The organism is Enterobacter cloacae complex sp. P42RS (genome assembly GCF_014930595.1).
Taxonomy (GTDB): domain Bacteria; phylum Pseudomonadota; class Gammaproteobacteria; order Enterobacterales; family Enterobacteriaceae; genus Enterobacter; species Enterobacter bugandensis.
In genome coordinates this window covers 169,444-281,816 of the sequence record NZ_JADBRK010000005.1, presented here as the reverse complement: position 1 = coordinate 281,816, position 112,373 = coordinate 169,444, and the positions used below count along the sequence as shown (strand labels likewise).

111 protein-coding genes, 1 tRNA gene and 1 pseudogene (2 of these 113 only partly in view) are annotated in these 112,373 nt (G+C 57.2%); 60 read left to right on the top strand and 53 right to left on the bottom strand.

What is annotated here, in order from left to right; all coding sequences use genetic code 11:
* The 3 genes in view from creC to creA are tightly spaced (at most 14 nt apart) and all read right to left on the bottom strand, a layout consistent with a single transcriptional unit that may run on beyond the window.
* On the bottom strand, window positions 1-1,140 hold the 5' portion of the coding sequence (gene creC, locus IM314_RS09245; protein ID WP_193358535.1) for a two-component system sensor histidine kinase CreC. It extends 285 nt beyond the left edge of the window; only the first 1,140 of its 1,425 coding nucleotides appear in the window; it begins with the start codon at window positions 1,138-1,140; its stop codon lies off the left edge, out of view.
* A complete protein-coding gene (creB, locus tag IM314_RS09240) occupies window positions 1,140-1,829 on the bottom strand; it encodes a two-component system response regulator CreB (protein WP_193358536.1) in 690 nt (229 codons plus the stop codon). The genes creC and creB overlap by 1 nt, the downstream gene beginning before the upstream one ends.
* A 14-nt stretch (window positions 1,830-1,843) precedes the next feature.
* Window positions 1,844-2,314, bottom strand: coding sequence for a protein CreA (creA, locus tag IM314_RS09235; RefSeq protein WP_014882476.1), 471 nt, complete (start codon window positions 2,312-2,314; stop codon window positions 1,844-1,846).
* Window positions 2,315-2,525: 211 nt separating this feature from the next.
* Here creA and robA point away from each other — a divergent pair, with 211 nt between their 5' ends.
* Window positions 2,526-3,395 (top strand): MDR efflux pump AcrAB transcriptional activator RobA, encoded by an 870-nt coding sequence (gene robA / locus IM314_RS09230; protein ID WP_028015450.1) that lies wholly within the window; start codon window positions 2,526-2,528, stop codon window positions 3,393-3,395.
* On the opposite strand, the gene gpmB is transcribed toward robA, so the two are convergent.
* Window positions 3,392-4,039, bottom strand: coding sequence for a 2,3-diphosphoglycerate-dependent phosphoglycerate mutase GpmB (gpmB, locus tag IM314_RS09225; RefSeq protein ID WP_008502057.1), 648 nt, complete (start codon window positions 4,037-4,039; stop codon window positions 3,392-3,394). The two genes, robA and gpmB, sit on opposite strands and share 4 nt — an antisense overlap.
* 49 nt (window positions 4,040-4,088) lie before the next feature.
* On the opposite strand from gpmB, the gene yjjX reads away from it, so the two are divergent.
* Window positions 4,089-4,604, top strand: coding sequence for an inosine/xanthosine triphosphatase (yjjX, locus tag IM314_RS09220; protein ID WP_041911281.1), 516 nt, complete (start codon window positions 4,089-4,091; stop codon window positions 4,602-4,604).
* Here yjjX and trpR read toward each other — a convergent pair.
* Both trpR and sltY read right to left on the bottom strand, forming a co-directional pair.
* A complete protein-coding gene (gene trpR / locus IM314_RS09215; protein WP_024907404.1) occupies window positions 4,595-4,924 on the bottom strand; it encodes a trp operon repressor in 330 nt (109 codons plus the stop codon). The two genes, yjjX and trpR, sit on opposite strands and share 10 nt — an antisense overlap.
* 55 nt (window positions 4,925-4,979) lie before the next feature.
* Complete coding sequence (sltY, locus tag IM314_RS09210; protein WP_193358537.1) at window positions 4,980-6,917, bottom strand: murein transglycosylase; 1,938 nt, start codon at window positions 6,915-6,917, stop codon at window positions 4,980-4,982.
* 227 nt (window positions 6,918-7,144) lie between these two features.
* Between sltY and ettA the strand changes: the two genes are divergently transcribed.
* On the top strand, window positions 7,145-8,812 hold the full coding sequence (gene ettA, locus IM314_RS09205; RefSeq protein ID WP_003856515.1) for an energy-dependent translational throttle protein EttA: 1,668 nt from the start codon (window positions 7,145-7,147) through the stop codon (window positions 8,810-8,812).
* 42 nt (window positions 8,813-8,854) lie between these two features.
* On the opposite strand, the gene IM314_RS09200 is transcribed toward ettA, so the two are convergent.
* Window positions 8,855-9,754: a LysR family transcriptional regulator gene (locus IM314_RS09200; protein WP_193358538.1), complete on the bottom strand. Its 900-nt coding sequence runs from the start codon at window positions 9,752-9,754 to the stop codon at window positions 8,855-8,857.
* 108 nt (window positions 9,755-9,862) lie between these two features.
* Between IM314_RS09200 and IM314_RS09195 the strand changes: the two genes are divergently transcribed.
* Window positions 9,863-10,864, top strand: coding sequence for a zinc-binding alcohol dehydrogenase family protein (locus IM314_RS09195; RefSeq protein ID WP_193358539.1), 1,002 nt, complete (start codon window positions 9,863-9,865; stop codon window positions 10,862-10,864).
* A gap of 40 nt (window positions 10,865-10,904) precedes the next feature.
* Here the strand turns inward: IM314_RS09195 and nadR are convergent, their stop codons facing one another.
* Genes nadR through serB form a run of 3 tightly spaced genes read right to left on the bottom strand, consistent with a single transcriptional unit; the run spans window position 10,905 to window position 14,538 of the window.
* Window positions 10,905-12,137 (bottom strand): multifunctional transcriptional regulator/nicotinamide-nucleotide adenylyltransferase/ribosylnicotinamide kinase NadR, encoded by a 1,233-nt coding sequence (nadR, locus tag IM314_RS09190; protein WP_193358540.1) that lies wholly within the window; start codon window positions 12,135-12,137, stop codon window positions 10,905-10,907.
* Window positions 12,138-12,172: 35 nt separating this feature from the next.
* Entirely contained in the window at window positions 12,173-13,558 is a 1,386-nt protein-coding gene (gene radA, locus IM314_RS09185) for a DNA repair protein RadA (RefSeq protein ID WP_003856523.1), read from the bottom strand.
* Between the two features lie 11 nt (window positions 13,559-13,569).
* Window positions 13,570-14,538, bottom strand: coding sequence for a phosphoserine phosphatase (serB, locus tag IM314_RS09180; protein WP_193358541.1), 969 nt, complete (start codon window positions 14,536-14,538; stop codon window positions 13,570-13,572).
* Window positions 14,539-14,655: 117 nt separating this feature from the next.
* Between serB and IM314_RS09175 the strand changes: the two genes are divergently transcribed.
* Both IM314_RS09175 and lplA read left to right on the top strand, forming a co-directional pair.
* Window positions 14,656-15,300 (top strand): YtjB family periplasmic protein, encoded by a 645-nt coding sequence (locus tag IM314_RS09175; RefSeq protein ID WP_193358542.1) that lies wholly within the window; start codon window positions 14,656-14,658, stop codon window positions 15,298-15,300.
* Window positions 15,301-15,339: 39 nt separating this feature from the next.
* Complete coding sequence (gene lplA / locus IM314_RS09170) at window positions 15,340-16,356, top strand: lipoate--protein ligase LplA (protein WP_193358543.1); 1,017 nt, start codon at window positions 15,340-15,342, stop codon at window positions 16,354-16,356.
* Between the two features lie 61 nt (window positions 16,357-16,417).
* Here lplA and deoD read toward each other — a convergent pair whose 3' ends face one another.
* From deoD to deoC, 4 genes are all read right to left on the bottom strand, one after another.
* Entirely contained in the window at window positions 16,418-17,137 is a 720-nt protein-coding gene (deoD, locus tag IM314_RS09165) for a purine-nucleoside phosphorylase (protein WP_193358544.1), read from the bottom strand.
* 125 nt (window positions 17,138-17,262) lie between these two features.
* Window positions 17,263-18,486: a phosphopentomutase gene (deoB, locus tag IM314_RS09160; protein ID WP_188246120.1), complete on the bottom strand. Its 1,224-nt coding sequence runs from the start codon at window positions 18,484-18,486 to the stop codon at window positions 17,263-17,265.
* Between the two features lie 53 nt (window positions 18,487-18,539).
* Entirely contained in the window at window positions 18,540-19,862 is a 1,323-nt protein-coding gene (deoA, locus tag IM314_RS09155; RefSeq protein ID WP_049137794.1) for a thymidine phosphorylase, read from the bottom strand.
* Between the two features lie 103 nt (window positions 19,863-19,965).
* Entirely contained in the window at window positions 19,966-20,745 is a 780-nt protein-coding gene (gene deoC, locus IM314_RS09150) for a deoxyribose-phosphate aldolase (protein WP_032644972.1), read from the bottom strand.
* A gap of 262 nt (window positions 20,746-21,007) precedes the next feature.
* On the opposite strand from deoC, the gene IM314_RS09145 reads away from it, so the two are divergent.
* A complete protein-coding gene (locus IM314_RS09145) occupies window positions 21,008-22,543 on the top strand; it encodes a YjjI family glycine radical enzyme (RefSeq protein ID WP_193358545.1) in 1,536 nt (511 codons plus the stop codon).
* Window positions 22,518-23,378 (top strand): YjjW family glycine radical enzyme activase, encoded by an 861-nt coding sequence (locus tag IM314_RS09140; RefSeq protein WP_045631117.1) that lies wholly within the window; start codon window positions 22,518-22,520, stop codon window positions 23,376-23,378. The genes IM314_RS09145 and IM314_RS09140 overlap by 26 nt, the downstream gene beginning before the upstream one ends.
* On the opposite strand, the gene IM314_RS09135 is transcribed toward IM314_RS09140, so the two are convergent.
* From IM314_RS09135 to IM314_RS09100, 8 genes are all read right to left on the bottom strand, one after another.
* Complete coding sequence (locus IM314_RS09135; RefSeq protein WP_047363624.1) at window positions 23,373-24,155, bottom strand: TatD family hydrolase; 783 nt, start codon at window positions 24,153-24,155, stop codon at window positions 23,373-23,375. The two genes, IM314_RS09140 and IM314_RS09135, sit on opposite strands and share 6 nt — an antisense overlap.
* Complete coding sequence (locus IM314_RS09130) at window positions 24,152-25,204, bottom strand: patatin family protein (RefSeq protein WP_041911294.1); 1,053 nt, start codon at window positions 25,202-25,204, stop codon at window positions 24,152-24,154. Before IM314_RS09130 ends, IM314_RS09135 begins: the two co-directional genes overlap by 4 nt.
* A gap of 120 nt (window positions 25,205-25,324) precedes the next feature.
* Window positions 25,325-25,486 (bottom strand): DUF1328 domain-containing protein, encoded by a 162-nt coding sequence (locus IM314_RS09125; RefSeq protein WP_003856556.1) that lies wholly within the window; start codon window positions 25,484-25,486, stop codon window positions 25,325-25,327.
* A gap of 127 nt (window positions 25,487-25,613) precedes the next feature.
* Complete coding sequence (gene osmY / locus IM314_RS09120; protein WP_028015434.1) at window positions 25,614-26,231, bottom strand: molecular chaperone OsmY; 618 nt, start codon at window positions 26,229-26,231, stop codon at window positions 25,614-25,616.
* Between the two features lie 300 nt (window positions 26,232-26,531).
* Window positions 26,532-28,121: a peptide chain release factor 3 gene (prfC, locus tag IM314_RS09115; protein ID WP_028015433.1), complete on the bottom strand. Its 1,590-nt coding sequence runs from the start codon at window positions 28,119-28,121 to the stop codon at window positions 26,532-26,534.
* A gap of 91 nt (window positions 28,122-28,212) precedes the next feature.
* Entirely contained in the window at window positions 28,213-28,890 is a 678-nt protein-coding gene (gene yjjG, locus IM314_RS09110; protein WP_041911295.1) for a pyrimidine 5'-nucleotidase, read from the bottom strand.
* Window positions 28,891-28,909: 19 nt separating this feature from the next.
* On the bottom strand, window positions 28,910-29,353 hold the full coding sequence (gene rimI, locus IM314_RS09105; protein ID WP_028015431.1) for a ribosomal protein S18-alanine N-acetyltransferase: 444 nt from the start codon (window positions 29,351-29,353) through the stop codon (window positions 28,910-28,912).
* Window positions 29,322-29,735: a DNA polymerase III subunit psi gene (locus IM314_RS09100; protein ID WP_041911296.1), complete on the bottom strand. Its 414-nt coding sequence runs from the start codon at window positions 29,733-29,735 to the stop codon at window positions 29,322-29,324. The genes rimI and IM314_RS09100 overlap by 32 nt, the downstream gene beginning before the upstream one ends.
* Before the next feature lie 102 nt (window positions 29,736-29,837).
* Here IM314_RS09100 and rsmC point away from each other — a divergent pair, with 102 nt between their 5' ends.
* Together rsmC and IM314_RS09090 are read left to right on the top strand one after the other, a co-directional pair.
* Window positions 29,838-30,866: a 16S rRNA (guanine(1207)-N(2))-methyltransferase RsmC gene (gene rsmC, locus IM314_RS09095; protein WP_045631113.1), complete on the top strand. Its 1,029-nt coding sequence runs from the start codon at window positions 29,838-29,840 to the stop codon at window positions 30,864-30,866.
* A 174-nt stretch (window positions 30,867-31,040) separates the two neighbouring features.
* Window positions 31,041-31,127 (top strand) — tRNA-Leu (locus tag IM314_RS09090).
* Window positions 31,128-31,168: 41 nt separating this feature from the next.
* On the opposite strand, the gene IM314_RS09085 is transcribed toward IM314_RS09090, so the two are convergent.
* Window positions 31,169-31,438: a DUF1435 domain-containing protein gene (locus tag IM314_RS09085; RefSeq protein ID WP_032644970.1), complete on the bottom strand. Its 270-nt coding sequence runs from the start codon at window positions 31,436-31,438 to the stop codon at window positions 31,169-31,171.
* A gap of 216 nt (window positions 31,439-31,654) precedes the next feature.
* Between IM314_RS09085 and IM314_RS09080 the strand changes: the two genes are divergently transcribed.
* Both IM314_RS09080 and fhuF read left to right on the top strand, forming a co-directional pair.
* Entirely contained in the window at window positions 31,655-32,719 is a 1,065-nt protein-coding gene (locus tag IM314_RS09080; RefSeq protein ID WP_193358546.1) for a GGDEF domain-containing protein, read from the top strand.
* 94 nt (window positions 32,720-32,813) lie between these two features.
* Window positions 32,814-33,602 (top strand): siderophore-iron reductase FhuF, encoded by a 789-nt coding sequence (gene fhuF, locus IM314_RS09075; RefSeq protein WP_028015426.1) that lies wholly within the window; start codon window positions 32,814-32,816, stop codon window positions 33,600-33,602.
* A gap of 96 nt (window positions 33,603-33,698) precedes the next feature.
* Here fhuF and IM314_RS09070 read toward each other — a convergent pair whose 3' ends face one another.
* The gene (locus tag IM314_RS09070) at window positions 33,699-35,045 is read right to left on the bottom strand and encodes a PTS sugar transporter subunit IIC (RefSeq protein ID WP_028015425.1); all 1,347 of its coding nucleotides are present in this window, start codon (window positions 35,043-35,045) and stop codon (window positions 33,699-33,701) included.
* A 328-nt stretch (window positions 35,046-35,373) separates the two neighbouring features.
* On the opposite strand from IM314_RS09070, the gene IM314_RS09065 reads away from it, so the two are divergent.
* The gene (locus tag IM314_RS09065; protein WP_023331967.1) at window positions 35,374-35,832 is read left to right on the top strand and encodes a YbaK/EbsC family protein; all 459 of its coding nucleotides are present in this window, start codon (window positions 35,374-35,376) and stop codon (window positions 35,830-35,832) included.
* Between the two features lie 40 nt (window positions 35,833-35,872).
* Here the strand turns inward: IM314_RS09065 and bglJ are convergent, their stop codons facing one another.
* Complete coding sequence (gene bglJ, locus IM314_RS09060) at window positions 35,873-36,508, bottom strand: DNA-binding transcriptional activator BglJ (protein ID WP_041911299.1); 636 nt, start codon at window positions 36,506-36,508, stop codon at window positions 35,873-35,875.
* The gene (locus IM314_RS09055) at window positions 36,505-37,242 is read right to left on the bottom strand and encodes a LuxR C-terminal-related transcriptional regulator (RefSeq protein WP_041911300.1); all 738 of its coding nucleotides are present in this window, start codon (window positions 37,240-37,242) and stop codon (window positions 36,505-36,507) included. The genes bglJ and IM314_RS09055 overlap by 4 nt, the downstream gene beginning before the upstream one ends.
* 411 nt (window positions 37,243-37,653) lie before the next feature.
* Here IM314_RS09055 and IM314_RS09050 point away from each other — a divergent pair, with 411 nt between their 5' ends.
* The 10 genes from IM314_RS09050 (at window position 37,654) to IM314_RS09005 (ending at window position 45,679) form a co-directional block, all read left to right on the top strand.
* The gene (locus IM314_RS09050) at window positions 37,654-38,430 is read left to right on the top strand and encodes a threonine/serine exporter ThrE family protein (protein ID WP_028015422.1); all 777 of its coding nucleotides are present in this window, start codon (window positions 37,654-37,656) and stop codon (window positions 38,428-38,430) included.
* On the top strand, window positions 38,421-38,894 hold the full coding sequence (locus tag IM314_RS09045) for a threonine/serine exporter (RefSeq protein ID WP_163332677.1): 474 nt from the start codon (window positions 38,421-38,423) through the stop codon (window positions 38,892-38,894). The genes IM314_RS09050 and IM314_RS09045 overlap by 10 nt, the downstream gene beginning before the upstream one ends.
* 67 nt (window positions 38,895-38,961) lie before the next feature.
* Window positions 38,962-39,603: a TetR family transcriptional regulator gene (locus IM314_RS09040; protein WP_028015420.1), complete on the top strand. Its 642-nt coding sequence runs from the start codon at window positions 38,962-38,964 to the stop codon at window positions 39,601-39,603.
* A gap of 41 nt (window positions 39,604-39,644) precedes the next feature.
* Window positions 39,645-40,097 (top strand): MarR family winged helix-turn-helix transcriptional regulator, encoded by a 453-nt coding sequence (locus IM314_RS09035; protein WP_193358547.1) that lies wholly within the window; start codon window positions 39,645-39,647, stop codon window positions 40,095-40,097.
* An 84-nt stretch (window positions 40,098-40,181) separates the two neighbouring features.
* On the top strand, window positions 40,182-40,610 hold the full coding sequence (locus IM314_RS09030; RefSeq protein WP_013095463.1) for an organic hydroperoxide resistance protein: 429 nt from the start codon (window positions 40,182-40,184) through the stop codon (window positions 40,608-40,610).
* A 147-nt stretch (window positions 40,611-40,757) separates the two neighbouring features.
* Window positions 40,758-41,303 (top strand): primosomal protein DnaT, encoded by a 546-nt coding sequence (gene dnaT, locus IM314_RS09025; protein WP_028015418.1) that lies wholly within the window; start codon window positions 40,758-40,760, stop codon window positions 41,301-41,303.
* Complete coding sequence (gene dnaC / locus IM314_RS09020) at window positions 41,300-42,037, top strand: DNA replication protein DnaC (RefSeq protein WP_193358548.1); 738 nt, start codon at window positions 41,300-41,302, stop codon at window positions 42,035-42,037. The genes dnaT and dnaC overlap by 4 nt, the downstream gene beginning before the upstream one ends.
* Before the next feature lie 84 nt (window positions 42,038-42,121).
* Window positions 42,122-42,604 carry a DUF2501 domain-containing protein gene (locus IM314_RS09015; protein WP_045631108.1) on the top strand — a complete coding sequence of 161 codons (483 nt, stop codon included), beginning with the start codon at window positions 42,122-42,124 and terminating at the stop codon, window positions 42,602-42,604.
* 268 nt (window positions 42,605-42,872) lie between these two features.
* Complete coding sequence (opgB, locus tag IM314_RS09010; RefSeq protein WP_193358549.1) at window positions 42,873-45,164, top strand: phosphatidylglycerol--membrane-oligosaccharide glycerophosphotransferase; 2,292 nt, start codon at window positions 42,873-42,875, stop codon at window positions 45,162-45,164.
* Window positions 45,164-45,679 (top strand): GNAT family N-acetyltransferase, encoded by a 516-nt coding sequence (locus IM314_RS09005; protein ID WP_193358550.1) that lies wholly within the window; start codon window positions 45,164-45,166, stop codon window positions 45,677-45,679. Before opgB ends, IM314_RS09005 begins: the two co-directional genes overlap by 1 nt.
* Before the next feature lie 92 nt (window positions 45,680-45,771).
* Here the strand turns inward: IM314_RS09005 and tsr are convergent, their stop codons facing one another.
* Both tsr and hpaR read right to left on the bottom strand, forming a co-directional pair.
* Window positions 45,772-47,436 (bottom strand): methyl-accepting chemotaxis protein, encoded by a 1,665-nt coding sequence (gene tsr / locus IM314_RS09000; RefSeq protein ID WP_041912068.1) that lies wholly within the window; start codon window positions 47,434-47,436, stop codon window positions 45,772-45,774.
* An 83-nt stretch (window positions 47,437-47,519) separates the two neighbouring features.
* Complete coding sequence (gene hpaR / locus IM314_RS08995) at window positions 47,520-47,960, bottom strand: homoprotocatechuate degradation operon regulator HpaR (RefSeq protein ID WP_023334396.1); 441 nt, start codon at window positions 47,958-47,960, stop codon at window positions 47,520-47,522.
* A gap of 271 nt (window positions 47,961-48,231) precedes the next feature.
* Between hpaR and hpaG the strand changes: the two genes are divergently transcribed.
* The 15 genes from hpaG (at window position 48,232) to IM314_RS08920 (ending at window position 65,135) form a co-directional block, all read left to right on the top strand.
* Window positions 48,232-49,509: a 4-hydroxyphenylacetate degradation bifunctional isomerase/decarboxylase gene (gene hpaG, locus IM314_RS08990; protein WP_041911310.1), complete on the top strand. Its 1,278-nt coding sequence runs from the start codon at window positions 48,232-48,234 to the stop codon at window positions 49,507-49,509.
* Entirely contained in the window at window positions 49,506-50,972 is a 1,467-nt protein-coding gene (gene hpaE / locus IM314_RS08985; protein ID WP_047367279.1) for a 5-carboxymethyl-2-hydroxymuconate semialdehyde dehydrogenase, read from the top strand. The genes hpaG and hpaE overlap by 4 nt, the downstream gene beginning before the upstream one ends.
* 2 nt (window positions 50,973-50,974) lie before the next feature.
* Window positions 50,975-51,826, top strand: a complete 852-nt coding sequence (gene hpaD / locus IM314_RS08980; RefSeq protein WP_041911312.1) for a 3,4-dihydroxyphenylacetate 2,3-dioxygenase — start codon at window positions 50,975-50,977, stop codon at window positions 51,824-51,826.
* Between the two features lie 9 nt (window positions 51,827-51,835).
* Window positions 51,836-52,216, top strand: a complete 381-nt coding sequence (locus tag IM314_RS08975) for a 5-carboxymethyl-2-hydroxymuconate Delta-isomerase (RefSeq protein WP_060573273.1) — start codon at window positions 51,836-51,838, stop codon at window positions 52,214-52,216.
* Window positions 52,217-52,316: 100 nt separating this feature from the next.
* Window positions 52,317-53,120: a 2-oxo-hept-4-ene-1,7-dioate hydratase gene (gene hpaH / locus IM314_RS08970; RefSeq protein WP_193358551.1), complete on the top strand. Its 804-nt coding sequence runs from the start codon at window positions 52,317-52,319 to the stop codon at window positions 53,118-53,120.
* Between the two features lie 10 nt (window positions 53,121-53,130).
* Complete coding sequence (gene hpaI / locus IM314_RS08965; RefSeq protein ID WP_193358552.1) at window positions 53,131-53,925, top strand: 4-hydroxy-2-oxoheptanedioate aldolase; 795 nt, start codon at window positions 53,131-53,133, stop codon at window positions 53,923-53,925.
* Window positions 53,926-53,946: 21 nt separating this feature from the next.
* Window positions 53,947-55,290: a 4-hydroxyphenylacetate permease gene (gene hpaX, locus IM314_RS08960; protein WP_060573269.1), complete on the top strand. Its 1,344-nt coding sequence runs from the start codon at window positions 53,947-53,949 to the stop codon at window positions 55,288-55,290.
* A complete protein-coding gene (gene hpaA, locus IM314_RS08955; RefSeq protein ID WP_193358553.1) occupies window positions 55,262-56,152 on the top strand; it encodes a 4-hydroxyphenylacetate catabolism regulatory protein HpaA in 891 nt (296 codons plus the stop codon). Before hpaX ends, hpaA begins: the two co-directional genes overlap by 29 nt.
* Window positions 56,153-56,347: 195 nt before the next feature.
* A complete protein-coding gene (hpaB, locus tag IM314_RS08950; protein WP_193358554.1) occupies window positions 56,348-57,910 on the top strand; it encodes a 4-hydroxyphenylacetate 3-monooxygenase, oxygenase component in 1,563 nt (520 codons plus the stop codon).
* Window positions 57,911-57,927: 17 nt separating this feature from the next.
* The gene (locus IM314_RS08945) at window positions 57,928-58,440 is read left to right on the top strand and encodes a 4-hydroxyphenylacetate 3-monooxygenase reductase subunit (RefSeq protein ID WP_041911318.1); all 513 of its coding nucleotides are present in this window, start codon (window positions 57,928-57,930) and stop codon (window positions 58,438-58,440) included.
* A 176-nt stretch (window positions 58,441-58,616) separates the two neighbouring features.
* Window positions 58,617-59,534 (top strand): YafY family protein, encoded by a 918-nt coding sequence (locus tag IM314_RS08940; protein ID WP_041911319.1) that lies wholly within the window; start codon window positions 58,617-58,619, stop codon window positions 59,532-59,534.
* A gap of 191 nt (window positions 59,535-59,725) precedes the next feature.
* On the top strand, window positions 59,726-61,879 hold the full coding sequence (locus IM314_RS08935) for a carbon starvation CstA family protein (RefSeq protein ID WP_193358555.1): 2,154 nt from the start codon (window positions 59,726-59,728) through the stop codon (window positions 61,877-61,879).
* Window positions 61,880-61,933: 54 nt separating this feature from the next.
* Complete coding sequence (locus IM314_RS08930; protein WP_003856610.1) at window positions 61,934-62,137, top strand: YbdD/YjiX family protein; 204 nt, start codon at window positions 61,934-61,936, stop codon at window positions 62,135-62,137.
* A 10-nt stretch (window positions 62,138-62,147) separates the two neighbouring features.
* The gene (yjiA, locus tag IM314_RS08925) at window positions 62,148-63,101 is read left to right on the top strand and encodes a GTPase (RefSeq protein ID WP_193358556.1); all 954 of its coding nucleotides are present in this window, start codon (window positions 62,148-62,150) and stop codon (window positions 63,099-63,101) included.
* Window positions 63,102-63,287: 186 nt separating this feature from the next.
* The gene (locus tag IM314_RS08920; protein WP_193358557.1) at window positions 63,288-65,135 is read left to right on the top strand and encodes a 3'-5' exonuclease; all 1,848 of its coding nucleotides are present in this window, start codon (window positions 63,288-63,290) and stop codon (window positions 65,133-65,135) included.
* Window positions 65,136-65,212: 77 nt separating this feature from the next.
* Here the strand turns inward: IM314_RS08920 and IM314_RS08915 are convergent, their stop codons facing one another.
* Window positions 65,213-66,571, bottom strand: coding sequence for an esterase-like activity of phytase family protein (locus tag IM314_RS08915; protein WP_193358558.1), 1,359 nt, complete (start codon window positions 66,569-66,571; stop codon window positions 65,213-65,215).
* A 411-nt stretch (window positions 66,572-66,982) separates the two neighbouring features.
* Between IM314_RS08915 and IM314_RS08910 the strand changes: the two genes are divergently transcribed.
* Both IM314_RS08910 and IM314_RS08905 read left to right on the top strand, forming a co-directional pair.
* Window positions 66,983-67,528, top strand: coding sequence for a YfaZ family outer membrane protein (locus tag IM314_RS08910; RefSeq protein ID WP_028015391.1), 546 nt, complete (start codon window positions 66,983-66,985; stop codon window positions 67,526-67,528).
* Window positions 67,528-67,848 carry a hypothetical protein gene (locus IM314_RS08905; protein ID WP_028015390.1) on the top strand — a complete coding sequence of 107 codons (321 nt, stop codon included), beginning with the start codon at window positions 67,528-67,530 and terminating at the stop codon, window positions 67,846-67,848. The genes IM314_RS08910 and IM314_RS08905 overlap by 1 nt, the downstream gene beginning before the upstream one ends.
* Window positions 67,849-67,892: 44 nt before the next feature.
* Here IM314_RS08905 and IM314_RS08900 read toward each other — a convergent pair whose 3' ends face one another.
* Complete coding sequence (locus tag IM314_RS08900) at window positions 67,893-69,263, bottom strand: NAD-dependent succinate-semialdehyde dehydrogenase (protein WP_060573262.1); 1,371 nt, start codon at window positions 69,261-69,263, stop codon at window positions 67,893-67,895.
* 151 nt (window positions 69,264-69,414) lie between these two features.
* On the opposite strand from IM314_RS08900, the gene IM314_RS08895 reads away from it, so the two are divergent.
* Genes IM314_RS08895 through IM314_RS08885 form a run of 3 tightly spaced genes read left to right on the top strand, consistent with a single transcriptional unit; the run spans window position 69,415 to window position 72,140 of the window.
* Entirely contained in the window at window positions 69,415-70,158 is a 744-nt protein-coding gene (locus IM314_RS08895) for an AraC family transcriptional regulator (protein WP_193358559.1), read from the top strand.
* Between the two features lie 47 nt (window positions 70,159-70,205).
* A complete protein-coding gene (locus IM314_RS08890; protein WP_193358560.1) occupies window positions 70,206-70,859 on the top strand; it encodes a LysE family translocator in 654 nt (217 codons plus the stop codon).
* Between the two features lie 3 nt (window positions 70,860-70,862).
* Entirely contained in the window at window positions 70,863-72,140 is a 1,278-nt protein-coding gene (locus IM314_RS08885) for a DUF445 domain-containing protein (protein WP_047363829.1), read from the top strand.
* On the opposite strand, the gene IM314_RS08880 is transcribed toward IM314_RS08885, so the two are convergent.
* Entirely contained in the window at window positions 72,121-72,984 is an 864-nt protein-coding gene (locus IM314_RS08880) for a LysR substrate-binding domain-containing protein (RefSeq protein WP_193358561.1), read from the bottom strand. The genes IM314_RS08885 and IM314_RS08880 overlap by 20 nt on opposite strands.
* A 97-nt stretch (window positions 72,985-73,081) precedes the next feature.
* Here IM314_RS08880 and IM314_RS08875 point away from each other — a divergent pair, with 97 nt between their 5' ends.
* Entirely contained in the window at window positions 73,082-73,390 is a 309-nt protein-coding gene (locus IM314_RS08875) for a carboxymuconolactone decarboxylase family protein (protein WP_047363825.1), read from the top strand.
* Window positions 73,390-73,770, top strand: a complete 381-nt coding sequence (locus IM314_RS08870; protein ID WP_193358562.1) for a tautomerase family protein — start codon at window positions 73,390-73,392, stop codon at window positions 73,768-73,770. Before IM314_RS08875 ends, IM314_RS08870 begins: the two co-directional genes overlap by 1 nt.
* On the opposite strand, the gene IM314_RS08865 is transcribed toward IM314_RS08870, so the two are convergent.
* The 7 genes from IM314_RS08865 to IM314_RS08835 all read right to left on the bottom strand — a co-directional run bounded on the left by IM314_RS08865 (window position 73,761) and on the right by IM314_RS08835 (window position 79,368).
* Window positions 73,761-74,825 (bottom strand): DUF2955 domain-containing protein, encoded by a 1,065-nt coding sequence (locus IM314_RS08865; RefSeq protein ID WP_045259544.1) that lies wholly within the window; start codon window positions 74,823-74,825, stop codon window positions 73,761-73,763. The genes IM314_RS08870 and IM314_RS08865 overlap by 10 nt on opposite strands.
* Entirely contained in the window at window positions 74,815-75,882 is a 1,068-nt protein-coding gene (locus IM314_RS08860; protein WP_028015382.1) for an HlyD family secretion protein, read from the bottom strand. Before IM314_RS08860 ends, IM314_RS08865 begins: the two co-directional genes overlap by 11 nt.
* Window positions 75,879-76,349, bottom strand: a complete 471-nt coding sequence (locus tag IM314_RS08855) for a MarR family winged helix-turn-helix transcriptional regulator (protein ID WP_028015381.1) — start codon at window positions 76,347-76,349, stop codon at window positions 75,879-75,881. Before IM314_RS08855 ends, IM314_RS08860 begins: the two co-directional genes overlap by 4 nt.
* Before the next feature lie 149 nt (window positions 76,350-76,498).
* On the bottom strand, window positions 76,499-77,194 hold the full coding sequence (locus tag IM314_RS08850) for a helix-turn-helix transcriptional regulator (protein ID WP_193358563.1): 696 nt from the start codon (window positions 77,192-77,194) through the stop codon (window positions 76,499-76,501).
* Window positions 77,169-77,564, bottom strand: a complete 396-nt coding sequence (locus IM314_RS08845) for an amino acid-binding protein (protein ID WP_193358564.1) — start codon at window positions 77,562-77,564, stop codon at window positions 77,169-77,171. The genes IM314_RS08850 and IM314_RS08845 overlap by 26 nt, the downstream gene beginning before the upstream one ends.
* Complete coding sequence (locus IM314_RS08840; protein WP_041911331.1) at window positions 77,557-77,880, bottom strand: antibiotic biosynthesis monooxygenase; 324 nt, start codon at window positions 77,878-77,880, stop codon at window positions 77,557-77,559. Before IM314_RS08840 ends, IM314_RS08845 begins: the two co-directional genes overlap by 8 nt.
* Window positions 77,881-77,955: 75 nt before the next feature.
* Window positions 77,956-79,368: an aldehyde dehydrogenase family protein gene (locus IM314_RS08835; RefSeq protein ID WP_193358565.1), complete on the bottom strand. Its 1,413-nt coding sequence runs from the start codon at window positions 79,366-79,368 to the stop codon at window positions 77,956-77,958.
* 100 nt (window positions 79,369-79,468) lie between these two features.
* Here IM314_RS08835 and IM314_RS08830 point away from each other — a divergent pair, with 100 nt between their 5' ends.
* Window positions 79,469-80,371 (top strand): LysR family transcriptional regulator, encoded by a 903-nt coding sequence (locus IM314_RS08830; RefSeq protein WP_041911333.1) that lies wholly within the window; start codon window positions 79,469-79,471, stop codon window positions 80,369-80,371.
* Here IM314_RS08830 and IM314_RS08825 read toward each other — a convergent pair.
* A complete protein-coding gene (locus IM314_RS08825; RefSeq protein ID WP_014882392.1) occupies window positions 80,358-80,837 on the bottom strand; it encodes a carboxymuconolactone decarboxylase family protein in 480 nt (159 codons plus the stop codon). The two genes, IM314_RS08830 and IM314_RS08825, sit on opposite strands and share 14 nt — an antisense overlap.
* A gap of 101 nt (window positions 80,838-80,938) precedes the next feature.
* Here IM314_RS08825 and IM314_RS08820 point away from each other — a divergent pair, with 101 nt between their 5' ends.
* Window positions 80,939-82,327, top strand: a complete 1,389-nt coding sequence (locus tag IM314_RS08820; protein WP_193358566.1) for a PLP-dependent aminotransferase family protein — start codon at window positions 80,939-80,941, stop codon at window positions 82,325-82,327.
* A gap of 37 nt (window positions 82,328-82,364) precedes the next feature.
* Here the strand turns inward: IM314_RS08820 and IM314_RS08815 are convergent, their stop codons facing one another.
* Window positions 82,365-82,526 carry a DUF1127 domain-containing protein gene (locus IM314_RS08815; RefSeq protein WP_032644967.1) on the bottom strand — a complete coding sequence of 54 codons (162 nt, stop codon included), beginning with the start codon at window positions 82,524-82,526 and terminating at the stop codon, window positions 82,365-82,367.
* 176 nt (window positions 82,527-82,702) lie between these two features.
* On the opposite strand from IM314_RS08815, the gene IM314_RS08810 reads away from it, so the two are divergent.
* The gene (locus tag IM314_RS08810) at window positions 82,703-84,118 is read left to right on the top strand and encodes a PLP-dependent aminotransferase family protein (protein WP_060573248.1); all 1,416 of its coding nucleotides are present in this window, start codon (window positions 82,703-82,705) and stop codon (window positions 84,116-84,118) included.
* Window positions 84,119-84,197: 79 nt separating this feature from the next.
* Here the strand turns inward: IM314_RS08810 and foxA are convergent, their stop codons facing one another.
* From foxA to IM314_RS08795, 3 genes are all read right to left on the bottom strand, one after another.
* A complete protein-coding gene (gene foxA / locus IM314_RS08805) occupies window positions 84,198-86,306 on the bottom strand; it encodes a ferrioxamine B receptor FoxA (RefSeq protein WP_193358567.1) in 2,109 nt (702 codons plus the stop codon).
* Window positions 86,307-86,427: 121 nt separating this feature from the next.
* Window positions 86,428-87,384: an AraC family transcriptional regulator gene (locus tag IM314_RS08800; protein WP_193358568.1), complete on the bottom strand. Its 957-nt coding sequence runs from the start codon at window positions 87,382-87,384 to the stop codon at window positions 86,428-86,430.
* A gap of 135 nt (window positions 87,385-87,519) precedes the next feature.
* Window positions 87,520-87,753, bottom strand: a complete 234-nt coding sequence (locus IM314_RS08795) for a DUF2171 domain-containing protein (RefSeq protein ID WP_003863067.1) — start codon at window positions 87,751-87,753, stop codon at window positions 87,520-87,522.
* A gap of 219 nt (window positions 87,754-87,972) precedes the next feature.
* On the opposite strand from IM314_RS08795, the gene IM314_RS08790 reads away from it, so the two are divergent.
* Entirely contained in the window at window positions 87,973-88,161 is a 189-nt protein-coding gene (locus tag IM314_RS08790) for a DUF2767 domain-containing protein (protein ID WP_193358569.1), read from the top strand.
* A gap of 38 nt (window positions 88,162-88,199) precedes the next feature.
* Here IM314_RS08790 and IM314_RS08785 read toward each other — a convergent pair whose 3' ends face one another.
* Together IM314_RS08785 and IM314_RS08780 are read right to left on the bottom strand one after the other, a co-directional pair.
* Window positions 88,200-89,321 carry a cupin domain-containing protein gene (locus tag IM314_RS08785; RefSeq protein WP_193358570.1) on the bottom strand — a complete coding sequence of 374 codons (1,122 nt, stop codon included), beginning with the start codon at window positions 89,319-89,321 and terminating at the stop codon, window positions 88,200-88,202.
* Window positions 89,322-89,408: 87 nt separating this feature from the next.
* Window positions 89,409-90,320 carry a LysR family transcriptional regulator gene (locus IM314_RS08780; RefSeq protein WP_193358571.1) on the bottom strand — a complete coding sequence of 304 codons (912 nt, stop codon included), beginning with the start codon at window positions 90,318-90,320 and terminating at the stop codon, window positions 89,409-89,411.
* A 137-nt stretch (window positions 90,321-90,457) separates the two neighbouring features.
* On the opposite strand from IM314_RS08780, the gene IM314_RS08775 reads away from it, so the two are divergent.
* Genes IM314_RS08775 through IM314_RS08760 form a run of 4 tightly spaced genes read left to right on the top strand, consistent with a single transcriptional unit; the run spans window position 90,458 to window position 95,147 of the window.
* Window positions 90,458-91,057: a cysteine hydrolase gene (locus tag IM314_RS08775; RefSeq protein WP_193358572.1), complete on the top strand. Its 600-nt coding sequence runs from the start codon at window positions 90,458-90,460 to the stop codon at window positions 91,055-91,057.
* On the top strand, window positions 91,054-92,091 hold the full coding sequence (gene hypE, locus IM314_RS08770; RefSeq protein WP_193358573.1) for a hydrogenase expression/formation protein HypE: 1,038 nt from the start codon (window positions 91,054-91,056) through the stop codon (window positions 92,089-92,091). Before IM314_RS08775 ends, hypE begins: the two co-directional genes overlap by 4 nt.
* Window positions 92,063-94,441, top strand: coding sequence for a carbamoyltransferase HypF (gene hypF, locus IM314_RS08765; protein ID WP_193358574.1), 2,379 nt, complete (start codon window positions 92,063-92,065; stop codon window positions 94,439-94,441). The genes hypE and hypF overlap by 29 nt, the downstream gene beginning before the upstream one ends.
* Complete coding sequence (locus tag IM314_RS08760; protein WP_193358575.1) at window positions 94,434-95,147, top strand: HAD family phosphatase; 714 nt, start codon at window positions 94,434-94,436, stop codon at window positions 95,145-95,147. Before hypF ends, IM314_RS08760 begins: the two co-directional genes overlap by 8 nt.
* A 75-nt stretch (window positions 95,148-95,222) precedes the next feature.
* Here IM314_RS08760 and IM314_RS08755 read toward each other — a convergent pair.
* Window positions 95,223-95,828: pseudogene (locus IM314_RS08755) on the bottom strand (ATP-dependent Clp protease proteolytic subunit); the annotation flags it as partial.
* Window positions 95,829-95,913: 85 nt separating this feature from the next.
* Here IM314_RS08755 and IM314_RS08750 point away from each other — a divergent pair.
* Both IM314_RS08750 and IM314_RS08745 read left to right on the top strand, forming a co-directional pair.
* Window positions 95,914-96,300, top strand: a complete 387-nt coding sequence (locus tag IM314_RS08750) for a VOC family protein (protein WP_047363980.1) — start codon at window positions 95,914-95,916, stop codon at window positions 96,298-96,300.
* A 179-nt stretch (window positions 96,301-96,479) separates the two neighbouring features.
* Window positions 96,480-97,097, top strand: a complete 618-nt coding sequence (locus tag IM314_RS08745) for a response regulator transcription factor (protein WP_047363981.1) — start codon at window positions 96,480-96,482, stop codon at window positions 97,095-97,097.
* A gap of 4 nt (window positions 97,098-97,101) precedes the next feature.
* On the opposite strand, the gene IM314_RS08740 is transcribed toward IM314_RS08745, so the two are convergent.
* The 5 genes from IM314_RS08740 to IM314_RS08720 form a co-directional block, all read right to left on the bottom strand.
* The gene (locus tag IM314_RS08740) at window positions 97,102-102,684 is read right to left on the bottom strand and encodes an AAA family ATPase (RefSeq protein ID WP_193359399.1); all 5,583 of its coding nucleotides are present in this window, start codon (window positions 102,682-102,684) and stop codon (window positions 97,102-97,104) included.
* Window positions 102,685-102,693: 9 nt separating this feature from the next.
* Window positions 102,694-103,074, bottom strand: coding sequence for a response regulator transcription factor (locus IM314_RS08735; RefSeq protein ID WP_041911343.1), 381 nt, complete (start codon window positions 103,072-103,074; stop codon window positions 102,694-102,696).
* A 20-nt stretch (window positions 103,075-103,094) separates the two neighbouring features.
* Window positions 103,095-103,358, bottom strand: coding sequence for a XapX domain-containing protein (locus tag IM314_RS08730; protein ID WP_063436519.1), 264 nt, complete (start codon window positions 103,356-103,358; stop codon window positions 103,095-103,097).
* Window positions 103,355-103,576, bottom strand: a complete 222-nt coding sequence (locus IM314_RS08725) for a DUF1427 family protein (protein ID WP_023618601.1) — start codon at window positions 103,574-103,576, stop codon at window positions 103,355-103,357. Before IM314_RS08725 ends, IM314_RS08730 begins: the two co-directional genes overlap by 4 nt.
* A gap of 61 nt (window positions 103,577-103,637) precedes the next feature.
* Window positions 103,638-104,324 carry a hydrolase gene (locus tag IM314_RS08720; RefSeq protein WP_023331928.1) on the bottom strand — a complete coding sequence of 229 codons (687 nt, stop codon included), beginning with the start codon at window positions 104,322-104,324 and terminating at the stop codon, window positions 103,638-103,640.
* 219 nt (window positions 104,325-104,543) lie between these two features.
* Here IM314_RS08720 and IM314_RS08715 point away from each other — a divergent pair, with 219 nt between their 5' ends.
* From IM314_RS08715 to IM314_RS08700, 4 genes are read left to right on the top strand one after another with little or no spacing between them, the layout of a single operon-like run.
* Entirely contained in the window at window positions 104,544-106,415 is a 1,872-nt protein-coding gene (locus IM314_RS08715; protein WP_193358578.1) for an amidohydrolase, read from the top strand.
* Window positions 106,415-106,822 (top strand): DoxX family protein, encoded by a 408-nt coding sequence (locus IM314_RS08710; protein WP_045631075.1) that lies wholly within the window; start codon window positions 106,415-106,417, stop codon window positions 106,820-106,822. The genes IM314_RS08715 and IM314_RS08710 overlap by 1 nt, the downstream gene beginning before the upstream one ends.
* A complete protein-coding gene (locus tag IM314_RS08705; protein ID WP_193358579.1) occupies window positions 106,819-108,438 on the top strand; it encodes an MFS transporter in 1,620 nt (539 codons plus the stop codon). Before IM314_RS08710 ends, IM314_RS08705 begins: the two co-directional genes overlap by 4 nt.
* A 30-nt stretch (window positions 108,439-108,468) precedes the next feature.
* Window positions 108,469-109,290 carry an alpha/beta fold hydrolase gene (locus IM314_RS08700; RefSeq protein WP_044597222.1) on the top strand — a complete coding sequence of 274 codons (822 nt, stop codon included), beginning with the start codon at window positions 108,469-108,471 and terminating at the stop codon, window positions 109,288-109,290.
* 41 nt (window positions 109,291-109,331) lie between these two features.
* Here the strand turns inward: IM314_RS08700 and IM314_RS08695 are convergent, their stop codons facing one another.
* On the bottom strand, window positions 109,332-110,726 hold the full coding sequence (locus IM314_RS08695) for an MFS transporter (RefSeq protein ID WP_193358580.1): 1,395 nt from the start codon (window positions 110,724-110,726) through the stop codon (window positions 109,332-109,334).
* 45 nt (window positions 110,727-110,771) lie between these two features.
* Window positions 110,772-111,860, bottom strand: coding sequence for a cellulase family glycosylhydrolase (locus IM314_RS08690; protein WP_193358581.1), 1,089 nt, complete (start codon window positions 111,858-111,860; stop codon window positions 110,772-110,774).
* 185 nt (window positions 111,861-112,045) lie between these two features.
* Here IM314_RS08690 and IM314_RS08685 point away from each other — a divergent pair, with 185 nt between their 5' ends.
* On the top strand, window positions 112,046-112,373 hold the 5' portion of the coding sequence (locus IM314_RS08685; protein WP_193358582.1) for a LacI family DNA-binding transcriptional regulator. The gene runs 680 nt beyond the window's last position; only the first 328 of its 1,008 coding nucleotides appear in the window; its start codon is at window positions 112,046-112,048; its stop codon lies beyond the right edge, outside the window.

The window sequence follows — 112,373 nt, the reverse complement described above, 5'->3', positions numbered from 1 at the left end:
GATAGCATTGTCCAGTAAATTACCGAGCGCCTGTTCGAGCAGGTCGGGATCGCCTTCAACAAGAAGCGAAGCGGGCTGGAGGGTCAGCGCAATCTCTTTTGCCGCCAATAGCGCCGAACGCGCGTCGGCAAGCCGTGTAAACAGCAGGTCGACGCGGACGGCCTGGAGCGTAATCTCGACCCGATTTTCAAGCCGCGCCTGAGTCAGCAGTTTTTCAACCAGCGACTGCATACGCGCGTTTTGCACCAGAATATTATCGATAAACCGCGCGGCCACCTGCGGCGGCGGCTGCTCGGTGAGAATTTCTGCCGCGCCGCGTATGGCGGCTATTGGGCTTTTCAGCTCGTGGGTCAGCGCATGGACATAGTGTTCAATGTAGTTTTTCCCTTCAAGGCGAATACGCATATTTTCCAGCGCCTGAGCCAGCTTGTGCAGTTCGCTACTGCCTGGATTAGGCAGCGGGAGAGGCGTATCAGTGGTCACCGAGTCGGCATAGCGCGATAACGTACTGATGGAACGATTGATCCACCAGGCGACAAGAAAACCGATCAGTAAAGCAATGCCAAGCAGCGCCCCGCCTGCCCACAATATCCGTCGCTCGCTGCGGTGAATCACCGGTGCCATCGCGCTGTTCGGTTTCCCCACCGACAGCACGCCGATAATCTTGCCCTGCTCAACAACCGGTGCGGCAACATACATCACCGTGCTCTCCGGATCGTCGGGATGGCTCTGGGTACTGCGCGCGCCGTATTGGCCGCGAAGCGTCAGCCAGACATCGTTCCAGCGAGAGTAATCTTGCCCCACGGCCAGGCCGGCAGAATCAAACACGACGCGGCCCTGCGCATCGGTCATGTAGACGTGATACTCGTTGCGCACCTTATGAATGCCGCCGATATTGGCGCGGAAAGGCCGCTGATGGAGCTGTAAAAAGGCCTGTGCCAGTCTGCCCTGCTGCGCATTGCCCGAAAGAAGATCCTCACGCCCAACTTCGGCGAGCAAGGTCGCGGTATCGATCAACGTGCCCTCGGTTGCCCTGCGCACGCCGGGCTTCACTTCCTGAACAAAGATCGACAGCACAAACCATGCGGCGATGGCGACGATCAGGAAGTACCCCAGCAGCAAACGCATTCCGATGCGCATTAATAAAGCCCCAGGCTATAGCCCATACCGCGATGGGTGCTGATGGGTGACAGTTCCTCATTCACTGCCCGCAGCTTGGCGCGCAGGGTCTTGATGTGAGTGTCCACGGTACGATCGTAACTGTCGCCGTCTTCGCCCCACACCTTGTCCATTAACTGTTGCCGAGAGAAAACCCGTCCCGGAGCCTGTAGTAACGTTTTAAGCAGCAAAAACTCATAGCGCGTGAGCGGTAATGCTTCACCGCACCAGCTAATTCGCGCGGCAGCTTCGTTCAGCTCAAACTGTCCGATACGCACCGTCTCCGCTGGGACGGCGGATTTTTGCATCCGCCGTAAAATGGTCCTTACCCGGGCGCACACCTCACGCGGGGAGAAAGGCTTGGCGACGTAGTCGTCTGCGCCCATTTCCAGGCCGAGGAGTTTATCCACTTCGTCACTGCGTGCCGTCAGAAACAGCACGGGCAGTGACGGATGCTGCGCCAGAAGCTGGCGGCAGAGCTCAAAGCCGCTGATGTCCGGCAGCCCGACGTCAAGAATGGCGAGCGCCGGAGCCTGCTGGCGCGCCGCCTCCAGCACCGGTAAACCGCGCTCAAACGCTTTTACTGCAAATCCTTCCTGCTGAAGCATGTAGATAAGCGTATCGGCGATACTGGTTTCGTCTTCAACCAGCCAGACTACAGGTTGTTGCATGATTCATCCCTGAATTAATGCCACGGCATAATCGGCACCGCACTAATGGCGTTTTTCGGTGACCCTTCCACCACTTTATCGGAATACGCCAGGTAGGCCAGGGTGTTGCGTTTTGCATCATAGAAACGCACCACCTGCAGCTTTTTAAACACCAGTGAGGTCCGTTTCTGGAACACCACATCGCCCTGCGCTTTGCCGTTTTTGATTTTATCGCTCAGCTCAACCGGTCCCACCTGCTGACAGGAGATTGCCGCATCGGAAGTGTCTTCCGCCAGCCCCAGGCCGCCTTTAATACCGCCCGTCTTCGCGCGGCTGACGTAGCAGGTGACGTTTTTCACGTCCGGATCGTCAAACGCCTCCACCACAATTTTGTGGTCCGGACCGAACATTTTGAACACGGTATCGACAGAACCAATCTGTTCCGCCTGCGCCGCACGGCCCGCTACCAGCAACAGGGCAGTAAGAAGCAAAGTCTTGTATTTCATATTGTTACCATTCTTTAAAATTGCATTGAGCGATTATTCAACACGTTAGTCAAAAATGTAGCAAGATCACAGGATTAGAATATATTCACCCAAAATGAGAGAGAAAAGGCATTAATGCGCAAAAAAAACACTGAATGCTAAAACATCAAAAAATGCTATTATCCGCTAACCTGTTATCAGGCACCTGCTGTTTTAAGGATGAGGATAGTATATGGATCAGGCTGGAATTATTCGCGACCTGCTCACCTGGCTGGAAGGTCATCTCGACCAGCCTTTGTCACTGGATAATGTGGCGGCTAAAGCGGGCTATTCCAAGTGGCATCTGCAAAGGATGTTCAAGGATGTCACCGGTCATGCTATCGGTGCCTATATTCGCGCACGTCGTTTATCGAAATCTGCGGTGGCTTTGCGCCTGACCGCGCGGCCAATTCTGGATATTGCCCTGCAGTACCGTTTTGATTCGCAGCAGACCTTCACCCGTGCCTTTAAAAAACAGTTCTCGTTGACGCCAGCGCTCTATCGCCGCTCGCCTGACTGGAGCTCGTTTGGCATGCGTCCGCCGCTGCGTCTGGGCGAGTTCGCGATGCCGAAATACGAAATGGTCACTCTGCCGGAAACCCATCTGATCGGTACAACCCAGAGCTATTCATGCTCTCTGGAGCAGATTTCTGAGTTCCGCCATCAGATGCGCGTTCAGTTCTGGCGCGATTTCCTGAGCCATGCGCCGGCCATTCCGCCGATCCTGTATGGCCTCAACGAAACGCACCCAAGCCAGGAAAAAGACGACGAGCAGGAGGTGTTTTACACCACCGCGCTGACGCCGGAGCTGGCAAATGGCTACATTCAGGGTTCGAAGCCGGTCGTGCTGGAAGGCGGCGAGTACGTGATGTTCTCGTATGAAGGACTGGGTACGGGCGTCCAGGAGTTTATCCTGACCGTTTACGGGACCTGCATGCCAATGCTGAATCTGAATCGCCGTAAAGGTCAGGATATCGAGCGCTACTACCCGGCGCAGGATGCCAAACCGGAAGAAGGCCCAATCAATCTGCGTATGGAATTCTTGATTCCTGTCCGTCGTTAACGCTGCAGTTCATCAAGCGCAGGGGCATCGAGATGCGAAATGTCCCCTGCCATTTCCACGACCCACCCCGACGCCAGCCACGCGCTTTCCTGATAATCAATCCGGGAAATGGAGCAGTTACGCAGGCGTAACCGACGCTCAGCGTAAGCCGGTAACCCCAGAATGGTGCTCACCAGGCAGCCGAGCGCGATACCGTGACTCACCAGCAGCGGACGGCTGCCTGCCGGAAGCTTGAGGCATTCCGCCAGCGCGGCATGCATACGCACGCTCAGCTCCTGCATGGATTCCCCTTCAGGAATACGACCATCTTCGGTACCGTTCACCAGCGTGCGGCGCCAGCCCTCTTCCGTTTCCGTCAGCGTATCGATATGGCGCTTTTCCAGCACGCCCATATCCAGCTCGCGCAGGCGCGGCTCAAGCATCACATCGCAGCCGCAGGCGTCGGCAATGATGCGCGCCGTCTGCTGTGTGCGACCTAAATCGCTGGTAATAACGTGGGTAATGCCCAGCGTTCTGGCGCGTTCCGCCACCTGCCACGCTTGCTGCACACCCTTCTCGGTGAGCGGACTGTCTGACTGGCCTTGAATACGTCGCTCGGCGTTCCACTGCGTTTCACCGTGGCGAACAAGGTATACCTGTAACATGCTTTTTTTCCGTTATACTGCGATGAGTTTTTTTGAATCGAGCTTAATTATGCACCATGTTGTCTCTGCTACCACCAATCCTGCCAAAATTCAGGCAATTCTAAAGGCTTTTGAAGAGATTTTCGGCGAAGGATCCTGCCATATTGAGGCCATCGGCGTCGAGAGTGGCGTACCTGAACAGCCGTTTGGCAGCGAGGAAACGCGCGCTGGCGCACGAAATCGCGTGGCAAATGCAAAAGCCGCGGCCCCGAAGGCTGACTTCTGGGTCGCCATTGAAGCAGGCATCGACGAAGGCGCAACCTTTAGCTGGGTGGTGATTGAAAGCCGTGAGCAGCGCGGCGAAGCGCGCTCAGCCACCCTGCCGCTGCCGGAGATCATTCTGGAAAAAGTCCGTGCAGGTGAAGCGCTCGGGCCGGTGATGTCACAGTACACCGGCATTGATGAAATTGGGCGTAAAGAAGGGGCGATTGGCGTCTTTACGGCGGGTAAGCTCACACGTTCAGGGGTTTACCATCAGGCGGTGATCCTGGCGCTGAGCCCGTTTCATAACGCCATTTATCGTTGATCGCTCAATAAGACTGACTCGAGCCACTGGCGCAGCTCAACCGGCGCAGACTTCAGGCTGTTCGATCCACGGGTGATCGTCGCGATGCCCGCGCCCAGCTCGTTTTTCAACTCGCGCTGGCTCATCTCACCGCGCAATAGCTCTTCAATAATCCGCACGCGCGTGCCCAGTGCCTCACGCTCGTCCGGCGTAAGCATCAGCTGCATGAGGGGTAGGTGCAAATCCTGCTCGTAAGACTGGCGAAGCAGCTCCACAAAACGAAGCCACTCCTGGTGACGCTGTTCGGCCATTGCCGAGGAATACGGGGAATGCTGGGTCATGTTATGCTGCCTCTTGTACTCTTTAGCGAGTACAGCATAACACAACCCATGCCGATCAGTAACGTCTCTGCCACTCGGCATCGCTCATCAGGGTATCTTTCTGCCCCATGAAGTAGCGATAGTAGGCGTCATAGGCCAGCACGTTCTTCACGTAGCCGCGCGTTTCCGAGAACGGAATGCTCTCCACGAACGCCACTGCGTCAATGCGTCCTGCACTGTTGCCAAGCCAGGTGCGCACGCGGCCTGGACCGGCGTTATATGCCGCCGACGCGAAGATGCGGTTATTGCCAAACTGCTGATAGACATACTGCAAATAGCTGGTGCCGATGTTGATGTTGGTATCCGGATCGAGAAGCTGTGACGGGCTGCTGTAACCTGGAATGTTGAACATCTTCACCGTATGCGTCGCCGTCCCCGGCATAATTTGCATCAGCCCGCTGGCACCCACCGGTGAACGAACTTTCGGGTTCCATGCGCTCTCCTGACGGGCAATCGCCATGGCGTAGCTTTGCGGGATATCTTTGCCGCTGGTGTAGCGGTCAAACAGATCTTTATACGCCAGCGGGAAACGCTCTTCGAGATAGTCCCACAGCTTGCCTGAAATCGTCGCCTGCACGCTCAGATCCCACCAGCGATTATCAAACGCATAGCGGGCAAGCTGCGCTTTTTCATCCGTGGTGCGGCTGGTCACCAGGTTGGCCCACTCGCTGCGCGCGGTGTTATCCATGTTCCAGTACATCAGCTCGCGCACGCGCGCCATCTCTGGCCCCTGCGTCAGAGCGGGGTTCGCGTTAGCGGGCGCTTTGTCGATCTTAAGCGTGTACTCCTCGCCCAGCCGTTGCGCCGCCGCCATCGGGTAGAACCCACGCTGCTGCATCAGCGAGTGAAGAATCTCTTTGGCTTCGTCTTCACGACCGCGCTCCATCAGCAGATCGGCCTGCCAGTAGCGCCATTCGTCCTTCTCTTTGGCTTCCATCGGCAAACGCGCGAGCCAGGTATTGAGGCCACGGCGGTCGCCGGTGCCCAGCGCCATGCGCACGCGGCGCTCGACAAGCGAGGTCGAGTTTGAGCGCATGATCGCATCGTCACGCCAGCGCGCCTGTTCGTCGGTCACGTCCGTGCCCATCAGTCGCCAGGCCACGATGTCGCGCAGCTCCTGGGTTTGATCTTCATTCAGCTGCTGCGCCTGCACCAGCTGCGGGATCATCAGCCGCGCGTTTTCGACATCGTCACGCGCCACGCTGGCAAAAGCTACCGCCGCCATCTGGCGGGTAAAATCGGTCGAGCCCGTGCTGCGGGCAAAGGTCAGGACGCTGTTCGGATCGTTTGCCAGCGCGATAACCGCCGAGGAGATCGTCTGGTAATCGGACGGCATCTGCCCTGCCAGCGCGGTCACCAGACGCGTGTTGCCGGCTTTCATCGCCAGGCGGATGCGCTCAAGGTAGGCCAGCGGATCCTGCTTGCCGGAAGCGCGCCATGCGCCGAACAGGGAATCACAGGCGTTCGGCTGGCTTTTGCCGGTCAGCCACAGATCTTTCGCCCCGGCCCAGGCCTCTTCCTGCTGCCCGGTCGCCCATTTCGCATAGTAGTAATTACACTGCGCTTCGGTGGTATTCGGCTTGTCAGGGCTAAACGCCAGCAGGCCGCGCCAGTCTTCACGCCGCGCCAGCTCATTCACAAAACGAGACTGGAGATTTCGGGCAGGCGGCAGGGTCGGGTTCGCCTGAATGAAATTATTCACGGTGACGGTTGGCTGGTTCATCAGATCGTCGGTAATCTGGCGATACTCCAGATACGGATACAGCGGATAATCCTTCAGCGTCGGCATCAGCGCCTGCACGGTATCCATCTGCTTGTTGTCCCACGCCTGTTTAATCTGGGCGTAGCGGTTACGTTGTTCATCCAGTGAATCGGCATGCACCGCCTGGCTTACCGCCATTACGCATACGCTGGCAGCCAGCAGACGCCAGACCACCCGTTTGGCTTTTTCCACAAGCTCTTCCTCATTGTTTTTTCGTCAATTGCAGCGTCTTGCCACGTCAAAGTCACAACAACTTATGCTAACCAGGCATCCAGCAACGCGCCACGTCATGGACACTTTTTTACCTTTCTTGCGCGTTTTAACACTCCCGACGTTCCTGGCTGGGATTAGGGCGTGAAAAAGGCTACACTTCGAGGCTGAAATTCCTTCTCATTTACGATAAAAGAGGCGAAGTCCACGTGGCTCAATTCGTTTATACCATGCATCGTGTCGGCAAAGTTGTCCCGCCGAAACGTCATATTCTTAAAAATATCTCGCTGAGCTTCTTCCCGGGCGCAAAAATTGGTGTGCTGGGTCTCAACGGTGCCGGTAAGTCCACCCTGCTGCGCATCATGGCCGGCATCGATACAGACATCGAAGGTGAAGCCCGTCCGCAGCCAGGCATCAAGATCGGCTACCTGCCGCAGGAACCTCAGCTGAACCCGGAACACACCGTACGTGAATCCGTTGAAGAAGCGGTATCCGAAGTGGTTAACGCGCTGAAAGGTCTGGATGAAGTGTATGCCAAATACGCCGAGCCGGATGCGGACTTCGACAAACTGGCCGCTCAGCAGGGCAAATATGAAGAGATCATCCAGGCGCACGACGGTCACAACCTGAACGTGCAGCTGGAGCGCGCGGCGGATGCCCTGCGTCTGCCGGACTGGGATGCGAAAATCGCGAATCTCTCCGGTGGTGAACGCCGCCGCGTGGCGCTGTGCCGCCTGCTGCTGGAAAAACCAGACATGCTGCTGCTCGACGAACCGACCAACCACCTGGATGCGGAATCCGTGGCGTGGCTGGAGCGCTTCCTGCACGACTTCGAAGGCACCGTGGTGGCAATTACCCACGACCGTTACTTCCTCGACAACGTCGCCGGCTGGATCCTGGAGCTGGACCGCGGTGAAGGTATTCCGTGGGAAGGCAACTACTCCTCCTGGCTGGAGCAGAAAGATCAGCGTCTGGCGCAGGAAGCGTCTCAGGAAGCGGCCCGTCGCAAGTCTATCGAGAAAGAGCTGGAGTGGGTTCGTCAGGGTGCGAAAGGCCGTCAGTCTAAGGGCAAAGCCCGTCTGGCACGCTTTGAAGAGCTGAACAACACCGAATACCAGAAACGTAACGAAACCAACGAACTGTTTATTCCACCTGGAGCACGTCTGGGGGATAAAGTGGTTGAAGTGACCAACCTGCGTAAGTCCTACGGTGACCGCGTGCTGATCGACGATCTGACCTTCTCCGTACCGAAAGGCGCTATCGTTGGCATCATCGGCCCGAACGGCGCGGGTAAATCGACCCTGTTCCGTATGATGTCCGGTCAGGAACAGCCAGACAGCGGCTCAATCACCCTGGGTGAAACCGTGAAGCTGGCCTCCGTAGACCAGTTCCGTGACGCGATGGATAACAGCAAAACCGTGTGGGAAGAAGTCTCCGGCGGTCTGGATATCATGCGTATCGGCAACACCGAGATGCCAAGCCGCGCCTACGTTGGCCGCTTTAACTTTAAGGGCACCGACCAGGGCAAACGCGTGGGCGAGCTGTCAGGCGGCGAGCGCGGACGTCTGCACCTGGCGAAGCTGCTGCAGGTGGGCGGTAACGTTCTGTTGCTCGATGAACCGACCAACGACCTGGATATCGAAACCCTGCGCGCACTGGAAAACGCCCTGCTGGAGTTCCCGGGCTGCGCCATGGTTATCTCGCACGACCGCTGGTTCCTGGACCGTATCGCGACCCACATCCTGGACTACCAGGACGAAGGTAAAGTGGAGTTCTTCGAAGGTAACTTCACCGAATACGAAGAGTACAAAAAACGCACGCTGGGCGCAGACGCGCTGGAGCCGAAGCGTATTAAGTACAAGCGTATTGCGAAATAAGTGCCCGACTGCCGGGTGGCGGCTTCGCCTTACCCGGCTTTTTTATTTATCCACGTAATACCGCTTCACCTCGTCAAACTGCATCGCAAAGTCGATATAGCTCATCAGCGCGGGCGAATTCAGCTTCCGGCTCGGATAGGCCAGCCAGAGATCGTTACCTTCAACGCGCCATTCCGGCAGCACCTGAACCAACGCCCCCTTTTCGATCTTATCTTCCAGCAGAAATGCGGGTAGCAGCGTGATCCCCGCCCCGGCAATCGCGCATTCGCGGGCGTACACCAGATTATCGGTCATGTGGCCGTTGTCCGGCAGGTAGCGGTAATCCTCGCTCTCGCTTCGCAGCAGCCACTCCGACCACGCCCGGTGCGTAATACAGCGGTGCTCCACCAGCTGTCGGGGATGGATTAACGGCTCCCGGCGTGCCAGGTAGTCCGGCGAGGCCAGCATGTAGCGCGGGCAGTGCCCGATCATTCTGCCTATCAGAGAGGAGTCCTGCGGCTTGCCGGTGCGCAGCGCCACGTCAAAACCGGACTCGACCAGGTCCACCACGTCGTCAGAGATCGATACATCAAGCGACACGTCAGGATAGCGAAGCTGAAACTCGGCATTCATATGCGCCAGCAGGGTCGCGCCAATCCCCGCCGGACAGGTAATACGCAGCCGGCCGCTGGGGTTTTCACGCAGGCGCTGAATGGCGTACTCCGCCCGCTCGCTGGCCGCCAGCATCTCGCGACAGTGCACCAGATAGTGCTCGCCCGCGAACGTCAGGCTGATCCTGCGTGTGGTGCGGTTAAGCAGACGGATCCCCACCTGCTGCTCCAGCTGGCTGATCCGCTGGCTGACGCTGGATTTCGGCAGTTCGGCTTTCTGCGCCGCCGCGGTAAAACTGCCCATTTCCGCCACCAGCGCAAACAGCGCCATATCCTGCAGCTGTTTAAACATGATTGTTCACCCTGTACGAACGCTGAGTTCATGATTGTCCATCTTATCATGCGACTGGCCACTTAATAGACTAGCCTCAACAAAACGCATTCCATTGAGGAGCACACCATGTCAGTGAAAGCCATTGCCGTTAACCCAGAAAATCCGTCCACCTTCATTGAAATCACACCGCCGATGCCGACGCCTGGCGAACACGATCTGCTGGTAGAGGTGAAAGCCGTATCGATTAACCCGGTTGATACCAAAGTGCATGCAGGCATCGCCAAAAATGGGCTGAACGAGCCGCGAATTCTGGGGTGGGATGCCAGCGGGGTCGTCAAAGCCGCTGGAGCTGGCGTCACCGGCTTCAAACCAGGTGATGAGGTGTGGTACGCGGGCGACATCACCCGCCCGGGTAGCAATACCACTCATCAGCTGATAGATGCGCGCATTGTCGGCCACAAACCTGCCAGCCTCGGCTGGGCGGCAGCCGCTGCGCTACCCTTAACTGCGCTCACCGCGTGGGAAGGTCTGTTTGAACGGCTGAATATTCAGGACGCCGAAGCGGACAAAACCCTGCTGATCGTCGGCGGCGCGGGCGGCGTGGGATCGCTGGCGATCCCGTTTGCGAAGCACAACAGCAAGGTGAAGATTATCGCAACCGCTTCACGAGAAGATTCCGCCCAATGGTGCCGCGATCGCGGTGCTGACGTAGTGGTCAACTACCGCGATCTAAAAGGCGAGCTGGCGAAGCAGGGGCTTACCTTCGTGGATTATATTTTCATCCTCAACGACACCGACGGGCATTGGGATGCGGTCAGCGAACTGATTGCGCCGCAGGGGCATATTTGTTCCATCGTTGAGAATGAACATCCGCTGAACCAGGACAAGCTGAAGTCCAAATCTGCCGCCCTGCACTGGGAGTTTATGTACACCCGCAGCATGTACCAGACCGCTGATATGGCGCGTCAGGGTGAGATCTTAAATGAGGTGGCGAAGCTGGTGGATAACGGCGTGGTGGAAAGCTCGCTCAGCGAAACGCTGCACGGGCTGAGCGTAGAAAGCATTACCGAAGCGCACCGTAAGGTGCTGGAGGGGCATATGCGCGGGAAGGTGGTGGTTGAGTTCTGAGGTATTCCCCCCTCACCCCAAAAGGGCGAGGGGGAGGTTATTACCCCTGCTCCCCCATCATCTCCTTCACCAGCTCGACGCAGCGCAGGAAGCGGGTGTCATAATCCGACTCTTCCACATGCACAAACTCAACGTTGTTCTCGTTAAGCATCTCCACCAGCATGGTCTGGAACTCGCGCCTGTCCACCGAGCTGCCCAGACTGCGCATGCCGTCGGCCACCCACGGGGTGTTGTTTTCCAGCAGGATCACCAGGTCAAAGCGGTATTCGTCAATCAGCGCCTGCACGAACGGGTGCTCCCGCCCTTCGTACTTTTTGCAGAACGCCTGGGTGGTGACGAAATCGGTATCAATAAACGCCACCTTGTTGGCGTATTTCACCGCGAAATCAATGTACTGGGCATGACCGAGCGCGATTTTGTCGTAGTCGGAATACTGCAGCGCCATCTCGTCGCCGCCCAGGTGCGAGAAGACATAGTCGCGGCCGTATTCCCACGCGCTGGTCGTGTTGAAGATGTTAGCGAGCTTGTTGACCAGCGTTGATTTGCCGCTCGACTCGCCGCCCAGAATCGCCACCGTACGCACAAAGAACGGCTTTACTTCGGTCGGAATGTAATCCCAGTAGCGGAACGGGTTTTCGCGGATCTGCGCCCCGCTGATGTTCATAAAGGTGCGTTTCGGGTCGATCAGCACCGTCTCGATGCCCAGATGCTCGCGGAACTGAGGCGCATCGGACTCTTCAGAGGTGTAGATCCAGTTCGGCGCAATCCCCTTGTCTTCCATAAAGGTTTTTACACCGTTGCTCCACACGTCCCAACCGTGCGGATACGGCTCCATGCCCTCTTCGTTAAAAGCATGAATACGAATGTTCTTCTGATACTTAAAGGTCTGAAGCAGCCAGCGCAGGCGGTCTGACACCGTGGGCTGCTGCGACATGGCGCTGTCTTCGAACAGCTGACGGTCGCGGGTTTCGTCATAGCCCATGATGATGTGCAGCTCGTCCACCTGGCTACAGGCGCGCTGGATCAGATAGATATGCCCGGTATGCAGCGGGTAAAACTTGCCGAACACCACGCCGATGTTCTTTTGCATTCGCGGGAATTCCAGCCCCAGAAAGCGGTGCAGCGCTTCGAGCTTCTGCGCGCTGGGGCTTTTGATTTTGGCGTTCAGCAACTGGCTCAGGTAGCCTTTGGTCATGCCGCTGGCGTCCGCCACCTGCTGTAGCGTGCAGCCCTTCTGGCGGATTGCGGTCTTGATGTAGTCAAATGATGACATAAATTACGGTGCCTCCTGCAAAATCGAATACGTAATTATAAGTCGTCAAAGACATTTAACGCATCTGCGAGTTTTTTCACGCCAAATACCTGCATCCCTTCCGGGATTTTTTTCGGCACGTTGGCGGCGGGCACGATCGCGCGGCGGAAACCGTGTTTTGCCGCCTCGGAGATACGCTCCTGGCCGCTCGGCACCGGACGGATTTCCCCGGCAAGGCCCACTTCGCCGAAGACGACCAGATCCTGCGGCAGCGGTCTGTCGCGCAGGCTGGAGACCATCGCCAGCAGCAGCGCCAGGTCTGCGCTGGTCTCGGTGACTTTGACGCCGCCGACCACGTTCACGAAGACGTCCTGATCCGCCATCTGCAGCCCACCGTGACGGTGCAGCACCGCCAGCAGGATCGCCAGACGGTTCTGTTCCAGACCGACCGCCACGCGCCGCGGGTTGCCCATCATCGAGTGATCCACCAGCGCCTGAATTTCAACGAGCAGAGGGCGCGTCCCTTCCCACAGCACCATCACCGAACTGCCGGAGGTGATCTCATCTCCCCGGCTCAGGAAGATGGCCGACGGGTTGCTGACTTCGCGCAGCCCCTGTTCGGTCATGGCAAACACGCCCAGTTCGTTAACCGCCCCAAAGCGGTTTTTATGGCTGCGCAGGGTACGGAAGCGAGAGTCTGCGTCGCCGTCGAGCATTACTGAGCAGTCGATACAGTGTTCGAGCACCTTCGGTCCCGCCAGCGAGCCGTCTTTGGTCACGTGGCCGACCATCACAATCGCCACGCCGCGCGTTTTGGCAAAGCGCGTCAGGTAGGCCGCGGTCTCACGCACCTGCGCCACGCTGCCCGGCGAGGACTGGATGTCCGCCATGTGCATCACCTGGATGGAGTCGATCACCATCAGCTTCGGCTGCTCTTCTTCGGCGATCATGCAGATCTGCTCGATGCTGGTTTCCGACAGCATGTTCAGGTTACCGGTCGGCAGGCCCAAGCGGTGCGCGCGCATCGCCACCTGCTGGAGGGATTCTTCACCCGTCACGTACAGGGTTTTCATCTGTTCGGCGAGCTTGCAGAGCGTTTGCAGCAGCAGAGTCGATTTACCCGCGCCCGGGTTACCGCCGATCAAAATGGCGCTGCCCGGCACCACGCCGCCGCCGAGCACGCGGTCAAATTCCTTGAAGCCGGTGGAGAAGCGCGGCAGCGCCTCCAGGCTGATATCTGAAAGTTTTTGTACCTTCGACACGCCTGCATTGCCCGCATAACCACTCAGGCGTTCATTGCGCGCCACGCTCGGCGAAGCCGCCACACCACGCACTTCGGTGATGGTGTTCCAGGCATGGCAGGCGCTGCATTGCCCCTGCCAGCGCGGATAATCCGCACCACATTCATTACAGACAAATGCGCGTTTTGGAGCTTTCGCCACGGTTTACCTCGTTATTTCTGATTAAGGCTGCCGGAGAGAATGCAGAACACCCCCATCAGGTCAGCGTGACGGATAGTGACTTCCGTCTTTTCATTCACTTTTGGTTTGGCATGGTAGGCAATGCCCAGACCGGCCGCTTTGATCATCGGCAGATCGTTCGCGCCGTCACCGATGGCGACGGTCTGGACAACCGGAATTTCATATTTTTCCGCGAGGCGCGTCAGCGTATTGGCTTTGTACTGAGCATCCACAATATCGCCGAGCACCTGTCCGGTCAGCTTGCCGTCCATGATCTCCAGCTCGTTGGCCACCACCGTGGTCAGATGCAGTTTTTCCCGCAGATAATCCGCGAAGAAGGTGAAGCCACCGGAGGCGATCGCCACTTTCCAGCCGAGGGACTGCAGCTTCAGCACCAGCTGCGTCAGCCCTGGCATCAGCGGCAGCACGTCGCGCACCTGGCGCAGGATGTTGGCGTCGGCCCCTTTCAGGGTCGCCACGCGTTGTCTCAGGCTGGCGGTAAAATCCAGCTCGCCGCGCATCGCACGCTCGGTGACTTCAGCCACCAGCTCGCCGCTGCCCGCCAGCTTCGCAATTTCGTCGATACACTCGATCTGAATGGCGGTAGAGTCCATGTCCATGACCAGCAGGCCAGGCGTTTTCAGGTGCGGAATTTTACCCAGCGGCGCGACGTCCAGCCCGGCGTCATGCGCCAGACGCGTCGCGCGCTGCGTCAGGGAGCCCGCCAGGCGGATGACCTGGTAGTCTTCCACGCACCAGGCGGCGACGATAACCATCGCGGCCCCCAGTTTGCTTTGGTACTGGGTCAGGCGTTGCTTGTCCAGACCGCGTCCGTACAGCAGCCAGCCGCTACGACCGGCGTGGTAATCCAGAGGCATCACCTCATCGCCACTTAAAGAGAGCGGCAATCCTGGCCATAAAGAGACATCCGTTGGCAGGTCACACCAGGTAATGTTCGGCATTAAAGCTCCTGTAATTTCGTTCGCGCCGGAAGGTTGCAGAGGGAAAATAACGCATGAGGCTACCCTGTAACCATCACTTCTGGCAACATTAAGCCGTAAATTTTCAGCAGGTGGAATATGGCTCGCGCAAAACTGAAATTCCGGCTTCATCGCGCCGTGATTGTCCTGATCTGTCTCGCACTGTTAGTCGCATTGATGCAAGGGGCATCGTGGTTTAGCCAGAATCATCAGCGGCAGCGCAACCCGCAGTTTGAAGAGCTGGCCCGTACCCTGGCGCGTCAGGTGACGCTCAACGTTGCGCCCCTGATGCGCAATGAAACGCCGGACGATAAGCGGATAGGCCAGGTCTTGCGTCAGCTCACGGAAAACAGCCGCATTCTGGATGCGGGCGTGTACGATGAAAAAGGCGACCTGATTGCCCGCGCGGGTGAGCACGTTAATGTGCGCGACAGGCTGGCGCTGGACGGCAAAAAAGCCGGGGGCTATTTCAACCAGCAGATTGTCGAACCCGTTCAGGGTAAAAATGGCCCGCTGGGGTATCTGCGCCTGACGCTGGATACCCACACCCTGCCAACAGAAGCTAAGCAGGTGGATAACACCACCAATATTCTGCGCCTGATGCTGTTACTCTCGCTGGCGATTGGCGTCGTGCTGGCGCGCACGTTGCTTCAGGGCAAGCGTACCCGCTGGCAGCAGTCGCCGTTCCTGCTGACCGCCAGCAGGTCGGTTCCTGAAGACGAAGAGAGCGAGAAGAAGGAATAGTGATAAAGTAGGAGAAAGATATGGAAAAGGAACTCTGCCATGACGACGTTACGCCTGCTTATCTCTGACTCTCACGATCCCTGGTTTAATCTCGCGGTTGAAGAGTGCATCTTCCGCCAGATGCCCGCCACCCAGCGCGTGCTGTTTCTCTGGCGCAATGCCGACACGGTAGTTATTGGCCGCGCGCAAAACCCGTGGAAAGAGTGCAACACGCGACGCATGGAAGAGGACAACGTCCGCCTGGCGCGCCGCAGCAGCGGCGGCGGCGCGGTGTTTCACGATCTGGGCAATACCTGCTTTACCTTTATGGCGGGTAAACCGGAATACGACAAAACTATCTCAACGTCCATCGTCCTCAACGCGCTCAATTCACTCGGCGTGACGGCTGAAGCGTCCGGGCGTAACGATCTGGTGGTGAAAACCCCCGAGGGCGACCGGAAGGTCTCCGGCTCCGCCTACCGCGAAACGATGGATCGTGGCTTCCACCACGGCACCTTGCTGCTGAACGCTGACCTGAGCCGTCTGGCTAACTACCTGAATCCTGATAAGAAAAAGCTCCAGGCTAAAGGGATTACCTCTGTGCGTGGGCGCGTAGCGAATCTGGTTGAACTGCTGCCGGGGATTACGCACGGGCAGATTTGCGATGCGATCCGTGACGCGTTCTTTGAACATTACGGCGAGCGCGTGGAAGCGGAGGTGATCTCGCCTGACAAAACTCCGGACCTGCCCAACTTCGCGGAAACCTTCGCCCGCCAGAGCAGCTGGGAGTGGAACTTTGGTCAGGCGCCTGCGTTTTCCCATCTGCTGGATGAGCGTTTTACCTGGGGCGGCGTGGAGCTGCACTTTGACGTGGAGAAAGGCCACATTACCCGTACGCAGGTGTTTACGGACAGCCTCAACCCGGCACCGTTAGAGGCGCTGGCGGCTCGTTTGCAGGGCTGTTTGTATCGGGCGGATATGCTGCAGCAGGAGTGCGACGCGCTGACAGGGGATTTTCCGGAGCAGGAAAAAGAGCTGCGGGAGCTGTCGGCGTGGATTGCACAGGCCGTGCGCTAAGTGCGGTTTGGTGCCCTCACCCCGGCCCTCTCCCACAGGGAGAGGGAGGGAAGAGACAGAATTACTCTTTATCGCCCAGCAGAACGGATTCCAGCGCGATTTTGATCATGTCGTTGAAGGTCGTCTGACGCTCGGCAGCGGTCGTCTGCTCGTGGGTACGGATATGGTCAGACACGGTGCAGATGGTCAGCGCTTTCGCACCAAACTCAGCCGCTACGCCGTAGATACCGGCCGCTTCCATTTCCACGCCCAGGATGCCGTATTTTTCCATCACGTCGAACATGTCGCCTTCTGGCGAGTAGAACAGATCGGCGGAGAACAGGTTGCCCACGCGTGCGTCAACGCCCAGCACTTTTGCCGCGTCAACCGCGTTACGCACCATGTCAAAGTCAGCGATTGCCGCAAAGTCATGATCCTTAAAGCGGATGCGGTTAACTTTAGAGTCGGTACACGCGCCCATGCCGATCACCACGTCACGCAGCTTAACGTCCATACGCACCGCACCGCAGGAGCCTACGCGGATGATTTTCTTCACGCCGAAATCGGTGATCAGCTCTTTGGTGTAGATGGAGCAGGACGGGATACCCATGCCGTGGCCCATAACGGAGATTTTGCGGCCTTTATAGGTACCGGTGAAGCCCAGCATGCCGCGAACGTTGTTCACTTCACGCACGTCTTCGAGGAAGGTTTCTGCAATGTGCTTCGCGCGCAGCGGGTCGCCCGGCATCAATACGACGTCAGCGAAATCACCCATTTCTGCATTAATGTGAGGAGTTGCCATCTTCAGTTCCTTTTACATTGTTGTTTTTGCCGGGTGGCGGCTACGCCTTACCCGGCCTACATTCTGTTCTCCCTCTCCCTGTGGGAGAGGGCCGGGGTGAGGGCATCAGGCCGCACCCAATCCGTTTAGAACATGGCCTTGCCATATTCCATGTCAGACGTACCAAAGTATTTCGCAATGGTCTGGCCGATGTCCGCGAAGGTTTCACGGTGACCGAGCGAGCCCGGCTTCACTTTCGGGCCGTACACCAGTACCGGAATATGCTCACGGGTGTGGTCGGTACCGGTCCAGGTTGGGTCACAGCCGTGGTCTGCAGTCAGGATCAGAATGTCATCTTCCCCCACCAGCTCCATCAGCTCCGGCAGACGGCGGTCAAACAGCTCCAGGCCCGCAGCATAACCGGCTACATCGCGACGGTGGCCCCAGGAGGAGTCGAAGTCCACGAAGTTGGTGAAGACAATGGTCTTATCGCCTGCTTCTTTCATCTCTTTGATAGTGGCATCGAACAGCGCATCCAGACCGGTCGCTTTCACTTTTTTGGTGATACCGCAGTTGGCGTAGATATCCGCTATTTTGCCCACGGACACCACGTGACCGCCCTTCTCGTCAACCAGCTTCTGCAGCACGGTTGGCGCCGGTGGCTCAACGGCCAGGTCATGACGGTTACCGGTACGCTGGAAGTTACCCGCTTTGTCGCCGATAAACGGACGCGCGATTACGCGGCCAATGTTGTAGCCGCCTTCGGTCAGCTCTTCACGGGCGATTTCGCACAGTTCGTAGAGTTTATCCAGGCCAAACGTCTCTTCGTGGCAGGCAATCTGGAACACGGAGTCAGCAGAGGTGTAGAAAATCGGCTTGCCGGTTTTCATGTGCTCTTCGCCGAGCTGATCCAGAATCACGGTGCCGGAAGAGTGGCAGTTACCGAGGTAGCCCGGCAGGTTGGCACGCTTCACCAGCTTATCGAGCAGCTCCTGCGGGAAGCTGTTCTCGTGATCGGAGAAGTAGCCCCAGTCAAACAGCACCGGCACGCCGGCGATTTCCCAGTGACCGGACGGGGTATCTTTCCCGGAAGAGAGCTCGTGCGCCCAGGCGTAGGCGCCCACCACTTCCGCGCTGCCGTCCATACCGGCTGCGATTTTACCGGTAGAGCCTTCATGTGCTTTTACCAGCCCGAGGCGGGTCAGGTTAGGTAGAGTCAGAGGGCCTTTACGACCGTTGTCCGCTTCGCCTTTTGCACAGGCTTCCGCGATGTGACCCATGGTATCGGAACCCACGTCACCAAAACGTTCTGCATCTTCGGTTGCGCCGATGCCGAATGAGTCCAGCACCATAATAAATGCACGTTTCATAATTGTTCTCCGTACTTAGTGCTTCATAAAAATGCGATCAGATCAGTATACCGCTATTCAGTGATACGACGATAGACCGTCGGTGTGGTTTCCGGTGCTTTATCGTCAAGAGATATTGCCGCTTTCACCGCTTTCGCCGCGTCCTGCCAGCTGGCTTCGTCTTTCGCGTGGATCACCGCCAGCGGACGTTGGCCGTCGACGCTGTCGCCCAGACGGGCCATATCGGTAAAGCCGACGCTGTAATCAATGGTGTCCGATGCCTGACGACGACCGCCACCCATAGATACAACAGCCATGCCAAGCGCGCGGGTGTCCATGGCGGAGACAAAACCTTCGCCATCCGCATAAACAGCTTTGCTGAGCATCGCGGTCGGCAGGTATTTCGCGTAGTTTTCGACGAAATCGGTCGGGCCTTTCTGCGCCGCCACCATGCGGCCAAAGATCTCCGCCGCTTTGCCGTTGTCCAGCACCGCCTGAAGCTTCGCGCGGGCGTCCGCGTCGTCTTTGGCCAGCTTGCCGGAGATGAGCATCTCAACGCACAGCGCCATGGTGACATCGAACAGGCGCGGGTTACGGTATTCACCTGTGAGGAACTGCACGGCTTCGCGGACTTCAACCGCGTTACCGGCGCTGGAGGCCAGCACTTGGTTCATGTCGGTCAGCAGCGCGGTGGTGCGCACGCCCGCGCCGTTGGAGACGCCAACGATCGCTTCGGCAAGCTGAGCAGAGAGTTCATAGGTCGGCATAAACGCGCCGCTGCCCACCTTCACGTCCATCACCAGCGCGTCCAGCCCTTCCGCCAGTTTTTTGGCGAGGATAGAGGCGGTGATCAGCGGGATGGAGTCTACGGTGGCGGTAATATCACGCGTCGCGTAAAAACGCTTGTCTGCCGGAGCAAGAGAGCTGGTCTGGCCGATAATCGCCACGCCAACGTCTTTAATAATATCGCGGAAGCGATTGTCATCCGGGAAGATATCGAAGCCCGGAATGGCTTCCAGTTTGTCGAGCGTACCGCCGGTGTGGCCCAGGCCGCGCCCGGAGATCATGGGAACATAACCGCCGCAGGCTGCCACCATAGGGCCGAGCATCAGCGAAGTCACATCACCCACGCCGCCGGTGGAGTGTTTGTCCACAATCGGGCCGTTGAGGTTGAGGCTTTTCCAGTCCAGAACGGTTCCTGAATCTCGCATCGCCATGGTCAGCGACACGCGCTCAGGCATCGACATATCGTGGAAGAAAATGGTCATCGCCAGAGCCGCAATCTGCCCTTCTGAGACGGTGTTGTCACGAATGCCGTTGATGAAGAAGCGAATTTCTTCGTCGCTTAAAGCAAGACCATCACGTTTTTTACGAATAATTTCTTGTGCGAGAAACACGGTAACCCCCATGCGGAATCGGGTGAATGGCGGCGGGTACGCTTACCCGCCCTGCGATCCTGTAGGCCGGATAAGCGAAGCGTCATCCGGCATTGTCTGGCAATCAGTAGCTGCTTGCGCTCTTACCGTCGCCGTGACCCAGCGCCTTCAGCAGGCTTGCCAGCAGGCTGGACGCGCCGAAGCGGTAGTGGCGGGAGTCAGCCCACTCAGCGCCAAACAGTTCGTCGGCAATCGCCAGGAACTGCTGCGCGTCTTCCGCGGTACGTACGCCGCCCGCAGGTTTGAAGCCCACGGTTTTGGATACGCCCATATCGCGGATAACTTCCATCATGATGCGCGCGCTTTCCGGGGTCGCATTGACCGGCACTTTACCGGTAGAGGTTTTGATGAAATCCGCACCGGCTTTGATGGAGATTTCTGACGCCTTACGAATCAGCGCCTCTTCTTTCAGCTCACCGGTTTCGATGATCACTTTGAGCAGCACGTTTGCCGCCGCACACGCGTCTTTACAGGCTTTCACCAGGTCAAAACCGACCTGCTCGTTGCCGGCAATCAGCGCGCGGTACGGGAACACCACGTCAACTTCGTCTGCGCCGTAGGCAATTGCCGCGCGGGTTTCCGCCAGCGCAATCTCAATGTCGTCATTGCCGTGCGGGAAGTTAGTCACGGTTGCAATGCGCACGTCCGGCGTGCCCTGCTCTTTCAGTGTTTTGCGGGCAATCGGGATAAAGCGCGGGTAGATACAGACGGCGGCGGTGTTACCCACTGGCGTTTTTGCCTGATGGCACAGGGCGATGACTTTTTCATTGGTGTCGTCATCGTTCAGGGTGGTCAGGTCCATCAGCTTCAACGCGCGCAGGCTGCTTGCAGTTAAATCGGTCATAACATTCTCCAACGGCAGTGCCGTATAAATTTTACCTTGCGGGTCTGTGAGTATTCTAACATTCACCCGCATCCACACTTCGACATTCATCACAGTTAATGAAAACTGCGTACAAATTTGCATTACTGTAATGAGATCTTCTTCAAACTTTAGCGTGCAAGTTGCTGACTAAAGCAGCGATACCCCTTGTTGGATCAAAAGCGCCGGCAGGCTGGCTTCCTACAATCCGTTCATCATCCGCAGAACATTCAAGGAAGTGAACATGCCCGACGCCCTGCAACAACGTTGCCAGCACATTGTGACAAGCCCGGTGTTAACCCCGGAGCAAAAACGTCATTTTCTGGCGCTGGAAGCGGAAAATTATCTGCCCTACCCGACGCTATCTCCGGCCGCCCGCGCCGCGCTGGACGAGGGGTTTATCTGCGACATGTACGAAGGTCATGCCCCCTACAAACCGCGTTACGTGCTGCCGGATTATGAAAAATTCCTGGCTAACGGTTCGGAATGGCTGGAGCTGGAAGGCGCGAAAGATCTTGATGACGCCCTCTCTCTCTTAACTATTCTCTATCACCATGTTCCTTCAGTGACATCAATGCCGGTCTATCTGGGGCAGCTTGATGCGCTACTGAACCCGTATGTTAGAATTCTAACACAAGAAGAAATCGATAGCCGAATAAAACGTTTCTGGCGCTATCTCGACAGAACGCTGCCCGATGCGTTTATGCACGCCAACATCGGGCCCGCCGACGGCCCTGTCACCCGTGCCATTCTGCGTGCAGATGCTGAACTGAAGCAGGTTGCGCCCAATCTGACCTTTATCTACGATCCTGAGTTCACCCCAGACGATTTACTGCTTGAGGTGGCAAAAAACATTTGTGAATGCAGCAAACCGCATATTTCAAACGGTCCGGTGAATGATAAAATTTTCACAAAAGGCCGTTTTGGCGTGGTGAGCTGTTACAACTCTCTGCCGCTGGCGGGCGGTGGCAGCACCCTGGTGCGCCTTAACCTCAAGGCAATCGCCGAACACAGCACATCCATTGACGACTTCTTCACCCACACGCTACCGCACTACTGCCAGCAGCAAATCGCCATCATCGATGCGCGCTGCGATTTTCTGTACGGGCAATCCGGCTTCTTTGAGAATAGCTTCCTGGTAAAAGAAGGGCTGATTGATGCCGATCGGTTTGTGCCGATGTTTGGCATGTACGGTCTTGCCGAAGCGGTGAACGTACTGTGTGAGAAAGCAGGCATGGCGGGGCGTTACGGGAAAGACGAGCAGGCCAACGGGCTGGGTTATCGCATCAGCGAACAGCTTGCGGCGTTTGTTGAAAATACGCCGGTGAAGCACGGCTGGAAGCATCGCGCGATGCTGCACGCCCAGTCAGGCATCAGCTCCGATTCGGGCACCACGCCGGGGGCGCGTCTGCCGTACGGTGACGAGCCGGATCCTGTCAGTCATCTGCTGGCCGTAGCGCCACACCATAAACACTATCATTCCGGGATCAGCGATATTTTAACGCTGGATGAGACGGTAAAACGCAATCCGCAGGCGGTGGTTCAGCTTTGCCTGGGGGCGTTCAGGGCCGGTATGCGTGAGTTCACCGCGAATGTGGCCGGTAACGATCTGGTACGCGTGACCGGCTATATGGTTCGCTTGTCGGATCTGGAGAAATACCGGGAAGCGGGTTCAAGAACGAACACCACGTGGCTGGGGGAAGAGGCCGCACGCAATACCCGTATTCTGGAACGTCAGCCGCGCGTGATAAGCCATGAACAGCAGATGCGCTTTAGTTAGTCAGGTCATCCCCTTCTCCTGCGTGGACGGGCCGGGCAGCCGCCTGGCGCTGTTCCTGCAGGGCTGCAACCTGCGCTGCAAAACCTGCCACAACCCGTGGACCATCGGGCGCTGCAATGACTGCGGGGACTGCGTGCCCCACTGCCCGCACGACGCGCTGACCATTCAGGCCGGACGCGTCTGGTGGCAGGAGAGTCACTGCCAGCAGTGCGACACCTGCCTGCGCCTGTGCCAGCAGCAGGCCACGCCTATGGCACACCGCCTGAGCGTCGACGAGATCCTCGTTCAGGTCCGTAAATCCGCGCCCTTTATCGAAGGGATCACCGTGAGCGGCGGCGAAGCCACAACCCAACTGCCGTTTTTGATCGCCCTGTTTACCGCGATCAAAACCGATCCTGAGCTACATCATTTAACCTGCCTGGTAGACAGTAACGGTCTGCTAAGCGAAACCGGCTGGCAAAAACTGCTGCCAGTGCTGGATGGCGCAATGCTGGATCTCAAAGCGTGGGGGAATGAACATCACCGCTTCCTGACCGGACGCGAGAACCCGCAGATTAAGGAGAGTATTCGCTGGCTGGCAGACCGTCACCGTTTGACGGAGCTCCGCTTGCTGGTCATCCCGGAACAGTGTGATTATCTGGAACATATCAAACCGTTGATCGCGTTCATCCACGGGCTGGGGAATGTTCCGGTGCGTATTAACGCGTTTCATGCACACGGAGTTTACGGCGAGGCGGCGTCATGGCGCAGCGCCACGCAGGAGGATATTGAACCGCTGGCGCGGGCGCTGGAAAAACAGAAGATAACGGTGATTCGTCCGGCGCTTTATCTATAGCGTGATACCAAAAACCGAACGGGTATTTTCGAGCAGCGCGCTGGCAATGACCTCTTCAGGTTCCTGACGCAGTTCGCACAGCACGTCAAACACCCGCGCCGCCTGTTCCGGGCGATTCGGCTGCCCCTGAAAACCATTCAGCGGCATATCGGGGGCATCCGTTTCCAGTAACAGCGCAGAGAGAGGCAGCTGCGCCATTACGTCACGGGTTTTACTGGCGCGCGGATAGGAGATGGTGCCACCGACGCCAATTTTATAGCCCAGTTCAATAAAACGCTGCGCCTGCTGCAGGCTGCCGGAAAAACCATGCACTACGCCTCTTCGCGGCAGGTCGATGCGCTTCAGGTGCATCGCCAGTTTGTCATGAGTGCGTCGGGAGTGGAGGATCACCGGCAGATCGTGACGTTTTGCCAGCCGAAGCTGCGCGTCGAGGATCGTCTGCTGGCGTTCAAACTGCGGATCTTCGCGATAGAGATCGAGGCCGATCTCGCCGATGGCGACAAGTTTCTCTCCTGCACGTTGCAGCACCCGATCCAGCTCTTCAAGATGCTCATCGCGATGGCGCTCAATCACAATCGGATGCAGGCCGAGCGCGGCATAAAGCGCGGAGTATCGCGCGGAAAGATCCAGCACGCGGGTAAAATAGGCCGCTTCAACCGACGGCACAATGATGGCCTGCACGCCGGCTTCGGCAGCTTTCGCAATGCTTAGCGCTTCATTCCCCGTAAACGGCGGGAAATCAAAGTGGCAGTGGGTATCAACAAAGCGGTGCGTCACGCCAGATCCTCATTATCCAGTAAAGCGTCATTCGCCTGCGGAATGTCCAACAGCGGCATGGTCAGGGCGTCATTGGCGACAATTGCAGGTGGCGTAATAATGCGTTTATGCCGATGCAGAGGCGGTTGCTCGGCCAGCATTTTCCCGACGGTCGCCAGGAAGTAACGCCCGCACAGCCGCCCCGTTTTGTAATCCATACGCAACGCAGGCAACCGGCTGCCCAACGCCATGCTCAGCAGCGGCTTAGGCGGATAAATTTCAAAGATGCGCAGCTTGCCCGGGGGTTTTTCAATAAAGCGCTGCATCGCGCCGTAGGTGGTTTCATGCTGCTTCGCGATGTTCACCAGCGGCTGCAGGCTGCTGTCGCCCAGCCAGCGCTCCATCCGCTTAAACCACTGGGGGGTGTAATACATTTGCGACGGAACGGTACGGATCACCACGATAGTTTTCGCCCCGCGTCGCGCGGCTTCCTGCACCGGCACCGCGTCGCTGATGCCGCCGTCCAGATAGCTGATGCCATCCAGCAGCGCGCCGGTACGATAAAAACCGGGAATAGCGCTGGAGGCGCGGATGATGTCGAGCCAGTTCTCCTTCTGCGGTGAGAAATAGCCCGGCGAATAGTCATCCCCCCGGCTGGCGCACATCCAGAATTCTTTGCCGCTATCAAACAGGCGGGCAGCGGTATCCATGGCCAGCGGCATCTGGCTGGAGGTCGACTCCAGCAGCCAGTCGAGATCGATCAGGTTGCCGCCGCGCACGAAGCGCACCGGGTTAAAAAATTCTTTCGCCGTGGTGAAGCGCATGATCACTTTTCGCGCGTAGCCGGGCTGGTTACAGACATAGGCAGAGAGATTCTGCGCCCCGGCGGACGTGCCGAAGTAGAGGTCAAACGGGTTGAACTGCGCGCGCATAAATTCATCCAGCACGCCGGCGGTGAAAATGCCGCGCTGTCCTCCCCCCTCGCAGACCAGTGCGAGTTGACCCGCACTAAACGGTTTTAACGTCAGCGGCGCAATATTGCCGAGCGTAACGGGAATTCGTTGCCCCACCTCTGCTTTCCTTTTTTGATTATTTTATCACTCCACAGTAACGCACCCGACCTGTAACGCAAATAAGAAAAAGCCAGTCGCAGTGACTGGCTTTATTTTGTTGAAGGAATATTGCGTTTGCTACGGACGTCTACGACCCGTAAACAGGCTGACCAGGAACAGAATAATACCGACGACGAAGACAATTTTAGCTGCCCATGCCGCTGTACCTGCCAGACCACCAAAGCCCAATGCGGCGGCAATTAACGCGATAACCAGAAATATAATGCCCCAACGAAACATAAGCTTCTCCTTTACCATAGTTAATGTCGGCCGCTAAACGTGAGCGCTCAGGTCACTCACCGGCGTTTTTCCAGAGTCGTTCTTATTTCGCCCGCAGGGTTAAACCTTACGGGCGAATGGTCCAGAATTACTTCGTTTTCAGATCGTTTTTAACGCTTTTAACACCATCAATGGCTTTCGCAATTGACTCGGCGCGTTCACTTTGTGCCTGTGAATCAACCGTACCGGAAAGCTGAACCACGCCATCGGTGGTTTCCACTTTCACCTTACGAGACGGCACGATGTCATCTGCTAACAGTTTAGCTTTGATTTCGCTGGTAGTAGCGGCATCACCGGCATAACCTTTCACCGAGGCGTTTTTACCGTCGCGAACGTGCAGTTTATCGCTCACGGATGCGACACCTTCGACACCCTTCGCCACCTTCACAGCCTGTTCGGCCTGGGCCTGGCTTTCAACAAAGCCACTCAGGGTAACGACCTTTTTGTCGGTCTTAACGGAAATATCGGTGCTCTTGATGGCTTCATCATCCACCAGTGCGGCTTTCACTTTTGCTGTGATAGAGCTGTCGTCCATGAAATTACCGACTTTATTCATAGAGCTATCGATTTTTTGCCCTGCGGTGTCGGCCGTGGACTGTGCTTTATCCATGGTGCTGCTTTCCGCCAGGGCGGAACCGCTAACCAGAACGCTACCCAGTGTTACAGCCAGCAGAGTTTTAGAAATCTTCAGTCTTGTCATATTCATCGATGTATTCCTGTGTTTTACCCGTTATTCGGGCTAAATACTTCCTTAGTAGTTTTATATATCGCGAATAAACACACGGGTGAAATGGAGAACCAATCGACATGCATTGAACAGTTAATTCATCCATGCCCGGTGCTAAACACTGAGTTAAATATAGATCACTCTCACAATGCCGCTTTCAGAATTGCGTAAAAAACGCGCGAATAGCGTGAATTTGCGGTGAATTAAGAACATTCCGCAAGGGACTAATAAGACAGGAATAAAAGAAGAGCACGGCGATTGCCGTGCTCCGGGAGGGGATTAGTGTTCGCGCGTTTTGCGGAACTGAACGTCTGGATAACGTTCCTGCGTCAGGTTCAGGTTGACCATCGTTGGCGCGATATAGGTCAGGTTGTCGCCGCCATCGAGCGCCAGCTGAATTTCGTTCTTACGCTTAAATTCTTCGAATTTCTTCACGTCAGAACACTCAACCCAGCGCGCTGTCGCCACGTTGACCGATTCGTAAATCGCTTCCACGTTGTACTCGCTCTTCAGGCGCGCAACCACCACGTCGAACTGCAGCACACCGACCGCGCCGACAATCAGATCGTTGTTGGCGATTGGACGGAACACCTGGACGGCACCCTCTTCAGAGAGCTGAACAAGGCCTTTCAGCAGCTGTTTCTGCTTCAGCGGATCGCGCAGACGAATGCGACGGAACAGCTCCGGTGCGAAGTTCGGAATACCCGTGAACTTCATCATCTCGCCCTGGGTGAAGGTATCGCCGATCTGGATCGTACCGTGGTTGTGCAGACCGATGATGTCGCCCGGATACGCCTCTTCAACGTGCGAACGGTCGCCCGCCATAAAGGTCAGCGCGTCGGAAATCACGACATCTTTACCGATGCGCACCTGGCGCAGCTTCATGCCCTTCTCATACTTACCGGACACCACGCGCATGAAGGCCACGCGGTCGCGGTGTTTCGGGTCCATGTTGGCCTGAATTTTAAAGACGAAGCCGGTGAACTTCTCTTCCTTCGCTTCCACTTCGCGGGTGTCGGTTTTACGCGGCATAGGCTGAGGTGCCCACTCCACCAGACCGTCCAGCATGTGATCAACGCCGAAGTTACCCAGCGCGGTACCGAAGAAGACCGGGGTAATTTCGCCGCTCAGGAACAGTTCTTTGTCGAACTCGTGAGACGCACCCTTCACCAGCTCCAGCTCGTCGCGCAGCTGCGCGGCCAGCTCTTCGCCAACGGCGGCATCGAGATCCGGGTTGTCCAGACCTTTCACAATGCGCACTTCCTGAATGGTGTGGCCTTTACCGGTCTGATACAGGTAAGTTTCGTCTTTATAGAGGTGATAAACCCCTTTGAACAGCTTACCGCAGCCAATTGGCCAGGTGATTGGCGCACAGGCGATCTTCAGCTCGTTTTCCACTTCATCCATCAGCTCCATCGGATCGCGGATGTCACGGTCGAGTTTGTTCATAAAGGTGAGGATCGGCGTATCGCGCAGACGGGTAACTTCCATCAGCTTGCGGGTACGATCTTCTACACCCTTCGCGGCGTCGATCACCATCAGACAGCAGTCCACCGCCGTCAGGGTACGGTAGGTATCTTCGGAGAAGTCTTCGTGCCCCGGGGTGTCCAGCAGGTTCACCAGGCAGTCGTGATACGGGAACTGCATCACGGAGGTGGTAATCGAAATACCACGCTGCTTTTCCATCTCCATCCAGTCAGATTTTGCATGCTGGCTGGAGCCACGGCCTTTAACGGTACCCGCAGTCTGGATCGCCTGTCCGAACAGCAACACCTTCTCGGTGATGGTCGTTTTACCGGCATCCGGGTGCGAGATAATGGCAAAAGTACGGCGCTTGGCCACCTCTTGCAGATAAGGAGACAACGTCATAATTAAATCTTCTTTTATAAGCGCGGCAGCACGCCACGCATCATGGAATACAAAATTGCGGCTATTTTACCCATCAACGGGGGGCAGGCAATCATTGTTTACACAGGAGTTGCTCCAGTTCGGTCAATGACGTGACGGTCCAGGTTGGCTCGATGCCTTCAGGCTTCACGCGGCCATGCGCATTCAGCCAGACGGTCGACAAACCTGACTTCATACCGCCAAGAATATCAGACTCTGCGGTATCACCCACCATCAGCACGCGATCGCGGTCGGGATTACCGGCCTGCGCCAGCGCATAATCGAAAATTCGCGGATCCGGTTTCGGCACGCCGACCTCTTCCGAGATCACCAGTGCGTCAAAATGATCGCGCAGGCCGGTGCGCTCAAGGCGGATCTGCTGCAGGGCGGTAAAACCATTGGTGATGATCCCCAGTTTCACCTTGCCTTTCAACGCATTCAGCAGGGAAACCGCGCCCGGCAGGGGCGCACAGATATCGGCCATGGCGTTAAGGAAAGCCTCGTTCAGCGTGCCCGGACTAACCTTTAAGCGCTCCGCCCAGACGTCAAATCGCTGGTGCTGAAGTTGTAACGCAGTGATGGCACCGTTCTGGTAATCCACCCACAGCGGCTTGTTGACCGCCTGATAGTCCTGAAAATCTTCGGCGGTGAAGGTCACGCTATAGTCGAGAAACATCCGCTGTAGGCCGCCGAACGAGTCAAACGTAAACAGCGTTTCGTCGGCATCAAAGAAAATCCAGTCCCATTTCATCGTTACAACCTTATATTCGTTATCCAATTGGCAGAGCCATGATAATGGCGTCTTCACGTCCCTCTGCGGTGGGATAGTAGTTACGTCGGACTGTCGCCTCGTTAAAGCCTAAGCTTTCATAGAGCGCGATGGCGGCGACATTCGACGCGCGCACCTCCAGCCACAGGGTGAAAACGTCGCGGGTTTCGAGCTCACGAATGAGATGCTCAAGCAGTTCTCTGCCCAGCCCACGGCGCTGAAACGCCGGGTCGACGGCGATGTTAAACAGCGTCGCCTCGTCAAGAACCACCTGCGTGATGGCAAACGCGGCCAGGGTGCCGTCAACGTCCAGACGGTAGTTCAGATAGCGCTCGCCCTGATTGCTGGCAAACGTTTTTTCGCTCCACGGAAAGGCGTGGGCGCGTGTTTCAATCGCGAACGCTGCGGTCAGGTCAGGCGTCGTGAGGGAAGAAATCGTGTTCATATTCGCAGATTTGTTGCCATAGCGCGCTGCGCGCCTTTGGATTGGCTTTCAGCTCGTCCAGCGCTGGTGAGCTGATTTGGCTCCCCTGAAGAGAGATGTCGTTTGTCTCTCCGATGCGCCAGCTGTTACAGCGGCTATCAGGAGGAAGCATGGCAACCCGTTCCGGCGTCAGCTGTAAGACCTGGTCGGGCGTCAGCTTCAGGCTGCGAAGGACATCACCGATCAGGGGCTCATTCAGGGCAGGCAGTTCTTCCGCCACCATCACCAGCCGAACGTGCGCGGGGATGGAGATGGCGATTTCGCCCTGCAACGCCGTCGGGCGACGCAAAGCCCACTGGGTGATGCCCAGTTGCTGCAACTGCCAGTCTCGTCGGGATGTCATAGGGATAACTCCTGTCTCTCAGGCGCGCAAATATAGCAAATGTGTCGAAAGTGCGCCATCTACCTACTATAATCCCCGCCTGAGTTTATTGAGGAACAATTCATGTCTGCATTTACCCCGGCAAGTGAAGTCTTGCTGCGTCACAGTGATGATTTCGAAGAAAGCCGTATTCTGTTTGCCGGAGATATGCAGGATGACCTGCCCGCGCGTTTCGACTGTGCTGAAAGCCGTGCCCACACCCAATACTACCACCACTGGCAGGTGCTGAGCCGCCAGATGGGCGAGCGCGCACGCTTCAGCCTGGTGGCGGAGCAGAGCGATATTGCCGACTGCGATACGCTGATCTACTACTGGCCGAAGAACAAGCCGGAAGCCCAGTTCCAGCTGATGAACCTGCTCTCCCTGCTGCCGGTTGGCTGCGATATTTTCGTGGTCGGTGAAAACCGCAGCGGTGTCCGTAGCGCCGAGCAGATGCTGGAAGCCTACGCGCCGCTAACCAAAGTCGACAGCGCGCGCCGCTGCGGTCTGTATCATGGCCGTCTGGAAAAACAGACAACGTTTGATGCCAACACCTTCTGGGATGAGTATCAGCTTGAAGGCCTGACCATCAAAACCCTGCCGGGTGTCTTCAGCCGTGACGCGCTGGATACGGGCAGCAAGCTGCTGCTCTCCACCCTGACGCCGCACACCAAAGGCAAAGTGCTGGACGTGGGCTGCGGCGCGGGCGTGCTTTCAACGGTGCTTGCCAGCCATTCACCAAAAGTGCGCTTAACCCTGTGTGACGTGAGCGCCCCTGCGGTTGAAGCAAGCCGCGCAACGCTTGCGGCCAACGGCATTGAAGGCGACGTGATTGCCAGCAACGTCTTCTCTGACGTCACCGGCCGCTTTGACATGATCATTTCTAACCCGCCGTTCCACGACGGGATGGAAACCAGCCTCGAAGCTGCGCAAACCCTGATCCGTGGCGCGACTCGTCACCTCAACAGCGGCGGCGAGCTGCGCATCGTGGCGAACGCCTTCCTGGCGTACCCGAAAGTGCTGGACGAAACCTTCGGCTTCCACGAAGTGATCGCCCAGACGGGCCGCTTTAAGGTCTACCGCACCGTGATGACGCGTCAGGCAAAGAAATAATTCGCCAAACAATGCAGGCCGGATAAGCGCCAGCGCCATCCGGCAAGCAGGCGTCGCAATTCCGTCCATTTTTGCAGCAATCAATAAAAGGTGCGCACTTTTCTGTTGACGTAAAGCTGAAAACATCTAGAATGCGCCTCCGTGGTTACGATACTTTTACAGTATCGATGGTATGCGAAGGTGGCGGAATTGGTAGACGCGCTAGCTTCAGGTGTTAGTGTCCTTACGGATGTGGGGGTTCGAGTCCCCCCCCTCGCACCAATTATCTTATCTCCCTTCTGTAATACCTCTTATTTTCCCTGTTATTTCAAACTCATCATTATCACCAGAATTGCGCTGACTAATGCGACGCATGATGGCAGTAACACATAATGGCGTAGGTGCTTATGCCAGATCATGCCTGACGTCATCAGCAGCCCTGACACAATGATGGCCTTCCAGCTTTCGATGGAGAGATCGGCAAACATCAAACCGCCAAGGATTACGCCCGGCAGCAATACTCCCCATGCACTTCCCAGCGCCCTGTTCAACATACATCGCCCTTTCATAACGATAATGATAAACAATATCATATGATAAAAATTATCATTTGTCAGTGCAGTGAAGCAAAAAAAATCGCCCTTTCCCCTTATGTAGAATGACAGAAATTTCCTAAGGTGATAAATTGCTCACCTGTTAACTACACATAAAGTTTTTCTTATAATTACGCTTTGAGTTTTTTGCATAATTAAGTGCGAAACCACGCCTATTCATCTGTTTTAATTAAGTTTTAATAAAAACGCACGACTATGACATCACAATCCTGGCGGTCTTTGGTTCAAAAAAAATATCAATTATCGTTACGTTTATTTTTATTTCTGAACGCAACGTCAGCCGTGTTCTCGGTAACAAACCCGCTCTATTCTGTACGCGTGTTTTCTGCCCCTCTGATTGCTATTTTCGCGATCAGTACTGGCCTGTTCGTCTGGCACTGGAAAAAGCGCGCGCGGAAGATAAATATTCCTGCCGTTTCAGCAATCTTTGGTATTTTGTGGGCCTGGCAAATAGATTCGAAATTTTCGCTAATTACCCATGACCAGGCGATGTATTTGATAATAGCTTTACTCACGGTGCTTTTTATCGGAACGCTGGCCTTCGCCAGTAATATCAAAGCATTTACGCTGCACTCGCTCCCCGCCTTTATTGTCTGCATGTGGTTAAGTGACCAGGATATATGGCTAAGAATGTCCTATTCTTTCGCACTTCCTGTGGTGGCTATTGCTATTCATAACATTTTGCAACGGCGCAACGATCGCTTCGCCCAGGAGCTGCTCTCTCGCCTGCTGGAAGAACGGGAAACTCTGACCGATCTCAGTATGATGGACCCGCTAACCGGGCTCTATAATCGTCGCGGCCTGCAGAGCCGTCTGGAGAATCTACCGGCGGTAGAAAACGGCGAACATTTTGTTCTTTTGATGGATATCGACCACTTCAAAGCCTATAACGACCATTATGGCCATATGATGGGTGACCAGGCGCTGAAGCGCGTCTCTGCGGCAATTCGTGATGCCGTCCGCTCGCGCGATATTGTGGCGCGTTTCGGTGGGGAAGAGTTCATGGTGCTGCTGACGAATATTTCACTTGAACACGCCCGCCATACGGCAGAGCGGATCCGTCAGAAAGTCTATGATTTGAAAATCCCCCATCTGTTCAACGAAAGCGTCGCCACCAATGTCACCATCAGCATCGGAATTGCCATTTTCGAAAACGAGGACGTGGAAAGCGCTCTGGAGAGAGCGGACAGAGCCCTCTATGAAGCAAAGCATTTAGGTCGCAATAACATTCTGCTGAGTGAAGAGCTACAAACCGCTTAAGCGCGTCTTCGGTTAATCAGGACAAAAGTCTTGCCATTGGTATGAGCAATAGTTAGGATTGGCAATCATTATCATTTAGATTTCTATCTCAACTATGGCTACGCATACCGCACACATCGTTGAACCACTCCTCTGGCGAGCGCCCCTCACCAGCGGGAATGCGTCGCTTGCGGATGCCATACGGGACAAGATTGCTAAGACGCGCGCCCACCTGCTGGACTTTATCAGGCTTGATGAAGCGCCCCCGCATCATGCCATGACGCTCGCTGAGTGGCAGCAGCCCTCTACGCTGCAGTCGCTGCTTGCAACCTATTCCGACCATATCTATCGCAATCAGCCGACCCTAACGCGGGAAAATAAACCTCTGCTTTCCCTGTGGGCACAGTGGTATATCGGGCTGATGGTTCCCCCACTCATGCTGGCGGTATTAACCCAAAAGAGCATGCTGGCGCTCTCCCCGGATCATTTTCACGTCGAGTTCCACGAAACTGGCCGAGCAGCCTGCTTCTGGATTGATCTGCACGAAGATCGCGGCGCAGAGCAGTTCTCTGCTCAGGAACGTCTGGAACAGCTTGTCATCCAGGCCCTGATCCCAGTAGTAGAGGCACTTGAAGCAACGGGCGAGATCAACGGGAAGCTTATCTGGAGTAATACCGGGTATTTAATTCACTGGTATTTAACAGAAATGAAGCCGCTGCTTGGCGATGAGAAAGTGGAGGCCCTGCGCCAGTCCTGCTTCTTTGCCAAACAGCTTTCCGATGGTCGCGATAATCCGTTATTCCGTACCGTTGTGCTCCGTGACGGGCTTCTGGTACGCCGTACCTGCTGCCAGCGCTATCGCCTGCCGGACGTTAAGCAGTGCGGGGATTGCACGCTGAAGTAGTGCAGTGAATTGCCCGGTGACGCTTCGCTTACCGGGCCTACAAAAACCTCGACTCGTAGGCCGGGTAAGGCGCAGCCACCCCCCGGCACAAGGTCTTTAAGCCACCTGCTGATTGTCCTCTTCCCCATTACGCTGTGCTTCTTCCGCTTCCTGCTCCAGCAGCTGCTTCTCGTACACTTTGAAGAACGGGTAGTAGATGATTGCCGACACGCAGGCCAGAACCACAACCAGGATAGCCGCGCGGAAATCCCAGCCCAGGGCCCATGCTGCGCCTATCGGCGCCGGTGCCGTCCAGGGAACCACTGAAATAACACGACCAATCAGATCAAACGTCATCGCCGCCCAGGCCAGCACGGCGTTAACCATCGGGGCTAGCAGGAACGGAATAAAGAACACCGGGTTCATTACGATCGGCGTACCGAAGATAACGGGTTCGTTGATGTTGAAGAAGCTGGGCACCACGCTCAATCGGCCAATAGAGCGTAAATGCGCTGAACGGCTGCGCAGATAGCAAATCACCAGACCCATCGTCGCACCCGACCCGCCAATCACGATGAAGAACGTCCAGAAGGCTTCCATAAAAATATGTGGCAGAGGATGGCCGGCAGCCAGCGCGGTCTGGTTCGCTCCGAGGTTAGTCAGCCAGAACATCTGCAGCATCCCGGAGACAATAGCCGCTCCGTGGATCCCGGCGAACCACAGCAAATGACCAATCAACACCGCCAGCAGGATCGCGGGCAGCGAATCCGCCGCGGAAACCAGAGGCTTGAAGATGGACATAATTGCCTGCGGGATCAGCATGTCAAACTGAGACTGAATCACCAGGCTCAGCGGATAAAGCGTTAACACCACCACCAGCACCGGAATCAGCAGGTCAAAGGAGTTTTTGATCATCGGCGGCACCTGGTCCGGCAGGCGAATACCGATGTTATGCGCCTTCAGGAAACGCATCATTTCAACGCAGTAAATTGCCACCAGAATGGCGGTAAAAATACCCGTTCCACCCAGGCTGTCGACGGGAAGCGTGCCTTTGGTTTTCGGGGCGGCAACCAGCAGAAACGCCATCAGCGACAGCATGGCGCACATGAACGGATCCAGCTGGTGCGTTTTGACATAATGTTTGCCAAGGTTATAGGCGATGGCCGCGCAGATATAAATGGACATAATGCCCATCGTCATATCAAACGGCGTCAGGATCTGGCCTTCAAACTGCTTCGCCATATCCAGCCAGGCGCGTGCGAAACCCCAGGTGGTATCAGGCGAAAACGGTGGGTAAGCAAACACTAATAAAAATGAACCCACAATCATGAACGGCATCGCGGAGATGAACCCATCACGGATAGCCATGACATGACGCTGGGACGAGATCCGCCCGGCGATCGGGCTCACGTAATTTTCAACGAAACGGAATATCAGATTAAACGCAGCATGGTTGGCAGACATGGTTGATCTCCTGTCAGACGTTTATTACAGGCGCGCTCGCGCCGCACGTTGTTCCATAAATCAGCTTCACAACCTTGCTGGCTTGCGTACCAGCGGTACTGCTCAGACGAAATGGTTTCATAATTGGCTCTTATTATTGGATACAGGGGACGTTACATACTCAGTATTAATCTACGCATCACGCTCTGCAACCGGTTACTGTAACCGGTTTCTGTGATTGTGAAGAGGATCCAGAAATCAGCCATCCTGGATATTTGTTACTTAAGAGATATTTACAGAGCATAAATTCTTATGACAGATTACGCAGGATATTTGTCAGGAGGAAACAATGAGTTTGCAGTCCGTACAGCAGTTTTTTGCCGACAACGCGCCGGAAATAGAGGTAATAGAACTTAGCCAGAGTACGGCTACCGTTGCGCTGGCTGCTGCCGCCCACCGTGTAGAGCCGGGACAAATCGCCAAAACCCTATCGTTGAAGGTTAAAAATGAGGTGATTCTGGTGGTGGCGAAGGGTGATGCGCGTCTGGATAACAAAAAACTGAAAGACACGTTTGGCGCGAAAGCACGCATGCTCAGCAGTGATGAAGTGGTTACCGTGACGGGTCATCCCGTTGGTGGCGTCTGCCCGTTTGGGCTTGAAAACCCACTTGCGGTTTACTGCGATATCTCTTTAAAACAATACGCTGAAGTGCTCCCCGCCGCTGGCGCTATCCATAGTGCCGTACGTATTTCTCCGGACAGAATGGCAGAGCTGACTTCAGCAAAGTGGGTTGATGTGTGCATCTGAATGACGCGCCAGGGCATATCTGGCGCGCAAAAGGTACAGGTTACAAAAATGTCGGTTTGCTTAGCCCCACAGTTCGCGGTTCTCTAACCGGAAGATGGGTAAGAATATCCGCTGCATCAAGCAATCCTACGTCAGAATTCACCCCTAGCTTCACCATCGCATTAAACTTATGCGCGCGAATAGTCTTGATATTGCGTTCAAGCTGCGCCGCGATTTCGGGAATGGAATATCCGCATGACATATAACGTAAAATTGCTCTTTCCGTTGGGCTTAACATCCGGTTCTGACTGCAGTACCAGTGGTTAAGCATATTGTCATTAATGCGCAGCGTTTCGCTCAACAATACCACTAACTCCTTCAGCAGGTGTTCAAGGGTCACCGATTTACTGACCACACCGTGAAGACGTGAAGGCGAAAGATGGCTAATCAATCTCGCCTCCATCTCATCCGAGACCAGGATAATGCGCTGAATATGGCTATGCGTAAACGCGAGATCCCGCAGATGCGCCAGGCAGTTACGTCGTTCTTCTCGCGCATCGGAAAGCGAATAGATCAGCGAGAAAAAATTCACGTGTTGCAGTGCTTTCTTAAAGCCATCAAAATCATTAAACAGGTGCAGTTGATATTGGCTGAGTTCAGGCTGCGTAAAAAGATGCTGCAGCCCGACCGCACTCATCGAGCAATTTTCGATGATGGCGATATGTCTTGTTGAATCGGTTTTTTCCATTCCTCGAACTCTCCATAGGCTGACATTAAACTCAGCTCTCTCATTCCCTGTGTACTATTGATCCAGGCGTACATATCGGCATTACTCCGCAATGACAGCCTTCGCATCGCACTGTTTTTCTGCGCACTGATCGTTTTATTGCTCTTTTTAAGCAACGTAGCGATTTGGTTAATCCCCCACCCTTTGCCTAACAGGCGAAGCACCTTACGTTCTGAGTGCGTGAGCGCAATAAAGTGTTCGTCATCATCCTCACTTTCCTCAGGTTCTGGGGTTAATAACGTCTGGCTTATCCGTTCTGCGCGTTCACTCCCTGCCCGGATAGCGTTAACGACACCTTCGATAGGTTCCATATCAGAAAGCAGCGTGCTTTCCGGCCGCATAAGCAGCTCAACGGCAATAGGGTAAAACGGCCGGGAGACCAAAAAGATCCAGTGGATTTCCCGGTACTGGTTCAGTAAGCGGTAATACTCTTCGAGCGTACCCCGTGGGTTCCTGTATTCGCCTGAAACGTCGGCGATAATCACATCTGCGCGGCGCAACTGAAGCAGGGTTAACTCCTGCAGTGAGCGGCAGTAGGTCAATTCAAAATCGGGGAAATGACGTGCCATCACGTCCCCTAACCCATTCTGCATGACGGGTATCCGGCTAATGACAACGCCATGCTTACCAGGCAACGACAACATAGACCCTCCGTGTCCATTTTCCTTCGGTGCGTCATGTAAAACGCACCAAGGTATAAGTATTTTCTTCCCTGAGTATAAAAAGATTAATACAAGCAGAAGATGAGATATGTTCTTAGTTTAGGAAATGCCTAAAACAGCGCTAATATCTCACAAAGCGCAAATCAATTTAATTGTGCAGACATTAAAATAACAACAAAATAAAATTAGAATTTCTAAATACAAATATTTTATTATTTAAAATTAATAATTCATCGTATTAATAAATTAATCCTGTAAGTCGTCGTGACGAGGGGGGGGGTAACTGTTTGCATAAACCTTGATCTGACCCACAGCAAGAGCCACTGCACTTTGTGCTAAAAGTAGGCATTACGGGCCAACCGGCAACTATTCACCTTATCTTCGGGATAATACATGCAGGCAGATCGGTCAACGCAGCGTGCTATCACGCGGCTCTGTATTCAGTGCGGTCTTTTTCTGCTCCAGCACGGCGCGGAAAGCGCGCTGGTCGAGGAGCTTTCAACCCGGCTGGGGCTGGCGCTGGGGATGGACAGCGTTGAGAGCGCTATCTCATCCAACGCCATTGTGCTGACCACCATTAAAGACGGGCAGTGTCTTACGTCCACCCGTAAAAATCACGACCGCGGCATTAATATGCACGTTGTAACCGAGGTCCAGCACATCGTCATCCTGGCTGAGCATAAGCTTCTCGATCTCAAGGAGATTGAAAAACGTTTTAACCAAATCAAGCCATTACGTTATCCACGCTGGCTGGTCGTGCTCATGGTGGGGCTGTCATGCGCCTGTTTTTGTAAGCTCAATAAAGGCGGCTGGGACGGCGCGATCGTCACCTTTTTCGCCAGCAGCATCGCCATGTACGTGCGCCAGCTGCTGACGCACCGGCAGCTGCACCCACAAATTAACTTCTGCATTACCGCGTTTGTTGCCACTACGGTGTCTGGCCTGCTGCTGCGCCTGCCGCAGTTTGCCGCTACCCCGACGATTGCGATGGCCGCCAGCGTGCTTCTGCTGGTGCCGGGCTTCCCGCTGATTAACGCCGTTGCCGACATGTTTAAAGGGCACATCAATACCGGGCTGGCACGCTGGGCTATCGCCAGCCTGCTGACGCTGGCGACCTGCATCGGCGTGGTGATGGCGATGACGCTGTGGGGGTTACGAGGATGGGCGTGATAGATTTTCTGCTGGCGCTGGCACAGGACATGGCCCTGGCGGCCATTCCTGCCGTCGGCTTTGCGATGGTATTTAACGTTCCGCAACGCGCTCTGCCGTGGTGTGCGCTGCTGGGCGCAATTGGCCACAGCTCGCGAATGGTGATGATGACGGCGGGCTTTAACATCGAATGGTCGACGTTTATCGCCTCTATGCTGGTCGGCAGCATCGGTATTCAGTGGTCGCGCTGGTATCTGGCGCATCCGAAAGTGTTCACCGTCGCCGCCGTTATCCCGATGTTCCCTGGCATATCTGCCTATACGGCGATGATTTCCGCGGTGAAAATCAGCCATTTTGGCTACACCGAGCCGCAGATGATCCTTCTCCTTAGCAACTTTCTTAAGGCGTCCTCCATCGTCGGTGCGCTCTCTATCGGGCTGTCGATACCCGGGCTATGGCTCTACCGCAAACGCCCGCGCGTTTGATATTTGTGTTATTTCGCTGCCGTGGAGATAATCTTTCTGGTCCGTTTGGTAAAAATAAGGAAAGGATGTGGCTAACTCTGGCAGCGAACACCCCGATCACAGTGAAGAATCGAGCCTGAAAGAGAAAATTTTTCAGAGCGCTATCGCGCTGTTTGCCGAATTTGGACTGAACGGCGCCCGCATGGAGCAGATCGCGGAGAAAGCAGGTACCACCAAACGCATGGTCGTTTATCATTTTAAAAACAAAGAAAATCTCTACCTGCTCGTCCTGGAGTACGTTTACACCCAAATTCGCGCCAGCGAAAAGGCGCTTAGCCTGGCGGATATGCCTCCCGTCGAAGCGCTGGTCCATCTGGTTGAAGCCACCTTTGACTATCATGCCGACCACCCGGATTACATCCGTATTATCTGCATGGAAAACATGCAGCGCGGCCGTTTTATGCAGCAGTCAAACTATCTGCGGCAGGTCAACCGCAGCGCGCTCGACCTGCTGGAAGGCATCCTGCGCCGGGGCAAAGAAAAACAGCTTTTCAGCCAGACGGTTGACGCCCGCGACCTTCATCGTCTGATCAGTAGCTTCAGCTTTCACTACGTTGCCAACAGCTACACCTTCACCCTGCTGTTTGAAGAGGGTGCAGACGAGCAGGCCCAGCGCCAGCACTACCGTAAAATGGCCGTTCAGGTGGCGCTGCGTTATACCTGCCCCTAAAATTGCTTGCAATTAAATCGCGCACAATCTATATTCATTTCATGAACGCAAAAACGAACGACACGACCGCTGCGCTCCTGCTGGATAACCAGCTCTGTTTTGCCCTCTATTCGGCAAATCTGGCGCTTAATAAGCTGTACCGGCAACTGCTGGCGCCGCTAAACCTGACTTACCCGCAATATCTGGTGATGCTGGTGCTGTGGGAGCAGGATGACGTGACGGTGTCGGACATCGGTGAACGGCTGTTCCTTGACTCCGCAACGCTGACGCCGCTTCTGAAGCGTCTGGAAAGCGCAGGGCTAATCAACCGCCACCGCTCGCGTAAAGATGAACGTCAGGTCGCCGTCACGCTGACTGAAGCCGGACGTGAACTTCAGCAGCAAGCACTGGATATCCCACACGCGGTGGGGTGCGCCGCACAGTGTGATACCGACACCATGCTGGCGCTCAAGCAGCAGTTGGAACTTTTGCGACAACAGATTCAACGCGCGTAAGGCTATACTTTACGCGTTTTTATTTACCTATATACATCGCACGCTATTTAATAGCACATACAAAAGTAAGATGAGGAACCTGCCATGTCTTTAGAAAAAGTTGTTTATACTGCCAAAGCAAAAGCAACCGGGGGCCGTGACGGCCGCGCGACCTCTTCCGATGGCGTTCTGGACGTTAAACTGGGCGTGCCCAAAGAGATGGGCGGTATGGGTGGAGAAGTCACGAACCCTGAGCAGCTGTTTGCTGCGGGTTACTCTGCCTGCTTCCTGGGCGCGATGAAGTTTGTGGCGGCTCGCGACAAATTTACCCTGCCAAAAGAAGCGTTTATTGAAGGCGAAGTGGGTATCGGCCCGCTGCCGACCGGTTTTGGTATCGAAGCAAAACTGAATATCCACGTTGAAGGTATGGATCCTGCGGAAGCCAAAAAGCTGGTCGATGCGGCGCATATCGTTTGCCCGTACTCTAACGCGACCCGCGGCAACATCGACGTGACCCTGAATATCATCGCGTGATAACTGCCTGATGGCGCTGCGCTTTTCAGGCCTACGACTGTAGCCCCGGTAAGCGCAGCGCCACCGGGGAAATCCCCTCCATCCCCTCCCCTCTCTGTGCTACCATAAGCCCATATCACGCCCGTAGTAATCAGTTGAGTAAGCGTTATGTCCTCCAGAATTCTGACCACCAGCATTGCTGGCATTGATGCCTTTATGCGCGACCCACGCGGTGTGTTGACCCACGCCGAAGGCGGCACGGTTGCGGTTTTTGCCGACAACGCGCCGGCGTTTTACGCAATCACGCCGGAACGTCTGGCGCAGCTTCTGGAGATCGAAGCGCAGATGTCACGTCCGGCAAGCGACGTCACGCTGGATAACCAGTTTTTTGAAGAACCGGTTAATACCCCGCTAACCGTTCCGATGGGCAAATTTGTCCTGTACGCGGGCTGGCAGCCTGACGCAGATTTTCAGCGGCAAGCAGCATTGTGGGGCATTGCGTTAACCCAGCCAGCCACCGCGGAAGAACTCGCCGCGTTTATCGCCTGGTGGCAGGCGGAAGGCAAAGTGTTCACCCACATTCAGTGGCAGCAAAAGCTCGCGCGTCATCTTCAAATTACCCGCGCCAGTAACAATGGCCAGCCTAAGCGCGATATCAACACGTTTTCAGAACCGGATAAACAGATCCCGAGTGGATTCCGAGGTGCGAAATGAAGAACGTCGGCGACCTGATGAAACGTCTGCAAAAAATGATGCCAGCCAACGTGAAGCCCGCCTTCACCACGGGTGAAGAGCTGCTGGCGTGGCAAAAGGAGCAAGGTAAAATTCGTGCCGCCGCGCTCGCCCGCGAAAACCGGGCGATGAAAATGCAGCGCACCTTTAACCGCTCCGGTATTCGTCCCCTGCATCAGAACTGCTCGTTTGATAACTATAAAATTGAGACCAGCGGGCAGATGAACGCGCTCGCCGCCGCGCGTCAGTACGTGGATGAATTTGACGGCAATATCGCCAGCTTCATTTTTAGCGGCAAGCCGGGCACAGGTAAAAACCACCTCGCGGCCGCCATCTGCAACGAACTGCTTCTGCGCGGTAAATCGGTCCTCATCATCACCGTGGCCGATATCATGTCCGCCATGAAAGACACCTTCAGCAACCGTGAAACCAGCGAAGAGCAGCTTCTTAACGATCTGAGCAATGTCGATCTACTGGTCATCGACGAGATTGGCGTTCAGACCGAATCCCGTTATGAAAAGGTCATTATTAACCAGATAGTCGATCGCCGCTCTTCGTCCAAACGTCCCACCGGGATGCTGACGAACCACAACATTGACGAGATGACCCGCTTACTGGGTGAACGCGTCATGGACCGCATGAAGCTGGGCAACAGTCTGTATGTCATTTTCGACTGGGAGAGTTACCGCAGCCGCGTCACCGGCAAAGAGTATTAAGACAGTTCCAGGAATCGCCAGCAGGGCGCAGGTATATACTGGAACCCCTTCCGGCCCAAAACGGACCTTTTTGAGAAAGCCATTATGAAAAAACAGATTCTTATCAGCACCTTTTTAGGCGCGATGCTGATTACCGGCGCAGCACAAGCGGCTTCGTGGCAGGAGTCCCTGTCAAGCGCAGCGAATGAGCTGACCAAAGAGAGCAGCAGCGCCCAGGGCGGGCTCTCGGCCTCTTCTCTCACCAGCCTGCTGAGCAACAGTTCCCAGAGCCTGAGCGCGGGCACGATGAACAACGCGGCGGGGATTCTGGAATATTGCGCTAAGCAAAAGCTGGCCTCGGTGACCGACGCGCAAAACGTGAAAAACCAGGTGCTGGGTAAACTGGGTCTCGACACGCAGGAGCAAAAAGCAGATACCAGCTATATGGACGGCATTCAGGGCCTGCTTAACGCGCAAAACGGCCAACAGCTTAACCTGAGCACCCTCGGCAACTCCGCCCTGGCAAAACAGGTGAAAACCAAAGCCTGCGATCTGGTGCTGAAACAAGGCGTTAATTTCATCTCCTGAACCGCCCCATTTTCTGCCACAACACGCCGCGTTTAATGCGATAGGCTTGCATCGCGGCGTTAAACGAGCGTTTTTCCTACCTGCCACCGTCTCAGCGTCCGTTTGTCAGGATGCGACCATCCTCATAAAAACGATTTTATAAACCAAATCCTAACAACAGCACACTTTCGTGACACTAAAATTGCAGCTAAACGACATCGCCATTACATTGTCTTACCAAAAATAAACAGTTAGCCAGCGAAGCACCTGGCGTCATGAGGATATGCTGTTGTCAGAATTCATCTCTCTTATCCTTTTTCTGGCTTCCGTCGGCGTTTATGCCTGGAAAGCCGGCCGTAACACCTGGTGGTTTATCGCCACGCTGGTGGTGCTCGGCATTTTTATCGTTTTAAACATTACCTTATACGCCAGCGATTACTTCACCGGCGACGGCATTAACGATGCTGTGCTCTACACCCTGACGAACAGCCTGACGGGCGCGGGAGTAGGTAAATACATCCTTCCAGGGCTGGGACTGATCGTGGCGCTGGTGACGATTTTCGGCGCGCTCGCCTGGGTGCTGCGCCGCCGTCGCCATCTTCCTCACCATCATGGCTACAGCCTGCTGGCGCTTTTCCTGGCGCTGGCCTCCGTCGACGCCAGCCCCGCGTTTCATCAGATCACCGAGCTTGTAAAATCCCAGTCGCGCGATGGCGATCCGGACTTCGTGGCCTACTATAAAGAGCCGTCGAAAACGATCGCCAATCCGAAGCTCAACCTGGTCTACATCTACGGTGAAAGCCTGGAGCGCACCTACTTTGATAACGATGCGTTTCCGAACCTCACGCCGGAACTGGGCGCGCTGAAAAACGAAGGCCTCGATTTCAGCCACACCATGCAGTTACCCGGCACGGATTACACTATCGCCGGGATGGTGGCCTCCCAGTGCGGTATCCCGCTGTTCGCACCTTTTGAAGGCAACGCCTCCGCCTCGATGTCGACGTTCTTTCCGCAGAATATTTGCCTGGGCGATATCCTGAAAAACTCCGGCTATGAAAACTACTTTATGCAGGGAGCAAACCTGCGCTTTGCCGGAAAAGATGTGTTCCTGAAATCCCACGGTTTTGACCACCTGTATGGCTCAGAAGAGTTAAAAACGACGGTTGCCGATCCGAGCTACCGCAACGACTGGGGCTTCTATGACGATACGGTGCTGGACGAAACCTGGAAGAAATTCGAGGAACTTTCCCGCGCCGGGAAGCGTTTTTCTCTCTTTGCGCTGACGGTAGATACGCACCATCCGGACGGGTTCGTCTCGCGCAGCTGTAAGCGAAAAAGCTATGACGTGGACGGCAAAAACAACAAGTCTTTCAGCGCCGTGACCTGTAGCCAGGAGCACATCGCCGCGCTGGTCGAGAAAATCAAAGCCTCGCCCTGGTTTAAAAACACCGTCATCGTCGTATCGTCTGACCATCTGGCGATGAAAAACAGCGCGTGGGACCAGCTCAGCAAGCAGGATCGCAGCAATCTTTTCTTCGTGCTGCGTGGCGACCAGCCGCAGCAGGAGTTAATCGCCACCAAACGCAACTCCATGGATAACGGCGCAACCGTGCTGGACATTCTGGGGGGCGACAACTTTATTGGCCTGGGCCGCAGCACGCTGTCGGGGCAATCCCTGTCGGAAGTGTTCCTCAACATGAAGGAAAAAATCCTCGCCTGGAAGCCCGACATCATCCGCCTGTGGAATTTCCCGAAAGAGATGAAAGACTTCACCGTCGATCGGGATAAAAACACCGTTGCCTTCTCCGGCAGCAATTTCCGCCTGCCGCTGCTGGTGCGAGTGTCGGATAGTCGCGTCGAACCGCTGCCGGAAAGCGAGTATTCCGCGCCGCTGCGCTTCCAGCTGGCCGATTTCGCCCCTCGCGATAACTTCGTCTGGATTGACCGGTGTTACAAAATGGGTCAGCTCTGGTCGCAGCCGCTGGCGCTCTCTACGGACTGGTGCGTCTCTCAGGGCCAGCTTGGCGGGGAGCAAACCGTGCAGCATGTCGACAAAGCCCAGTGGAAAGGCAAAACCGCCTTTAAAGATACGGTGATTGATACGGCTCGCTATCAGCACAACATCGACATGCTGAAAATCGTCGACAACGACATCCGCTATAAAGCGGACAGCTTTATCTTTAACGTGGCCGGCGCGCCCGAAGAGGTGAAGCAGTTTAGCGGCATCTCCCGTCCGGAGTCGTGGGGACGCTGGTCAAACGCGCAGCTGGGCAACGAGGTGAAAATTGAGTACACGCATCCGCTGCCGGAGCAATTTGATCTGGTGATCACGGCCAGGGCGTACGGGCCTAACGCGAATAAACCCGTACCGGTGCGTGTGGGCGATCAAGAGCAGACGCTGACGCTTGGAAATGACGTAAGCACTCACACCCTGCATTTTGAGAATCCATCGCGCAGCAGTACCCTGGTGATTGTGCCGCCAGACCCGCAGTCCACCAATGAAGGAAATATTCTCGGCCATTCACCGCGCCAGCTCGGGATCGGCATGGTTGAAATTAAAATCGTGAGTCGCGCAGGCTAATGGTCACCCTTAACCTCACCGTTCGGCCCACACATTCCGACGACGTTGCCGCCCTGCCCGCCATTGAGCGCGCGGCGGGCGAGCGTTTTCGTGACTACCCCGACCTCGCCTGGCTTGCCGATGGCGAGGTCATTTCCGCTGAACAGCATCTCGACTATGCCGAACGGGGGCTAAGCTGGCTGGCGCTGGCGAACGACCGTCCCGTGGGGTTTATCCTCACTGAAGCGCACCCTACGTCGCTGTTTATTGTGGAGCTCTCGGTCGATCTGGCCTGGCAGGGAAAAGGGATCGGTCGGCAGCTCATCGCCTGTGCGGCTGACCATGCCCGCCAAATGGGGCTGAGATCGCTGACGTTGACGACGTTCAGGGACGTACCGTGGAATGCGCCGTTCTATGCGCGGCTGGGGTTTGAAAAAATGACGACGCTGACGCCTGAACTGCGTCGGAAAAGGGAAGAAGAGACAGCGCACGGTTTCGCGTATGAAACGCGCTGCGCCATGCGCCTGCCTCTGTAATATCGCCCGGTGGCGCTGCGCTTACCGGGCCTACAAAACCCTGAACAGTGGGCCGGGTAAGGCGTAGCCGCCACCCGGCACAACACACGGCGTTAGAAGGTTTCCCAGTTATCACCTGCATCAGCGGTAACCGTTTTACGCGCCATCGCCGGTGCTGCAACGGTTTTCGCAGAAGCGAACTCGCGCGCTTTCATCTGCTCCTGCTGAATGCGGAACACCGCCACGGCCTGCGTCAGACGGCTCGCCTGCTCTTCCAGCGCCGCCGCCGCTGCGGCTGACTCTTCTACCAGCGAGGCGTTCTGCTGGGTCACGCGGTCCATCTCTGCCACCGCCAGGCCCACCTGGTCGATACCGCGGCTCTGCTCGTCGGATGCAGAGGCAATCTCGCCCATGATATCGGTCACGCGGGTCACCGCGTTCACGATCTCACCCATGGTTTCACCGGCGCTTTCCACCAGCGTTGAACCCACTTCCACGCGTCCCACGGAGTCTTCAATCAGGCTCTTGATCTCACGTGCTGCCTGAGCGCTGCGCTGGGCCAGGTTACGCACTTCCCCTGCCACCACCGCAAATCCACGACCCTGTTCGCCCGCACGCGCCGCTTCTACCGCCGCGTTCAGCGCCAGGATGTTGGTCTGGAACGCAATGCCGTCGATCACGCTGATGATATCGGCAATTTTCTGCGAACTGCCCGCGATGTCACGCATGGTTTGCACCACGTTGTCCACCACCTTGCCGCCCTTCTGCGCGGTTTCAGACGCGCTTAGCGCCAGGTGGCTCGCCTGACGGGCGTTCTCGGCGTTCTGCTTAACGGTCGCCGTCAGCTGCTCCATGCTGGCAGCGGTCTCTTCCAAGGAAGCGGCCTGCTGTTCAGTACGGGAAGAGAGGTCGTTATTGCCCATCGCGATTTCGCTCGCGCCGCTATAGATAGCGTTCGCGCCGTTACGCACGTCGCCCACGGTACGCACCAGCTCGCCCTGCATATGACGCAGCGAGTCGGCCAGTTCGCCCATCTCGTTAGAGCCTTCCACGTCGATGCGCTTCACCAGGTCGCCGCTGGCGATGTGGCGAATATTGTCAATGAGACGCGTCAGCGGAGAGATCAGCGCCTGCTTGATACCCAGCCAGACGGCCACAATCACCACCAGCACGGCAACCAGCACGCTGATCAGCACCCAGATAGCCTGAGTGTAAGAGCTGTTGCTGTCTTCAACCGCCATCTGGTACAGCTTGTCGTTCTGCTGCAGGTAGCTCACGTACTGCTTCTCGAATCCATCCTGGTAGCTCTGGGTCGGCTGGTCGAAGAAGGCGTTGATTTTGCCCGCCCCCAGCAGCTGAATCAGCTCAGCCAGCGCACCGTGGTAGATATCGTAGTTACGTTTAATTTCCAGCGCAGCGGCGTCGCTCTGACGCGGGTCGCGCGGCAGGGCTTCATAGTCAGCCCAGTTTTTTTCCGCCTGTTTCAGCGAGGCAGACGCAATCTGCATCAGATCGTTAACGGTCGCGCCGCTGCCGATATTGTTCTGATCCATCATGTAGCGGATGCCCGCGCGGTTCAGGGTATTACGGGTTTGCAGCAGCGCAACCCAGCTCCCGTTAAGGGTGGATTGTTGCTGACGAATGGTTTGCAGGACGGTGAAATTCTCTTTGTCATTCTTCAGAGCATTAAAGAAAAGACCACCGGATGTGAGTTGTAAAAGGCCAAATATCGCTAAAACCAGCATTAAGCTGGTGACAATCTTGATACGGTTTAACATGTTTTCTCTTTCCTCAGACAGATACAGAATTTTCGGCCTGGAAAGGGAAAACTTTACGAAAATCATCCTGGAATTTGTGGTTTTTACTCTTCTTCCCGCGCTGCGTTATGCCGGTTTCCGAGTTCAATAAACTCTTCCAGCAGCGCCGTCAGCTGCTTCATCTTCTCCGGCGTGTATTCCGCCTCAATCTGCTGATACGCCTCTTCCACCTGCGCCTGGGCGTGCTCGTACAGCGCATTTCCCTCTTTGGTCAGCGACACGTACAGCTTGCGCTGGTCGTTCACCGGCTTTAAGCGCAGCACCAGGCCGTCGCGCTCCATGCGCGTCAGAATGCCGGTCAGGCTCGGGCGCAGAATACAGGTGCGAAACGCCAGATCGTGAAAATCCATCGACGGATGTTCAGCCAGCACTCGTACGATGCGCCACTGCTGCTCGGTGAGGTTATGCCGCTTCACAATCGGACGGAAGTACGACATCGCCGCTTCCCGCGCCTGCAAAAGCGCGATGGTTAATGAATCATGCATAGCCTCTCCCCTTTACATCATTAACAAGTAAACAATTCATAAAAGATGTTTTTATAAACAACGCGTTTCCTGCCAGAAAGTCTAACAGAAACCATTCGTTTTTATTAATCCGCTGATTTACATAGGATTAAAATCCAGAATGTAAATTTATTGTTATTCATATCACAAATCCTTAACTTCTGATTGCGAAATAAGCAGCAAAAGCATAAAAACAGATCATTAACATATTAATGAAATCATAACCCGGACCGTCGGGGTGAGGAGTAGGTGAATGAAAGGTACCGTATTTGCCGTCGCGCTGAACCACCAGAGTCAGCAAGAAGCCTGGGCTGAGGCGTTTGAAAAAGCCCCTTACAACACGCCGCCAAAAACGCCGGTGTGGTTTATCAAACCGCACAACACGGTGATTCGCGCGGGCGAGCCCATTCCTTTCCCGCAGGGGGAAACGGTGTTAAGCGGCGCGACGGTGGCGCTGGTTGTGGGTAAAACCGCCAGCAGGGTGCGCGTAGAGGACGCCGCGGCCTACATCGCGGGATACGCGCTGGCCAACGAGGTGAGCCTGCCGGAAGAGAGCTTCTACCGCCCGGCCATTAAGGCCAAATGCCGGGACGGCTTTTGCCCGCTTGGCGAGCTGGCCGCCGTTGATAACGTCGACAACCTGACCATCATCACCGAGATCAACGGCCGCGAAGCGGACCACTGGAACACCGCCGATCTGCAGCGCAGCGCCGCCGAACTGCTGAGCGCCCTGAGCGAATTCGCCACCCTCAATCCCGGCGATGCGATCCTGCTCGGCACGCCGCAAAGCCGCGTGGAGATCCGCCCGGGCGATCGCGTGCGGATTCTGGCGGAAGGTTTCCCGCCGCTGGAAAACCCTGTGGTGAACGAGCGCGACGTTGCCCTTTCCCACCGCACGCCTGAACACGCCACGCTGTTCGCCCTCGGTCTTAACTACGCCGATCATGCCAGCGAGCTGGACTTCAAGCCGCCCACCGAGCCGCTGGTGTTCATCAAAGCGCCGAACACCTTCAATGGCGATAACCAGACCTCGGTGCGCCCGAACAATATCGAATACATGCACTACGAGGCGGAGCTGGTGGTGGTCATCGGTAAAACCGCGCGTAAGGTGAGCGAAGCCGAGGCGATGGAGTATGTCGCGGGCTACACGGTCTGCAACGACTACGCCATCCGCGACTACCTGGAAAATTACTACCGCCCGAACCTGCGGGTCAAAAGCCGCGACGGATTAACCCCCATCAGCCCGAACATCGTGCCGAAAGAAGCCATTCCTGATCCGCATAACTTAACCCTGCGCACCTTCGTCAACGGCGAACTGCGTCAGGAAGGCACCACCGCCGATCTCATTTTCAGCATTCCTTACCTGATTGCGTATCTGAGCGATTTTATGACCCTGCAGCCGGGCGACATGATCGCCACCGGCACGCCGAAGGGGCTGTCCGACGTGGTGCCGGGCGATGAAGTGGTGGTGGAAGTGGAAGGCGTGGGCCGCCTGGTGAACCGGATTGTCAGCGAGGAGACTGCAAAATGAAAAAGATTAACCACTGGATCAACGGTAAAAACGTCGCCGGAAGCGAGTACTTCCATACCACTAACCCGGCCTCCGGCGAGGTATTAGCGGAAGTCGCCTCCGGCGGTGAAGCGGAAATTCATCAGGCCGTTGCCGCCGCTAAAGAGGCGTTCCCGAAATGGGCCAACCTGCCGATGAAGGAGCGAGCGCGCCTGATGCGTCGCCTGGGGGATCTGATCGACCAGAACGTGCCCGAGATCGCCGCCATGGAAACCGCCGACACCGGCCTGCCGATCCACCAGACCAAAAATGTGCTCATCCCGCGCGCCTCGCACAACTTCGAGTTCTTCGCCGAGGTGTGCCAGCAGATGAACGGCAAAACCTACCCGGTCGACGACAAAATGCTCAACTACACGCTGGTGCAGCCGGTGGGCGTCTGCGCGCTGGTGTCTCCATGGAACGTGCCGTTTATGACCGCCACCTGGAAGGTCGCGCCGTGCCTGGCGTTGGGCAACACCGCGGTGCTGAAGATGTCCGAGCTCTCCCCGCTGACCGCTGACCGTCTGGGCGAGCTTGCTCTCGAAGCGGGTATTCCGGCGGGCGTGCTGAACGTGGTGCAGGGCTACGGCGCCACGGCGGGCGACGCGCTGGTGCGTCATCACGACGTGCGCGCGGTCTCCTTCACCGGCGGCACCGCCACCGGGCGCAACATCATGAAAAACGCCGGGCTGAAGAAGTATTCCATGGAGCTGGGCGGCAAATCGCCGGTGCTGATTTTTGAGGATGCCGACATCGAGCGCGCGCTGGACGCCGCGCTGTTCACCATCTTCTCCATCAACGGCGAGCGCTGCACCGCGGGCTCGCGCATCTTCATCCAGCAGAGCATTTACCCGGAGTTCGTCAAGCGCTTCGCCGAACGCGCCAATCGCCTGCGCGTGGGCGATCCGACCGATCCGAACACCCAGATTGGCGCGCTCATCAGCCAGCAGCACTGGGAGAAAGTCTCCGGCTATATCCGCCTCGGCATCGAGGAAGGCGCCACCCTGCTGGCGGGCGGCCCGGACAAACCGACCGATCTGCCTGCACACCTGAAAGGCGGCAACTTCCTGCGCCCGACGGTGCTGGCGGACGTCGACAACCGCATGCGCGTGGCGCAGGAGGAGATCTTCGGGCCAGTGGCCTGCCTGCTGCCGTTTAAGGACGAGGCGGAAGGGCTGCGCCTGGCGAACGACGTGGAGTACGGCCTGGCGTCATACATCTGGACCCAGGACGTCAGCAAGGTGCTGCGCCTGGCGCGCAGCATTGAAGCGGGCATGGTGTTCGTGAACACCCAGAACGTGCGCGACCTGCGCCAGCCGTTTGGCGGCGTGAAGGCCTCCGGCACCGGCCGCGAGGGCGGCGAGTACAGCTTTGAAGTGTTCGCGGAGATGAAGAACGTCTGCATCTCCATGGGCGACCATCCGATTCCAAAATGGGGGATCTGACAATGGGCAAGCTAGCGTTAGCAGCAAAAATCACCCACGTGCCGTCGATGTACCTTTCCGAGCTGCCGGGGAAAAACCACGGCTGCCGCCAGTCCGCCATCGACGGGCATAAAGAGATCAGCAAGCGCTGCCGTGAACTGGGCGTGGACACCATCATCGTGTTCGACACCCACTGGCTGGTGAACAGCGCGTACCACATCAACTGTGCGGATCATTTTTCGGGCGTCTACACCAGCAACGAGCTACCGCACTTTATCCGCGACATGACCTACGACTACGACGGCAACCCGGAGCTCGGGCAGCTGATCGCCGACGAAGCGGTGAAGCTCGGCGTGCGCGCCAAGGCGCATAACATCCCGAGCCTCAAGCTGGAGTACGGCACCCTGGTGCCGATGCGCTACATGAACGCGGATAAGCACTTCAAAGTGATCTCAATCTCCGCGTTCTGCACGGTTCACGATTTCGCCGACAGCCGCAGGTTGGGCGAGGCCATCGTCAGCGCCATCGAAAAGTACGACGGCACCGTGGCGGTGCTCGCCAGCGGCTCGCTCTCGCACCGCTTTATCGACGACCAGCGTGCGGAAGAAGGGATGAACAGCTACACCCGCGAGTTCGACCGTCAGATGGACGAGCGGGTGGTCAAGCTGTGGCGCGAAGGCCAGTTTAAAGAGTTTTGCAGCATGCTGCCGGAGTACGCCGACTACTGCTACGGCGAGGGCAACATGCACGACACGGTGATGCTGCTGGGGATGCTGGGCTGGGATAAATACGACGGCAAGGTGGAGTTCCTCACCGAGCTGTTCGCCAGCTCCGGCACCGGACAGGTCAACGCCGTTTTCCCGCTGCCCGCATAAGGAGTCGTTATGCCGCACTTTATTGCTGAATGTACCGACAACATCCGCGCGCAGGCCGACCTGCCGGGGCTGTTCGCCAGAGTGAACGAGGCGCTGGCCGCCACGGGGATCTTCCCGCTCGGCGGCATCCGCAGCCGCGCCCACTGGCTCGATACCTGGCAGATGGCGGACGGTAAGCATGATTACGCCTTTGTGCATATGACGCTGAAGATCGGCGCCGGGCGAAGCCTGGAGAGCCGGGAAGCCGTGGGGGAGATGCTGTTTGCGCTGATCAAAACCCACTTCGCGGAGCTGATGGCGGAGCGCTATCTGGCGCTGTCGTTCGCCATGGAAGAACTGGATCCGACGCTCAATTACAAACAAAACAACGTGCACGCGTTGTTTAAGTAGCCGTCTGCTCGCCCGGTGGCGCTTCGCTTACCGGGCCTACAACAGCCAAGAATGTAGGCCGGGATCGCTACGCGCCACCCGGCAAAAACAGGATATCGCCATGCTCGATAAACACACCCATACCCTGATCGCCCACCGCCTGCATCAGGCGGAACAGTCCCGGGAGCAGATCCGCGCGATCTCGCTGGAGTACCCGGAGATCACCATCGAAGACGCCTACGCCGTACAGCGCGAATGGGTGAGCCTGAAAATTGCCGAAGGCCGCGTGCTGAAAGGCCACAAGATTGGCCTCACCTCGAAGGCGATGCAGGCCAGCTCGCAGATTAGCGAGCCGGACTACGGCGCGCTGCTGGACGACATGTTCTTCCACGACGGTAGCGACATCCCCGTCGATCGCTTTATCGTGCCGCGTATCGAAGTGGAGCTGGCCTTCGTGCTGGCAAAACCGCTGCGCGGCCCAAACTGCACGATCTTCGACGTCTACAACGCCACGGACTACGTCATCCCCGCCCTGGAGCTGATCGACGCCCGCTGCCACAACGTCGACCCGGAGACCCAGCGACCGCGCAAGGTGTTCGACACCATCTCCGACAACGCCGCCAACGCCGGGGTGATCCTCGGCGGTCGTCCGATTAAGCCCGACGCGCTGGATCTGCGTTGGATCTCCGCCCTGCTCTACCGCAACGGCGTGATCGAAGAGACCGGCGTCGCCGCTGGCGTGCTTAACCACCCGGCGAACGGCGTGGCGTGGCTGGCGAACAAGCTCGCGCCGTACGACGTGCAGCTTGAGCCCGGACAAATCATCCTCGGCGGCTCGTTTACCCGTCCGGTTACCGCCAGCAGGGGCGACACCTTCCACGTCGACTACGGCAACATGGGCTCCATCAGCTGCCGCTTTGTGTAAGGAGGCGACCATGCAAAACGCATTCAAAGCGGCGCTGAAGGCGGGCCGCCCGCAAATCGGTTTATGGCTGGGGCTGACCAGCAGCTACAGCGCAGAGCTGCTGGCCGGGGCCGGTTTTGACTGGCTGCTGATCGACGGCGAGCACGCGCCGAACAGCGTGCAGACCGTGTTAACCCAATTACAGGCTATCGCCCCTTATCCCAGCCAGCCGGTGGTGCGCCCGTCGTGGAACGATCCGGTGCAGATCAAGCAGCTGCTGGACGTGGGGGCGCAAACCCTGCTGGTGCCGATGGTGCAAAACGCTGACGAGGCGCGGCTGGCGGTAAGCGCCACCCGCTACCCGCCTGCGGGCATCCGCGGCGTCGGCAGCGCCCTGGCGCGCGCGTCGCGCTGGAACCGCATCCCGGATTATCTGCATCAGGCTAACGACGCCATGTGCGTGCTGGTGCAGATCGAAACCCGCGAGGCGCTGAAAAACCTGCCGCAGATCCTGGACGTGGAAGGCGTCGACGGCGTGTTTATCGGCCCGGCGGATCTGAGCGCCGACATGGGCTTTGCCGGCAATCCGCAGCACCCGGAGGTGCAGGCCGCCATCGAGCAGGCGATCGCGCAGATCCTCAGCGCGGGCAAAGCGCCCGGCATCCTGATGGCGAATGAACAGCTGGCGAAACGCTATCTCGGCCTCGGCGCATTGTTTGTGGCGGTCGGTGTGGATACCACCCTGCTCGCCCGCAGCGCCGAAGCGCTGGCGGCCCGATTTACCGACGGCACCACAGCAGTTGATAACAATAAATCCGTCTACTAAACGTACGATGTGGAGCGCAACATGACGACCTCAACCCTGCATAATAAAGATGTAGAACATCGCGCAATGAATAAGCTGTTCCGTCGTTTGATCGTGTTTCTCTTTATCCTTTTTGTTTTCTCGTTTCTCGATCGCATTAACATCGGCTTTGCCGGGTTGACGATGGGCAAAGATCTGGGCCTCACGTCGACCATGTTTGGCCTGGCCGCGACGCTGTTTTACGTCACCTACGTGCTGTGCGGGATCCCCAGCAACATCATGCTGGCGAAGGTCGGCGCACGCCGCTGGATCGCCGGGATCATGGTGGTGTGGGGCATTGCCTCCACCTGCACCATGTTCGCTACCAGCCCCGAAACGCTTTACGTCCTGCGCATGCTGGTGGGCATTGCGGAAGCCGGTTTCCTGCCGGGGATTTTGGTCTATCTCACCTGGTGGTTCCCGGCCTATCACCGCGCCCGCGCCAACGCGCTGTTTATGATCGCCATGCCGGTGACCATGATGCTTGGCTCGATCCTCTCCGGGTATATTCTGGCGATGGACGGGCTGTGGAACCTGAAGGGCTGGCAGTGGCTGTTTCTGCTGGAGGGGCTGCCGTCGGTGGTGCTCGGCGTGGTGACCTGGTTTTACCTCAACGACACGCCGGACCAAGCCACCTGGCTGGACGACGACGAAAAGCAGGCGCTGAAAACGATGATCGCCCGCGAGCAGGAGGTCGCCATCGCCCAATCCGCCACGCCGCGCTCGACGCTGCGCGAGGTGCTGACGCCCGCCGTGCTGCTCTACACGCTGGCCTACTTCTGCCTGACGAATACGCTGAGCGCGATCAACATCTGGACGCCGCAGATCCTGCAAAGCTTCAACACAGGGAGCAGCAATATCGTGATTGGCCTGCTGGCGGCGATCCCGCAGTTTTGCACCATCCTCGGGATGATCTGGTGGAGCCGCCGCTCCGACAGGCTGAAAGAGCGAAAAAAGCACACCATCCTGCCGTATCTGTTTGCGGCGGCGGGATGGATGCTGGCCTCGGCGACCGATCACAGCCTGATCCAGCTGCTTGGCATCATCATGGCCTCAACCGGATCGTTTACCGCCATGGCAATATTCTGGACCACCCCGGATCGGGTTATTAGCCTGCAATCCCGCGCGGTGGCGCTGGCGGTGATCAACGCCATCGGCAACGTCGGGTCTGCCGTCAGCCCATTGCTGATTGGTATTCTGCGCGACGCGACCGGCAGCTTCAGCTCCGGGCTGTGGTTCGTGGCGGGTCTGCTGGTGGTCGGCGCGCTGGTGCTGACGCGCATCCCGATGACGCAGCGGGTTCAACAGAGGAACGATCATGTGCCAGAGCCCTATCGCCAACATTGATATCAGCAAGGAGTACGACGAAAGTCTGGGCACCGACGACGTGCACTATCAGTCGTTCGCCCGCATGGCGGCCTTTTTTGGCCGCGACATGCAGGCGCATCGTCACGACCAGTACTTTCAGATGCACTTTCTCGATACCGGACAGATTGAACTCCAGCTCGACGACCACCGCTATTCGGTGCAGGCGCCGCTATTTGTGCTGACGCCGCCGTCGGTGCCGCACGCGTTTATCACCGAATCCGACAGCGACGGGCACGTGCTGACGGTGCGCGAGGATCTCATCTGGCCGCTATTAGAAGTGCTCTACCCCGGCACGCGGGAAGCGTTTGGCCTGCCGGGGATCTGCCTGTCGCTTGCCGACAGGCCGGACGAGCTGACGGCGCTGAAGCACTACTGGCAGCTCATCGCCCGGGAATCCACGGCGCAGCTGCCGGGCCGTGAGCATACGCTGGTCCTGCTGGCGCAGGCGGTATTTACCCTGCTGCTGCGCAACGCGAAGCTCGACGACCACGCGGCCAGCGGGATGCGCGGCGAGCTGAAGCTGTTCCAGCGCTTTACCCAGCTGATCGACACCCATTACCACCAGCACTGGACGGTACCGGAATACGCCAGCGAACTGCACCTGACCGAATCCCGCCTGACGGACATCTGCCGCCGCTTCGCCAACCGCTCGCCGAAACGGCTTATCTTCGACCGGCAGCTGCGCGAGGCCAGGCGCCTGCTGCTGTTTTCCGACAGCGCGGTCAGCGAGATTGCCTGGCAGCTGGGATTTAAAGATCCGGCCTATTTCGCCCGGTTTTTCAATCGCCTGACGGGCTGCTCGCCCAGCGCGTATCGGGCGCAGAAAGTACCGGTTTCCTGAGCGCATCGCGGTATGTAGGGCGGGTAAGCGCAGCGCCACCCGCCAAAAACCCGCACAGATCACAAATCCCAATCCCGCCCGAAAAGTACCCGCCGTTGTCCCAATCGTCCCTTCACGTTCCGCCCCTCTCACGCTTCAATTAAACAACAAAAACAAAACATAAATTTAACAATCATCTTCCGATACGAGGTCCCTATGAAGCCTGAAGATTTCCGCGCTGATGCCAAACGTCCGTTAACCGGCGAAGAGTATTTAAAAAGCCTGCAGGATGGACGCGAGATTTATATCTACGGCGAGCGCGTTAAGGACGTCACCACCCACCCGGCGTTTCGCAATGCGGCGGCGTCCATCGCCCAGATGTACGACGCCCTGCACAAGCCGGACATGCAGGACACGCTGTGCTGGGGCACCGACACCGGCAGCGGCGGCTACACCCACAAATTTTTCCGCGTGGCGAAAAGCGCCGACGACCTGCGCCAGCAGCGCGACGCCATCGCCGAGTGGTCGCGCCTGAGCTACGGCTGGATGGGGCGCACGCCGGACTACAAAGCGGCGTTCGGCTGCGCGCTGGGAGCGAACCCTGCCTTCTACGGTCAGTTCGAGCAGAACGCCCGCAACTGGTACACCCGCATTCAGGAAACCGGCCTGTACTTTAACCACGCTATCGTCAACCCGCCGATCGACCGCCACAAGCCAGCGGACGAGGTGAAGGACGTCTACATCAAGCTGGAGAAAGAGACCGACGCCGGGATTATCGTCAGCGGCGCGAAGGTGGTGGCGACCAACTCGGCGTTGACCCACTACAACATGATCGGTTTTGGCTCCGCGCAGGTGATGGGCGAAAACCTGGACTTCGCGCTGATGTTCGTCGCGCCGATGGATGCCGAAGGCGTGAAGCTGATCTCCCGCGCCTCGTATGAGATGGTGGCAGGCGCAACCGGCTCCCCGTACGACTACCCGCTCTCCAGCCGCTTCGACGAGAACGACGCGATCCTGGTGATGGATAACGTGCTGATCCCGTGGGAAAACGTGCTGATCTACCGCGATTTCGACCGCTGCCGTCGCTGGACGATGGAGGGCGGCTTCGCCCGCATGTACCCGCTGCAGGCCTGCGTACGTCTGGCGGTGAAGCTCGACTTCATCACCGCCCTGCTGAAGAAATCCCTGGAGTGCACCGGTACCCTGGAGTTCCGCGGCGTGCAGGCGGATCTCGGTGAAGTAGTGGCCTGGCGCAATATGTTCTGGGCGCTGAGCGACTCCATGTGCTCCGAAGCCACGCCGTGGGTTAACGGCGCGTACCTGCCGGACCACGCGGCGCTGCAAACCTACCGCGTGATGGCCCCGATGGCCTACGCGAAGATCAAGAACATCATCGAACGTAACGTGACCTCCGGGCTGATTTATCTGCCGTCCAGCGCGCGGGACCTGAACAACCCGCAGATCGACCAGTATCTGGCGAAGTACGTGCGCGGCTCCAACGGCATGGATCACGTCGAACGCATCAAGATTTTGAAACTGATGTGGGACGCCATCGGCAGCGAATTTGGCGGTCGTCACGAGTTGTACGAAATCAACTACTCCGGAAGCCAGGATGAGATCCGCCTGCAATGCCTGCGTCAGGCGCAAAGCTCCGGAAATATGGACAAGATGATGGCAATGGTCGACCGCTGCATGTCCGAGTACGACCAGCACGGCTGGACCGTGCCGCACCTGCACAACAACAGCGATATCAACATGCTCGACAAGCTGCTGAAATAGCGCAGCGGGAGGTTACAATGCATTCAGATGAACAACGCCTGCGTTTTCGCGACGCAATGAGCAGCCTGTCGGCGGCGGTCAATGTGGTCACCACCGAGGGCGACGCCGGACGCTGCGGCATTACCGCCACCGCCGTCTGCTCGGTGACGGATACCCCGCCGTCGGTCATGGTCTGCATTAACGCCAACAGCGCCATGAACCCGGTCTTTCAGGGCAACGGCAGGCTGTGCGTCAACGTGCTGAACCACGAGCAGGAGATCATGGCCCGCCACTTCGCCGGGATGACCGGGATGGCAATGGAGGAGCGCTTTGCCCTCTCCTGCTGGCAGAAAGGCCCGCTGGGGCAGCCGGTGCTGAAAGGCGCGCTGGCGAGTCTGGAAGGCGAGATTACCCAGGTGCAAACCATCGGCACGCATCTGGTTTATCTTGTCGAAGTGAAAAACATCATCCTGAGTGACGCGGGACACGGCCTGATCTACTTTAAGCGCCGTTTCCACCCGGTGATGATGGAGATGGAAGCCGTCGTGTGATCCCCCTCGCGCTGGCCTTTTTTCGGGCCAGCGCCGCTTTCTACAAAAATTCCTAAGGTTTCCGCTAAATCACGCCGTTATATATCCATAAGAGAAATTTTCTGTGCCTGAATACTGACATCTCCGGTCAGTGCTTTTGCATTGTTCAGCGCATACCCAATATACAGGAAGACCTTATGGCTAAAACGACGCGGAGCCGCTCGGCTGAACGTCTGGTCGATATTCTCCTTGAGCTACATTTACACGGGGTGGTAAACCGCAGTGCGCTAATGGAGAGATTTAAAATTACCGAGCGTACCGTCTACCGGGATTTAAATGCGCTCTCGCCCATTGTTGAACATACCGGTAACGGGCTATATCGACTGATCCATTCCGCCCAATCTCCCGGCGGGCAGGGATTACATCATGCTCTGGCTAACTTCCTGAATGCCGATAACTTTTTCCCTGAAAGAAATACGGACTTCTGGCAAAAGCTGGAGGCGCGCGTCGACGAAAACCATATTCTTATCCTCGGTAATGACGCAGAGCACACGGTGCAGCGTGATATCCGCCGCCATTTAGCGAAAATCGAGAAATCGATTAAGAACCATAATGTCTGTCAGATCGTTTATAAGGGTAAAACCCGTCTGATTAATCCCTATAAACTCATTAACAAAAAAAATATATGGTATTTACAAGCTACCGAAAATAGCCGGTTGAAATCCTTTTCATTAAGCCAGATTAGCTGGTTTGATGTTCAAAAAACCTTTTTTACCCCTGATGAAAATGTCCGGGAACTGCTGGAAAAAAGCCTCGACCCGTGGGTGTCCGAAACTACTTTCACCGTGAAAATATTCATTAAGGATAATATTTCACATTATTTCCTGCGCCGCGATCTCCTGCCGGAACAGGAGCTGCTGGAGGAGCGGCGCGGCGGCGTCACGCTGCGCTGCCAGGCGGCACACGAAAACCAGATCCTGCCGCTGCTGTTCTACTGGCTGCCGAATATTCAGATCCTGGAGCCGAGCTGGCTGAAGGAGAAGCTCATCAAGACGCTGGAAAGCTACCTGTCGATGGAGCGCAGCCCGGAAAACCACGTGATCTCAATCACATAATTTCCCCGACCAGCGGCGAGCCTGAACCACTCGCCGCGTCCTTTGACCGCTCACCCATCACTTTCAACCACTCACTCATTTACCGTCCTTTACGCGCGCGCGGATCTGGCAAGATCGCTCCAGCATTAATCAATACCTCCTCACAACGAACCCTGACCCTTTTTTCTTTACATAAAAAACCAGGTCTTACTATGGATACTAAAAAACTACTTAAGCACGTGCCCTGGGCCTTACTCGGGATCCTCGGTGCTTTCTGTCTGGCGGTTGTCGCATTACGCCGGGGCGAACACGTCAGCGCCCTGTGGATCGTGGTCGCGTCGGTCTCCGTCTACCTTGTGGCCTATCGCTACTACAGCTTATACATCGCGCAGAAGGTCATGAAGCTCGACCCGACGCGCGCCACCCCGGCGGTCATTAACAATGACGGTCTGAACTACGTGCCAACCAACCGCTACGTGCTGTTTGGTCACCACTTTGCCGCTATCGCCGGTGCTGGCCCGCTGGTCGGCCCGGTGCTGGCCGCCCAGATGGGCTACCTGCCGGGTACGCTCTGGCTGCTGGCGGGCGTGGTGCTGGCGGGGGCGGTGCAGGACTTTATGGTGCTGTTTATCTCCTCGCGTCGTAACGGCTCGTCGCTGGGTGAGATGATCAAAGAAGAGATGGGCCGCGTGCCGGGCACTATCGCCCTCTTCGGCTGCTTCCTGATCATGATCATCATCCTCGCGGTGCTGGCGCTGATCGTGGTGAAAGCGCTGGCCGAAAGTCCATGGGGCGTCTTCACCGTCTGCTCTACCGTACCGATTGCGCTGTTCATGGGCATCTATATGCGCTTCCTGCGCCCAGGCCGCGTGGGTGAAGTGTCGGTCATTGGTATCGTACTGCTGGTCGCCTCCATCTACTTCGGCGGCGTGATTGCGCACGACCCGTACTGGGGCCCGGCGCTGACCTTCAAGGACACCACCATCACCTTCGCGCTGATCGGTTACGCGTTCGTTTCCGCCCTGCTGCCGGTGTGGCTGATTCTGGCTCCGCGCGACTACCTGGCGACCTTCCTGAAAATCGGTGTCATCGTCGGGCTGGCGATCGGGATTGTGATCATCAACCCTGAGCTGAAAATGCCGGCGGTGACGCAGTACATTGACGGCACCGGTCCGCTGTGGAAAGGTGCCCTGTTCCCGTTCCTGTTTATTACCATCGCCTGCGGCGCCGTGTCTGGCTTCCACGCGCTAATCGCCTCCGGCACCACGCCGAAGCTGATGGCTAACGAAACCGACGCGCGCTTTATCGGTTACGGCGCGATGCTGATGGAGTCCTTCGTGGCGATCATGGCGCTGGTAGCGGCCTCGATTATCGAGCCAGGCCTGTACTTCGCGATGAACACTCCACCGGCGGGTCTGGGCATCACCATGCCAAACCTGCATGAGATGGGCGGGGAAAATACCGCGCTGATCATGGCGCAACTGAAAGAGGCCAGCGCACACGCGGCGGCGACCGTCAGCTCCTGGGGCTTCGTGATCTCGCCTGAGCAGATCATGCAGACCGCGAAGGACATTGGCGAACCGTCCGTGCTGAACCGCGCAGGTGGCGCGCCGACGCTGGCCGTGGGTATCGCACACGTGTTCCACAAAGTGCTGCCGTGGGCGGACATGGGCTTCTGGTACCACTTCGGTATTCTGTTCGAAGCGCTGTTCATCCTCACCGCGCTGGACGCCGGTACCCGTGCAGGCCGCTTTATGTTGCAGGATCTGCTGGGCAACTTCGTGCCGTTCCTGAAGAAAACCGACTCTCTGGTAGCGGGTGTTCTGGGTACTGCCGGGTGCGTAGGGCTGTGGGGCTACCTGCTGTATCAGGGCGTTGTCGACCCGCTCGGCGGCGTGAAGAGCCTGTGGCCACTGTTCGGTATCTCTAACCAGATGCTGGCAGCCGTTGCCCTGGTGCTCGGTACCGTCGTCCTCGTGAAGATGAAGCGCACCAAATACATCTGGGTGACCGTGGTTCCTGCGCTGTGGCTGCTGCTCTGCACCACCTGGGCGCTGGGCCTGAAGCTGTTCAGCACCAACCCGCAGCTGGAAGGCTTCTTCTTCATGGCTAACCAGTACAAAGAGAAGATTGCCGCAGGCGGCGCGGATCTGACCGCACAGCAGATTGCCAACATGAACCATATCGTGGTGAACAACTACACCAACGCGGGTCTGAGCATTCTGTTCCTGGTGGTGGTGTACAGCATTATCTTCTACGGCATCAAAACCTGGATGAAAGTGCGCAACACCGAAGGCCGTACGGATAAAGAGACCCCGTACGTGCCGGTGCCGGAAGGCGGCGTGAAGACCTCTTTACACCATTAATCTGGTTGTATTCAGCCCCGCTCCGGCGGGGCTTTGTTCTTATCAGGATGGACTATGTTTGGTAACTTAGGCGAAGCAAAAAAATACCTCGGTCAGGCGGCGAAGATGCTGATTGGAATTCCGGACTATGACAACTACGTTGAGCATATGAAGACCAACCATCCGGATAAGCCGTATATGACCTACACCGAATTCTTCCGCGAGCGTCAGGAAGCGCGCTACGGCGGAAGTGGAGAAGGCGGCGTTCGCTGCTGCTAAAGGAGAGACCATGACCCCGATTGCCGTTACCCTGCTGACCGGTTTCCTCGGCGCCGGTAAAACCACCCTGCTGCGCCACATCCTGAACGAGCAGCACGGCTTCAAAATCGCCGTCATCGAAAACGAATTTGGCGAAGTCTCCGTTGACGATCAATTAATCGGAGACCGCGCCACGCAAATCAAAACCCTGACCAACGGCTGCATCTGCTGCACCCGCTCTAACGAGCTGGAAGACGCCCTGCTGGACCTGCTCGACAGCCGCGATCGCGGTGACATCGGCTTCGACCGCCTGGTGATCGAGTGCACCGGCATGGCCGACCCCGGCCCGATTATTCAGACCTTTTTCTCGCACGATATTCTTTGCCAGCGCTACCTGCTGGACGGGGTGATTGCCCTGGTAGACGCGGTCCACGCCGACGAGCAGATGAACCAGTTCACCATTGCCCAGTCTCAGGTAGGCTACGCCGACCGCATTCTGCTCACTAAAACCGACGTGGCGGGCGACAGCGAAAAACTCCGCGAGCGCCTGACGCGCATCAACTCGCGCGCGCCGATTTATACGGTGACGCATGGCGATATCGATCTATCCCAGCTGTTTAACACCAACGGCTTTATGCTGGAGGAGAACGTCACCACGAAACCGCGCTTCCACTTTATGGGAGACAAGCAAAACGACGTGGCGTCGATTGTGGTGGAGCTGGACTATCCGGTGGACATCAGCGAGGTCTCCCGCGTGATGGAGAACCTGCTGCTGTCGTTTGCCGACAAGCTGCTGCGCTACAAAGGCATGCTGTGGATCGACGGCGAGCCGAACCGCCTGCTGTTTCAGGGCGTACAGCGCCTGTACAGCGCCGACTGGGACCGCCCGTGGGGCGATGAAGCGCCGCACAGCGTGATGGTGTTTATTGGTATCCAGCTGCCGGAGGATGAGATTCGGGCAGCGTTTGCGGGGCTGAAAAAGTAAATAGCCGCTCCCTTGTCCGCGGGAAAGGGAGCGTATTTTTCTGAAGCAGATTTCCTCGTATCACGCTTTCTGTTTGCCATATTGTCTGTTAATGTCCTTAATAATAAAAAATCATATCTCAATTAATATTCTCTGAAATATTAATTGAACGGAATTATATAATTTTCATGAATTGGTAGGCGTAATATGGCAATCATTATTCCCACAATCAGCAGCTGTAGCGAGAAGATAACAGCGGGAGAAAAAAGGCTGGCAAGGCTTCTTGAGGGTGGGCTCAGCGAACAGTGTACCTGCTGGTACGACACCCGAATGGGAGACAGGCAAGAGCATCCTGATTTTGTGATTCTGGCACCGGAAAAAGGTTTGTTGTTTATTGAGGTGAAGGACTGGTTTATCACGAAAATAAAATCCGCGAATAAAACGCATATTGATTATGAGACTAAAAACGGCATTGAGCCCCTAAAAAACCCGCTCGAACAGGTTCGACAATATACCTTCCACATCATTGACAGCCTGAAAAAAGATCCTCTGCTTCGCCAGCAGCAGGGGGATTATGAGGGCAGCTTTATTATGCCGTATGGATACGGGGTGTACTTGAGCAATATCACCCGGGCGCAACTGGAAAAGAATTTTACACCCGACGAGCTGAATGAAATATTGCCCACCAGCCAGGTGATTTGCAAAGACGAGCTCACCGAGTTTATGACCCGGGAACAGATCTCCGCCCGGCTCGAATCCCTTCTCAGACATCGCTTCGTTCATCACGCTACCCCACAACAGCTCGACCGCATTCGCTGGCATCTTTATCCCGACGTACGTATTAACGCGTCCGTTACGCGAGTCGATCTGGATAATTTTACGTTCCACACCCCTGATGTGGTCTGCATGATGGACAGGAACCAGGAACAACTCGCCAGAAGTATGGGGGCGGGACACAGGGTCATTCACGGCGTGGCAGGATCAGGCAAAACGCTCATTTTGCACCACCGATGTATTGAGCTTGCCAACAACATTGAAAATACCAAACCGATACTCGTGATTTGCTACAACATTACGCTGGCCAAAAAACTTAAAGCGCAGCTCGAACAATATAGCCTCAGACTTCCAGTCGAAGTTATCCATTTTCATGCCTGGTGTTATCAGCAGTTAAACGCGAATCGGCGTCTTCCACCCAAGAGCAAAAACTTCATTGAGCTCATGGAAAATGCGCTGACGGTGGCATTTGACGATGGAGTGATAAAACCGGAGCAGTACAGCGCCGTTTTGATCGATGAAGGACACGATTTTAAGCCGGAATGGCTAAGAATCCTCGCTAAGATGCCGGACAATAAAGATAGCTCCCTGCTTTTCCTCTATGATGACGCTCAGTCAATTTATCAGAAAAAGAAAGCGCTCGATTTTACCCTCTCCAGCGTCGATATAAAGGCTCAGGGCCGCACAACGATTCTGGATACCAATTATCGCAATACCCGGCAAATACTCCATTTTGCCAGCAGCGTAGCATTTAATTATCTCAATAATCACATAGAAGCCTCTCTCAAATACCAGCAGCCTGCCGCAGGAGGGCTGTCAGGGCAGTATCCGGCGCTGGACAGCTTTGATAATCAGGACGAGGAGATTACACGCGTCCTTGATTGGGTCACAGAGCAGCGTCAGCAGGGGGTTTCATGGTCGGAAATCGCCATACTGTGCCCCTCCACCTACAGCATTTCAGGTATGCTCGGACCACGGCTCGAAGCCCGCAAGATCCCCTACCAGATGATTGTCTCCAGCGATGATAAAAAGCACTGGTCACCGCAGAATGATTTCCTCTGCGTCATGCCGCTGCCCAGCAGTAAAGGTCTTGAATTTCACTCAGTCGCCATTATGGATGCGGCAAAGGAAAGGGACAGTGAAGATCTGAGTGACGATATCAAGCGCCTTTACGTCGGTTTTACCCGCGCACGACAGAATCTTCTGGTGACAATGCACGGAACCGGAAGCCTGCGAGATCATCTGGTCGAGACCTGGGAAAAGAGCGTTAAAACTATCTAGCTGCTCCGCGTTGATAAATATCTGCACCGAACAATCCCCTCTCCCCTGTGGGGAGAGGGTTAGGATGAGGGGTAAAATTATTTCAACGCCTCCGGCAGCGTCACAATCCACAGCTCGCTCTCTGACTCCGGCTTCTTCAGCGGCTTCACGCTGAGCGTGGTTTCCACCGGTTTATCGTCCAGCGTCAGCTTGCCTTCCTCGTTAACCCGATAGTCCTTGAGCTTTTTGCCCTCGACCGGATGCTGAATCGCCACCTTCACGCCAAAGTCGTTATCGTTCGCCACCGCAAGCCGTTTGCCGTCGATCAGCGCCAGCCCTTCGGCCTTCTCCTGCTTCCAGCCCAGCGCGCGCAGATCGACGACCTGCGTTTTTGCAGCAAGGGTAATGCCGCGCTGTGCCAGGGTTTTCTCATCATCAAACTCCGGGTACTCGCCCGGCTTGTCGAAAGCGGTCAGGTCGCTCGCCTTGCTGAGATCCACCTTGTAGATAAGGTTACGCATCGCGTCATTTTTATCCTCACCCTGTTCAATCAGCAGGATGTGCTGGTCGTCCAGCGCCACGATGTCGCCGATTTTGGCGTCGCTGTTTTTGCTGTAGGCCGCGCTGTCGATGGGGTAGCCGTACATCGCCGTTTTCCCGGTCGCCGGGTCGAAGCTGACCAGACGCGTAAACAGCGCCTGCTTTTTGCTCTTACCGTCGATATCCAGCGTGCTTTGCACGGCGGCGATAATCCGCCCGTCCGGCATCCGGGTCAGGCCTTCAAAGCCCCGGTTCGGCTGGCGCCATTTGATAACGTTTGGCAGACCGCCCGCGATGGATTTTTCCCCTTCCGCCGCCTGAGGCCCGTAGATCGCCAGAATTTTCCCTTTGCTGTCAACGTTAATCAGGAACGGGCCATACTCGTCGCACAGCCAGAAGCCGCCCTTGCCGTCCGGGGTGATGCCTTCCGTGTCCAGCCCGCGGTTGTCACCCTTCAGAATTTTGAGGGTATCGCTGAACGCCACCTCATTGGTGGCTCCAATCACGCCGCTTTGCAGCGGCAGGCCGTTAATCTCGCCTTTATCATCATGCAGCGGGCGGGCATCCGTTGCCTCCGCTTTGCCGTTCTGAACGCGGATGGTCATCAGCAGCGGCGCGAAATCCGGCGTGACAAAAATTTTGGCTTCGTTTTTACCCATTTTGGGCGCATCGGCGTTAGGACCGCGATCGGTCACGGTCGCGAAGGTCAGAGCATCGCCCTGCTTGCCCGTAAACAGCAGGCCGGAGCCAATCCCTACCGGGAGTCCATTCGGAAACGCACCGGCAAACGCGCCGCTGTATTTCACGTGTGAGCCGTCAGGGAAGCTGACAACATAGTGCTCAGCCGTGGGCTGCGCCGCCAGGCCAGAGAAAGAGAGCGTACAGCCGATAAGCACAGGAATGATTTTTCTTTTCATATTGTTAGCATCCGGAAAGTGAAGCCCACAACGTAATGAACAAACGTGTCAGAAAAATGACATGGAAAGGAAACGTGGCCGGACATCTGAACGAATAATGACCATAAAAATGTAAAAATTTGTTTTTTTTATGTGATTTTAGAAATGGAATTGGAAATTATTAGAAGCGCAATTAATGCATCTCAAATCACTATCCCTGCCTCGTTCAGATTTCGTTTAGTCAAAAAATTAAACTGTTCCTCAACACCTCAAATTTGCGCGTTGACACACCGACAACCCAACTTAAGCGTTACAAATAAAGATAAAAGAATTAACAATTACAGCATGAAAAGTCGATTTGCATCACATTTGCAGTCATAAACATCGCTTGTTAAGGTGCCCCCAGATTAATTTGATGATGAGGCACGAAACATGAAAAAACTGAACATTCTTCTTCTTTCTGCACTGACCGCCATTTCGGGTTCCGCACTGGCAATGGGCGGCAGCATTGAGCAGGGTAAAAACTTTACCAACCTCAACCTGGAAATGGGCAAATCCTCATCCGGTGTTTATCTCGAAAGTAACTGGCTGAAAAACACCGACGACGGTACCCAGACCGGTGGCGTGGGTGCAGGCTACAACCTGGAAGTGGGCCCGGTGATGCTGAATGCGGGCGCAAAAGCCATCTACATCGGCCCGAAAAAAGGCGATAACGGCGTGGCCTTCCCGATTGGCGGCGGCGTAAACGTTGCGCTGACCGACAGCATCCACGTCTATGGCGAAGGCTATGCGGCACCAGAAGGCCTTAACAATAGCGTGAAAAACTACGTTGAAGCTAACGGCGGCGTAAGCTGGACCCCAATCAAACCGGTTACGCTGAAAGTGGGCTACCGCCACGTGAGCGTTGACGGTAAAGATGGTCGTCCAAACCACACCCTGATTGATGGCGCATATGTCGGCGGTGGAGTTAGCTTCTGATGAAACACCGCATTACCGCGCTTTGCGTTCTGAGCCTCACGCTGATGCTCACCGGCTGCGTCCAGTACAAATGGGTAAAACCGGGCGTGAGCGACGCTGAGATGAATAAAAAGCTCACGGAATGCGAAGCGCAGGCCCTGATCGATCTGCCTCCGGATAACGTGGTGACCGGTTCGAGCTCGGAAAAAACGGACAAAAAGAACAAGAAAAAGGATATTTCCACGAGCTACACGGTTGAAGATGCGAATGAATATCGCCGGGATACGTTAGTCGACAGCTGCATGTTCAAAAGCGGCTGGGACAAGATCGAAGTACAGTAATCAACTGAAAAAACCTGCCAACCGGCAGGTTTTTTTATTACCTCTTACTTACGCACCACCACCAGCTTCTGGTTCACAAACTCTTTGATCCCCAGATCCGACAGCTCGCGTCCGTAGCCGGAACGCTTCACGCCGCCGAACGGCAGCTCCGGCGCGGTATCGGTGAGCCAGTTGATGTACACCATCCCGGTCTCGATCCGCGACGCCATTTTCTTCGCGCGCTCGATGTCCTGGCTGAACACCGCCCCGCCCAGGCCGTAGTGGGAGTCGTTCGCCAGCGCGACCGCTTCGTCGTCGTTTTTCACCACGTACATCTGCGCAACCGGACCGAAGAACTCTTCGAAGTACGCCGGGTTATCGCGGGAGATATTCGTCAGGATCGTCGGTTCGAAGAAGCTCCCGTCGCGCTGCACCGGCTTGCCGCCAAAGTGCAGCGTGGCACCGTTTTTCACCGCCTCGTTAACCTGTTTGGTCAGCGTTTCCAGCGCATCTTTGGAAGAGAGCGGCCCCAGCGTGGTGCTCTCGTCCAGCGGATCGCCAATCTTCACCTGCTTAAACGCCTCGGTAAATTTGCTCAGGAAGGCATCCGCAATCTTTTCATGCAGGATAAAGCGCTTCGCCGCGGTACAGACCTGCCCGGCGTTGTTGAGCCGCGCATTCACGCCAATCTTAACCGCTTTATCCAGGTCCGCGTCGTCCAGCACCACGAAGACGTCGTTACCGCCCAGTTCGAGGGTCGATTTCTTAATGTGCTTCGCCGCCTGCGCGGCCACCACGCTGCCCGCCTTTTCGGAGCCGGTTAGCGCTGCGCCCTGCACGCGATCGTCTGCGATGATATTCGCCACCTGTTCGGACGAGATAAACAGGTTCGTCCACGCCCCTTCCGGCGCGCCCGCCTCGCGCACCAGATGCGCAAAGGTCTCGGCGCAGTGCGGCACGATGCTGGCATGCTTGGCGATAACGGGGTTACCCGCCGCCAGGTTTGGTGCCAGGACGCGCATCAGCTGGTAGTACGGGAAGTTCCACGGCTCGACGGCCATCAGCACGCCGATGGGGTGATGCTCCACCCACGCTTCCCCAAGTTCAGAGTCGTACTTCACCGGGGCGAGGAACTGCTTCGCGTTGTCGGCGTAGTAGCGGGCGATCTGCGCGCAAAGCTTCACCTCGCCGCGGCTCTGTTCGATGAGCTTACCCATCTCCTGGCTGGCGATTTTGGCCAGATCCTCCACGCGCTCGTCGATCAGGTCGGCAAGCTTATGCAGCACCGGCAGGCGCTGGCTGATGTCGCCTTTCGCCCATTCCGAATGGTAAAGCGCATCGGCCGCCTTCAGCGCCGCTTCGATATCCGCGTCGGTATGTGAGGGGTATTCTTTGATGAGCTGGTTAGTGGCAGGGTTTACTGTCTGATAAGCCATGTCGAATCTCCTTGTTTTACCGCTTAGGGTATTAAGAGTAGTCAACATGACTGGCTGTGGACGTAAAGTTGGGTATATCCGGAAGGTTCTGAGTTAAGCAGTGCCGGACGGTTCGCTGACGTGGTATAAAAAACGTCCAGAAGGAGTTTCCATGACCGATACCCGACACGTTCGCCAGACTTTTCACCGCGCCAGGGGCCTTGAGCTGCGCAGCACCTGGCAAAGCACGCGGGCGTACAAACGCCACTGTCACCCTCAACTCTCCATCGGCGCGATTGTTGAGGGCCAGACCTGCTGCGTGTGCCATGACCAAGAGTACATTCTTCATCCCGGGGACCTCATTGCGATCCCGGCTTATGCGCCGCACAGTTGCAACCCCGTCGACGGGCAGCCGCGCAGCTACCATATGCTCTATATCGACACCGATCTTCCTCTGGCGCTACAGGTGATTCGTAACCCTGCCCTGTTTGCCCATTACCTGGACGTCGTTAAGACAATGTCTCCAGCGTCCGTGGAGGCGCTGCTTTCTGCCCTTCCCCGCTGCGCGGATAACGCAGACGCGCTTCGCCCAACCAGCCAGCATGTGCGGCAGGCGTTTCTTGCCGACCTGGCCGCACCGCCTTCGCTTGACGAACTTGCCCAACGCTTCTCGCTGCGCAAGGAGACGCTGATCCGTACCTTCCGGCAGGACACCGGCCTGACGCCGGGCAGCTTCCTCAACATCTCCCGCGTGGAGTTCGCCAAAGCGCGGCTACGTGCCGGGGACGACATCGCCGACGTCGGCTACCAGAGCGGCTTTGCCGACCAGAGCCATTTTCATAAGACCTTCGTCAGCTATACCGCCGCCACGCCGCGCCAGTACGCCACGGGCCGATCAATATCAGACAATAAATAGGTTCCGCAGCGCCGTAGCCTGTCCTCAGATGGTTAACTGAGGTCGCTATGGAACTGTTCTTCCCTTCCGCTTTTTTCGCTCTGGCGCTGGCGCATTTTGTTGCGCTGTTAAGCCCGGGTCCGGATTTTTTCCTGCTTGTGGGCTACGCGGCGCGCTATCGGCTGCGCGGCAGCGCCGGGCTGTGCGTCGGCATCGCCACGGGTAACGCGCTCTATATTGTTCTGGTGATTATCGGCTGGAGCGCGCTGCGCCAGTTTACGTGGCTGTTTACGCTTATCGAGGTATGCGGGGCGCTGTACCTGCTATGGATCGGCTCGCATCTGGTGCGCAGCCAACCGCAGGCGCTGACGCTTGCAGAAACCCGACAGCGGTGCCCTTCTCTGATGAAGCAGATCCTGCTGGGGCTGGGATCGGCGCTGTTAAATCCAAAAAATGCGCTGTTCTACCTGGCGCTGATGACGGCGTTACTCGGGCCGGACGTCACGCTGCTTCAGCAGGCGACCTGCGGCGTCTGGATGGTGATGGTGGTGCTGGCGTGGGATCTGGCGCTGGTGTCGATGATGGGGCTATCGGCGGTGCAACAGAAGCTTAGCCGTTCGCTGTGGTGGATTGAGCGCACGGCGGGCGTGGTGCTGATGGGGTTTGGCGGGTGGGTGCTGTGGCGATTTTTGCACTTTTCCCCCGCTTCCCTCTATCCTTAACCCATGGAAAAAATCGCTGAACTCAAACGCGCCAAGCTGCTGGCGCTGTCGCTGCTGCTGATTGCCGCCGCGGCCTTTGTCACCACCCTCTTCCTGCCGCAGACCTTCTGGGTGCGCGGCGTCAAAGCCATTGCCGAGGCGGCGATGGTCGGCGCGCTGGCGGACTGGTTTGCCGTCGTCGCGCTGTTCCGCCGGGTTCCCATTCCGTTTATCTCGCGCCATACGGCGATTATCCCGCGCAATAAGGACCGAATCGGCGACAATCTCGGCCAGTTCGTGCAGGAGAAGTTTCTTGATACTCAGTCACTTGTGGCGCTTATCCGCCGCTATGAGCCAGCGCAGATGATTGGCGCCTGGTTCAGCAAGCCCGACAACGCCCAGCGCGTCGGGCTGCATCTGATGCAGGTGATGAGCGGTTTTCTCGAGCTGACCGATGACGGACGTATTCAGCGCCTGCTCAAACGCGCGGTGCATAAAGCTATCGACAAGGTAGATTTCACCGAAACCAGCGCCGTCATGCTGGAGAGCATGACCAAAAACAACCGCCATCAGGTACTGCTTGACGCCATCATCAACCGCCTGATTACCCTGATTCAGCGGGAAAGCACGCGGGAGTTTATTGCCGATCAGATTGTCCACTGGCTCAAAACCGAGCATCCCCGCAAGGCGATGGTGCTCCCCACGGAGTGGCTGGGCGATCAAAGCGCGGAGATGGTGTCGAACGCGGTGAACACGCTGCTGGACGATATCAGCCACGACCGCACGCACCAGATCCGTCAGGCGTTCGACCGCGCCACGCTGAAGCTTATCGACAACCTGAAAAACGATCCGGAAATGGCGGCGAAAGCCGACAACATTAAGCACTACCTGAAAAACGATGAGGCGTTTAACCGCTATCTGGGCGAGATGTGGGCTGACCTGCGCCAGTGGCTGAAGGCGGATATGCAAAGCGATGACTCGCGCGTGAAACAGCGCATCGCCAACGCCGGGCTGTGGTTTGGCGAAACGTTAACAAACGACGCCAGCCTGCGCGCGTCGCTGAACGAGCATCTGGAGCAGGCCGCGCACCGCGTCGCACCGGATTTCGCCGCGTTCCTGACCCGCCACATCAGCGACACGGTCAAAAGCTGGGACGCCAAAGACATGTCCCGCCAGATTGAGCTGAACATCGGCAAAGACCTGCAGTTCATCCGCGTCAACGGCACGCTGGTGGGCGGGACGATAGGCCTCATCCTGTTCTTACTCTCGCAAGTCCCAACGCTTATCCATTCAGCGTCCTGAGGATCAGCGCCTTCATGCTGGTAATAGCTGCATCGGGGGAGGCGCTCCCCTGATGCAGCGCGATCCCCAGCTCTCCTGCATCTGGCAGCAGGTGGCTGTCGATCCGTAACGTCTCGGGCAGACCAATACGCGTGCGGAGCGTAATACCCAGCCCCGCGCTAACTCCCGCCCACAGCCCGCTCAGGCTATAGCTGGTATAAGCGATACGCCAGGGAATACCTGCGGCATCCAGTGCCGCGATGGCCCGGCTTCGCAGGAGGCAGGGTGCGTCAAACACCACCAGCGGCAGCGGCTCACCTCGTTGCAGAAGAACCTCAATGTCCTCGCGGGACCGGCAAATCCATGCCAGCGGTTCGCTTCGCACGTAGTCGCCTTCTCGACCTTCCTGCCAGACCAGCGCCAGATCGAGTTCATTCGCCGCCACGCCGCGCAGCAGCGGCGGGTTACGATCGACGCGTGCCGTCATGCGAAGCTCAGGGTGTTGTCTGTGAAAATCGCCGAGGACCTTCGGCATCACGGACTCGCCAAAGTCCTCCTGCATACCCAGCCGTACCTCGCCCTGAAGCAACTCACCTCTGATAGCCCGGAGCGCTTCATCATTTAATACCAGCATGCGTCGGGCGTAGCTCAGCAGAATTTCACCCTCTCGGGTCAGTGCCAGCGTACGCCCCTGCTTAACGGTCAGAGCCACGCCACACTGCTGCTCCAGCTTTTTTAGCTGGGCGCTAATCGCCGACGTGGACCGACACAGCCTGTCCGCCGCCTCGGCAAAACTGGCGGACTGAATCCCCTCCACAAAGCTGCGCAGCGCGTCCAGGTCTAATGTTGAAAAGCGTTTATCCATATCATCCTCATTTTCAGGACATTCAGTCCTGAACATTGCGATTTTATTTATGGTGGCAGCCTGCGAGAGTGTTTTCCAGACGACAGGAGGAATAAAAATGAGCACAACACTGAATCGCGACACGCTTGCGCAGGTTTCCCCTAAGCTGGCGGAACTGAGCCAGCAGGTACTTTTTGACGATATCTGGCAGCGTCCGCAGCTAGCCCCGCGGGATCGCAGTCTGATCACGCTTGCCGCGCTGGCAGCCCTGGGGCGCACCGCGCAGCTTCCCTGGCATATCGGCTTCGCCCGGCAAAACGGCGTGACGGACGACGAAATAGCCGAAGCGTTTACCCATCTGGCGTTTTACGCAGGCTGGCCGGCCGCCGTCAGCGCGCTGAGCAGCCTTGCAGAGGAGAAACAATAATGCCGTTTGTTCGTATCATGACGGGTGACCGCTATAGCGAGATACAGCAAAAGCAGATCTCGGACATTCTGCACCAGGCGCTGACGGAAACCTTCGCCGTTCCCGCACAGGACAGATTCCATTTTTTTGAATGCTTCGCGGCCGGGGATCGATACATTGATCGGCACTATCTCAGCACGGGCAGAACGGAGGGGGCGATACTGTTTAATATCGTTGCTGGTAAGCCGAGGAGCACTGAACAGAAATCTGCCCTCTACCGCCAGCTGGCTGCGCAACTGAATGAGAAGATGGGCATTGAAGGTGGAGACGTGATGGTCGTTATCCAGTTTACGGCCGCTGAGGACTGGAGCTTCAGCGGCGGCAAACGCTATCAGCCCTGAATGACGTAGCGCGTGGCGGCGAAACGGTTCAGGATCAAATGCACCAGAAAGACCATCGTCAGCGTCGCCACCAGCGAAAAGGTCACGGAGGTGATGCGATAGAGATCGCTGAACACCAGGTCGCTGTCCGGGTGCATGTTCTGCCCGAACATAATGCCGATGGTCGTGATGCTGGAAAACCCCACGCCCGCGCCCACTTTCTCCATCACGTGCAGCCGCGCGCCAAACGCAAGGCCGAGGCCAATCAGCGGCATCATCAGCAGCATATGGCTGCTGTGATCGTAGAGGATAAGCTGCACCACCAGAATGTAGAGGCAGCCCAGCACTACCCCGACCACGCGCCAGATGGAGCTCATCACCGCGCCGCGATAGTGCATAGGGAACAGGATCAGAATTCCTGCCATTAGCGCCGAGAGCGAATCGCTTAAGTCGCTAATCTGAAACACCACGAAAATCATCGTCGCGACGCTGCCGGAGAGCAGCGACTCGTGGCGCACGCGGGCGTCGTCTTTCTCAATCAGCGGCGGCGGCTTGCGGGGCTCCACGTCCGGCAGCAGGTAGTTCATCAGCGCGCTCAGGCACACCGCCATCACGCTGGCTTCGATGTTGGAAAACAGCAGCGTGTGCCAGTTGGTGGTGGGGTAGCTCATAAAATTGAGCATCACGCTCTGGCACACAACCCCCATCGAGCCGAACAGGAATAGCGGCCCTTTGCTCATAAAGCGAAAACGCATCACGTAAAGGGCAAATACCACTAGCGTCATGATGACCGGCCATTGGGAAAGATAGCCGATGATAATCACCATTTCGACGCAGTTCAGCGATGCGCTGAAGATAAACTGCTTCGCCACGTGGCGGTTAAACACCGGCACCAGCGACAGCAGCATGATCGGATAGACCACGAAAAACACGCCGTAGCTGGTGTTGTAGAAGCTCGATATGCTCAGGGCAATCATCCCGGCAAAAACGATGCGCAGGGTCTGGCGAAAGTCGTTTGCCGTGTAGACGATGTTGCCGTGCGGGGTAAAGACCCGCGCCAGCGTATTAATAGACATAGTGAAGCAGGCTCACCAGGTGGATCTGCATTCCGGAGAAGAAGCGCGCAAACGGCCCTTCGCTGTTGTAGAGCTGCACGGTCGCCCGCGCGCCGGTTGGCAGCGGCTTCGGCAGCGGCTCATCCAGCGTGACGTGAATGCGCATGCGCTGAGCGTCTCGTACCCAGCGGTTAGAGGTCTCCGGCTGGGAGAGCTGGCCGTTAACCGCCTCCTGGCCTGCGAGGATCCCCGCGTCGCTGCTGGCCACGTGGGCGCGGAACACCTGCCCCGGGAAGGCGTCAAACACTACTGCGGCATCGGTGCCCTGACGGGTATGGCGCAGGCTCTTCTCGCGGAAATCGGCCACGATATCGGTCTGGTTGTTTACCAGCGCCAGCGCGGCGGAGCCGGATGAGGCGTAAAAACCGGGGCTTAACTGCAGGTTACTGACCGTGCCGTCCGCCTGGGCGTAGACCTTTGTCCAGCCGAGGTTCAGTTCTGCTTCATCCAGCGCGTTGCGGTATTTTTGCAGCGTCACGTTGCGGTGTTCTTCGCGCTCGCCGCGCTGGATGCGCAGGTTCCGGATGTTGGCCTGAATCGTGCTGACGGACTGCTCGCTGCTCTGCCAGGCGGTGCGGACCTTATCCAGATCCGCCTGCGAGACGTTCTGTAACGTGCTCAGCTTCTGATAGCGTTCGAAGGTCACCTTGTCGTTACGCGCGGTCAGCACCGCGGTTTTCAGGCTGGCCTGCGCGGCGGCGATCTGCGCGTCCAGCTGTTCGTTAGAGAGACGCGCCTGCTCCAGCGCGATTTGCGCCGCTTCCACTTTATTGCGAAACGGCGTGTCGTCGAGCTCAAACAGCAGATCGCCTTTCTTCACCTGGCTGTTGTTGTGGACATGTACCGCCGCCACGTAGCCGGAGACGCGCGGAGAAACCGGGGTTACCACGCGCATGACGGTGGAGTCCGGCGTCAGCGGGATCCAGATATCCGCGACGACAAAATAGATAAACATCAGCAGGAAAGAGGCAATACTCACCCTTACCCAGCGGGCAAACTTTTGTTCAGGGGTCATTATTTTTCGGTCTTGTTGTCTTCTTCGCGGATTGTCCGCAAATTGCAGGCGATTTGATTTAACGTGGCGCTGAAAATCTCGATATGCTCCGGCGCGATGTGTTGCGATACGCGAGCCTGATAGGTCTCAATCACCTGAGTGAGCCTTTTTAAAATGGCTTTTCCCTCAGGCGTCAGCGTCAGAAGCCGGATGCGCTTGTCATAAGGCGATGTGGTGCGCAGCAGGTAACCCTGTTTTTCCAGCTGTGTCAGGGTGCGCATCAGCGGCGGCAGTTCAATACCCTGCACCTCCGCCAGCTCACTCATTGAGACGTTATCCCCGAGCTGATGAAGCTGCATCATCACCGTCCAGCTCGACTGGGTTAAGCCGGTATCGAGAATGGCATCATCGATCACCGCACGCCACTGGCGCACGATCATCGCCATCCGCATGCCCATCGGCCTGCGGCTAAACAGCGCTTCTTCACTCATGGGGAAACCTCTCGTCACACGCGGTCAAGATAATAGTTATCAGGGTAAGTATCAAGAAACGCGAGACGAAAGAGCAGGAATTGCGAAAACGATGTCTCCCTCTCCCTGTGGGAGAGGGTCGGGGTGAGGGCCCCAGCCCGCAGTGAAGTTTAGCGGCTAAAATGCCTCCTGACGGCACTTTTTCCCGAAGCCGTCACCACCACCTCCCTGTACCCCGCCACCCGCTGGATCCACCCTTTGCTTTCCAGATGAATAAGCAGCGCCGCGCCAGCTTCGCCTCCGAGGTGAAACCGCCGCTCGCTCCAGTCCAGACAGGCGCAGCAGGCCTTGCGGCGCGGATGAGCGCTTAACGACACGCCGAGCTTCAGAAACTGCTCCCGGCCATACAGCGTGAGCGCTGAACCGTCTGCCTCCAGCCAGCCTTCCGCCTGCATGAAATCGTAGATCTGTACCGCCACCGCGCCCGCCAGATGATCGTAGCAGGTGCGCGCCTCCCGCATGGCCTTCGGCGCGGTGGTTTCCGGCGGCGCAATGCGGCTCCAGGAGAGCCCCATCATCTGTTCGATCAGCTCCGCCACGTCGTGCCCCGCCAGACGATAGTAGCGGTGCCGCCCCTGAGACAGACAGGTAATCAACTTTCCCTCCACCAGCCGGGCGAGATGCCCGCTGGCGGTCGACGGGGCGACGTCTGCCGCGGTGCTCAGTTCGGTGGCGGTCCACGCCCGCCCGTCCATCAGCGCGCACAGCATCTTCACGCGCGACGGATCGGCCATTGCCGCCGCCACCGCCGCAATGGCCTGCTCCAGCGCCGCGCCGTTATCAGTCGGTAAGCTTGTCTTTAACATGTGCTGCCCAGGGTTCGGTGATCTCTGCGGCCAGCTTATCATCATCCGTCAGCAGAATAAGGTGATTCGCATGGTCGCTGTACTGGGTAAGAACAGACACGCCGCGTGCCGCCAGCGCCGCCGCAATTTCACCCAGCTCGCCGGGACGCGACTGCCTGAGTTTTCTGATAACCGGCCTGCGCACCGCCTGCACGGTAAACCCGACCTCCACCAGCACGCGGCGGGCTTTTTCCCCGTCCTCCACCAGGAAATGGGCATCGGTACCGAATACGCCGCCCCCCTCAAGCCCTACGCCGTTGCGCCCCAACAGCTGTCCAAAGCGCGCCAGCTCGCCGGGCCCGTCGCGGAAAATCACGTGAACGTCATACATTCGCGCGCCCTCCCGTTTCGGAACTGTACTCCCGCACCAGCTGCGCCACGCGAATACGGTAGAAAGAGAAAATCGACTCCCGCCCTTCGGCCTGCGCCGCCTGATGGAAGACGTTCTGCTTCCAGCGGCGGACGGCCTCTTCATCCCGCCACCAGGAAAGGGAAAGAATTTTGCCGTCGGTCGTCAGGCTCTGGAACCGTTCGATATCGATAAAGCCGTCGATGTCGGCCAGCAAAGGCTTAAGCTCTGCGGCAAGTTGGAGGTAGCGCGCCTGATGGGCAGGCGCGGCTTTGGCTTCGAAAAGGACTGCGATCATGATGGTCTCTCCGCTGTGATGTTGAGGAGAGAATGCAGGATGGAAAAGCACAATGCTTCGGTAAAGAGCGAAGCTTTAGCCCAGAACCGACCTCGGCTCCATAAACGCGCGGATCCCCCACTCGCCCATCTCGCGCCCCACGCCGGAGTGCTTAAACCCGCCAAATGGCGCTTTCGGTTCATGGGCCAGGGTGTTCACCAGCACGCGACCGGAAACAATCTGCTGCGCCACGCGGCGCGCGCGGTCCGCACCGCCCAGCACCACCGCGCTCAGGCCGTAGTCCGTGTCGTTGGCAATGGCAATCGCCTCCGCCTCGTCACGATAGGGAATTACGCACAGCACCGGGCCAAAAATCTCGTCGCGGGCAATCGTCATTTGGTTGTTCACGTCGGCAAACAGCGTCGGGCGCACAAACCAGCCGTCCTGCGTGCCTTCCGGCCGCCCCTCGCCGCCCGCCAGCAGGCGCGCCCCCTCTTCGACACCTTTGCGGATATAGCCCTGCACCCGCTGCCACTGCTTTGCGCTGACCATCGGGCCGACGTCCGTTGATTTTTCGCGCGGGTCGCCGGAGTTCACCGCCACCACGGCCTGCGCCAGCGCGGTTTCGATCTCCGCCTCACGCGAGTAAGGCACCAGAATGCGCGTACCGGCCACGCACGCCTGCCCGCTGTTCATAAACCCGGCCTGAATGACAAGCGGGATCGCCTGCGCCAGATCCACGTCATCCAGCAGGATCGTCGGCGATTTCCCGCCTAACTCCAGCGTCACGCGCTTAAAGCTTTCCGCCGCGTTGCGCAGGATCGCCTTGCCGGTATGCGTGGAACCGGTAAACGAGATTTTTGCCACATCCGGATGACGGCTGATTGTGTCACCGACCGTTTCACCCCGCCCGGTGACGATGTTAAACACGCCCGGCGGCAGAGCCGCATCGCGCAGCGCTTCGGTAACAATCTGCGTTTGCAGGGCGCTCATTTCGCTCGGCTTGATCACCGCCGTACAGCCCGCGGCCAGCGCGGCCGCCAGCTTGCCGCAGATAAATCCTGCGTCGCTGTTCCACGGCGTAATCAGCCCGGCCACGCCAAGCGGCGTCATCTGCACCGTGGCTGCGCCCGCGGGGGTGACGAATTCAAACGCCTCCAGCGCCTCAATCGCCTGAGCAATCACCTCCGCCGGATAGCTGGCCATCCACGCCGAGCGCGAGGCGGGCGCGCCGTACTCTTCGATGACCGCTTCCAGCAGCTCGTCGTGACGAGCGGCCACGGCGGCGTGCATACGTTTTAGCGCGGCAATGCGCTCCTGCTTTGTCGTCTGCGACCACGCGGGGAACGCCGCTTTTGCCGCCGCAACGGCGCGCGCTGCGTCAACCTCATCCGCAAGGCGTACCTGCCCGATGACCTGCGCCGTCGCCGGGTTGTATAAATCAAACCGTTCGGTGCCGTGCGGGGTAATAAATTCGCCGTTAATAAAGATCTGTTCGATAGTGTGCATATAAACCTCCTCAGGCTGTGTGAGCACAGTCTGGCACGGCTTCTCCGTTGCGATAATCCACGCTATGCTGCAAGGGTTGTTTCGATTTTCAGGATAATCTATGCATCGTTCAGGTCTGACAGAGCTGGAAGTGGTTATGGCGGTGGTGCGGCGCGGCAGCTTTCGCGGCGCGGCGCAGGAGCTCGGCATGTCCGCCACGGCGGTCAGTAACGCCATCGCCGGGCTGGAGAGCCGCCTGGATACTCGCCTCTTTAACCGCACTACCCGCAGCGTGGCGCTCACCGACGCCGGACAGCGCTACGTGGCGCGCGTTGGCCCGGCGCTGCAGGAGATCCGCCTCGCCAGCGAGGAGATCCACAGCGACACCGGGGAACCCGCCGGCACGCTGCGTCTGAACGTGCCGAACCATATCGGCACCCTGTTTCTGGACCAGCTGCTGATCGACTTTATGATCCGCTATCCGAAGATGCGCGTGGAAACCGTCAGCGAAGCGCGCATGATCGACATCGTCGCGGAAGGCTACGACGCGGGGATCCGCCTCGAGGAGTCCGTGCCGCAGGACATGATCGCCGTGCCGCTGACCGGAGAGATCCGCCAGCTGGTGACCGCCACGCCGGACTATTTTGCCCGTCACGGTACTCCGCAGACGCCGGACGATCTGCTTTCACATCAGGGGATCGGCATGCGCATGGCCCACGGGGGGATCTACCGCTGGGAGCTGGCGCGTCGGGGGGAAACGTACGCCCTTGCCGTACCGCCACGCTTTGCGACATCCGATCTTTTCGCCTCGATCCGCGCCGTAAAGGCGGGATTAGGGGTAGGATTTTTGCCGGAACTGTATATCCGGGAAGAGCTTGAGAATGGAGAGCTAGTGAGCGTTTTAAACGACTGGGCGCAGCCCTTTGCCGGGCTGCGCCTGTATTACCCCGGCCATCGCCACGTCCCGCCGGGACTGCGGGCGCTGGTGGCGATGATCCGCGAGCGCGGGATTATTCCAGGTTAGCCTTATTCAGTCCGTAAGCCGCGTCCAGCGAGCCGGGCGCCATGCGGGAGGTGATCCCAAGACGGTTCCAGGCGTTGATCGCCACGATGGCGAAGTTCAGCTCTGAAATCTCCACGTCCGAGAAGTGCTCCGCCACGCTGCGGTACAGCGCGTCGCTCACCCCGTGAACGCCAATCTGGGTCAGCGCTTCGGTGAAGGCCAGCGCGGCTTTCTCGCGGGCGCTGAACAGCGGGGACTCGCGCCAGGCCGCCAGATGGTACAGGCGCAGCTCGCGTTCCCCGGCGATTTTGGCCTCTTTAGAGTGCATATCCAGACAGAACGTACAGCCGTTCAGCTGCGACACGCGAATGTCGATTAGGTGCTTCAGCGCCGGGTCGATGGAGGTTTTTGCCACCTCCATGCTCAGGGCAGACAGCGCGTTGGCGAGGGCAGGTGTAACTTTATGGTGGTTAACGCGAGTGCTCATTGTCTTTCCTCTTTTTGTGCGGCATGTGCCGTGCGATGAGGCAAATCTACGCTGTTCATGACATAGTAAAAAGATACAAAAAGCGTGAAATGAGGTAGGACATGAGGCCGGGCTATCACGACATTTATACCCGCTATCGCGACAACATCACGCGCGGCGTGCTGAAGCCGGGCGATAAGGTGCCTGCCATCCGCGTGCTGGCGGAAGAGCTGAAGGTGGCGCGCAAAACCGTCGAAACGGCGTATGCCATTCTGACGGGTGAAGGGTATCTGGTGAGCCAGGGCGCGCGCGGCACGCGGGTCAACCCGGATTTACTGCTACCGGATAACAATGCCCCTGCAGAACAGCCTACCGGCACGCTTCCGGCCTCGCTTATCAGCCAGCGCGAGCGGGCCGGTTTTCTGCGCCCCGGCATCCCCGCCCTCGACAGCTTCCCGTATAAAAAATGGCTGCTGCTGGCGGGCCAGGCGACGCGCGCCATGCGTCAGGAGGAGATGCTCAACCCGCCCGTCCTGGGCTGGTATCCGCTGCGCCAGGCCATCGCCAGCTATCTCAATATCTCGCGCGGCTTGTCCTGCAGCGCCGAACAGGTGCTGATCACCAGCGGCTACAGCGGCAGCCTGCGGCTGATCCTCGATACCCTCGCCAGCCGCAGCGACAAGGTGGTGTTTGAAGATCCGGGCTACTTTATGGGCCAGCAGCTGCTGAAGCGGATCGTGCCGCGCCTGCACACGGCGCCGGTCGATCGCTGCGGCATTGATACGGACTACCTGCTTCGTCACCATCGTGACGCGCGTTTTGCCATCGTCACCCCCTCGCACCAGAGCCCGCTTGCGGTGACGCTCTCCCTGCCGCGCAAGCAGCAATTGCTCGACTGGGCCAGCCAGAACGAGGCGTGGATCATCGAAGACGATTACGACGGGGAGTTTCACTACACCCGCAAGGTGCTGCCGTCGCTGAAAAGCCTCGACCATCACGACCGGGTGATTTTTATGGGCACCTTCAGTAAAACCATCATGCCGTCGCTGCGCATGGGCTACGTGGTGATGCCCGCCCGCACCGTCGGGGCCTTTACCGACTGCGCGGACATCACCACCAGCGGCCAGCCGGTGCTGACGCAGAAGATCCTCACCGCGTTTCTCAACGAAGGGCACTTTTTCCGTCATCTGAAAAAGATGCGCGCGCTGTATCAGACCCGCCGCGACTGGATGATTGCCGCCCTGCGCGAGGTGTATGGCGATCTGTTTTTCACCGAGCAAAACGACGGCGGGATGCATATCGTGGCGTTTCTGACCAAAGGAAGCCGTGACCGGGAAGTCGCGCGCTGCTGGCAGGAACAGCAGCTGCAGGTCAATGCGCTCTCGGAGTGGTATCGCGGGTCGGGCAAACGCTACGGGCTGGTAATGGGCTATAACAACGTGCGGACCTATCAGGAGGCGGTGGAGCTGCTGGAAAGGCCGAAACGGCAGACGCTCGCGCTGTTGAACTGAACCGCCGGGTGGCGGTTGCGCCTTACCCGGCCACGGTTTAAATATCATTGCGGGATAACCCGACGTCCTTGAGCTGCTCGTCGCTCATCTGGCTCAGGATGCGGCGGGTCCGGTTGATGCGATACCAGTTGCGGATCGTTTTGCCGATCCAGACAAATACGACGAACGGACGTTTTGAACGGTTTTCGTAGAATTCCATAATGCTCTCCTCACTGTGCCAGTGGGGTTATCATCCTGGAAATCGACCTGCGCAATACAGATGCAAAAACAACTTTTGTTTAACATACAGATCCGCTAAAACGGTATCTGCATGCCGTTTTTTGCGGCAATCTGTACTGGTTTAATAATCTGTATGGTGAAAATAAAGGATACAGCATGACGCGCTATCAACACCTGGCCAACCTTCTGGCAGAACGCATTGAACAAGGGCTGTATCGCAGCGGCGAGCGTCTGCCGTCGGTGCGCGCCCTGAGCCAGGAGCATGGCGTGAGCATCAGCACCATACAGCAGGCCTACCAGATCCTCGAAAACCTTCAGCTGATCACCCCCCAGCCGCGCTCCGGCTATTTTGTCTCGAAACGCAAAGCCCAGCCGCCCGTCCCGGCGATGACGCGCCCGGTGCAGCGCCCGGTGGACGTCACCCAGTGGGATGAGGTGATGATGCTGCTGGACGCCCGCGCCGACAAAGAGATGATCTCCTTTGGCGGCGGCTCGCCGGACATTAACCAGCCGAGCCTGAAGCCCCTGTGGCGCGAGATGAGCCGCCTTGCACAGCATAACCCAAGCGAGATGCTGAGCTATGACGTGCTCGACGGCCGCCTTGAGCTGCGCGAGCAGATCGCCCGCCTGATGCTGGACGGCGGCTCTACCGTGGCAGCGAATGAGATTGTCATCACCAACGGCTGCCACGGCGCACTGTCGATCGCCCTGCTCTCGGTGTGCAAACCGGGGGACATCGTGGCGGTGGAATCGCCATCTTTTCACGGCACCATGCAGATGCTGCGCGGGTTTGACATCAAGGCGATTGAAATTCCCACCGACTCTGAAACCGGGATCAGCATCGAGGCGTTAGAGCTGGCAATGGAGCAGTGGCCGATCAAGGCGGTGATCCTGGTGCCCAACTGCAATAACCCGCTCGGGTTTATCATGCCGGAAGCGCGGAAAAAACAGGTTTTAGCCCTCGCCCAGCGGCACGATATCGTGATTGTGGAGGATGATATCTACGGTGAGCTGGCGGCGGAGTACCCGCGCCCGCGCACCATTCACTCGATGGACATTGATGGCCGCGTGATCCTTTGCAGCTCGTTTACCAAAACCGTGGCGCCGGGCCTTCGCGTCGGCTGGATTGTGCCGGGACGCTATTACGACCGGGTGATGCACATGAAATACGCCGCGGGCGGGTTTAACGTGCCGGGCACGCAGATGGCGGTGGCGGCGTTTATTCGCGACGGCCATTACCATCGCCACGTGCGCCGTATGCGTCAGATTTATCAGCAGAATATGGAGACCTATACCTGCTGGGTGAGGCAGTATTTTCCGGCAGAGATATGCGTCACCCGCCCGCAGGGGAGCTTCCTGCTGTGGGTTGAGCTGCCGGAGAAGGTGGATATGGTGTGCGTCAGCAAGCAGCTGTGCCGCCTGAAGATCCAGGCGGCGGCCGGGTCGCTGTTTTCCGCCTCCGGGAAGTACCGCAACTGCCTGCGGATCAACGTGGCGCTGCCGCCGACGGATAAGCATCGCGAGGCGTTGAAGAAGATGGGCGAGGCGATTGTGATTGCGATGGAGGAGTAGTACGTTTTTTAGCGCCGGTGGCGCTACGGAACAGAGTAGGCCGGGTAAGGCGAAGCCGCCACCCGGCAAAATCAACGACTCAGAACTTCCACGAAACGCTGCCCACAATGCTGCGTTCTGCACCGAAGTAGCAGTAAGAGAGCGAGTTACACGCCGCAACGTAGCTTTTGTCCGTCAGATTATTGACGTTCAGCTGCGCACTCACGCCCGTAAGCCCCACTTTTGACAGGTCATACCCCACGACCATGTCAACCAGCGTGTACGATGGAAGCGTATGGGTGTTCTGGCGATCGCTGGCGATCCCGTTGACATAGCGCACGCCGGAGCCGACGGTCAGGCCGTCCAGCGGGCCGGTTTTGACGTCGTAGCTCAGCCAGGCGCTGGCCATGTTACGCGGGGCATAGACGGCGCGCTTGCCCTCCTCTTCCGGGCTGCTCTTCTTATAGCGAATATCCGTGTAGGTATACGCCGCCTGCATGCGCAGGCTGTCGGTCAGCTGACCAATCGCCTCCAGCTCAACGCCTTTGGATTCGATTTCACCGATGGAACGGTACGGATCGGTCGGCTCCTCTTTAGTGGCAATGTTCTTCTGGTTAATGCGGAACACCGAGGCGCTGAACTGGCTGTTCATCCCTTCTGGCTCATACTTCACGCCCGCTTCCCACTGCTTGCCCTTCATCGGATCCAGGATATTGCCCTGCTCGTCGGCAAAGCTGGTCGGCGTAAAGGCGGTGGAGTAGCTGACGTACGGCGCAACGCCGTTATCAAACAGATACAGCAGCGCCGCGCGGCTGCTGAAGTTGTTTTTATCCAGATCGCTGCGGGTGTGGTTAAAGTTGTCGACGTTCGACACGCTCACCTGGTCGTAACGCCCGCCGAGCGTCAGGCGCCAGCGGTCAACGGACATCTGATCCTGTAGGTAGTAACCGGTCTGGCGAAGCTTATGCTTTTCCCTGCTGTACTGGGTGATGTAGTCCGGCTTCGCACCGTAAACCGGGTGGAAGGCGTCAATCGGCGGGAAGCCGCCATAGTAGCCGGTCACGTTGTTGGTGCGGTCCTGGTAGTCCATACCGATCAGCACGCGGTGGTTCACCGCTCCGGTGTCGAAGCTGCCGTCGACCTGGTTATCCAGGGTGATGGCGTTCATCTTCTCGTCGGAGCCGGAATAGCCGCGGTTCAGCTCGGTGTCATTCAGCCAGCCTGCGGCATACACCTGGTTCAGCTCCACTTTGGTGTGCAGGTAGCGCAGCTTCTGGCGCACGGACCAGCCGCTGTCAAACAGGTGCTCAAGGTTATAGCCGACCATATTTTCCCGACGATCGTACTTGTCGTATTCGTCTTCACCTTCAAAGAACGTGTTGGAGATTTTCTTCCCGCTGTGCGGCACAACCGTGCCCTCATACGGCAGGCCGGAGTGGCTGCCACCTTCCGGATCGCGGTGCAGGTAGGCCATCAGATCCAGACGGGTGTTATCGGTGATACGCCAGGTCAGGCTCGGCATCAGCGCGTAACGCTCTTCCTTCAGCGGATCGAACTGGGAATCGGCATAGCGGGTCATCCCGCTGAGGCGCACCGCCACGCGGTCATTATCATCAACCGGGCCAGTAACGTCGAACATCGCCCCACGCTGGTTATTGTTCCCGGCGAAGAGCTTGATCTCCCCGCCCGGATCGAACGACGGCTTACGGGAGGTAAGCGCCACAATCCCGCCCGGCGATGAACGGCCATAGAGCACGGAGGCCGGACCGCGCACGACTTCGATACTGTCCAGGAACCACGGATCAACCACCAGCGAGCTGTGAGAGTTGGTGTCGCCCATCATCTTCAGGCCGTCCAGGTAGACGTTGTCCAGGCTGCCGTCAGAGAAGCCGCGTAGCACCATGTAGTCAAAGCGGTTAGACGCCCCAATCTGGTTGCTGTAGACCCCCGGCGTGTAGCTCACGGCCTGACGCACGCTGGTTGCGCCCTGCTCTTCGAACTGCTCGCGCGTGACGATAGAGACCGACTGCGGAGTTTCAATATCCGGCGTTTCAAGCTTGGTGGCCGCAGACTGCATCTGCGAGGTCACCACCACGGTGTCAGTTTTTTGCGCATCCTGCGCCAGTAAAGGAAAAGCGACGCTACCGGTAACCCATCCCACCAGCAGTGCCAGACGCGATTTAGCAAACATAACCCTCTCCAGAGACATTTCTTATTGTTAATAAGAATTATTACCTTTTTGAGGATGCAAACGGCTATGCGCGCCGCCAGGTTATGTATGCGCAATGCTAAACCGCACGGGATACGTTCGCGCGATGGCCGAAATTACGTTAGCGGAGTTTGCGCACGTCACCCGGTGAAATCCCGTAATGACGACGAAACGCGGTGGCGAAGTTGGTGGCATGCTGATACCCGCACATCCACGCCGCCTGCTGCACGCTGTGGCCTTCCAGCAGATAGCGACGCGCCAGCGCAAGGCGACAGTCGCGGAGGTAATCGAAGAGCGTGCAGCCGTAGCGCTGACGGAACTTGCTGCGCAGGCTGCTTGGGCTCATTGCGGCAAGGGCTGCCAGCTGCGCGAGATTATGATCCCGCTCAGGAGACTGTTCCAGCAGGCTCCGCACGCGTTCAAGACGCGCATGCTCAGGGCGGCTTAGGCAAGGCTGCTGGCGCTGGCTGAGGCCGTGGCCGAGCAGCTGGTACATCAGCCCCTCCAGCACCAGCTTGCGTGAGAGCACGCTTCCCCTCTGCCGCTGCGCATGCAGAATACCTGACATCACAAACTCGGGAACCTGCCAGACAAACGCGGGTGCATTCAGGCTTTGCCATTCCAGAAGCAATGAGTCAAGCAGGGCTTCACGTCCGGCATCGTGGGGATACACGCCAAACGAGAGCGTTTTCAGCGTGCTGTCGGCATCGTGACGCGCGCTCATTACCTGATCTTCACTCAGACGAGAGCTGAACGCCATGCCCGGGTGGACGGGATAATCGATACCATTGAGCGTGAGCGTCACGCACCCTTCCAGCACCACCAGCATATAGAGCGGGCTGCTGTGGCGAGAGGTGGTTTCATAGGGCTGTAATACACGTACGTCGGAATGGGTCAGCGAAATGCCGGACGAGAGCATCATCTCTTCAACATTCCCCTGCAACACGGGGCTGCCGCTGGCCTGCGCCTCTTTTAACTGGGGGAAACGGTAGTCGATGCCGTAGCGCTCGCCGAATACCTGAAAATCTTCAACAAAAAATATGCGTTTCGCTGATCTATTTTCACTCTGGAGCATCATTCGGGGCCTGCATCGGGGAAAGGGCAGGCAAAACAGTACCATCCCTTTGCAATGGCAGCAATCACCGGGCGCAGACATTATTACGCTCCGGACGAAGCCGGAGCGAAGTCATATATTTCCTTGCGAGAAATATATTTATGCTTCCTGCCACTCAGCAAAAACCTCTTTATGGTTTTTGGTCAGGACAACTTTATTATCTTCGACCTTATCGACCCAGCCGAGCGGAATAAAGTGGTGTTTGCCGCCCGATTCCGGATCGCTCTTCGCAAGCTTGATGCGCTCACCATCAAGATGGTCCACAACCCCGACGTGCGTTCCGCAGCTGGCGACAACCTGAGTGTGATCCTTAATTGCGCTTTTATCTACCATAATTATTCTCCTGTTTCGGTTATTTGCCTGTTGCACGAAATTAACTGTAGCGCATAAATTCTGGCTTAAAAGGCTTATTAGCATTTTGAAACATCATTGACAGAATCGAATATTATGTCTATTTAGCGCCGAAAGGAAAAAATAAGAATGAGATGAATTATTACCGACTGATTATTTCCCGTTCATAATTAAATTATCGCAACCAACGAGGAGGTATTTATGACGATTCGCAATAATAATCGGGCAGAAATTTCGCTGGCTCTTGGTGAAGCGGTCCTGGACATCGTGCAAAAAGGCCATGATTTATCGCGAGAGAATCTCGCCCAGGCGATGAAAATCAAAGCGGAGAAAGAGCGCGACGACGAGCGGCTTTTGAACTACTGGAAGGCGTGTAATATGCTGGTTTGAACGTAGCGGCGTTTAGGCTGACTAAACGCCGCCTCCTGTTACTCGTCGAAGTACCAGTACCCCTGGTTAATCAGCCCGGTGAGTTCGTCCACAAACGCCGGGTTTTTCAGCGCATCGCCCAGCTCGGCCTGGCCGAGCTCGGTGTAGCGGCACAGCGCGTCCGCGCCCTTCGCGTCTACCGTCTCCAGCTGTTCGCTGTTAATGAAGAAGCTGCCGTTAACGTTCAGCACGCGCAGGCCGCTCAGGCGCGACAGCGTTTCGCCGCCCTGCAGCGCGTCCAGCACCTCGTCTGCGGAATAAGGCGGCTCGGCGGCGGCAATATCCAGTTCGTGACGCGGCGTGGAGACGAAGCTGCCAAACCATTTTGTGAAATCATCCGGCTTGCTGATCATGTCGATCATCATCTGACGGATACGATCGAGCTCGTACTGCTCCACGCGGCCCGGGTGTTCGCGGCAGGTCAGATCCGGATCGCTGTAGTGCTCGCCACCCAAATCGTTTTCCAGCGCGTAGTCGGCAAAGCTGCTGATCAGATCGCGGCCGTTCGGCCCGCGGAAGCCGACGGAGTAGTTGAGCGCGGTTTCATGGGTGAAGCCGTCATGCGGGAATCCAGGCGGAATATAGAGGATATCGCCCGGCTCAAGATCTTCGTCGATGATCGGCTCAAACGGATCGACATGCAGCAGCGCCGGATGCGGGCAGAACTGACGCATCGGCAGCTTGTCGCCCACGCGCCAGCGGCGGCTGCCCATCCCCTGAATGATAAACACGTCGTACTGATCGATATGCGGACCCACGCCGCCGCCCGGCACGGAGAAGGAGATCATCAGGTCATCAAGACGCCAGTCCGGCAGGACGCGGAACGGACGCACCAGTTCGGCGGCGGGCATATGCCAGTGGTTCACCGCCTGCGCCAGCAGCGACCAGCCGGTTTCACCGAGGTTATCGAAATGCTCAAACGGACCATTGCTGGCCTGCCATTTGCCGTTAGCGTGGCTCACCAGACGGCTATCGACTTCCGGCTCCATCGCCAGGCCTGCCAGCTCGTCCGGGGTAATCGGGTCGACAAAATTCGGGAAGGCATTTTTCAGCACTACGGGTTGTTTTTGCCAGTATTTCTCAAGAAATTCCAGCCAGTTCAGGTTCAATTGATACGCCATGGGTAGCACCAGTGAGAGGGGAAACAGGCGCGATTATGTAAGAGAGCGCATCAAACTGCCTTGTCATGGGTCAATGTCGAAGACTCTTCAACGGACGGAATGATGAGATCGCCTCAAATCTTTTCCCGTATGCGCTTCAACAATGAGTAAAAATTCATCCCGATATGGACGGATTATTTTAGGATCCCACGCCACACAAATTTCCCAGTACAGTGATTCCAGGTCAGGTACGATAAGTCTTACTCCTTCTGGTGAAATATGTCTCACGCTTTCAGGCAAAAAAGCGACTCCATTTCCACCCGCGATCAATGCCAGCAGAGTTGGCATATCATCTGTCACCGAGACAGGGTCAGCAATTAATTGGTTGGTAAGGATAAACTGAGAAGTTTGTTCTGCAAGACATGGGCTAACAGCAGGAGTCAATTGTAATAAAGGATACTGAGATAGCACATCACGGATATGTGTAATGTCTTTTTTATAAGATGATGGTATAGCCAGTATCAACTTTTCTTTGTAGAGCACTCGAGAAGTTAACTCATTGCCAGCCGGCATCCGGAAGAAGCCGATATCAAGAGTTCCTTCAAGTAGCATTTTACGCTGCACACCTGAGGGGAGATTGCTTATATTTACTTCACACTCCGAAAATTTATGCCGGAAGGTATTTATCCATAATGGTACTGTATGAAAAGTTGAAATCCCAAAACCAAGCATAAGTTTTTCATGGCTATCTTTAAATAGTTTTTCGGCATAATTCAAAAAATCAGCATGAATCTTCAGTAACTCATTTGCCTTTAAAAAAAGCTGGCGGCCGGGCTCAGTTAAGATTGCGCCATATCGACCGCGAGTGAAAAGAGGACCACCAATAAGAGTCTCTAACATTTTTATCTGCTTTGATAACGCAGGTTGCGTCAAAAACAACAGCCGCGAAGCGCGATGATAACTCCCCTGCTCTGCAAGTGTTACAAATGCCCGTAACAACTTGATATCGATTCCTTTCATTTATCAAATCCTGAAAAAATGGAATTTTACAAGAACACGTCATAGACACATTATAGAAAATACCTGCCAAAGAAGAAACCGTATCTGGCAGTAAGATTTATGTAATTCGCTATATGAATATAAAGGAATATATAAAAATGCCAAATGTTGCTGTACTGACTAACGATCTGCAGTATGAGTTCACTTATAAAATTACGCATTCTGAAGAAGAACTCGCGCAAAAGTTGATAGCTTTCAATGCCTTTTTAGACGGTGTGAGAAAACAAAATCAAACGATCATACATCTGCAACTCATAAATGACCCTAGCGATCCAGCTGTTCAACGTCGCTATAAAAACCGCGCTGCGGGCATTCCCGCTTTAGCTGGAAGACCTGAAAATCAAATTATCAGTAGCATATGCCATTCCTCAGACCTTATCGTTGTAAAAGGTCGAGATAGTGGTTTCTTCAACAATAATCTTGATGAGACGCTACAGGATCTCGGTATCAAAACGGTCATCGTTACGGGTTTGCAAACCCATGTTTGCGTACAGACAACTGCTGCAGATGCATTTTTTCGCGGATACAACGTTTGGGTCCCGGAAGATTGTGTATTTGCCCCTTCCTCAGAAGATACAGTCCGTGCTCTGGAATGGCTTTCAAGATATTGCGCTACCGTAGCGTCCTCCTCTGAGATTCTTTCTTTGTTAGAAAAACATGGCGATCTTCCGGAACGTAGTGAAAGGAGAGGATCATGAGCAACGAATTAGAAATCAAAGATAAAAAAACAGAGACAGTCCTGCTGGATCATGGTACTGGCGCTCGCTTAAGTCGCGAATTGGTTGAGTTGATAGCGCATATTCTGGGAGATACCTACCTTGGAACAATGGAAGACAGCGCACTGCTGGAACTTCCTTCCCGAAAACTCGCATTTACTACGGACTCATTTGTCGTAACACCGATCATCTACGGCAATGGCGACATAGGAAAAATTGCGGTATGTGGTACCGTCAACGATCTCGCTGTGAGCGGAGCAAAACCGCTTTATCTGACGCTCAGCCTGATCATTGAAGCTGGCATGTTAATGTCAGACCTAATCAAGATTATTGAATCAGTGCGTGAAACAGCTAAAGCGGCCGATATTAAAATTGTAGCAGGGGATACAAAAGTTGTAGGTAAAGGTGAAGCCGATCAGTTATTTATTAACACCGCAGGCATTGGTGTCTTCGAAAATCCGTCGGTCTCAATAAAAAATGTACGTCCAGGACAAAAAATCATTCTCAGCGGGAACATTGGAAACCACTCAATTCACCTTTTATCTATCAGAGAAGGTCTGGGATTTGAAAGAAATATTCTGAGCGATTGCGCACCTCTCAACCATATGATTCGGTCCCTGCTCAATAATCTTCCTGCTGGAAAAATAGCGTCCATGAGGGATGTTACGCGTGGCGGCTTATCTGCCGTTCTCCATGAGCATGCCCGAGCTTCCGGAAATGAGATTCGTTGCGAGAAGCAATCCTTGCCAATACAGCCTGAAGCAGCAATGGCTGCCAATATGTTAGGAGTGGATGTAATAAACCTTGCTAACGAAGGTTGTCTTTGCTTGTTCGTTGAGCCAGATAGCGCAGATGACGCGCTTGCCCTTTTAAGGGCCCATCCGCTCGGCCAAAATGCGGCTATTGTCGGCGAAGTTCTTCCAACCATTGAGCCAAAAGTCACCATGCTTGAGCCAGATGGAACACTGTCAACAATTGAGGAACTTTATGGTGCTGAACTCCCACGACTCTGTTAATCAGTTCGATGATCTTTTAATACGGCGTTATCGCGTATGCGGCATCGTCCAGGGGGTCGGATTCCGGCCCTTTGTACATCGCCTGGCACAGTTATTTGATGCTACAGGCTGGGTCCTTAATGATTCGGAAGGCGTATTAATTGAAATACAAGCAACACAAGACAATCTTACCCGTTTCCTTGACGAACTGATATTAAGCCCTCCTCCTATGGCCAAAATTATCAGTGTGCAGGAAGTGCAAAGAGAAAAAAACGAACTTCGGTATACCGAGTTCAATATTCGAGAAAGTCATCTTCTTAGCAGTATGAATACTATTATCCCTCCAGATTCAAATGTTTGCAGTGACTGTCTGGAAGAAATGAACACACCGGATAATAGGCGCTATAAATACGCATTCATAAATTGTACGAACTGTGGGCCACGGTATAGCATCATTAAAGGGATGCCTTATGATCGAGAAAAGACCACGATGCGTGCCTTTTCTATGTGCAGCGCATGTCAGCATGAATATGATGATATTGAAGATCGTCGCTATCATGCCCAACCAAATGCCTGTCCTGAGTGTGGTCCACAATTGCAATTAACTCAACGCGACGGCTCAACAATCGTTACCGATGATATTATCGATTTCGCCCTCGCACGGTTACAAGAAGGAGCCATTGTTGCCGTGAAAAGCTTAGGTGGATTTCATCTTGTCACCGATGCAAGTAACAATAATGCTGTTCAGGAATTAAGAAAACGTAAACGCAGAGACTCAAAACCTTTCGCGGTGATGCTCTTAAACAGTGATAGTGCATCACGTATTGCTTATATAAATGTGCAGGAGCAAGAAATTCTTGAAAGTTCACAGCGACCAATCGTATTGCTACGAAAGCGACACAATATGCTCGCAAACTCTGTTGCGCCTCATAATCCCAGTATTGGAGTAATGCTCCCCTCAACTCCGCTTCAATATTTATTACTTAGCGATCCGAAAATGCCAGCACTGGTGATGACGAGCGGGAATCGCTCTGGCCACCCTATTGTGTGTGATAATGCTCGCGCAATTGAACAATTAGGTGACATTGCTGATTATTTTATTCTCAACAATCGCGACATACAGACGCGTGTTGATGACTCTGTCGTTCGTGTTATGTCGTTACCAGAGGGAAGACATAGTCACCTTTCTTTCATTCGACGCTCGCGCGGATATGCTCCTTATCCTGTTCATTTGCCATTTGACGCAGGTAGGTCTATTGCGCTAGGTGCTGAATTAAAGACTACGGTGAGTATCGCTAAGGGTAAAGAGGTTTTCATCAGCCAACACATTGGTGACTTAAAAAATGACCAAACTTTCAATTCTCATCTCGAATGTGTAAACCATCTGCAAAAATTGCTTGGCACAAGAGCTAATGCAATAGCCTGCGATCTGCATCCTTCTTTTCGCTCTACACGTAATGCACTAAAGCAATCAAAGCTACAAGTTATTCAGGTACAGCATCACCACGCACACATGGTGTCATGCATGGCAGAAAATGGGCTTTCTGGTAAAACTATCGGCGTTATTTTCGATGGTACGGGATATGGAACAGACGGCACCATATGGGGTGGAGAATTTCTTACCGGTGATGAAAAAAGCTTCGTAAGGGCAGCATTCCTTCGTACCTTCTCTCTCCCGGGCGGCGACAAGGCTGTTAAGGAGCCTATAAGGATTGCTATATCGTTGTTAACAGCACTATACGGAGAACATGTCGAGGGCGTTAACCTTCCTGCGCTTGAAGTGCTGTCAGCTCAGCAGCTTAGCGTGTACGCTAAAATGGCTGCCAGGCATTTCAACTCCCCCAAAACCAGTAGTATGGGAAGGTTATTTGACGGCATATCAGCGTTAATAGGTATTTGCTCGTATGTCGAATATGAAGCACAAGCTGCTATTGAGCTTGAAGCCTTACTAAATCGCGATCTCTACATGTCACAACCTTTTTCATATTGTATCCAAGAAAAAAATGGTCATCTAGAAGTGGATTATCGTCCAATGATAAGGGAATTAGTGTCTGAGCTTACTACGACAGCGCCTAATCTCCCCCTATTGAGCAGGCGTTTTCATTCAACGATTGTGGACATGATCATCTCAGTTTGTATGCGTTTATCAAAAGTATCCGCAACAAGACAGGTCGTATTAAGCGGAGGTGTATTTTTGAATGAATTTATCCTGCTTAATACTGTGGAAGGGTTAAATTCTGCTGGCCTGAAACCTTATTTCCACCAGAGCGTCCCCACCAACGATGGCGGTATATCACTAGGTCAAATTGTTGTAGCGATGGGGCAATTACAGGAAAAACATATTGATGTCAGGGAGACCGAGCATGCGTGAATACGTAAATCATTTTTCAGCCGTATTATTTGACATGGATGGCGTGCTTATTGATTCCAACTCAGTCATTGAAAGAGGCTGGCGAGAAGCTGCGGAAATATTTGGCAAGACAATTTCGCAAGACGACATTATCAAGCACATACACGGACAGCCTGGACCTCATACTATCCAGGCACTTTTTAGTGACCTGCCTGTTGAAGCGCAGAGAAAAATTCAGGCACACATTATTTATGTGGAGAATACAGCGGAATATGATCCTATTCCGGGCGTTGCAGAGCTAATTACTTCACTTGATTCAGTAGGAATCCGCATTGGCATAGTGACTAGCGGGTGGAGAGAGAAAATTGATCGTGTAACTTCCATGCTAGGGGTGCAACACTGTATTTCGGTTATTGTTGAACGGGATGATGTCAAAAAAGGGAAACCCTCTCCCGATCCCTACCTACTTGCTGCGGAACGGCTCTCAACGCCACCGGAGAAAATCATTGTTTTTGAAGATTCAAGGAGTGGAGTGACGTCTGCAGTGAGTGCTGGCACCTGTTGCGTTGGAATAGGTGGGATTGAACTGATTGCTAATGGAGCCAGATGCGCTATCCCTGATTTCACAGGAGTCGAGGTATTAACACGTATGGATAGTAAGGCCGCAATTTCATTGTGCCCAGGGCACGTATTAGTTGCAGAAAGATTTATTGAGTCTGACGACTAGCGACATGCTTTAAATTGTTCTTGCTCCCCTTGAACAGGGAGCAAGAACTTTCAGGGTAACAGATGAATCAAAACCTTAATCCAGGTTCAGCTCGTCATAATGGGTAATCAGTTTGCCCACGATGCCGTAGTCCAGCGCTTCTGCCGGAGACATCCAGTAGTTGCGGTCGGTGTCTTTTTTCACTTTTTCCAGCGGCTGGCCGGTGGCGTCAGCGATCAGCTTGTTGACGCGATCCAGCATGCGGATGATCTCGCGCGCTTCGATCTCAATATCCGTCGCCTGACCGCGCACGCCGCCCAGCGGCTGGTGGATCATAAAGCGGGTATTCGGCAGCGAGTAGCGGTGCTCTTTTTTCGCGGCCAGGAAGATGGTGATCCCGGCGCTCGCCACCCAGCCGGTGCCGATAACGTGCACGTCCGGGCGAATGAATTTGATAAAGTCGTGAATGGTGTCACCCGCTTCCACGTGGCCGCCCTGGCTGTTGATGTACAGCTTGATCGGATCGTTGCTGACGCTTTGCAGCAGGATCATCTGGGTAATGACCTTCTGCGCCAGCTCCTGGTTGATCTCGCCGGAGATGACAATCGAACGGGACTCCAGCAGTTTTTGCTGCAGAGCGCCCGCGCCGCTTGACCCTTCCGCTTTGTCCTTGTCGCTCTCTTTCAGTGTGTAGTGCATTGTTGTTTCCTCAGCTTGTCGCGCTCAAAACCAGAGTGTAGCCTGTTTTATCGGTGAAAGTCCTCACAGACAAATAACGAGGGATCTTATGAATATTGCACATGTCGCACTCTGGACCCGCAGCCTTGAAGCTCAGGTTCAGTTCTGGGAAACGGTGTTTAATGGCCGCAGTAACAAACGCTATGTCAGCAAAAACCGTCCGGGGTTTGAATCCCATTTTATTACCCTGGATGACGGGCCGACCCTCGAGCTGATGACGCTGCCGGACCTGCCCGACGCCCCGTCGCACCCGGAGTTTATCGGCTGGGCGCATATCGCCATTAACGTCGGCAGCAAGGCAAAAGTGGACAGCATGGCCGAGCGGGCGCAGGCCAACGGCACGCTGCTCAGCGCCCCGCGCATGACCGGGGACGGCTTCTATGAAGCGGTGATCGCGGACCCGGACGGCAACCGCATCGAGCTTGTCGGTGCATAAAAACAGCGTTTCATTCCTTCACCGCCCCCGCCCCGGCTCGCTATACTTCATATGGTTATCATATTGTTAAATGATAATGATATTTAATGTGTTAAGATGAAAGTCAGCATAAACAGTCTCTTACGCCACCGTTGGGACTGTTTGCATCCTCGACATTTAAATCAGCACCGGGGCGGTGAATGGAACACATTGTGTATGTGGTTGATGACGATGACGTGGTCAGGCAGTCCGTAATCGGGCTGCTGGAATCGGCAGACTTAAACGCCATCGGCTTTTCATCAGCAGAAACGTTTCTTCAACACCGGTTTGAGGATCTGCCGTCGTGCGTGATCCTCGATATGCAGATGCCCGCCATCTCGGGCTTCGAGGTGGCGGACGCGCTCAAAGACAGCGGGCGCGAGATCCCGATTATTTTTCTCACCGGCCACGGCACTATCCCGATGTCGGTGCGCGCCATCAAAGGCGGCGCGTACGAATTTCTCACCAAGCCCGTTGAATCCGCCGCGCTGATCGACGCCATTGAGTCCGCGCTGCAGCTGGCGGAAAACAACGCCGTGCGCAATAAAGAGCACTACGCCCTGAAGCAGCGCCATCTGTCCCTCACGCCGCGCGAGCACGAGGTGCTTGAGCTTGCCATCACCGGCAAGCTCAACAAGCAGATTGCCGCCGAGCTGGGCGTCAGCGAGATCACGGTGAAAGTGCACCGTCGCCGCGTGATGGAGAAAATGCAGGTGCGCTCGGTTGCCGAGCTGGTCAGGGCCGTTGAGCGCCTGACCAAAAGCCAGCCCGCGGAGTAACCTTTTACCCTTCCTGCGCCGCCAGCGGCAGCGCAAACGCGAACACCGTGCCGTAAGGCTCCCGGCGGCGCGCGCTCAGCTTCCCGCAGTGGCGCTCGATGATGCTGGCGCTGATGGTCAGCCCCATCCCCATCCCCTGTGGCTTGGTGGAGTAGAACGAGTCAAAAATCTGCTCCAGCCGCCCGGGCTCAATGCCGCTCCCGGTATCGGCGATCTCAACGATCACTTTCCCTTCCGCGTTGGCGGTGCTGAGGATGATGGTACAGGCGCGATCCTTCACCTCGGCCATCGCCTCCACCGCATTCATCACCAGGTTGAGCAGCACCTGCTGGATCTGCACGCTATCGCCAGTGATAAAGCTGTCCTGCGCCTTCAACAGATAATCAACGCTAATGTGTCGCTGCTCCAGCTCGCTGCGCGAAAGCGTGATGATATGGTGGATCAGATAGTGCAGATCGATGCGCGCGAAGGTGGGCTCCTGCTTGCGCGTCAGGGACTGAATGCTGCGAATGATCTCTCCCGCCCGCGCGCCTTCCGCCGCGATCTCCTCCAGCCCTTCCCGCACTTTATCCAGCCGGGCAGGCTCGCGGTTAAGCCAGCGCAGGCTCGCCCCGGCGTTAGAGACGATGGACATCAGCGGCTGGTTGATCTCGTGGGCGATGGAGGAGGTTAACTGTCCGACGGTGGTGGCCCGCGACACCCGCGCCAGTTCCGCCTGCGCCACCCGCATGGCATCCTCCGCGGCGCGCTGGCTGGTGATATCGGTAATGATGCCGTAATACTCGTTCACCTCGCTGCCCACGCCCACCGGATCGCCAATCCCGAGGATATAGCGCGTTGAGCCGTCGGTACGCTTAACCCGAAACTCCGCGCGCATCGAGAGCCCTTCCCGCACGCTCTGGGTGACGATGGCGCTGATGCGGGCGTAATCGTCCTCATGAACGAAGGTCAAAAACTCCGCCATGGAGATCGTCTTTTGCCGCTCGGGCAGGCCGAGGATGCGGGCATACTCCTCCGAGACAAACATCAGATCCTGCTCCAGCTCCCAGCGCCAGCTGCCGGTGTGGCTGATCTGCTCGCCCAGCATCAGCGAGGTCTGGCTGGCGCGCAGCTCTTTTTCCACCCGGCGGCGCTGGATGTTCTCCGCCAGCAGCTCGGCGTACAGCCGCGCTGTCTCCAGGGAGACCGCCGCCTGCGCGCCCAGCAGGCTGACCACGCGCGAGTGCTCGGCGGTAAACACTTCCGGCATCAGGCGGTTTTCCAGGTACAGAACGCCCACCAGCCGCGCCTGTTTGAACATCGGGACGCACATGACCGCCGCCCCCGAGGTCACCAGATAAGGGTCCTGACTGAAGGGGTGAAACTCCTCCGGCCTGCCGGTGCGGATCTCCTGCCCGGTGCGGATCACCGCCGCGAGCACCGACAGGGGCATGTCGGTCGCCGTCGGCACGTCTTTCAGGATCCGCACCCGCACGCCTTCGGTGCTGGTCCAGGCGCTGGCTTCGATCTCCGGGATGAGGCTATCGCTCACGCGAAGCAGCAGGCCGCGCTGCGCCCCGGCGCGTTCGAGCAGGCTGGTCATCAGGTTTTCGATCAAGCGCTCGAGATTGATCTCTTCCGACAGCGCGCGGGAGGCTTTGATGACGCTTTGCAGATCGCGGATCGTCTCGTTCTGGGCGAACGCCACCGTGTCATAGGCGCTGGCCTGCCCGGAGGCCAGCAGGTGCGGGAAATCCTGCTCCAGCTGGCGCACCTTGGCCTGCGCGCCCGCCCGCCCCCAGGCGGCAATTGCGCCGCGGAAGTGCGCGTCCGAGGCGGTCGGGTAGCCGCAGGCCAGCGCGAAGCGCCCAGCCAGCTCGTGGGCCAGGGCGTTAATGGGGTTAAAGCCGCCCTCGCGGGAGAGCCGGACCGCCTTCTCATACTGCTCAAGCGCGATGCTGTTCATCCCGTCCAGACGCACGATTTCGGCGTAGATCAGCGCCTCTTTATCCGCGAACGTGCCGGGATTGATGCGCGCCCAGAGGGCGATTTTGTCGTAGTGGGCGTGAATGCTGCGGCGATGATTCGCCGAGAAGGTCTCCGGCGTCAGCTGACGGGAAAGCGCCAGCGCGCTGTAAAGATGGTAATCCAGCAGATGGATGTGGCCCGGCGCAGACCACGCGTACCACCCCGCCGTCTCGAGATCCGCCTGCGCGTCGGCATATTCGCCGCAGGTAAAGTGCGCCATGCCGCGGTAGAGCCAGTACCAGAAAAGCATGGTGGAGGTCTGCTCCGGCGCCTGCTCCGGCGACGCGGGCAGCAGCGCCTCGGGCAGCGCCTGCGACGCGGTCCAGGTGCCGATGACCGGCGTGCGCAAAAACGCAACAAAGGTGCGCTGGATCGTCAAAATGGTTTCCACGTCCTGGAAGTGGGTTTTTCGCACAAACGCCAGGCCGCGATCGATGCTGGTCAGCACCCCGTCCAGGTGATCGCCCCGCGAGAGGAAGTTGATCACCTGGTGGCAGGCCGCAAAGCAGGCCATCGTCATATCCCCGTGGGTCACCGCCGAGGTAAAGCAGGCCTTCGCGCACTCGATGGTAAACGACAAAGGCTGGGTCCAGACGCTGAGCTGGTCGAGCGGCAGCAGGGTTTTGGCTTCGAACGCGTCGTAGCCGTGGCGACTCACCAGCTCGCGGGCGAGGGTGCCGTACTGGAACCCGAGGCGATACTCGGCGTAGCGGTGGCCCATCAGCACGCCAAACCAGGCCATCGCCGTGGTGGAGGCGCCGGTAATGCCGTGGTCGAGGGTCAGGTGCATCATGCGGCAGAGCAGTAAAAAGTGCAGGCGCGGGCAGATGAAGCTGGCGCAAATGCTGGCGCTGTAGAGCAGGTTCATCACCGCTTCGGTTTCCGGGTTATCCATCCGCGAGAGCGGGGCAAACAGGTTTTGCGGCGCATCATTCGCGCGGTTGCAGAAGCGTTCCCAGGCCTCGTCGCAGTCGGCGTCTTCCGGATGGCGGCCGATCTGAATACCAAAAATTCCCAGCCAGCAGAGCGCCGCCTCCAGCGCCAGACGGCTGTCCGACTGGCGAATGTAGACTTCCACCAGCAGGTTGGCCGCCAGCGCTTTTTCGGTCAGCCCGCCGGGGCAGCCAAGGATGGCATCGCACAGCTCGCGGGTCCGCTCCAGATGGCCGAGCGCAAACTCGCAGCCCGCCTCTTCGATATCGAGCATAAAGTCCGACACCGTCCCGGCGTTTCCCAGCGCTCGGGCGGTCTGGATATAGCTCAGCGCCGAAAGATAATCCCCCGAACGCTTCGCGCGTCGCGCGGCCAGCAGGCTCAGCTCGCGGAACATCTGGCGCTGCGGGGCGGGCTGGACGCTGTCCAGCGCGGCCGTGACGTGGTGAACGGCGCAGAACAGCAGCTCGTTCCCCGCAGCCTGGCGCGCGGCATCGGCCAGCAGACCGGCGGTCGTCAGGTGAATATGGCTTTTCTCATGCCGGTCCAGCAGCGCAAAGGCCGCCTCCTGCACCCGGTCGTGGGTGAAGGAATACGCCTTTTCCGTCAGCACGATGAGCTGGGCCATCACCGCCGGATGCAGCGCGTAGCGCATCTCCGCCATCGATATACCAACCACGCGGCAGATCATCTCCATTTCACCCGTGCCGCCGAGACAGGCAAGGTTGCCCAGCAGGCGGCGCGTCTCGTCGGGCAGCTCTTCAAGCTGCTCCAGCACCAGAGTCACGACGTTTTCGGTGTAATGCCGGGCGCGGATCGCCTGAAGATCGTAGCGCCACTTGTCCTGATATTTGTTGTGTACCACCAGCCCGTCATCGACGATGCGGCGGAAAAACTCGTGTACAAAGAGCGGGTTGCCCCCGGTCTTTTCATGGATCAGCGTGGCGAGATCGGTCGTCGCCGTGCTGCGGGTGCGAAATACCGTCCCCAGCCAGCGCGCCACCGCTTTCACGGAAAGCGCCTGCGGGACAATTGCGCTCGCGTGCTGCGCCGCCTCCGGCAGGCTCGCCAGCAGCTGTTGCAGTGCGGGTTCGGACAAGGCATCGATATCGCGGTGAGCGACCACCACCAGCAGCGGGATCGCGCCGCAGTTCACCAGCAGGTAGTTGAGCGTTTGCAGGCTGGCGGCGTCGCTCCACTGGAGATCGTCGAGCACCAGCACCAGCGGGCAGCCCTGCGAGGCAAAGGTTTTCACCAGCGCCAGCACCATATGGCTGAAGCGCGCCCGGGCATCAATGGAAAACGTATCCGCCGAGAAGCGCGGCTTGCTCTCGAGCAGCAGGCCCAGCTCGGGCACCAGACTCACGGCCAGCGCCTCGTACCCCTCCAGGGCGCGCGACAGGCGGATTTTCCACTTCGCCACCTCGTCTGCCGGCAGCCCCAGCAGGTGCAGCGTCAGGGTGCGGAACGCGGAGCTTAATGCGCCGTAGGGCAGCGACGGCGAAAACTGGTCGACTTTGCCCACCGCCAGCAGCACCGTCCGCTGCTGTAGCGTTTTGAGCGCCGTCGCGATGATGGACGATTTGCCGATCCCTGACGGCCCGGCGATCGTTACCAGCTCCGGCACCCGGTTCTGCCCCACCCGCTCAAACGCGGCAATGACGTCGTTCGCCTGCGGATGCGTCGCGAACAGGGAGTCCGCCCGCCGGATCGCCGGGGTGCGATCCTGCTGGCCGGGGGTAAAGGCGACGATCTCGCCCTCGCAGGTCAGCGTCGCCTGGCAGCGGCGGAGGTCGGCAATCAGCCCGTCGACCGTCTGGTAGCGGTTATCCGGGTGCTTTTCCAGCAGCTTGAGGATGATGGTCGACAGCATACCCGGCACGTCCGGGCGGATCGTGTCCGGGGCCAGCGGCGCCGAGGCGATGTGGTAATGCGCCCAGTTGGTCTGGTCGTCCTCTCCCAGCTCAAACGGCAGGCGGCCGGTCAGAAGTTCATACAGCACCATGCCGAGGCTGTAGAGATCGCTGCGGTTATCCACGGGACGCCGGGTGCGGGAGGTGTGTTCCGGCGACATCCAGGCGGGCGTACCGCCTGAAACGGCAAGCCGGGTCTGAGAGAAAGCATCGGAGAGCGTGCAGGAGAGGCCAAAGCTGCCCAGACGGCAGGTGCCATCGTGATGAATAAAAATGCTGCCGGGCTTGATATCGCCGTGGATTAGGTTTTGCAGATGCATCTGGCGCAGGGGCGTGCAGATCTGGATCGCCAGCTCGATAAAGCGCGCGATCCCCGAGATCGCCCTGCCCGCGCGCCGCGCCAGCAGCTCAAAGGCAAACGGGGCGTACACCAGCGCGAAGCGTCCCCGGTACTGGGTGGACGCGACGGCGCGAATGGCCCAGCTGTCCTGCATCACGTCACGCAGCGCAAACTCGTTTTTCAGCAGCCGGGTGGCCCGCTCTTCCTCTTCGTCGCTGACCGCGGTGGCGATAATGAACGAGCCGCCGGAATGAGGATGTCGCGCATGCATCCAGGCGATACCGCCCTCCTGCGCCAGCACGGTAAACATCACATCCTCTTTAAGGACAAAAACCCGCCCCTGGTGAAGATTTCCCTGGGCGGGCCAGAATGCAGGCTGCTCGTGTTCGTTCATCCGCGATCCTTATTGTCGGCGGGCCAGCTCCCGCTGTATATGATCCAGCAGAATATCGATGTTAATGGGCTTACGCAAAAAAGCAGCGGCGCCCAGATTAAGAGCGTACCGCTGCATATTTTCATCAGCATGACCGGAGATAAAGAGCACGGGCGGCGGCGGTACGGCCAGCAGCCGCAGCTTGTCAAACAGCTCAAGGCCGCTCATGCCCCGCAGCTTGATATCGGTGATCACCAGCGCCGCGCCGGACAGGGCAAGCGGATGGCTGAGAAACACCTCTGCCGAATCAAAGGTGTCGGTTGAATAGCCTTCCGACTCCAGGAGATTACTCAACCCGCTGCGGACGGAACGTTCGTCATCAATGATGGCAATGCGCCACGGCAGCGTCATGCTGTTTTTCCTCTAACCAGTCATTTAACGTCGCGAGGGTCCTTCGCGGGCGCAGGGGGCGCCGTGCCGCTGATTTTCGGTACGCATTCGTGACGAAACCAGGCGAGGGTAAGCGGTTCGCGACTCAGTAAACGCCGTCCCACCGGGATGAGCTGTTCGCCCACCAGCATGCCAAACAGGCCAAGCAGGGCGACAACCGGCGGTGCCGGGGAATGGACGTCGAGCAGAGCGTAAATTACCCCAGCACCCACGCCGCACACCAGCGAAATTATCCATGCTTTCATGACGACGCTCCCGTCTGCGAGTTGGCCTGCGGAACGGTCACCTGAGGCGGGGGCGCGCCGTCGCGGGATAAGAGATGGCGCGTCGCCTGCTCACCCGCCAGCATCCCCAGCAGGCCAATCAACGCCAGCGCGGGCGGCGCGGGGGAGCGCACCTTCAGCACGGCGTACATCAGGCCAATCAACACGCCTGCGGCAAGGGATATCAGCCCAGTACTCATTGTGAACTCCAGAGAAAGAGGCAGCGGCGAGCCGGATGAGGGGCCAGCCCGCCGAGGGAACTTAGCGAGCCGGGACCGGCGCTAAGGTGCGGTGCTCGCTCTTCTGGCGAGACGGTGCTTTGTGCACCATGGTGTAGGCGTAATCCACGCCCATGCCGTACGCGCCGGAGTGTTCGCGCACGATATCCATCACCGCGGTGTAGGTCTCTTTACGCGCCCAGTCGCGCTGCCACTCCAGCATCACCTGCTGCCAGGTCACCGGGATCACGCCCGCCTGGATCATGCGCTGCATCGCGAAGTCGTGGGCTTCTTTGGAGGTGCCGCCGGACGCGTCCGCCACCATATAAATTTCGTAGTCGCCTTCCAGCATCGCGCACAGGGCGAAGCTGTTGTTGCACACTTCGGTCCACAGGCCGGCAACCACCACCTTCTTCTTGCCGTTAGCCTTCAGCGCGTCACGCACCTTCTGGTCGTCCCATGAGTTCATGGAGGTACGCTCCAGAATGTCCTGGCCCGGGAACACGTCCAGCAGCTCCGGATAGGTGTTACCGGAGAAGCTTTCGGTCTCAACGGTGGTGATGATGGTCGGGATGTTGAACACTTTGGCCGCTTTTGCCAGCGCCACGGTGTTGTTTTTCAGCACCTGGCGGTCAATCGACTGCACGCCAAACGCCATCTGTGGCTGGTGATCGATAAAGATGATCTGACAGTTCGCAGGGGTTAACACTTCGAGCTTTGAAGAGGTCATAGCATTTTCCAGTGGTTAAGGGTAGAAATCGCCGCGAGCGCCGCGACGATAAAGTCACCCTCATCCTGCGGTTTTCCGTCGCCGCGTGTAATTATCTCTTCGTATAGTTAACCTTAGGTATAGTTATACTTTGGTATACCTATCCTATTGTATAACTGGATCTTTGCCGAAACCGGTTCCCATAATCCTGACCATTCCCCCTCTCAGTCAGGAGCAGTTATGGTTACCCTCGGTAAAGCCGATCTTATTCTGGTTAACGGCCAGTTTCACACCGTCGATCGCGAGAACCCTGTCGCGGAAGCCGTTGCCGTGCGCGACGGAAAATTTCTGGAAGTGGGTACCGTCGCCGAGGTGATGCAGCACCACTGCGACGGTACTAAGGTGGTGGATTTGAAAGGCCACACCGCGATCCCCGGCCTGAACGACTCGCACCTGCACCTGATCCGCGGCGGGCTGAACTACAACCTCGAGCTGCGCTGGGAAGGCGTGCCGTCGCTGGCCGACGCCCTGCGGATGCTGAAAGAGCAGGCCCTGCGCACGCCGTCGCCCCAGTGGGTGCGCGTGGTGGGCGGCTGGAGCGAGTTCCAGTTTGCCGAGAGCCGCATGCCAACCCTGGACGAGATCAACGACGCCGCGCCGGACACCCCGGTCTTCATTCTGCACCTGTACGACCGCGCTCTGCTCAACCGCGCCGCGCTGAAGGTGGTCGGCTACACCAAAGAGACGCCGAACCCGCCGGGCGGCGAGATCCAGCGCGATGCCAACGGCAACCCGACCGGGATGCTGATTGCCCGTCCGAACGCCATGATCCTCTACGCCACGCTGGCCAAAGGGCCGAAGCTGCCGCTGGAGCAGCAGGTCAACTCCACCCGCCAGTTTATGCGCGAGCTGAACCGTCTGGGGCTGACCAGCGCCATCGACGCGGGCGGCGGCTTCCAGAACTACCCGGAAGATTACGAGGTGATTGCCGAGCTGCACGAGAAAAAGCAGATGACCATCCGCATCGCCTACAACCTCTTTACCCAGCGCCCGGGCCACGAGCTGGAAGATTTTGAAAAATGGACCGACATGCTCACGCCGGGCCAGGGCAGCGATTTCTTCCGCCACAACGGCGCGGGCGAGATGCTGGTCTTCTCCGCCGCCGATTTTGAAGACTTCCTCGAGCCGCGCCCGGACCTCGCGCCGGGCATGGAGGGCGAGCTGGAGCGCGTGGTGCGCCATCTGGTGGAGCACCGCTGGCCGTTCCGCCTGCACGCCACCTATAACGAGTCCATCAGCCGCATGCTGGACGTGTTCGAGAAGGTGAACCGCGACATTCCGTTCAACGGCCTGCACTGGTTCTTCGACCATGCGGAAACCGTGTCGCAGGCCAACATCGACCGCATCAAAGAACTGGGCGGCGGCATTGCCGTGCAGCACCGCATGGCGTTCCAGGGCGAATACTTTGCCGAGCGCTACGGTATCGAAGCCACCCGCCACACGCCGCCGGTGGCAAAAATGCTTGAGACCGGCGTGCCGGTGGGCTTAGGTACCGACGCCACCCGCGTGGCGAGCTACAACCCGTGGACCGCGCTCTACTGGCTGGTCTCCGGCCGCACCGTCGGCGGGATGCAGATGTACGACCACAGCGCCCGTCTGGACCGCGATACCGCCCTGATGCTCTGGACCCAGGGCAGCGCATGGTTCTCCAGCGAGCAGAACCAGAAGGGGCAGATCAAGGTCGGCCAGCTCGCCGACCTGGCGGTGCTCAGCAAAGACTACTTCCGCGTGCCGGAAGAGGAGATCAAGGGCATCGAGTCCGTCCTGACGGTGGTGAACGGCGATATCGTTTACGCCGCAGGCAGCTTTGGCCCGCTCGCGCCGCCCGCCATCCCGGTCCTGCCCGAGTGGTCCCCGGTGGTGAAGGTGCCGGGCCACTACCGCAGCGCGCCGCCGCAGGCTAATCGCGTCGGCTTGAGTGTGGCTCACCACTGCAGCGGCCCGTGCGGAGTTCACAGCCACCAGCATGATTTCGCCCGCACGTCAGAGATGCCGGTGTCCGACGATAACGCTTTCTGGGGGGCGCTGGGCTGCAGCTGCTTTGCATTCTGATGAAAAACACTACTATGCCGCCCCGGGTCGATCTGGGGCTGTTCTTCCTGCGCCTCACCGGCAGCCTGCTGTTGCTCTACGTGCACGGCCTGCCGAAGGTGCTGCACTTCAGCGAAGAGCTGACGCGCATTGAAGATCCGTTCGGCTTCGGGCCTTACGCGAGCCTGATCCCGGCGATCGTCGCCGAGGTCATCTGCCCGCTGTTGATCATTGCGGGCGTGTACACCCGCCTGGCGTGCCTGCCGATTATCGCCGTGCTGCTGGTGGCGATGCTGGCGGTGCACCCGAACTGGTCGATTGCCGAAGGGCAGTTTGGCTGGCTGCTGCTGATTATATTCACCACCCTCGCCCTCACCGGGCCGGGCCAGTGGCGGCTGCCGCGTAAGGCAGCGGAGAGGTTCGCATGACCCAGGTTAACGACGTTCGCGACGCACACGTCGAGACGACGCCCGCACCGACGGTTTCGCCCTGGCAGCCGCTGAGCCAGCCGGTGTTCCGCATGCTGTGGATCGCCACGGTGGTCTCTAACGTCGGCTCATGGATGAGCGACGTCGGCATCAACTGGAGCATGCTGACGCTCAGCGCCGATCCGCTGGATATCGCGCTGGTGCAGGCGGCGAGCAGCCTGCCGATGTTCCTCTTCGCCCTGCCGTCCGGGGTGATGGCGGACATCGTTGACCGGCGTAAATACCTGCTCTTCTCCCAGCTGTGGGTGTTCATCGCCGCCGCCGGGCTGACGGTGCTCTCCTTCACCGGACACGTCACCCCTACCGTTCTGCTGGTGGCGACGTTCCTGCTGAGCGTGGGCGCGGCGATGAGCTCGCCGCCGTTCCAGGCCGTGGTGCCCGATCTGGTGAGCAAGCCGGAGCTGGGCGCCGCCGTGGCGCTGAACTCGCTCGGGGTGAACATCAGCCGGGCGATTGGCCCCGCGCTGGGCGGTTTTCTGCTGTCGCTCGCCGGGCCGTGGATGGTGTTTGCCCTGAACGCGCTTTCCGTGGTCGGCGTGGCGTGGGTGCTGTGGCGCTGGCGTCCGGCCCCGTCCGTGCAGCGTCTGCCGCCGGAGCACTTCTTCTCTGCGGTGCGCTCCGGGATTCGCTACGTGCACGCCGCGCCGGTGCTGCGCAACGTGCTGGTGCGCACGGTGGCTTTCTTCGTTTTCGGCAGCGCGGGCTGGGCGCTTCTGCCGCTGGTGGCGCGCCGCGAGCTGGGCTTAGGCCCGGCGGGCTACGGCGTAATGCTGGCGTGCATTGGCCTGGGGGCCATTGCCGGGGCGATCCTGCTGCCGCGCCTGCGCCAGCGGCTGAACGCCGATCGGCTGATGGTGGCCGCGAGCCTGGTTTTTGCCCTCACCATGCTGGCGCTGGCGTTCGTGCGCCACGTCTGGCTGCTCAACCTGTTTGAGTTCTTCACCGGCTTCGCGTGGATTGCGGTGCTCTCCACCCTCAACCTCGGCGCGCAGCGCAGCGCCGCCCGCTGGGTGAAGGCCCGCGCGCTGGCGGTCTACCTGACGGTGTTCTTCGGCTCGATGACCACGGGCAGCGCCATCTGGGGGCAGATCGCCTCTCAGTTTGGCACCCCGACCTCGCTGGTTGTCGCCACGCTGGGGATGGTGCTGGCAAGCGCAACGGTGTTCCGCTGGAAGCTGGAGAAAGATCCTGATTTAAACCTCGACCTGAGCGGCCAGCCGCTGGACGGCGTGGAGATTGAGCTGCCGAACGAGCGCGGCCCGGTGCTGGTGTCGCACGAGTACATCATCGACCCGCAGAACGCGGAAGCCTTCCTGGAGGCGGTACACGAGCTGCGCCGGGTGCGCCGCCGCGCCGGGGCGATGAGCTGGGCGGTGTACGAGGATATTGAGCGCCCCGGTCTGTTTATCGAGACCTTCCTGATGGGCTCCTGGATTGAGCATCTGCGCCAGCAGGAGCGCCACACCATGAATGACCTCCTGCTGCAGAGCCGCGTTCTGGCTTTTCATCAGGGTACAACATCACCGGCAATTCGCTATCTGGTCGCGCCGGTATAACCATAACCATCACCTGTACAGGAACACACTATGGCAACGTTTAAGGCAAAAGACGGCACGCAGATTTACTACAAAGACTGCGGCGCGGGCAAACCGGTTCTCTTCAGCCACGGCTGGCCGCTGGACGGCGACATGTGGGATAGCCAACTGAACTACCTGGCGGAGCGCGGCTTCCGCGCCATCGCCTTTGACCGTCGCGGTTTTGGCCGCTCGGATCAGCCGTGGAACGGCTACGACTACGACACCTTTGCGTCCGACATTAACGACCTGATCACCACCCTGGATCTCCAGGACGTGACGCTGGTGGGCTTCTCCATGGGCGGCGGCGACGTGACCCGCTACATCAACAACTACGGCAGCGCGCGTGTGGCCGGTCTGGCGCTGCTGGGCGCGGTAACGCCAATCTTCGGTAAATCCGACTCCTTCCCGCAGGGCGTGGATCAGAGCGTGTTCGACGGCATTCGCGACGGACTGCGTAAAGATCGCGCCCAGTTCATCAGCGACTTCGCCACGCCGTTCTACGGCACCAACGCCGGACAGACCGTCTCTGCCGGTGCCCTGACCCAGACGCTGAACATCGCCCTGCTGGCATCCCTGAAGGGCACCATCGACTGCGTGACCGCGTTTGGCGAAACCGACTTCCGCCCGGATATGGCGAAAATCGACGTGCCGACGCTGGTGATCCACGGCAGCAACGACCAGATCGTACCGTTTGAAAGCACCGGCAAGCTGGCGGCGGAGATGATCAAAAACGCCACGCTGAAGGTGTACGACAACGCCCCGCACGGCTTCGCTCTGACCCACCAGGATCAGCTCAACGAAGATCTGCTGGCGTTTGTGAAGTCGCTGTAATCAGTTAAAAGCGAAGCCTGATGGCGCTTCGCTTATCAGGCCTACAAGGGCTGGTCCTGTAGGCCGGGTAAGGCGCAGCCGCTACCCGGCGCTTTCGCAGACGCGTTCCGCTCCGCCAGCAGCCGACAAATCTCCGCGTGCTTCTCCTCGGTAAAGGTAAAGCGCGACATAAAGCCCATGCGAATCACCGAGCCAATCGCCGGCAACAGACAAATCCCGAAGAACAGCCCCGACAGCACGCCTTCGCTCTGGATTTGCGCCTGCGGCACGTAACCGATCATCGTCAGAAACACGCCAATAAGCCCGCCACCCACCGCCACCGACATCTTGCCGGTAAAGGTCTGCCCGGAGAAGGTGATCGCCGCGCAGCGCTTGTTAGTATGGTACTCCGCGTACTCGATGGTGTCGGCAATCATCGACGAGGTAAGGATGTTGGTCATCATCACGAACAGCGTGCTCAGGCCGAGCAGAATAAACAGCATCGTCACCTGGTGATATCCGACAAACCACATCACCACGCGCACCGCCACGTCCAGCCCGCAGAGGATCATAAACAGCTTCCGCTTCTGCATCCGGCGCGTCAGCATCGGGGCGACCAGGCACAGCACCGCCGCCACTATCCCCATCACGCCAATTGCCATTTGCAGGCTGCCGTCGCCCATATTGTTGATAAAGAAGTAGATATAGAGACCGCCCGCCACGTTATGGAACACGCAGAAAAAGAACGACAGCAGGACAATAAACAGCGGCTTGTTCTGGCGCAGGTTGTGGAAGGTGTCGCGCATCGTCACCTTTTCCGGGCTCGGCAGCACGCGCTCTTTGATCTGCATAAAGCCGTTGAGCATCAGCGGCAGGCCCACCAGCATCATCACCAGCGCCGCCATAAAGTAGCCTTTATCGCTGCTGTACTGGGCGAAGAACGCCGCCAGCTTCGGAAAGAAGATGTTGGCGCAGGCAATCCCGGCGTTCACCCCGAGCATCGCCGCCGTCACCGCGCGGGTGCGCTGGGCGGAGTCGTTGGTCATCACCGACGACATCGACCAGAACGGGATATCGGAGATGGCGTACAGCGTCCCCCACAGGATGTAGGTCACCCCGGCGTAGAGGATTTTGGTGGTCATGTCCGCTTCGATTTTATAGAACGACAGCAGCGTGACGCCGGTGATCAGCAGCGGCGCGATCAGCAAAAAGTGGCGAAACTTGCCGAACCGGCTGTTAATGGTGTCCATGATGCTGGCAAACAGCGGATCGTGAACCGCGTCCCACGCGCGGGCAATCAGGAAGATGGTGCTCGCCGCCAGCGCCGAGATCCCCAGCACGTCGGTGTAAAAATAGTTAATAAACGAACCCACTAAACCAAAGCTAAAACACTGACCTAAACCATAGCCAAAGTAAGACCACAACTCGCGAGACGGTATTTTCATTGTCATTGCCATAGTGCGTACCTGGTTGCCCGGCGGCTGACCGCCGGGTCGTTATTATTAGCCCTGCGGATTAGGGGCGATTTTGCGCAGCTTCTGCATCAGCGCAATTTCAGCGCGTGAGAACGGAATGCCGTTCTCCTCAAACACGTCGTGGAACCAGAGGCGACAGTAGTCCGTGGACTCTTTCATCACCACCGGCCACGGCAGCCACGTCTGGGTTTTGCCGCGCACCAGCCCCCACTGATACGGCGCAACCTTCGCCATGTACATCAGCGGAAGCTGCTCTTCAATCGTGCTGCCCACGTGGCGCGCCAGCCATTCGGTACAGAAGATTGGGCGGCCCAGCGCCTGAAGCTGTTGAATAATCGCCGTCATGCGCCCGGTATTGGTGTAGGCGTGATAGCTCACCACGTCCGACAGCTCCAGCGCGGTCTGGTCCAGCGGATGCTGGTAAAACGTCTCGCCCTCCTCTTCCGCCGGCAGACGCCACGCGCAGACGGTGAGCGGCTGGGTCGGGTCTTCTTCACGTACCCACTGGAACGCCAGCTTCATCAGTTCGTGCGCGCAGGTCTCCAGCTTCGCGTCGTACAGCACCTCTTCCGTGCCGGTCGCGAAAATGCCGCGGTTGCCCGGCTCGTTATACAGATCCCAGAGCAATACGCGCTTATCCTCGCGGAACTGGCGGACAACGTCGCGGATATAGCGTTCAATGTCTGCCCAGCAGTCGGGATCGCACACCTTGTCGCGCCCCGGGCTCGCCGCCGCCTGGCTGTTGTGCTTGCCTGGCACCGGCGGCTTTTGCGGGCCGAGGTACGGCTCGTCACCGGAGAAGCCGCAGTCGTCCATCAGGGTCAGCATGGTGCTGAATCCGTGACCGTCGGCAATCGTCAAAAAACGATCGATACGCGCTATGAGGCCGTCGCGGTCATGCTCCCAGACGATAAACGGCAGGTTAATGCGCAGGGTGTTGTAGCCCGCGTCCGCCGCCCAGCCCAGCTCGCGGTCAATCGTCCCGGCATCGAAGGTCTCTGCCTGCCAGATATCGGTCCAGTTCACCGCCGTCGACGGCAAATAGTTAAACCCGCACAGCCAGCCTTTCTGCTCATACCACGCCTGTGCCTGCTCCCTGCTCCACTGCTCTTTCATTACGCATCCTCTTACTGATAATGTTTAGCTAATAAATATTAGTTGCGGGATAAATGCGCAAATCACGGCGTTTAGAAAAGCGATGCCCCTCACAAAGTTCACGCTTCGATGAATGAGAAACGTGATCGACGGCGCTAAAGCGTGCGGTTAGGGTATGATGCGAAGTCGCGAAAGGGAGAGGACGGATGAAGCGAAAAACAAAAGTGACGATGAACGATATTGCGCGGGCGGCAGGGGTATCGCAGGCGACGGTATCACTGGTGCTTAACCAGTCCCGCAACATCAAGCTCAGCGACGAGACCCGCCATCGGGTGATTAGCGTCGCCACCGAGCTCGGCTACGACCGCCTCCCCGCCGTTCACGCCCCGCGCAACCAGGAAGAGATCGCCCTGCTGGTCAGCTCGCTACAGAGCTTCGACCCGTTTATCGACGCCATCAGCCAGGCGCGGGAAGCGGCGTGGCGCAACGAGACCCTGCTCACCGTCTACGACTACGGCGACGACATTGAGCTGG

Excerpts from the sequence above, each read along its gene's own strand:
- IM314_RS08910 (WP_028015391.1), top strand. The coding sequence starts at position 66,983 with ATGAAAAAACTGAACATTCTTCTTCTTTCTGCACTGACCGCCATTTCG.
- IM314_RS08900 (WP_060573262.1), bottom strand. The coding sequence starts at position 69,263 with ATGGCTTATCAGACAGTAAACCCTGCCACTAACCAGCTCATCAAAGAA.
- hpaI (WP_193358552.1), top strand. The coding sequence starts at position 53,131 with ATGCAAAACGCATTCAAAGCGGCGCTGAAGGCGGGCCGCCCGCAAATC.
- IM314_RS08905 (WP_028015390.1), top strand. The coding sequence starts at position 67,528 with ATGAAACACCGCATTACCGCGCTTTGCGTTCTGAGCCTCACGCTGATG.
- IM314_RS08835 (WP_193358565.1), bottom strand. The coding sequence starts at position 79,368 with ATGCACACTATCGAACAGATCTTTATTAACGGCGAATTTATTACCCCG.
- IM314_RS08785 (WP_193358570.1), bottom strand. The coding sequence starts at position 89,321 with ATGGCGTATCAATTGAACCTGAACTGGCTGGAATTTCTTGAGAAATAC.
- IM314_RS08795 (WP_003863067.1), bottom strand. The coding sequence starts at position 87,753 with ATGGTAGATAAAAGCGCAATTAAGGATCACACTCAGGTTGTCGCCAGC.
- IM314_RS08800 (WP_193358568.1), bottom strand. The coding sequence starts at position 87,384 with ATGATGCTCCAGAGTGAAAATAGATCAGCGAAACGCATATTTTTTGTT.
- IM314_RS08695 (WP_193358580.1), bottom strand. The coding sequence starts at position 110,726 with ATGGCAATGACAATGAAAATACCGTCTCGCGAGTTGTGGTCTTACTTT.
- IM314_RS08775 (WP_193358572.1), top strand. The coding sequence starts at position 90,458 with ATGCCAAATGTTGCTGTACTGACTAACGATCTGCAGTATGAGTTCACT.
- IM314_RS08750 (WP_047363980.1), top strand. The coding sequence starts at position 95,914 with ATGAATATTGCACATGTCGCACTCTGGACCCGCAGCCTTGAAGCTCAG.
- IM314_RS08855 (WP_028015381.1), bottom strand. The coding sequence starts at position 76,349 with ATGAGTGAAGAAGCGCTGTTTAGCCGCAGGCCGATGGGCATGCGGATG.
- tsr (WP_041912068.1), bottom strand. The coding sequence starts at position 47,436 with ATGTTAAACCGTATCAAGATTGTCACCAGCTTAATGCTGGTTTTAGCG.
- IM314_RS08710 (WP_045631075.1), top strand. The coding sequence starts at position 106,415 with ATGAAAAACACTACTATGCCGCCCCGGGTCGATCTGGGGCTGTTCTTC.
- IM314_RS08865 (WP_045259544.1), bottom strand. The coding sequence starts at position 74,825 with ATGTCTATTAATACGCTGGCGCGGGTCTTTACCCCGCACGGCAACATC.
- prfC (WP_028015433.1), bottom strand. The coding sequence starts at position 28,121 with ATGACGTTGTCTCCTTATCTGCAAGAGGTGGCCAAGCGCCGTACTTTT.
- lplA (WP_193358543.1), top strand. The coding sequence starts at position 15,340 with ATGACGACGTTACGCCTGCTTATCTCTGACTCTCACGATCCCTGGTTT.
- robA (WP_028015450.1), top strand. The coding sequence starts at position 2,526 with ATGGATCAGGCTGGAATTATTCGCGACCTGCTCACCTGGCTGGAAGGT.
- IM314_RS08725 (WP_023618601.1), bottom strand. The coding sequence starts at position 103,576 with ATGAGTACTGGGCTGATATCCCTTGCCGCAGGCGTGTTGATTGGCCTG.
- IM314_RS09005 (WP_193358550.1), top strand. The coding sequence starts at position 45,164 with ATGGTCACCCTTAACCTCACCGTTCGGCCCACACATTCCGACGACGTT.
- IM314_RS09070 (WP_028015425.1), bottom strand. The coding sequence starts at position 35,045 with ATGTCTGCCAACCATGCTGCGTTTAATCTGATATTCCGTTTCGTTGAA.
- IM314_RS08945 (WP_041911318.1), top strand. The coding sequence starts at position 57,928 with ATGCATTCAGATGAACAACGCCTGCGTTTTCGCGACGCAATGAGCAGC.
- IM314_RS09030 (WP_013095463.1), top strand. The coding sequence starts at position 40,182 with ATGTCTTTAGAAAAAGTTGTTTATACTGCCAAAGCAAAAGCAACCGGG.
- hpaH (WP_193358551.1), top strand. The coding sequence starts at position 52,317 with ATGCTCGATAAACACACCCATACCCTGATCGCCCACCGCCTGCATCAG.
- IM314_RS08825 (WP_014882392.1), bottom strand. The coding sequence starts at position 80,837 with ATGAGCACTCGCGTTAACCACCATAAAGTTACACCTGCCCTCGCCAAC.
- hpaE (WP_047367279.1), top strand. The coding sequence starts at position 49,506 with ATGAAAAAGATTAACCACTGGATCAACGGTAAAAACGTCGCCGGAAGC.
- bglJ (WP_041911299.1), bottom strand. The coding sequence starts at position 36,508 with ATGAGTGCGGTCGGGCTGCAGCATCTTTTTACGCAGCCTGAACTCAGC.
- yjjX (WP_041911281.1), top strand. The coding sequence starts at position 4,089 with ATGCACCATGTTGTCTCTGCTACCACCAATCCTGCCAAAATTCAGGCA.
- IM314_RS08780 (WP_193358571.1), bottom strand. The coding sequence starts at position 90,320 with ATGAAAGGAATCGATATCAAGTTGTTACGGGCATTTGTAACACTTGCA.
- IM314_RS08840 (WP_041911331.1), bottom strand. The coding sequence starts at position 77,880 with ATGATCGCAGTCCTTTTCGAAGCCAAAGCCGCGCCTGCCCATCAGGCG.
- hpaD (WP_041911312.1), top strand. The coding sequence starts at position 50,975 with ATGGGCAAGCTAGCGTTAGCAGCAAAAATCACCCACGTGCCGTCGATG.
- dnaC (WP_193358548.1), top strand. The coding sequence starts at position 41,300 with ATGAAGAACGTCGGCGACCTGATGAAACGTCTGCAAAAAATGATGCCA.
- IM314_RS08850 (WP_193358563.1), bottom strand. The coding sequence starts at position 77,194 with ATGTTAAAGACAAGCTTACCGACTGATAACGGCGCGGCGCTGGAGCAG.
- IM314_RS09195 (WP_193358539.1), top strand. The coding sequence starts at position 9,863 with ATGTCAGTGAAAGCCATTGCCGTTAACCCAGAAAATCCGTCCACCTTC.
- IM314_RS08975 (WP_060573273.1), top strand. The coding sequence starts at position 51,836 with ATGCCGCACTTTATTGCTGAATGTACCGACAACATCCGCGCGCAGGCC.
- IM314_RS08875 (WP_047363825.1), top strand. The coding sequence starts at position 73,082 with ATGAGCACAACACTGAATCGCGACACGCTTGCGCAGGTTTCCCCTAAG.
- deoD (WP_193358544.1), bottom strand. The coding sequence starts at position 17,137 with ATGGCAACTCCTCACATTAATGCAGAAATGGGTGATTTCGCTGACGTC.
- creB (WP_193358536.1), bottom strand. The coding sequence starts at position 1,829 with ATGCAACAACCTGTAGTCTGGCTGGTTGAAGACGAAACCAGTATCGCC.
- yjjG (WP_041911295.1), bottom strand. The coding sequence starts at position 28,890 with ATGAAATGGGACTGGATTTTCTTTGATGCCGACGAAACGCTGTTTACG.
- gpmB (WP_008502057.1), bottom strand. The coding sequence starts at position 4,039 with ATGTTACAGGTATACCTTGTTCGCCACGGTGAAACGCAGTGGAACGCC.
- IM314_RS08735 (WP_041911343.1), bottom strand. The coding sequence starts at position 103,074 with ATGACGCTGCCGTGGCGCATTGCCATCATTGATGACGAACGTTCCGTC.
- IM314_RS08810 (WP_060573248.1), top strand. The coding sequence starts at position 82,703 with ATGACGCGCTATCAACACCTGGCCAACCTTCTGGCAGAACGCATTGAA.
- IM314_RS08720 (WP_023331928.1), bottom strand. The coding sequence starts at position 104,324 with ATGACCTCTTCAAAGCTCGAAGTGTTAACCCCTGCGAACTGTCAGATC.
- IM314_RS09045 (WP_163332677.1), top strand. The coding sequence starts at position 38,421 with ATGGGCGTGATAGATTTTCTGCTGGCGCTGGCACAGGACATGGCCCTG.
- IM314_RS08790 (WP_193358569.1), top strand. The coding sequence starts at position 87,973 with ATGACGATTCGCAATAATAATCGGGCAGAAATTTCGCTGGCTCTTGGT.
- IM314_RS08760 (WP_193358575.1), top strand. The coding sequence starts at position 94,434 with ATGCGTGAATACGTAAATCATTTTTCAGCCGTATTATTTGACATGGAT.
- IM314_RS09140 (WP_045631117.1), top strand. The coding sequence starts at position 22,518 with ATGAACAGCAGATGCGCTTTAGTTAGTCAGGTCATCCCCTTCTCCTGC.
- IM314_RS08740 (WP_193359399.1), bottom strand. The coding sequence starts at position 102,684 with ATGAACGAACACGAGCAGCCTGCATTCTGGCCCGCCCAGGGAAATCTT.
- hypE (WP_193358573.1), top strand. The coding sequence starts at position 91,054 with ATGAGCAACGAATTAGAAATCAAAGATAAAAAAACAGAGACAGTCCTG.
- IM314_RS08845 (WP_193358564.1), bottom strand. The coding sequence starts at position 77,564 with ATGTATGACGTTCACGTGATTTTCCGCGACGGGCCCGGCGAGCTGGCG.
- IM314_RS09085 (WP_032644970.1), bottom strand. The coding sequence starts at position 31,438 with ATGATATTGTTTATCATTATCGTTATGAAAGGGCGATGTATGTTGAAC.
- IM314_RS09055 (WP_041911300.1), bottom strand. The coding sequence starts at position 37,242 with ATGTTGTCGTTGCCTGGTAAGCATGGCGTTGTCATTAGCCGGATACCC.
- IM314_RS09145 (WP_193358545.1), top strand. The coding sequence starts at position 21,008 with ATGCCCGACGCCCTGCAACAACGTTGCCAGCACATTGTGACAAGCCCG.
- IM314_RS08880 (WP_193358561.1), bottom strand. The coding sequence starts at position 72,984 with ATGGATAAACGCTTTTCAACATTAGACCTGGACGCGCTGCGCAGCTTT.
- hypF (WP_193358574.1), top strand. The coding sequence starts at position 92,063 with ATGGTGCTGAACTCCCACGACTCTGTTAATCAGTTCGATGATCTTTTA.
- IM314_RS08920 (WP_193358557.1), top strand. The coding sequence starts at position 63,288 with ATGGCAATCATTATTCCCACAATCAGCAGCTGTAGCGAGAAGATAACA.
- IM314_RS09175 (WP_193358542.1), top strand. The coding sequence starts at position 14,656 with ATGGCTCGCGCAAAACTGAAATTCCGGCTTCATCGCGCCGTGATTGTC.
- IM314_RS09015 (WP_045631108.1), top strand. The coding sequence starts at position 42,122 with ATGAAAAAACAGATTCTTATCAGCACCTTTTTAGGCGCGATGCTGATT.
- fhuF (WP_028015426.1), top strand. The coding sequence starts at position 32,814 with ATGGCTACGCATACCGCACACATCGTTGAACCACTCCTCTGGCGAGCG.
- rimI (WP_028015431.1), bottom strand. The coding sequence starts at position 29,353 with ATGAACACGATTTCTTCCCTCACGACGCCTGACCTGACCGCAGCGTTC.
- IM314_RS08730 (WP_063436519.1), bottom strand. The coding sequence starts at position 103,358 with ATGAAAGCATGGATAATTTCGCTGGTGTGCGGCGTGGGTGCTGGGGTA.
- hpaB (WP_193358554.1), top strand. The coding sequence starts at position 56,348 with ATGAAGCCTGAAGATTTCCGCGCTGATGCCAAACGTCCGTTAACCGGC.
- IM314_RS09200 (WP_193358538.1), bottom strand. The coding sequence starts at position 9,754 with ATGTTTAAACAGCTGCAGGATATGGCGCTGTTTGCGCTGGTGGCGGAA.
- IM314_RS08820 (WP_193358566.1), top strand. The coding sequence starts at position 80,939 with ATGAGGCCGGGCTATCACGACATTTATACCCGCTATCGCGACAACATC.
- IM314_RS08940 (WP_041911319.1), top strand. The coding sequence starts at position 58,617 with ATGGCTAAAACGACGCGGAGCCGCTCGGCTGAACGTCTGGTCGATATT.
- hpaG (WP_041911310.1), top strand. The coding sequence starts at position 48,232 with ATGAAAGGTACCGTATTTGCCGTCGCGCTGAACCACCAGAGTCAGCAA.
- IM314_RS08885 (WP_047363829.1), top strand. The coding sequence starts at position 70,863 with ATGGAAAAAATCGCTGAACTCAAACGCGCCAAGCTGCTGGCGCTGTCG.
- yjiA (WP_193358556.1), top strand. The coding sequence starts at position 62,148 with ATGACCCCGATTGCCGTTACCCTGCTGACCGGTTTCCTCGGCGCCGGT.
- IM314_RS08745 (WP_047363981.1), top strand. The coding sequence starts at position 96,480 with ATGGAACACATTGTGTATGTGGTTGATGACGATGACGTGGTCAGGCAG.
- IM314_RS08895 (WP_193358559.1), top strand. The coding sequence starts at position 69,415 with ATGACCGATACCCGACACGTTCGCCAGACTTTTCACCGCGCCAGGGGC.
- IM314_RS08690 (WP_193358581.1), bottom strand. The coding sequence starts at position 111,860 with ATGAAAGAGCAGTGGAGCAGGGAGCAGGCACAGGCGTGGTATGAGCAG.
- IM314_RS08815 (WP_032644967.1), bottom strand. The coding sequence starts at position 82,526 with ATGGAATTCTACGAAAACCGTTCAAAACGTCCGTTCGTCGTATTTGTC.
- IM314_RS08930 (WP_003856610.1), top strand. The coding sequence starts at position 61,934 with ATGTTTGGTAACTTAGGCGAAGCAAAAAAATACCTCGGTCAGGCGGCG.
- osmY (WP_028015434.1), bottom strand. The coding sequence starts at position 26,231 with ATGAATATGACAAGACTGAAGATTTCTAAAACTCTGCTGGCTGTAACA.
- nadR (WP_193358540.1), bottom strand. The coding sequence starts at position 12,137 with ATGTCATCATTTGACTACATCAAGACCGCAATCCGCCAGAAGGGCTGC.
- IM314_RS08830 (WP_041911333.1), top strand. The coding sequence starts at position 79,469 with ATGCATCGTTCAGGTCTGACAGAGCTGGAAGTGGTTATGGCGGTGGTG.
- serB (WP_193358541.1), bottom strand. The coding sequence starts at position 14,538 with ATGCCGAACATTACCTGGTGTGACCTGCCAACGGATGTCTCTTTATGG.
- hpaA (WP_193358553.1), top strand. The coding sequence starts at position 55,262 with ATGTGCCAGAGCCCTATCGCCAACATTGATATCAGCAAGGAGTACGAC.
- dnaT (WP_028015418.1), top strand. The coding sequence starts at position 40,758 with ATGTCCTCCAGAATTCTGACCACCAGCATTGCTGGCATTGATGCCTTT.
- IM314_RS09125 (WP_003856556.1), bottom strand. The coding sequence starts at position 25,486 with ATGTTTCGTTGGGGCATTATATTTCTGGTTATCGCGTTAATTGCCGCC.
- IM314_RS08715 (WP_193358578.1), top strand. The coding sequence starts at position 104,544 with ATGGTTACCCTCGGTAAAGCCGATCTTATTCTGGTTAACGGCCAGTTT.
- IM314_RS09050 (WP_028015422.1), top strand. The coding sequence starts at position 37,654 with ATGCAGGCAGATCGGTCAACGCAGCGTGCTATCACGCGGCTCTGTATT.
- IM314_RS08935 (WP_193358555.1), top strand. The coding sequence starts at position 59,726 with ATGGATACTAAAAAACTACTTAAGCACGTGCCCTGGGCCTTACTCGGG.
- trpR (WP_024907404.1), bottom strand. The coding sequence starts at position 4,924 with ATGACCCAGCATTCCCCGTATTCCTCGGCAATGGCCGAACAGCGTCAC.
- IM314_RS08915 (WP_193358558.1), bottom strand. The coding sequence starts at position 66,571 with ATGAAAAGAAAAATCATTCCTGTGCTTATCGGCTGTACGCTCTCTTTC.
- foxA (WP_193358567.1), bottom strand. The coding sequence starts at position 86,306 with ATGTCTCTGGAGAGGGTTATGTTTGCTAAATCGCGTCTGGCACTGCTG.
- creA (WP_014882476.1), bottom strand. The coding sequence starts at position 2,314 with ATGAAATACAAGACTTTGCTTCTTACTGCCCTGTTGCTGGTAGCGGGC.
- IM314_RS08700 (WP_044597222.1), top strand. The coding sequence starts at position 108,469 with ATGGCAACGTTTAAGGCAAAAGACGGCACGCAGATTTACTACAAAGAC.
- IM314_RS08870 (WP_193358562.1), top strand. The coding sequence starts at position 73,390 with ATGCCGTTTGTTCGTATCATGACGGGTGACCGCTATAGCGAGATACAG.
- deoC (WP_032644972.1), bottom strand. The coding sequence starts at position 20,745 with ATGACCGATTTAACTGCAAGCAGCCTGCGCGCGTTGAAGCTGATGGAC.
- IM314_RS09035 (WP_193358547.1), top strand. The coding sequence starts at position 39,645 with ATGAACGCAAAAACGAACGACACGACCGCTGCGCTCCTGCTGGATAAC.
- hpaX (WP_060573269.1), top strand. The coding sequence starts at position 53,947 with ATGACGACCTCAACCCTGCATAATAAAGATGTAGAACATCGCGCAATG.
- IM314_RS08890 (WP_193358560.1), top strand. The coding sequence starts at position 70,206 with ATGGAACTGTTCTTCCCTTCCGCTTTTTTCGCTCTGGCGCTGGCGCAT.
- deoB (WP_188246120.1), bottom strand. The coding sequence starts at position 18,486 with ATGAAACGTGCATTTATTATGGTGCTGGACTCATTCGGCATCGGCGCA.
- IM314_RS09100 (WP_041911296.1), bottom strand. The coding sequence starts at position 29,735 with ATGACATCCCGACGAGACTGGCAGTTGCAGCAACTGGGCATCACCCAG.
- IM314_RS08705 (WP_193358579.1), top strand. The coding sequence starts at position 106,819 with ATGACCCAGGTTAACGACGTTCGCGACGCACACGTCGAGACGACGCCC.
- hpaR (WP_023334396.1), bottom strand. The coding sequence starts at position 47,960 with ATGCATGATTCATTAACCATCGCGCTTTTGCAGGCGCGGGAAGCGGCG.
- rsmC (WP_045631113.1), top strand. The coding sequence starts at position 29,838 with ATGTCTGCATTTACCCCGGCAAGTGAAGTCTTGCTGCGTCACAGTGAT.
- IM314_RS09080 (WP_193358546.1), top strand. The coding sequence starts at position 31,655 with ATGACATCACAATCCTGGCGGTCTTTGGTTCAAAAAAAATATCAATTA.
- IM314_RS09065 (WP_023331967.1), top strand. The coding sequence starts at position 35,374 with ATGAGTTTGCAGTCCGTACAGCAGTTTTTTGCCGACAACGCGCCGGAA.